Source organism: Mycetocola sp. Y791, assembly GCF_059445325.1.
The window spans coordinates 57,200-168,655 of record NZ_JCAIUC010000001.1 but is presented as its reverse complement, the minus strand read 5'-3'; the positions used below and the strand labels follow the sequence as shown (position 1 = coordinate 168,655).

Here is a 111,456-nt window from a genome sequence, read left to right as displayed (position 1 = left end):
AGGAGAACGGCATCCGGCGCGCCGCCCTTCGAGGAAGCGAACAGCCGCTCCTGGATGGCGCTCAGCTCTACCGCATCAGTGGCGAGCGCCTGGCGTCCCTCCCGCTTGCCGCCGGAGAAGCCGGGGGTCGATCCCGGGTCGACGTCAGCGAGCACGAAGCTGTCACTGACCCGCAGAAGCGAGGCAGGGCTTGACCGCCACGCAGATTCCGGGCTGTCCTTGCCCAGCTTCGCCGCCGACTTCTCCGCTGCCTTCGCCGCCACCGTCGCCGCTGACTTCTTCGCGGCCAGCTTCTCCGCCAGTTTTTCCGCGGACTTCTTCGCCGATTTCTTCTCGGACTTCTTTTCCGCTGACTTCGTCTCCGCTGACTTCTTCTTCTTGGCCATCCCGACAGTGTGGTCCCTCACGGCCGTCCGGCTCAAGTGCTGGCCCAATGCTCGGTCAATGTTGCGCCTGGCCGTCAGCGCTCGAGCGGCACCTCGATCAGCGTGCCGGATGCCGTCGGCGCGGTCAGCGCCTGGTCAAGCGCGGAGCGCGTGGTCGCCCTGACGTATTTCCAGCCGTACGCCGTTGCGAGGGCTTCGAGGTTCACCGACTGGGGCGTGTACAGCACCCGATCGACCGCGTCACGGTCGGCCGCCTGCGCGACCTCGAGCCCGTCGAAGATGGTGCCGCCCCCGTCGTTACCGACAATCACCTGGATTCGTGGCATCCGTTCGCCGGCAGCCGTCAGCAGCGCGCCGGCGTCGTGCAGGAACGTCAGGTCGCCGAGGAGCACCCGGGTAACGCCGGAACCCGCGTGCTGACTGGCGCTGGCGATGCCCAGCGAGGTCGACACGGTTCCGTCAATGCCGGCGAGCCCACGGTTCGAGTGCACGGATATCTTCTTGCCAGGGACCGCGGCATCGACGTCACGGATGAGCCGGGACGCCCCCAGCACGAGCCTGTCGTGCGGCCACGTCGCGCCCCAGACAGCAAGGGCGAGGGAGCGCCGGTCGATAGGTGCCCGGATCGCACCGAACTCTGTCTTCACGTACGCGAGCCTGGTGGCGGGGTCGTGCGAGTGAGCGGCCTCGAGGTCAGGAGCGACGTCGGTGGATGCCGCGTCGACGAGCGCGCGGGATGCCATGATCCAGGAGCCGAGCCAGGCGCGATCGACGCTTCCGTCGACCACGCTCGCGGCGCCGACGACGTGCGCGGCGCGGCGACCCGGGTTGTAGACCTCATCGCCCGTTGGCGCGACGACGATGACCTCAACGCCGTCGGTCGAGAGCAACGCTGGCACCTGTCTGCTGAGCGTCGGATGGCCGAACACGATGGCCCGTTCGACCCGGCCGCCGAGCTCCGCGTCGGCGAGGAGTTCGCGATACGCGACAATCACATTGCGCCCGAACCGGGCTCCACTCGAAACCTCAGCAATCAGCGGCCAGCCGCCGGCGTGAGCGAGCGCTTCGGCCTGTGGGCCGGCACCGTGGCCGGCGATCACGACTGTTCGCTTCGAGCGGTCAAGCAGAATGCCCGGCCTGGTGATACGCGAGACGTCCGGTAAATCGTGAGCCACAGCATCCGCGGCGCTCTCGACCGGCGAAATGGCCACGCGATCCGGGATGGGACGCGACAACGGCTCGCGCAGTGGGAGGTTGAGATGCACGGGACCCGCGCTCGAACGCCCGCTGCCGAGCGCAGCGTCGACCGCGAGTCTCGCGATCGCCCGCGCCGCCTCCCGCTCGCCGCTCGCACCTGTCGGCGCGGCTATGTCACGGGCGAAACGGGCGGCCTCACCGAAGATGCCGACCTGGTGTGTGGTCTGGTTCGACCGGATGCCACGGAGTTCGAGCGGTCGATCCGCGGTGATGAGGATGAGGGGTACGTCGGAGGAATGTGCCTCAAGAACGGCCGGATGCAGGTTGGCTACCGCGGTGCCACTCGTGACGATGACGATGGCGGGGTTGCCGGTTTCGATCGACAGGCCGAGGGCGAAGAAGCCGGCCACCCGCTCATCGATCCGGACGTGGAGGCGGATCTCGCCCGACCGCTCAAGCGCCGCGGCCGCGAGGGCGAGGGCCTGCGAGCGTGAACCGGGGCAAACGACGATGTCGGTGACACCCTGCCGAATGCATTCCTCGAGAAGTGCGAGCGAGTAATCGGTTGCCGGACTGGCGTCAGGCATCCGCCCTGCCCGTGTCGTCAGGCTCCTGCTTGGGGTCCGGGTGCTTGTCCGGCGTGGGCTTGGCCTTACCCGGTTCGTCGGGCTCTGCGGCGTCCGAGTCGAGGGCGGCGAGTTCTTCTTCAAGCCGCCGGATGCGTTCGTCCTGCTCCTTATCGCGGCCGAGGGTGCCGATGAAGGCGGGGTCGTCGTCTGGAGCGAGCCGCGGACGGGCGACCTGGGTGACCCTCGCGCGACCGATCGTGAACCACAGGATGAGGCCGAGAACCGGCAACAACACGATCACGACGAGCCAAACGGGCTTGGACAGGCCCCGCACTCTCTCCCTCGCCATCATGGCGCAATCGATCACGGCGAAGATCGTTGCGACTACCACCACAACGAGGAGAATCACGAGCCAACGCATACCTTCATCGTAGTCTTCATTCTGTGAATTACCCCGGGAGGGGATCACGGACGCTGCACCGGCGAGCGTCCTCCCAGACTGGCGCGCATACACTTGATCCCGTGAAACGCATTCCCCCCGTTGTGACCTACACGGTGCTCCGCCTGCTCGCTTTCGCGGTTCCCCTTGCCCTGCTTCTCTTCCTGGGCTTCGAGCCGTGGGTCGCGACGGTGCTCGCCGCGATCATCGGGCTGAGCCTGTCGTACATCTTCCTCAGGCAGCCGCGCGAGCAGGTCGCGGCAGAACTGTACGACCGCCGCCACGGCAACCGCACGCCGGTCACCGCCGACGAAGACGCGGAAGACACCGCGCACGTAGCGCACGCCGATGGCACGGTCGACACCGAGCACACGGTGGATGCCGAGGACACGGTGAATGAGCGGAACACAGACGAGTCCCGCTCACCAACCGAGCGCTGAGCTACTTCCAGAACGCCCAGAACAGCGCGATGCCGTAGAGCAGCTGGGTGAGTCCGGTCAGCTTCAGCGCGAGGATGTACTCCCTGGCCGTCCGCGCCGTTGCGACGATGATGGCCGCGGGAAGCGCAGCGAGGAGCGCGAAGAGCGCGAACCAGGCGATCGGGTAAAGCAGCGCGATCCAGGCGGCGATGCCGAACGGGACCAGCAGGCACACGATGTACAGGATGCGGCTGGGGATCGTTCCGAGGAACGTCGTCAGGGTGCGCTTGCCTGCGACGCGGTCCTGCTCGATGTCACGGATGTTGTTGACGATGAGCGTCGCAACGGAAATGAGACCGACGCCGACCGCTCCGAGCCATGCCTCCTGGGTGAGGTCCATGACCTGCGCGTAGGTGGTTCCGAGTGTGGCGACGAGACCGAAGAAGATGAAGACGAAGAGCTCACCGAGCGCCAGATATCCGTACGGGCGCTTGCCGCCTGTGTAGAACCAGGCAGCGACTATTGCGACGGCGCCGACGGCGATCAGCCACCACAGCTGGGTGAGAACGGTGAGAATCAGGCCAGCAACAGCCGCGATGCCGAAGAAGATCAGTGCAGCGGTGAGCACGGCCTTGGGCGTCGCCTTGCCGCTGCCAACGAGACGGAACGGACCGACACGGTCGCGGTCGGTACCCCTGATGCCGTCTGAGTAGTCATTCGCGTAGTTGACCGCGATCTGGAGGCTCACCGCGATGACGAGGCAGAGCAGGGCACGCACCCAGTGGTACTCACCCGGGTCGCTCGCCGCGATCGCCGCGCCGGTGCCGACGAGCACCGGGGAGACCGACATCGGCAGGGTCGGGATGCGCGCTCCGGCGACCCAGTCGCTGAACCGGGCCGGGCGAACATCGGCGTACACACGTGCCGCGGGGTTCCCGCTCTTGCCCTTTCGCTTCGATGCTGCCGGTGCCGTGGGCGGCGTGAGTCTCTGCTGCTTAGCTGCCACCTGGCAACCTCCCTCTGTCCGCAAGGAGTTTACAGCTACGACGTGACGGGTTTTGTTGCGCGCCACAGTACGCGAGTGCCGTCATTTTGATTTTTCACCACCGGTGCTAGCATGTCTGCCAGAACTTGAGTCTGACCGACTCAACTTCACGATCAGTACTTGTTTAACCCAGTGAAGCAAAGGAGAAACTTTCTTATGGCACTGAACTTCGACCCCTTCCGCGAACTCGACCGTGTGACCGATTCCCTGCAGGCACGGACCGCGCCTGATGCCCGTCGATCTGTATCGCGAGGGCGAGAGATACGTACTCGAGGCCGATCTCCCAGGCATCGACCCGGGGTCCGTTGACATCGATGTTGACGGCCAGTTGCTGACGATCCGCGCGGAGCGCACCCTGAGCACGGGCGAGGGCGTGAAGTGGCTGGCACGAGAGCGGATGACCGGTACCTTCCTGCGGCAACTCAACCTCGGTCAGGGCATCGACACCGAGCGCATTGAGGCGAACTACACCAACGGCGTGTTGCGGGTGTTGATCCCTGTTTCGGAGCGGGCCAAGCCACGCAAGATCGAGGTCTCGCTCGCCAACGAGCCGCAAGACACGCTCCAGGTTTCCGAGTCGGGCAGCGGCTCCTGAGCGGCTGACTCCGGCGGGATCTGCTGAATCGTCAGCTGCCGAATGAGCAGAAGCGAAAGGCCGGGGCGTCATGCCCCGGCCTTTTCGTTTACCCGGTCAGCCCAGGCGGTCCGCCGGGGGCGACCGATCGGGCGGGCTGGCGTGGCCGGCGGGCGGACTACGGCTCGGCGGTCTGCGCGTCCTCAGAACCGAGCGTGACCGCAACGATCGCGACGATCGCGAGCCGGTCGGGTTTACCGGACGGCAGGGTTGGCATCGAGTCGAGACGGACGACGTGCGCTGGCCTGGCCGGTTTGCCCAGCGCGACCGCGACAGCATCCGCAATGTCAGACAGTTCAGGATGCCGTCCGACCGTGACGACGACGGGAACCTCTCCCCACCGGTCGTCCGCCACGGGAACGACCACAGATTCCGCCAGGTCGGGAATTCCCCTGACCACGCGTTCGACCCGGTCGAGGGAGACGTTCACGCCGCCGGAAATGATGACGTTGTCGGCACGCCCGGTCACCCGGAGGACGCCGTCCTCGAATTCGCCGAGGTCACCGGTGCGATACCAGCGCAGACCGTCATCGACAACAAAAGTTCGTTCGGTGAGCGCGTCGTCGCCGAGATACCCTTCCGCGAGCATCGGGCCCGCCAGCTCGACCTCACCGTTGACCACCCGGACGCGCACACCGGGAAGCGGGACCCCGTTGTAGACGCAGCCACCCGAGGTCTCACTCGATCCGTAGGTGCGAAAGATCGGGAGGCCCAGCTGTTCAACGCGCGCGAGAAGCGAGAGCGGCATCGCCTGGCCACCAACGAGGATGCCGTCGAATCGCCGAAGAGCGAGAAGCCCGGCCCTGGATTCCAGCAGGCGCGAGAGCTGAAGCGGCACGAGGGAGGTGAACCGGCGTTCAGCGGTGAGACGCTTCGATGCGTCGGCGAACGCGGCGGGATCGAAGCGCCCCTGGGGCAAAGCGATGGGGGTGGTTCCCGCGGCGATCGAGCGGACGAGAACCTGGATCCCCGCGATGTAGTGAGCCGGCAGAGCGAGGAGCCACTGGCCCTGGCCATCGAGGACCGTTGCCGACGCTGCGGCACTCGCGAGCAGGGCATCACAGCCGAGGGCAACCCGTTTGGGCACCCCGGTCGAGCCAGAGGTCTCGATGACGACTCCGACAGGTTGTGACACCTCTTCGTCCGTCGGCACTGTCGGATCTGCGCCATCGTCGGCGCCCGGAACGGGAGTGATGGCCGGGCCCGACCTGTCGAGTGCGCGCCGGAGCTCGACCATCAGCTCGAGTGGGTCGCTGGCAGACACCCGGGTGAGTGGCCTCGTCATGGTTTCAGTGTATGCGGGCGGCAACGACCGTGTCAGGAGCTTCGGATGCCTGGCCGCGGAGAGCAGCCTGAGAGGAGGCAGCGCCGCGGCGGATTTCGTAACCTCGGCTGTGGCGCGGGGCTGGTCATCCCGGGAAGGCTCGGAGCGCTCGTTCGGCGACTCTCGCAAGGGCGGGGCGCTCGGCGCCTCCAGCGGCTTGGACAGCGAGCCCGCTGGTGACGGTGCTGAGATACTTCGCGAGCTCTGCCGGGTCTTCGGCGTCCGACAGGTCCCCCTCACGGATCGCGCGTGCGAAGCGTTCGGCGAAGCGCGCTTCGCCGGCCGCCCGGCTGGAGTTGAGGAAGTCGACGACCCGTTGATCGGTCGGGGCACCGGCAAGTCCACCCTGGATCGAGAGGCAACCGGGTGGCTTGGACGGATCGGTAATCGCCAGCACATTGCTGTGCACATAGTGCTCGGCGACGGCACGGGCCGTTGGCTTGGCGAGCGCCTCGTCGACATAGGCCATGTCGACCTTGGCGTAGCGCGCGATGGCCCGCCTGAAGGTCTCTTCCTTGTTCCCGAACGCCGCATAGAGGCTCGGCCGGTTGATCCCGATGGCCCTCGTCAGGTCGTCGAGCGTGGTGCCCTCATACCCCTGCCGCCAGAACACCTCGATTGCCGCGTCCAGCGCCACGTCGAGCTCGAACTCACGTGGTCGGCCTCGCTCCGCCATGTTGCGCCTCCGATCTCTTCATTCTGTACCCGATCGAACAATTTTACCGCTTCGAGGAATACCGGCGGGCGCATCGTGATTCTGTACTGTACCGAACACAAATCGAAGGAGTCAGCATGACCACCACCACTACTCGTCCCCTCGCAGGCAAGACGGCCCTGGTCACGGGAGCGTCCCGCGGCATCGGCGCAGGACTGGCGACCGAGCTCGCGGCGCAGGGCGCAAGGGTCGCCATCACCTACTGGTCGTCGCCGGAGCGGGCTGAGCAGGTCGTCACGGCGATCCAGGACGCCGGCGGCGAGGCGGTCGCGATCCGCGCGGACAACTCCACCGCGGATGGCGCCCGCGCGGGGGTGCGTGAGGCGGCTGAGAAGCTGGGCTCGCTCGACATCCTGGTGAACAGCGCGGGCGCCGGGTGGTTTGAGCCGTTCCAGGACGCGTCCGACGAGCACATCGATCACACGGTCAACATCAACATCCGGGGCACCGTCTACGCGACGCAGGAGGCGATCAAGCACCTGCCCGTCGGCGGCCGCATCATCACGATCGGCAGCGTCACTGCCGAGAGCCTGCCGTTCCCCGGCGGGGCGATCTATGGCATGACCAAGGCTGCCCTCGTGGCGTTCACCAAGGGCCTCGCCCGTGACCTCGCCTCACGCAAGATCACCGCGAACATCATCCAGCCCGGCCCGATCGACACCGAGGGTAACCCCGCGGGCGGTCCCGCGGGTGAGTTCCTCGCCGGCCTGACTGCCGTGGGCCGCTTCGGCACCGTCGAGGAAGTCGGACCACTCGTGGCGTGGATCGCCAGCGACCAGGCGGCCTACATGACCGGCTCAACGGTGACCATCGACGGCGGCTGGACCGCCTGAGTCCCAGCCCCGAACGACTGAATCGCACACACACGAAAGGACACGCGAGATGACTACGGAGAGGTCGGCGCCCGTCGACATTGGACGGCTCGGAGTTTGGAGCCTCGAACTGCGCGGAGCCGATCCCTCCGCGGCTGGCGACGCCGCCGCCGAGCTCGACGACGCAGGCTGGGGAGCTCTCTGGCTTGCCGGCGCCGGTGGACCGGGAATCTGGCGGAGCGCCAGCGATCTGCTCACGGCGACCAGCCGGCTGAGCGTCGCGCTCGGCGTCGCGAGTATCTGGGGGCCGGACGCCGACGCCGCACCCAACGAATTCGCACGCATCACCGGGCAACACGGCGACCGGCTGCTCGCCGGGTTCGGCGTCAGCAGTCCGCAGAACGCTGCCGCCGTTGGCAAGCCCTTCGGTACCCCGATCGACGCGATGAACCAGTACCTGGACCGCCTCGACCAGGCCACGCCGCCACTGGCGGCGAACGACCGCATCCTTGGAGCACTCGGCCCGCGGATGGTCGAGCTCGCGGGCCGGCGAGGCGCGGGGGTTCACCCATTCCTCGTCACCCCCGAGTCGAACATCGTAAACCGCTCCCTTCTCGGCGAGAGCAGGCTGATCGCGCCCCACTTGGCGGTCGTGCTCGAAACTGATCCTGCGAAGGCCCGCCAGATCGCACGAGCCGGCATCGGCATGTTCATCGGGTTCCCCAGCTACCAGGCGAACCTCCGGCGCCTCGGCTTTAGCGACGACGACCTCGTGCCCGGCGGCAGCGACGGGCTCATCGACCGTATTGTCGCCTGGGGGTCACTGGACGATGTGCGCAGCCGCATCGACGAGCACATCGCCGCCGGGGCCGACCACCTCGCGCTGCACGTGCTGACGGGAGAACGGAGGCTGCCGCGCGCCGAGTGGGCGGAGCTTGCCTCCCTCATCTCCGCCTAGCAGCTCCGATTACGCCCCCCGGCGCCGGGATGGCACCACAACGAGGCGTGTCGGCGTCCTGCTCGCCGTGCGTGATGCCCGCACAGACGAAGGGCGAACGGATCGGCATCCGTTCGCCCTTCGTGGTAACCGGCAGTGCTAGATCAGCCAGGGGTTCTTGCGCACGATCCCCAGGCGCCTCCACGGGCGGCCGGCGCCCCAGGTATCGCCGGCATAGGTTGCGGCGATCACGATGCTGGCCAGTGCGTAGATGATGTGGTAATCCACGAGGGGGTTGGTGGACCCGGAGTTGGGCGTGAACGGCCACTCAGCCAGGTACATGAGGATCATCACGAAGGTGCAGACGACGGCGCTCACGCGCAAGCCGATGCCGAGCATCAGGGCAACACCGAGTCCGAGCATCGCGAGCATGAACAGCCAGTCGGTCAGCGGGCTGGCGATGCTGCCGAAGAAGTCCTTCAGCGGCCCGCGGACCGCATCGCTCTTGAGGAAGCCCTGGCTTGGCGCTCCGCCGTTGATCCAGGCGCGCTCAGACGGGGTCGAGAACCCGAGCCCGAAGGTCTTGTCGAGGAAAGCCCAGAGAAAGAGGAAACCGAGGGCGAGCCTGAGAACGGCGAGCCAGCGGCGAGCGGTTCGAGTGAGGATATCGCCGCGGCCGTTAACCGGAATTTCTCTGACGTCGTCACTGTGTGACTGGGCGGGTCTAGCGGTCATTTCGTCCTCCTGTGCTCGTCGTGTGGACGCGGACCGAGCGGCCCTTCCGCACAGTATGCGCGTCAGCGACCGCCCCGTCAGGAGACTAAAGACCCCGGGCCGAGCCGTCAGTATTGCCAGGGATAAGGCCCCCAGTCCGGCTCCCTCTTCTCGAGGAACGAGTCGCGGCCCTCAACGGCTTCGTCGGTTCCGTACGCAAGCCTCGTTGCCTCACCGGCGAACACCTGCTGACCGACCATGCCGTCATCGACCGCGTTGAACGCGAACTTCAGCATCCGGATGGCTGTCGGCGACTTCCCGAGGATCGTACGCGCCCAGTCGAGCGCAGTTGATTCGAGCTCCTCGTGTGGAACGACGGCATTGACCGCGCCCATCTGGTAGGCGCGCTCTGCCGAGTACTCCTCGGCGAGGAAGAAGATCTCACGGGCGAACTTCTGGCCGATCTGGCGGGCGAAGTACGCGCTTCCGTAACCGGCGTCGAAGGAGCCGACATCGGCATCCGTCTGCTTGAACTTGCCGTGCTCACGACTGGCAATCGTGAGGTCGCAGACCACGTGAAGCGAGTGGCCGCCGCCGGCAGCCCAACCGGGAACGACAGCGATGACGACCTTCGGCATGAACCGGATCAGACGCTGGACCTCGAGAATGTGCAGGCGCCCGCCGCGCGCGGGGTCGACTCCCCCGGCCGAGTCGGTGTCCGAGTACTTGTAGCCGTCGCGGCCACGAATGCGCTGGTCGCCGCCGGAGCAGAACGCCCAGCCGCCGTCCTTCGGGCTCGGACCGTTTCCGGTGAGCAGCACGACACCGATTCGTGAGTTGGTGCGCGCATCCTCGAGCACCCGGTAAAGCTCGTCGACCGTGTGTGGCCGGAACGCATTGCGCACCTCTGGCCGGTTGAACGCGATACGAGCGATGCGGCCCGTCGTGTCGTGGTGATAGGTCACGTCAGTGAGGGAATCGAACCCCGTCACATCCGCCCACTGGGTCTCGTCGAATATTTCTGACACGGTCATTGCTCCAGCCTAACGACGGCGGGAACGGATGCCAGACTGGAGGCATGCGTCCACAGCTCCACGATCTCCTCGACACAGCGCGGGTCGTCGCGCTGCCCCTCGCCACCCGGTTCCGCGGCATCGAGGAACGCGAAGCATTGCTGTTCGAGGGTCCGAACGGGTGGAGCGAGTTCTCCCCGTTCGTCGAATATGACGACGCTGAGAGCGCCACCTGGCTTCGGGCTGCCATCGAGTTCGCGTTCGGCGACCTGCCCACCCCGCTGCGCTCCAGCATCCAGGTCAACGCCACGGTCCCTTCGGTGCACGTCGACCGCGTCGCCGGAATCCTCAAGCGGTTCGACGGATGCCGCACGGCAAAGGTCAAGGTCGCCGAACGTGGCCAGGGGCTCGCCGAAGACGTCGCGCGGGTGCGTGCGGTGCGCGACATCCTCGGCCCGGAAGCCCGGATCCGTATCGATGCAAACGGCGGCTGGAACATCGACGAGGCGGAGCACGCCATCCACGCCCTCGCCGAGTACGACCTCGAGTATGTCGAGCAGCCCTGCGCCACGGTTGCGGAGCTCGTCGAAATCCGCCGCAGGACGAAGTACATGGGAGTGCCGGTCGCTGCAGACGAGAGTGTGCGCAAGGCCGCCGACCCGCTCAACGTTGCGCGGGCCGGTGCCGCGGACATTCTCGTGCTGAAGGCGCAGCCGCTCGGCGGCATCCGTCGTTCGCTCGACATCATTGCCCAGGCCGGGCTTCCCGTGGTCGTGTCGAGTGCCCTCGACACGTCGGTTGGCCTGTCGATGGGGGCGTGGCTCGCGTCGGTGATTCCCGAGCTCGACTACGACTGCGGGCTCGGTACGGCGTCGCTGCTGTCGGCGGATGTCACGGATGCCCCGATGCAGGCATCCGGCGGATCGATCGATGTGCGCAGGGTCACCCCGACGCCGCGGCTGATCGACGGTTATGCGGCGTCACCGGCCCGCCGCGAATGGTGGCTGGAGCGGGTGTCGCGCTGCTACGAGCTGCTCGCGGAGGGCGACGCGGCTGCGGCGCTGGCCTGAGCCCCGGAGCTACCCACCGAGCGCTGCACATCCATGCCCGCGCTGCAGAAGTATCCGCAGCGCGAGCATGGGACTGTAGCGCTCGACGAGCGGCAGGACGCATCCGGGCCGCCGCACGGGCATGGCGCCGGCCTGAGCCCCGGCGCCGGCCCTGCCGCACCGGCCCTGCCCGCCGCGCGCTGGCCTGAGCCGAGCCCGCCGTCCCAGCGGCACCCCACCCCACCACGAGCGCGACCCGGGCCTGCACGCGCTGCACATCCATGCCCGCGCTGCAGAAGTATCTGCAGCTCGAGCATGGGACTGTAGCGCTCGACGAGAGGCCCGGGTAGCCGGGCCGCGGCACGAGCGTTCGGCGCTGGTTCGCGTTGCCGCGTACAGGCGAGTAGACGAGCGCGGGCTTACAGACCCGAGTACGCGTGCAGGCTTACAGACCCCAGTACGCGTGCAGGCTTACAGACCCCAGTACGCGTGCAGGCTTAAAGGCCCGAGTAGGCGTGCAGTCCCTTGAAGAACAGGTTCACGATCGAGAAGTTGAAGATCACCGCGACGAAGCCGATGATCGACAGCCACGCGGAGCGCGATCCACGCCAGCCGCGCGTCGCGCGAGCGTGGATGTATCCGGCGTAGATCACCCAGATGATGAAGGTCCAGACCTCTTTGGTGTCCCAGCCCCAGTAACGGCCCCACGCGCGCTCTGCCCAGATCGCACCGGCGATGAGGGTGAACGTCCAGAGGATGAACGCGACAATGTTGGAACGGTAGGCGAGGTTCTCGAGGCGCGCCGCCGACGGGAGCGTCGCGACGAACTTCAGCTTGAGCGACTTCAGGTCGGAACCGCTCGCTTCCCGGCGGTGCTGCACCAGTTGCAGAACGGACAGCGCAAACCCGAGCGCGAACAGTGCGGTTCCGGTCGACGCGACGAAAACGTGGATCACGAGCCACGCGGACTGCAGCGCCGGCGGAAGCGGAACGACCTCAACGTAGAAGTTCACGGCAGCGACGCCGAGCATGATGAGCACGAGGCCGACGATAAAGGTGCCAAGGAAGCGCAGGTCAACGCGGGTGAGCACGACGAGGTAGGTCGCAATGATGAGGAGTGTGCCCGTCATGGCGAACTCGTACATGTTGGCCCACGGAACACGCTCCGCGGCGACGCCACGGGTGACCGCTGCGGTCAGGTGAAGCAGAAGCCCGAGCACGGTCAGCGCGACGGCAACCCGAAGCACCGCTGACTTCTTGGCCTGGACCTGTGGAGCGTCCGGGTCAGTGCGCGTGAGCGTCCCGACGGGGCGACGCCCTGAGTTCACCGTCGAATCCGCGGATGCTGCGACCCTGGCGTTCCCGGCGGAGCCGACTGTTGCGGCCATGGGCACGCTCACGCTGTCGCCCTCGGTCAGTTCTGCGGCCGCCGTGACGTCGGCTGAACGCTTGGCGAGGTCGACCGCGAAGGCGATGAACGCCAGCGCGTAGATCGCCATGGCGGACCAGAGGGCGAGGACGGACAGTTCGTTGAGATCCACGGTTTAACAGTACCTCTCGGGTTTCACGCTGAGGGAGCGCGAGTAAGTGACGATCGACGGCGGATCAACACGGCGATGCCGCGCCATCCGATAAGCAGGATGCCGAGTGACAGGGTGGCAACGATGACGAAAGCGAGAGCTGTTCCCTGCCCGGACAGCGTGCGGAACAGCATCCCACCAGCGACGGTGATCAGCCAGAGTCCCAGCCCGGGCCAGACAGGTCCGAACGGGCGGCGCCACGCGAGGGTGACGAGCCAGCCGAGTGCGAGCGCGGCGAGGAACGGCCACCACGCCGTCGCGAAGCCCACGACCGTGGGGTCAGCGTTGTGTGTGCCGCGTCCGATGAGCACGAAAATCAGCGTCACGACGACGTCGAGACCGACAGCGATCGCCACGTCGCGGGTGCGTGCACTCATCGTTCGAGGCCGAGCGCGGTGCCGTGACGGTAGGCGATCGCATCGACGGCTTCGACGAGACCGGGATCTTCACCGCGTGCAAGGCCGGCGTACTGGATGTGTACAGTGCCGTCAGGCTTGTCCGTTGCCTTGACCCAGACCCGGCGCCGGGGAACGAAGAGCGAGGTGAGCAGGCCGCCGAGGATGAGGATGGCGAACAGCAGCACCCACCCCTGGGTCGGGTCGCGGTGCACGTCGAACGACGCGAACCGCGGGACCGCGTTGTCGTAGTGCGCGGCGGTGACCGCTGCATGATCGTCGCTGGCAGCGGCATCCGGATCGACGGGAACCGCGTCGGGGTTGGCGTTTTCGAAGGTGATCGTGCCGACGCCGCCCGGGAGCTCCTGGCTCTCGCCCGGCATCAGCTCGATGGAGTCGACGCCGGTCTTGCCGCCGGTGAGCTGCGTCATGTCGTCGGTCTCGAGTTCATACACCGACTTGGGTGCACCGTCGTCGATGCCGAGATCACCCGTGTACACGTTGAGCGTCAGAACCGGGAACACCAGATCGGGATAGGTAGAGGTGTACGCGCCGGTCTCGAGCAGCTGTGCGGTCGGATAGAAGAAACCGATCATCCCGATCTGCTCTTCGAGTCCATCGGGGACCTTCACGACACCGAGGGACGTCAGGTTGGCGTCCTGCGGGAGGAACGGCACCGAATCGGTGAACACGACCGTGCCATCCGGGTCCCGGACGGTGATGGTCGGCGCGTAGCCGTTGCCCAGGAGGTAGACGTCTGTGCCCTCGTAGCGGAGCGGTTCGTTGACCTTCACGGTGCGTTCCACCGGATCGCCGCCGGGTGAGCGGGTGGTGACGAATGCCGTGAAGTCGATGGGCTGGCCGTAAGCGTCGAGGTTCTCCTGCTCGTAGGCCACATCGAACCGATCGAGCGAGAGCGAGTACGGCGCGAGGTCGTCCGGGTTGTAGAACCGGCCCGGGTTGAAGGAGTTGTAATCGAGCAGAGTGTTGACGAAAGTCTGCCCCTCGACGACGACCCGCTGTCCGGCGTAGCCGAGCCCGCCGCCGATCGCGACGGTGACGAGCATGCCGACGAGCGCTGAGTGGAAGACGAGGTTGCCCGTCTCACGCAGGTAGCCGCGCTCCGCGGAGACCGACACGGCGCCGTCCCTGCCCTGGTAGAGCTCGACGCGATAGCCGGACTTTTTCAGCAGGCCCCGTGCCGCGTCGATCGCGGCTCCGGCATCGCCACCCGAGAGGGTCTGCTCGGTGTGTGCGGGCAAACGCTCGAGGCGGGCGGGAGTGCGCGGCGGACGTGCACGCATGGCCTGGAGGTGGTGCTTGGTGCGTGGGATCACACAACCGATGAGCGACACGAAGAGGAGAAGGTAGATGCTCGAGAACCAGACGGACCCGTAGACGTCGAACATCTGAATGTTGTCGAGAGCCGGAGCGAGGTCCGGATTGTCGGCGAAATACTGGATGACGCCGTTCGGGTCGGAGCTGCGCTGGGGCACGAGCGAACCCGGTACCGCCGCGACAGCGAGCAGGAGGAGCAGAAGCAGCGCCGTCTTCATGCTCGTGAGCTGGCGCCAGATGAAGCGAAGGGTGCCGACGAACCCGAGTTTCGGCTGCTGGACGTCAGCCGCGTCGGAATCCGGGCGCTCGCGTTCGCTCAGCGGCGCTCCGGCGTCAACGTAATCAGATGGCCGGGACAAATCCGCTGATCACCACCCCAAGCTTCGACATGAAGATGCCCCACACACCAGTCACCATGAGCACGCCGATGATTACGAGCAGGATGCCGCCTCCGATATTTATTGCGCGAATATGCCGCTTCAAGAATGCAACGGATCCGGTCACCCAGTTGAGGCCGGCCGCGACGAGAAGGAACGGGATGCCGAGACCAACGCAATAGAACAGCGCCAGGATTGCTCCCCGACCGGTCGACCCGGACTCGAAGCTCAGCGCGTTGATGGCGATGAGTGTTGGGCCGAGGCACGGGGTCCAGCCGACCGCGAAGACGATGCCGAGAAGCGGCGCTCCGGCGAGTCCGGTTGCCGGGCGGAAGTTCGACTTCACCGTGCGCTGCAGGAACGAGAACTGGCCGATGAAGACAAGTCCCATGACGATGACGACGACGCCAAGAACCCGGGTGATGATGTCTTCCCAGCGGACGACGAATGCGCCAACGGTTCCAGCGAATGCACCGATGAGCACGAACACGAGCGAGAAACCGAGCACGAAGAGCGTGGCACCAAGAAGCACCCGAGACCGTGCCGGGGTGGCCTTGCCGCGTGCGCCGTTCGACATGCCGCCGACGTAGCCCAGGTAACCGGGAACGAGCGGGAGCACACAGGGAGACGCGAACGAGACGAGCCCCGCGAGCAGTGCTATCGGGATGGCGGCCAAAAGCTGGCCATTGAAAATGATCTCGCCGGGGTTCACGTGGTTACTCGGCGATCGCGTCGCGGATGAGGGTGTCGAGGATCGACGCTTCCTTCACCTGGCCGAGGATTCGTGCGGCGACCCGGCCCTCCTTGTCGAGGACAAGGGTGGTGGGAACGGCCTTGGGCGGCACACTGCCGGTGAAGGCGAGCTTCACCGCACCGTCCTGCACGTCCATGATCGACGGATACGTGATGCCGTACTTGTCGTTGAACGAGAGAGCGGTGTCTGCCTGGTCGTACACATTGACGCCGATGAACTGCGCGTCCTTACCGTCGTACTCCGCGCTGAGTTCCTGAAGCAGCGGCGCTTCGGCACGGCACGGTGCGCACGCGGCGTACCAGAAGTTGACCACCAGGACGTCGCCGGCGAAGTCGGCCGACGCGATCTGCTCACCCGTATCGGCGACGCCGGAGAACGTGATCGACTCTCCGCGGTCGGCCTCGGCGATCTCGGTGACGCTCCCGTCGCCCGCGATGTAGCCCTTGTTGCTGCCCTCCGCGTACTGCTCAGCGAGTGGGTCGCTCGAACAGCCCGCAAGGAGGAGTGTCGAGGCGAGGAGCGTCGCGACCAACGGCATCCGGTGTTTCATACCGCCCCCACGTCCGTCGCGCCGGCGCTAAGCGGGGCCGCCGGGTCTGAGTAACCGACCTCGACGAAGGCTCCATCGCGGTGTTCGAAAGTGGTGATGCTCGAGAGTGCACACCGACGCTGGCGGGGGTCGTGCGGCAGCGGTGTGCCGGTGAGCGACGAGTGCACCATCCAGATCGGCAACTGGTGACTCACGAGAACGGCGTCGCCGGTCTCGGTGGATTCCCACGCGTCACGGACGGCGTCGAGCATGCGCGCGACGATCGACACGTACGGTTCGCCCCAGCTGGGCTTGCGCGGATTGCGCAGCGCCGGCCAGTTCGCGGGGTTGCGAAGGGCGGCCCGCATGATCCTGCCCTCGAAGTGGTTGGTCGGCTCAATGATGCGCTCGTCGGTGACGATGTCGAGACCGAACCGGGAGGCGATGGGAGCCGCGGATTCCTGTGCGCGCTGGAGCGGGGATGCCACCAGCCGGGTGATGGTGCGATCGCGCGCGGCGAGGTCTTCCGCTGCGGCGGCAGCCATGAGTTCTCCGCGTTCGGAGAGTCGGAAACCAGGGAGTCGACCATAGAGGACTCGTGTCGGATTGTGCACCTCGCCGTGACGGACGAGGTGGATCTGGCTGGCTACCACACGTCCCAGTCTACGTTCGGTAGAACTCGGAAAACACCGAGAGCGACTCGCCCCCGCCAGCGCGACCTGAAACGCGGAGAACAGCGGGGTCGACACCGTCAGGAGAAGCGCAGCGGCGCGCGGGTAAGCTTGACCCTCGTGACCACACGCGTATTGATCAAGAACCTGGCCGACCTTCCCGAAGGTCCCGTCTCCGTCTCCGGATGGGTCGAGACCGTCCGTGACCAGAAGAAGGTGCAGTTCATCGTCTTGCGCGATGAGTCCGGTGCCGCACAGCTGGTGAACCCCGCCGTGCGCGAGCTGAACCCCGAGGATGAGGCGTCGGCATCGAAGCTGGCCATCACCGAATCGATCTCGGCCCTGGCCCACGGCTCGTTCATCACCGTGACCGGAACGCTCAAGCACGACGAGCGCGTCAAGCTCGGCGGACTCGAGATCAAGCTCGAGACACTGACCGTTGTTTCCGAGGCCCTGCCCGAGGCACCCATTGCCGCCGACTCGAGCCTCGACAAGCGCATGGACTGGCGCTTCCTCGACCTCCGCAACCCGAAGCAGAACCTCATTTTCCGTATCCAGACGACGTTCGAGCACGCGCTGCGTACGTACTGGATCGAGAACGACTTCATCGAGATCCACACACCGAAGCTGATGGCATCCGCCAGCGAATCACGCGCCGAGCTCTTCGAGGTCGACTACTTCGACACCAAGGCCTACCTCGCGCAGAGCCCGCAGTTCTTCAAGCAGATGGCTCAGCCTGCCGGCTTCGGCAAGGTCTTCGAGGTCGGACCCGCGTTCCGCGCCGACCCGTCGTTCACCTCACGTCACGCCACTGAGTTCACGTCGATCGACTCCGAGGTGAGCTGGATCGATTCGCACGAAGACGTCATGAAGCTGCACGAGGACCTCATCGTCGCCGGTTTCAGCGCCGTCAAGGAGAAGCACGGCGAGGAGATCAAGGCGCTGTTCGACCTCGAGGTCACCGTTCCTGCCACCCCGTTCCCCCGCATCCCGCTGGCCGAGGCCAAGCAGATCGTCGCCGACCGTGGATACGAAGTGCCCCGCGCCGATGACGACATGGACCCCGAGGGTGAGCGTCAGATCGCGGCCTACGTCGCGGAGAAGTTCGGCCACGAGTTCGTATTCCTCACCGACTATGCGTCAAGCATCCGGCCGTTCTACCACATGCGTCACGAGGGCGATGGGTCGATCACCAAGAGCTACGACCTCATCTTCAACGGCGTCGAGATCTCCACGGGCGCCCAGCGTGAACACCGCGTCGACGTGCTCATCGAGCAGGCCAAGGAGAAGGGTCTCGACCCGGAGGAGCTGGAGTTCTACCTCGACTTCTTCCGTTACGGCGTTCCGCCGCACGGTGGATTCGGCATGGGCCTCGCCCGTGTACTGATGCTCATGCTGCACGAGACATCGATCCGCGAGGTCACGTACCTGTTCCGCGGACCGACGCGCCTGCTGCCGTAGGACACTGAAGCCGAGGGCCCCCGGGAACGCCGCGTCACGCGCAGGCAGCTTCCCGGGGGCCCTGTCTTTTCGCCGTTCCACGGCGATATGATCCGGCCACGCGAGTCACATGAGCTCGCCCGCAGGAAGGATCCGCTGTGGAATTCGTTCGAAACATCTGGGACCTCTTGTGGGTCTTCTTCTGGGCGTTCGCGTTTATCGCCTACCTCTTCGCTCTGTTCTCGATCATCGCGGACATCTTCCAGGACCGGAACCTCAACGGCTGGCTCAAGGCCGTGTGGCTCATCTTCCTGGTCTTCCTGCCGTTCCTCACCGCGCTCGTCTACCTGATCGCGCGCGGCAAAGGCATGGCAGAGCGGTCGGCGGAGCGGGCAAACACCGCGAAGGCAGCGACGGATGCTTACATCCGCGAAACTGCCGGAAAGGCGACGCCGAGTGACGAGATAGCCACCGCAAAGGCGCTGCTCGATTCGGGGGCGATCTCGCAAACCGAGTTCGAGACCCTCAAAGCGAAGGCGCTCGCTCGCGCGTAGCGGTGTCGGGTCTGGCCGGGTCTAGACCTCGAAGTCGACGGCGATGCGGTCCGACCGGACCTCGCCGATGAACTTACCCACCCTCTGGTGTTCGGGGTGCGCCGAATAACGTTCGAGCGCAGCGGCATCCGCGAAGTCGGCGATCAACACAACATCCCAGTTGACCTCGGGGTACAGGACGTTCTCGCCCACCTGAAGCGAGAGGATTTCGGGAATGAGGGCGGGCAATTCGCCCATCTCCGCTGCGATGCGGGCGGCGTGTTCCGCCTTGGTGGCGGCATCCGTTGCGGCGAGTTTCCAGCAGACGATGTGGCGGATCATGTGAGCTCCAAAAGTGCTGTTGTGAGGCGTTTGGGGTCGATGCGCCAGTAGTTGTGGACCCGTCCGTTGATGAGGAGAACGGGAATCTCTTCGACGTAGCGTTCGTGTAATTCGGCATCGTCGAGGATCGATACCTCATCGAGCGTCAGCCGGGGCGCGTCCTGGCGAGATTCGAGCTCTGTCATCACGCTGGTGACGACGGTGCGGGCGTCATCGCAGAGATGACAGCCCGGTTTCGAGATCAGGGTGAGGGATGCCGTTGCCACGGTTCCAGCCTAATCGGCTAGGCGAAGTGGTCGACGAGGGAGTCGGTGACGTTGTGCCAGTGACCGAGCATCATCCGTCGTTCGTCGCGGTCGGCGAGGTCTTCGTGGTGGAACTCGACGATGGCGCCCGGGCCGGACTTGGACACAGTGAGCTGCAGCGTGGTGTCGTGCGGCCAGTCCTGGGGCTGCCAGGTGAGGCGGACTTGTTTGCCGGCGGTGAAGGCACGAATCGTGCCCCGAACGCCGTCGGTGGTCTGGTAACGGACGCCCTTCTTGGTCGGAAGGGAGTCAATCTCGCCGAGCCAGAGCGGAAGTCCCTCACCGAGGAGGTAGTCCCAAAGACTCTGAGGTGTGGTGTCCACGGTCTTTCGTACGCCCACATCCCAGCCGGTGTCGTTCTTCTGGCCTGGGGTGTTGCGCGATTCACTCATGAGATCAAGAGTACGCGCACGGCGATGGTGGGACGCCCACGCGGATGGTGGGATGCCCACGCGGATGGCGGAGCCGGGCTGGTCAGCACGCGCCGACGATGGTCCGCACCGGCCGTCAATGGTCGGCGAGCTCAGCGCCGGTCAGCGATGGTCAGCGCCCTCCGCACCGGTCATGCGGGTCAGCGCCGGTCAGCGCCGGTCAGCGCCCGTTACCGGAAGTATGGTTTGCGGCGGATCCATTCGGCGATGGTGACCTTGGGTTTGCCGTTCACCATCGTCACCGTGAAAACCCCGGTGTCGACCATCCGGTGGTGGAACCAGCAGAACAAGACTCCGTTATCGAGATGGGTGGGCCCGCCTTCGGAGTGCGGGATGATGTGGTGGGCTTCGCAGCCGGTGGCCGGGATCTGACAGTCCGGCATCGCGCAGGTCGGTCCGTCGCGGGCGATCATTCCCATTCGCTGGGTCCGGTTGAACCCGCGCTGGTCGTTGCCGAGGGCGACAACCGTGCCGTCGGGGTCGATGAACACCGGGATGATGCTCGCATCACACAGAATCTGCGTGATCGTTGACGCCGCCACCGGGCTGTTCACTCCCACGATCTGGCCGGTACCGGACTTCGAGTCGATCACGTCCGCGTTCACGGTGACAACCACGGTGGGTGCCGCACCCGTGACCGATGGTGTGTCGGTGGAGCGGGCGAGGGCGTCGATCATCGCGGCGAACACGTCAGCGCGTTGCTGCCCCGCGGTCCGGCGGGCCCGGATGGGTTCGTCCGGCGCCTGATCACCTGCCTCGCCGTCCGATGCCTCGGCGGGGTCGGTTGTCTCGTATCGGTCCGCGGTTTTCGGGCTCAGCACCGCATCCAGCAGGGCGTGGAGTTTCGCTCCGACATCTTCGGTGACCTGCCCACCGAACTTCACCAACCCGTCCTTCGCGGCACGGGCGATCCAGAAATCGCGTTTCTGGAACGCTTTGTCGGTCAGGGGTTCGATCCCGTCTTCGTCCAACCGGTCACGCCACTGCCGAGCCTGAATCCCCACCAAATCGGCCGACATGGGTAACCCGTCGCGCCAGCCGGCACCGACCGCCTCACTGACCAGGGTGCGCTCGGCAATAGTCAGGTGTTCCACCTCGGCACGAGGTGCGGCGAGGGACAGCTCCCGGGTGATCGCTTCGGCGGTTTCCACCCCGATCAGGCCCTGCCGGAACGCCTCCCCGACCACCGGAAACAACGGCGGTAACGGAAACCCAGCGTCAGTGAGCCTCCGGCAGGTGCGCTGTCCCACCCGGATCAACCGTGACGCGGCCGCCGAGGACACCCCGGTGATCACCTCGATCAGATGCGACGGACGCTGATAGTTGTGTTTCACCGCCAACCCCTCGTTGCCGCGGGCGGGGTCAGACCGGTCAGCGACCTCAGCACTCAACGCTGCGAGGACCGCCTCCCCGGCACGCACCGCCCCGGCGACCTGGCCCAGCTGGGTCAACAGTTGTTCGCCGGTCAACCGGTCCAGATGATCCAGGTCAAGAACATCAACCACCTGCCCGAGGTGCGTGAGCAGTCCGGTGAGCGCACTCTCACCCTCCGGAACACCGGCCGGGAGAAAGTCGCTCACCGCGAGGCTCATGACACCCGCACACCCCCACCCACCGGAACCTCGGCACCGGGCACGGCCATACCGAAGCCCGCCACACCAGAACGGTGACGGATCGGACTGCTGACCGGGATATTCATAACCTCAGTACACACCCAACCACTGACATTGAACCGCCGTACCAACGGCACCACGCCCGAGCCTCACCAGGTACCCGAACGCTACACCGGACGGGTGCGGAAGGGGTTGCTGACCGGGATGTTCATGACTTAACTACACACCCAACCACTGACATCGATGTCGAACGAACCCAGTGCACTGGTCGTCGCATCCGGCACCGTTCTCGGCACTCGGGGATCAGGGGTAGTGGCGGTTTCGGGAAGAGAATCTTGGCCGTGTTCCGGGAGGTGAATCGTGGGGGCGAAGCGCAATACGGGGCTGGGTGGCCGGTTTCTCCTCCCGGAGCTCGGGTGACCCTCCGGGGCTCGGTTAGCGCGCTCCGCTCGGGTGACGCCTCCGGGGCTCGCTTAGCGCCCTCCGCTCGACTGGCGCCGCCGCTACCTCCGCTGCCTCCGCCGCTGATTCCCCGGTGTTTCGGGAGGTGAATCGTGGGGGCGAAGCACAATACGGGGCTGGGGGCCCGGTTTTTCCTCCCGGAGCTCGGGTGACGCCCCGGGACGTGGTCGGCACCTCTGCCTCCGCTGACGCCCGCGGGAGCCGGTTGACGGGCCCCGCCAGGCTGACGCGGGCCGCGGCATCCGATACCCTCGAATCCAACCGCTACCCGAGGAACCGATGAGATCCCGCTACGAGCAACTGATCATGGTGCTCACCATGTCGTTCCTCGTGCTGGCTATAGCGCAGGCCGCAGAACCATCCGCCGTGCTCGTTGCCGGTGTCGCCGTCCTCGCGGCATCCGCTCTTCTCGGTGCCCGCTATCTCGCCGTCATTATCATCGCGCTGCGACTCATGGTCGGGTCCCGCGCGCGCGAACACCGCGAGTCACTCACCCGCGTTCCCGCGCCGAGCCACCCGAACACGGCCGGACGCCCGCAGCCGCGAGCCCCAGGGCTGTCAGAGGCGGTCGCGTAGCCCTTCGGTAACGAAGAGAACCCGCGACCTTCAGTCGTCACCTCTTCCTCTGACCGTAAGGACTCCCCCTGTGGACATCTATTCGTTCGCGCCCATCGCGATCGTGCTCGACTTCGCCTATTCACTCGTCACCGCTCTCGCCACCCTGCTCGCACCGATCGCCGGGGAGCTGAGCACCGCTGCAGCGATCGTGGCCATCACTCTGCTCGTGCGCACGCTTCTGATCCCGGTCGGCCGCTCCCAGGTGCGCGCCGAGTTCACCCGCCGACGCCTCGCCCCGAAGCTCAAAGAACTGCAGCAGCGTTACAAGAAGAAACCCGAACTGCTGCAACAAAAGACCATGGAGCTGTACCAGGCCGAAAAGGCGTCACCTCTGGCCGGATGCTTTCCCACACTTCTGCAGGCACCCGTCATTTCAACCGTCTACGGCCTGTTCATTCTGCAAAGCATCAACGGACACTCGAATGATCTGCTCACCGAGGACGTCTTCGGTGTCCAACTCGGCAGCTCGCTGATCGGCTTCCTCGGCGGCGGCACCGCGTGGCCGGGAGTGCTCGTCTATGCCGCGCTCCTTGCCATCATTGCGGTCGTCGCCTGGCTGAGCCGCCGCGCGGCCCTGCGCAACGCCCCTCCGGTCAGCGACGAGCTTCCGCCCGGCATGCAGAACCTGACGGGGATTCTGAGCTGGATGCCATTCATCACGGTAATCTTTGCGTCGATCGTTCCGCTTGCCGCAACGCTCTACCTCGCTGTCACGACGACCTGGACGTTCGTGGAGCGCGCAGGCCTTCGCCGCCGTTACGAGAAAACGATGGCGGCGTAAGAAAGCGCCCGGCCCCCGGGCGCGCCAAAAAGCGCCAGTCCCGAAGGCCCGGCGCTTAACTGGTGCGTTTCGCTACTTCTTGTTGCGACGCTGGTGACGAGTCTTGCGAAGCAGCTTGCGGTGCTTCTTCTTTGCCATACGCTTGCGGCGCTTCTTGATTACAGAACCCACTACTTACCTCACAAAGATCGGCTATGGCCGCGGATGCCACGGCCGGCAGAAAAAATGCCCTCGGGACAGTCTACCCGATCCCGAAGGCTCAAGAACCCACGCTGGCTCAGGCGCTATCGGCGACCTGGGATGCGACGTGCGAGCCGACCACCTGCTCAACCGCTGACTCGGGCACACGGAACGACCGGCCGAACCGGATGGCCGGGAGTTCTCCAGCGTGAACCATGCGATACACGGTCATTCGAGACACCCGCATCATGTCGGCGACCTCGGCAACCGTAAGAAAACGTACGTCTTCCAAACCACTTGCCATGGTGTCTCCTGGTGCGGGATTCTCGGTCTGATGGGTGTCGTCGAAGCGGAACAGGCTGATCTTCTCTGACTGTAGCGCCACCCATCAGTGGTGTCGAGGGTCCCTACTTTCCCAGTTTCTTGCTCACTGCCTGAACGGCACTCGTTACGCGATGAGTGGTGTCGGCGACCGCGTGCCCGATGGCATCCGCCATTTGCTTTGCCTGATCTGTCAGGGCAACCTCGATCGCACCGGCGACGTCGAAATCGACGCTGAGGAAGGGGATCAACCAGTCTTCGACGGTCTCGAGCGGGGCGCTCTCCAACCGGTAGTAACGGTGCTGGCCTTCCTCGCGCACAGCGACGAGACCTGCTTCACGAAGCACCTTGAGGTGCTTGGAGACCGTCGGCTGGCTGAGGCCGAGAGCGGTCACAATTTCGGATACGCTCGTCCCCCCGTGAGAGACCGTCGAGTCGGACTCATACCGGTCAAGGAGGATCTGCAGGATGTCACGCCGGGTGGCATCCGCAATAACGTCAAATATGTCAGCCATGGCCCAAGGTTAGTGACTCTCAGCACGGAGTACCATGACAACGGTCCGAACCAAGCCCAAGATCGGGGGAACCGTGGCCGGCAGCACCACCGAGGCGCGTCCGCACATTCTCGTTGCGACGGGCTTCGCGCGTATCCGCGAAGAGGTGGAGGACTTTACCGGGCGCTCTCCGTCGCGATTTGCCATCCTGATCTTCACAGCGCTGATCCTCCTTTTCACCCTCCTGTTTTCGCTTCCGATCGCCTCCGCTGACGGCAGGATGACTCCGCTCGCCGACGCATTCTTCACGGCCGTCTCCGTCATTTGCGTCACCGGCCTGGCCACCGTCGACATGGCAACCCACTGGTCGCTGGCCGGTCATACCCTCGTCTACATCGGCGTTCAGATCGGTGCTGTCGGCGTCCTGACCCTGGCGTCCATTCTCGGTCTCGTCATCTCGCGCCGGCTCGGGCTTCGCGCGAAGCTCATGGCGGCGAGCGACTCGAACCCCATGCGGGGCCACCGCGGCCCCGTCGCCGAAGGACAGGCCGTACGGCTCGGCGAAATCGGCAACCTGCTCGTCACCGTTGCACTCAGCCTCGTCGTGATCGAGGGGATCATCGCTGTCCTGCTGTTTCCCCGCATGGTGATCGACGGCATCCCCACCTGGGATGCCATCTGGAACAGCCTCTATTACTCGGCCATGGCCTTCACCAACACCGGGTTCACTCCCAACGCCGGGGGCATCGGCCAGTTCGCGAACGACTACTGGTTCCTCTCCATCCTGATGCTCGGCGTCTTCCTCGGAGCGCTCGGCTTCCCGGTGATTTACGCACTCAAACGCCACCTCTGGCACGTGCGGTACTGGTCGCTCCACGTCAAGCTCACGCTGCTGACCACCGTCATCCTGCTGTTCGCTGGAGCGCTCGCGATCTCGGTGCTCGAATTCGACAATCCCAGGACCTTCGGAACACTCAATTTCAGTGACACGGTCTTCCAGTCCCTGTTCTTCTCGATGATGACGCGGTCTGGTGGGTTCTCGACGATCGAGATCGGCGACATGAACGGGTCGAGCCTGCTCGTCGCCGACATGCTCATGTTTATCGGCGGTGGGTCCGCGTCGACGGGCGGTGGCATCAAGGTGACCACCCTCGCCGTGATCTTCCTCGCCGCTGCCGCCGAGGCGAAGGGCAGCCCCGACATGGAGGCGTTCGGCCGCCGGGTTCCGCCCGACGTTCTGAGGGTCGCGCTGAGCGTTGTGCTCTGGGGCGCGACGATTGTGGCGATCTCCACGATCGTGCTTCTTCAAATAACGAAGGCACCACTCGACCATGTGCTCTTTGACGTGATCTCCGCTTTCGGTACCGTCGGACTCTCCACAGGACTCACCGCCGAGCTCGACAACCCCGCCAAGTATGTGCTCGCTATGACGATGTTCCTTGGCCGTGTTGGTACAGTGACACTCGCTGCGGCAGTCGCGGCCACCACAAGTTCCAAGCTGTATCGACGTCCAGAAGAGAGGCCAATCGTTGGTTGACCGTATCAAGCACGACGCCCCCGTGCTCATCATCGGTCTCGGCCGCTTCGGCGCCGCGTGCGCCGGCGAACTCGACCGCCTCGACCGCGAGGTGCTCGCCATCGACGAGGGCGCCGAGCTCGTACAGAAGTGGTCAGAGCGGATTACCCACACGGTTCAGGCCGACGCGAGAAACATCGAAGCCCTCAAGCAGATCGGGGCGCAGGACTTCTCCATCGCCGTCGTCGCCGTCGGCTCGTCGATCGAGGCGAGCGTGCTCATCACCGCAAACCTCGTCGACCTCAAGGTCCCGCAGATCTGGGCCAAGGCCGTCTCGCAGTCGCACGGCAAAATCCTCGCCAGGGTCGGCGCGAACCACGTCATCTACCCCGAAGCCGAGGCCGGCGAGCGGGTGGCGCACCTGGTCAGCGGACGCATGCTCGACTTCATCCAGTTCGACGACGACTTCGCCCTCGTCAAGATGTACCCGCCGAGGCCGATTCGCGGCAAGAACCTGACGGAGAGCGGCGTGCGATCGCGCCACAACATTACCGTCGTCGGCGTCAAGAGCCCGGGCAAGCCGTTCACCTACGCAACGGCAGACACCGTCGTCTCCGACCACGACCTCATCATCGTGTCGGGAACGTCAGCCGACATCGAGAAGTTCGCGGCGCTGGGGAGCTAGCCCGGCCCAGGCGCTCGCTTTCGCCGAAAACATCAGTTCCGGCCGAGCGCATCAGTTGCGCGGGGTGTTCTCGACCGCAAGTGATGTTCTCGCGGTGAGCGGATGCCGTGAGCGGTCGCGACAAGCGGATGCCGGTGGCCGGCTTCCGAGCACACCCGGTCAGGACCCGGCGGCGAGTTCCTTCGCCCGCTCGAGCGCAGCATCCGTCGCCTCATCGAAGAGGTGCGTGAGGTCAGCCTTCTGGAGGACAGCAACAGCCCGCTCCGTCGTCCCCTTGGGGCTGGTGACCTGAATGCGCAGCTGTTCGGGGGTCTTGTCCGACTGCGCGAGCAGCTCTGAGGCACCCCGGAAGGTACCGTTTACGAGCACAGCGGCCTGCTCCGGAGTGAAGCCCTTCGCGACGGCGGTTTTCGTGAGCTCCTCGATGAGCAGGAAAACGTAGGCCGGGCCGGAACCGGAAATCGTGCTGAGCGCGTCGAGCTGGTTCTCGGGCACCTCGACCACGGTTCCGACGGTCTCGAAGATCGCCCGGGCGACGGCGAGATCGTTGTCACTCGAGCGGGTACCGGCCGACAGCCCGGTGACCCCGCGACCGACCACCGACGGGGTGTTCGGCATCGACCGAAGCACCGGCACAGTCTCCGGCAGCAGCGACTCGAAGGTCGCTACCGTGACGCCGGCAGCGACGCTGATCACGATCGTGCCTGGCGCGAGCGAATCGCTGATCTCGCGCAGCAGGTCAGGAACCATCGCGGGCTTGACCGCGACGAGCACAACCTCAGCACCGTCGACGGCGATCCGGTTGGCATCGGGCCGCTCCTCGAGAGCGAGCGACGTGACGCCGGAAAGCCGAGCAAGTTCCTGGGCCTTCGCACTGGTTCGATTCGTCACGCGGATGCCGCCGGCCACGGTCACTCCCGGCTGAAGCAGCCCGGATAAGATGGCCGATCCCATCGAGCCGCTGCCGAGAATGGCAATCGTGGGGAGGGTGGTTTCGGTCGCTGTGCCGTTCTCGCTGCTCACCCTTGCAAGTGTATGTCCGGGTGCCCTTCCGGCTCCCTGTCCCGAACCACGCGGGTCGACTCGCGGGCGACGAGGTGTGGTTGCTCCGCGAACCGACCGGGCTCCGGCACGCCGTTCAACACATCGAGCAGCACGCGTGCGGTGTCCGCCCCGTATGCGACCAGGTCGTGCATCAGGGCGGATACCGGTGGGGAGGCGAGCTGGCAGTGGACCGAGTCGTCCCAGGCCAGGATCGCAACATCACCCGGAACTGACAGGCCGAACGAGGTGACCGTCTCGAGGCCGGCGAGCGCCATCAGGTCGTTGTCGTAGATCACCGCCGTTGGCCGGTCGGTCCGCTCGAGAAGTTCCGCCGTCGCTTCGGCGCCGCCATCCGCTGTGTAGTCGCTCGTCACCGAGAACGTCTCGATGCCGAGGCGTTCTGCGGCGTCCGAGAACGCATCGTCGCGAACGAGGGTGTGCATGAACTCCTTGGGCCCAGTCACCCTGCCGATCCTGCGGTGCCCGGCCGCTGCAAAAAACTCGACCACCTCACGCATCGACCGCGCATTGTCGGTCGAGATCGTCGCGAACCCGGGTGCCAGCAACGGCTGCGCGAGCACAACAGCTGGCATATCGATCTCGTGCACCAACCGGAGGCGTTCGTCGCCGCCCGACGCCAGGTCAGACAGGATCACCCCGACGACCTGACCGGTCTCATGCCAGCGCCGCAGGGTGGCGACCTCATCAGCCAGGTCGGCCACTACCGCGAGCAGGAGGGTCTTGCCGTTCTCCGCGAGGACGTCCTCTGCACCCTGCAGGAACTGCATCCAGAACGGCTCGAGCGAAACCCGCCGCCTCGGCTGGTGGAGGCAGAGGCCGACAACGTCAATCGCCTCCGGCCTACCCGGTGACAAGGTCATTCACCGAACATAACACCGGGAAACCGGCGATGGGGGTCCGGTCGATCGAGAACGATCCGGGAAGCCCGGAGACGGTGAATACCGCGCTGTCTCCCGCCGCGAGCGTGACGAGTCCCCGATCGACGGATGCCTGCGGGTGCAGGCGGTCAGCCTGCACGACGATGTCCTTGACGAGCGAGTTCGCCCGAACGGTGACCGTTGCGCCCCCGTCGACCGGCTCGACGGTCACGTCGAGTGCCGTCGCCGCCGGCTCGAGTGCCAGTTGCGGATCCTCGGCGAAGTACCAGAACGCACTGTCCGTGCTGTCGACGCTCGCGCGCACAAACTCCGCCATGGCATCCGTCACCGCGAGCACGGCCTCGTCGAACGGGATCAGGGCGATACCGCGCGGCTCGACGTCGATCTCGACGGCCTGAGCGGCCAGCTCGGTGCCGTCGAAGCTCTGGCGTGACACGCTCACGGTTGCGGTCCACGGTTCGGCCGAATCGTTGTGCGCGACGAGCACTGGCACTCCGTCGCGCGGCTGGATCGTCAGCAGGCGGTCGGCGTATGCGTGCTTGAGCGCGTGCCACAGCGGCTTACGGTGACCCGCGTAGTCGACAGCAGCCCATGAGATGACGGGCCAGTCGTCGTTGAGCTGCCAGATGATCGACCCGGTATTGAGCGGCCACAGCGAACGGAAGTGCTCGATCCCGAAGCGCAGCGCCCGGGCCTGGTTGAGCTGGGTCGCCCAGTGCCACTCGTCGATCGACCGCGGCTTCGGCAGGTGCTCCCCGAGTCCGCGTTCGAGCTTGAGGTTGCCCTGGTGCGCCTTTTGGTGCACCAGCATTTGCTCGCCGTACGGCTCGAGCGGTTCGTCATGAACGGATGCCGTGAGCGTCGACCACGCGGGCGGACCCTGGAACCCGAACTCGCTCGCGAATCGCGGTGAGTAGTCGGCGTACGCGGTGTAGTCCTTGTCGTTCCAGACATCCCAGATGTGCATCGTGCCGTTGCGCGGGTCGTTGGGGTGCGCGTACTTCGTGAACGAGAACGGGCTGCCGGGCGAGTACGGGGTGCCGGGAACCAGTTCGGCGACGAGCGACGGCAGGAGGTCCATGTAGTACCCCTCGCCCCAGGTCTTGTCACCGAGCTGACTGCGCCAGCCCCACTCGAGGTAGCCCCAGATGTTTTCGTTGCAGCCGTTCCAGAGCGCGAGGCTCGGGTGTGTGCTGAGTCTCGTGATGTTCTGCCGTGCCTCGGCCTCGACCTCGCCCAGCAGCGGGTCCTCCTCCGCGTACGCGGCGCACGCGAAGAGGAAGTCCTGCCAGACCAGCACGCCGAGCTCATCACAGGCGTCGTAGAAGTCGTCGGATTCGTACATCCCGCCGCCCCAGACCCGCAGGAGATTCATGTTCGCGTCGACAGCATCCGTGATGCGCGCGCGATAACGCTCGCGGGTGATGCGGGTCACGAAGGCGTCGTCGGGGATCCAGTTGGCGCCACGGATGCCGATGAGCTGGCCGTTGACGAAGAGGGAGAAGGGCGAGCCGTGCGCGTCCGGTGCGGTGTCGAGGGTGACGGTGCGGAACCCGATGCGGCTGGCCCACTCGGCGTCGCCGACCGTGACGGTGACGTCGTAGAGCGGCTGGTCGCCGTAGCCACGCGGCCACCAGAGGTCGATCGGTCCGGCGTTGACCCGCACCGCGGCATCAGTCTCACCGTGCTTCACCGGAACGGTTTCGGTGGCGCCGTTCACGGTGACAGCCACTGTGGCGTCGGTGCTGTTCGCACTCGCCCACTCGAGGGCGACGTGTGCGTTCAGGATGCCGGTGCTGCTGCCGTGTGCGCCGGTTTCGATCTCGGTGAGCGGACGCACCGAAGCGATGCGAACGCCCGACCAGGACTCGATGCCGATCGACTTGAGAATGCCCGAGCTCGACACGTCGATGCCCCAGTCCCAGCCGAAGTTGGAGGCGACCTTGAGGATCGCGTTGAACGGGTGGTGCATCACGGTCGGCCGCGCGCCGAGGAGCGCCTCCTGCTCACGGGCAAACTCGATCGGCGAGCGGAAGTCGACGACGAGTTCGTTGTCGCCATCGACCAGCAGCGCGCCGATGTCGAACCGGTACCCGCGGTGCTGGTTCTGGGTGCGGCCAACCTCGGTGCCGTTGAGGGTGATGGTCGCGGCCGTGTCGAGCCCGTCGGCAACGAGGTCGTGGCGCTCGGCGTCGTTCGGGTTCCAGCTGAACGAGGTGCGATACCGCCAGTCGCAGTAGCCGATCCAGGCCTGCGCCTTCTCGTTGGCACCGTCGAACGGGTCGTCGATGAGGCTGGCGGCGAGCAGGTCGAGCTGCACTTCGCCCGGTACCGTCGCGGGCACGTCCCGGTCGGTGATGCTCGCATCGATCGGACCGGCCGTCGCGCGGAGGGTCCAGCTTGCGCCGTCGGTGGAGTTGAGGGAGGTGAAGCTCACGCGGAAATTCTTTTCTCTGGGTTCGGTGCCGCCTCTGCGAGCAGCCTGGTGTATTCGTGCTGGGGGTTGAGGATGACGTCGTCAGCCGGGCCGCGCTCGACGATCTCGCCCTGGAACATCACGAGGATGTCATCGGAGAAGTGCCGGGCTGTCGCAAGGTCGTGGGTGATGTAGAACACACCGAGATTCTCTTCGCGCTGCAGGTCGGCCAACAGGTTGAGCACCCCGAGCCGGATCGAGACGTCGAGCATCGACACCGGCTCGTCTGCGACGAGAATCTTCGGCTCCGGTGCAAGCGCCCGGGCGATTGCGATCCGCTGGCGCTGGCCGCCGGACAGCTCGTGCGGTCGGCGCGACGCCATGTCGGGCTCGAGCCGCACGCGCTCGAGCAACCGGGCGACACCGGCGTCGATCTCGTCGCGGCCCTTCGCCTTGCCGTGGATGATCAACGGCCGAGCCAGGTGGTGGGCGATGGTGTGGTACGGATTCAGTGACGCGAACGGGTCCTGGAACACCATCTGCACGTCGCTCCGGTACTGCCTCAATCCGGCGCCACGACGCACGACGGGCTGCCCGTCGAGTTCGATCACACCCGACGTCGGCGTCTCCAGTTGCATGAGCAGCTTGGCCAGGGTCGACTTGCCGCTGCCGGACTGGCCGACGAGCGCAACGGTGCGCCCCGACTCGATCGAGAAGGTCACGTCGTTCACCGCGGTGAGCGTCCGGCCCTTCCAGCCCTCGCGCAGCTTGTACTCCTTGACCAGGTTCTTTACCTCGAGAACACTCATGCCACTCCCCCGTCCTGGTCCTGCGCGTGGCCCCGGACGAATCCGCCGCGAGCGCCGGTGAGGCTCGGGAATGACGCCAGAAGCTTCTTCGTATACGGATGCTGTGGGTTGGTATAGAGGTCGACGGCATCCCCCAGCTCCACAATTTCACCCTCCTTCATCACGGCGATCCGGTCGCTGATCTCGAGCAGCAGCGGCAGGTCGTGGGTGATGAAGATGACCGCGAAGCCGAGCTCGGCACGCAGTCGGGTGATCTCGCGGAGGATCTCGCGCTGCACGACGACGTCGAGCGCCGTCGTCGGCTCGTCCATGATCATGATCTGCGGGTCGAGCGCCATCGCCATGGCGATCATCACCCGCTGGCGCATGCCGCCGGACAGCTCGTGCGGGTACGACACGAGCCGCGAGCGGTCGACCCCGACGCGCTCGAGCAGTTCGGCGCACTTCTCTCGCCGCTCCTTCTTGCGCATCTCGGGACGGTGGGTGGTGAAGATGTCCTCGAGCTGGTCCCGGATGGTGATGACGGGGTTGAGCGAGTTCATCGCACCCTGGAAGACCATCGAAATCTTGTCCCAGCGGAACGCGCGGAGGTCGTCACCGCGGAGTTCGCCGAGGTCGATCGAGTAGCCCTCGCGGGAGTGGAAGTGCGCACCGCCCGAGGTGATCATCGCCGGCGGCTTGAGCAACCGGTTGATGCCGTAGGCGAGCGTCGACTTGCCGCACCCGCTCTCGCCGGCAAGGCCGAGGATCTCGCCGCGGCCGAGTTCGAGTGAGACGTGCTTCACGGCCTGGACGACGCGTTCGCCGCGGTACTCGACGCTGAAGTCGTCGACGGTGAGCACCGGGTGTGACCTCGCTGTCGTCGCCCGGTCGACCCTGGCCTGTGCCTGTTCGCTGATGGTCACAGCTCGTCCTCCTTCACAACCTGCTTGAGTTCAGACTTCGACAGGTTCCACTTCTTGCGGGTCGCGCGGGTCTGGTTGCGCAGCTTGGGGTTGATGATCTCGTCGATGGAGAAGTTGATGAGGGAGAGTGCCGCGCCGAACAGGGCAATGAGCAGCCCCGGCGGTACAAACCACCACCACGCACCGAGCCTCAGGGCGAGCCCGTTCTGGGCGTAGTAGAGCATGGTGCCCCAGGTGAACGATCCGGATGCCCCGAGGCCGAGGAAGGACAAACCGGCTTCTCCAAGGATGGCGAAGATCACGGCGAAGACGGCTTGCGACGCGAGCAGTGGGATGAGGTTCGGAAGGATCTCAACGCCGAGCACCCGCCACGGCTTCTCGCCAGAAACGCGTGCCGCAGCGACGTAGTCCCGGTTGCGCAGGCTGAGGGTGAACCCGCGCAGCACGCGCGCGGATCCGGCCCAGCCGGTGATCGCGAGCACGAGCGCGACGAGCAGGATGCTCTTGTCCGGGACGTAGCTCGAGATGATGATGATGAGCGGCAGGCCAGGGATGACGAGCATCACGTTGCTGAACAGCGAGAATGATTCGTCGAGCCAGCCGCCGGCGTAGGCGCCCACGATGCCGAAGAACGCGGAGAGGAACAGCGTCAGCACACCGACGATCAAACCGATGGTGAGCGAACCGCGCGTTGCGTACGCAAGCTGGGCGAAGACATCCTGACCGGTCTGTGTCGTTCCGAGGATAAAACCATCCCCGGGCCCGCGAAGGCCGACGTTGTCGACAGTGGACGGGTTGCCGACGAAGAGCGGCCCGAAGATGCCGAACAGGATGATGGAGCCGGCGATGATCAGCCCGGCAGCGAGCTTCGGTGTCATCGGCGGAAGCGTGGTCTTGCGGGTGACCGCGCGTGCGCTGACGGCGGCGAGTGCCGGGTCCTGCGTTGTTGTCGTCACTGTCGCTCCTATGCGCGTGCGCGGGTGCGCGGGTCGATGAGTGTGTAGAGCAGGTCGACGAGCAGGTTCGCGCCGAGGACCGAGAGGGTGATCACGAGGAAGATGCCCTGCATCAGCGAGTAGTCGTTGCTCGAGACCGCCTGCAGCAGCGCTGAGCCGATGCCGGGGTAGGAGAACACGACCTCGGTGACGATGGACCCCGCAACGACGAAGCCGAGGGAGATGGCGAAACCGGCGACGGATGGCAGCACCGCGTTGCGGGCGGCATACGTCGTCATGATGCGGCGGGGCTTCAAGCCCTTGGCCTCCGCGGTGAGGATGTAGTCCTCGCTGAGCGTCGACACCATCATGTTGCGCATGCCGAGCATCCAGCCGCCGACCGAGGAGATCACGATCGTGAGGGCGGGAAGGGTGCCGTAGTAGAGGACGCTGCCGATGAAGTCCCAGTCGAGGCCAGGCGCCGTCGTGTAGACGTCGTACCCGCCGTTGAGCGGGAACATCTGCCACATGCTGCCGAAGAAGAAGAGGAGGATGAGCGCGAGCCAGAAGTACGGCACCGACTGGAACATCGTCGTCACAGGGATGAGGTTGTCGAGCCAGGAGCCGCGCTTCCAGCCCGCGAGTTGCCCGAGCACGATGCCGAGCACAAAGGAGATGATCGTTGCAATGCCGATGAGGCCGATCGTCCACGGCAGGGTGCGACCGATCACGTCGCCGACGGTCGCAGGGAAATAGGCGACGGAGACCCCGAAGTCTCCGGTGAGCACCTTGCCGAGGTAGTCGAAGTACTGTTCCCAGATCGGCGCTTTGCTGTTGGTGCCGAGAAGCAGCTCGATCGCGCTCCGCGCCTCGGGCGAGACGGGACCCTTCAGGGCGAGCTTCGACAACATCATGTCGACCGGGTTTCCCGGCATCCATCGGGGAAGGAAGAAGTTGAGGGTGAGCGCCGCCCACAGCGCCACGATGTAGAACCCGATCTTCGAAAGAAGAAATTTCACGAGGAGCAACTCTCTGCTGAAGAGGGCCGGCCGGGGCCCGTTGGAGAGGGCCCCGGCCGGCCGGTGAGACTACTTGACCGGAGAGATGCTCTTCAGCACGATGCCGTTGTCCCATGACTTCCAGGACACGGGGAGTGCGTACTTGTCGTCGTCCGACGGCCAGCCGGTCGCCCGGTCGGTGTTGAACTCGGTGAGCATGGCGTTCACGTAGATCGGGATGTACGGCATATCCGTGACGATCTGCTCCTGGATGAGCGCGTACTGCTCCATCTGAATGGCCTCATCGTTGGTAGCCCGTGCCGTGGCGATGGCCGTGTCCACCGCGTCGTTGGTGTATCGGGCAGCATTGCCGGCGATGGCCGACTCACCGACGGGCGTGGTGTTCGCGGAGTTGAACCACCTGTCGTAGGTGAAGTACGGGTTGTTCGACGGCTGAAGGCCGATGGAGTCGAGCGAGAGCTGGAACTGGCCCAGCGTCTGGTTGCTGTTCCACTCGTTCCACGACAGCTGCGTCGGCTTCAGCTCGATGCCGACTTCGGCCAGCTGTTGCGTCATCGCGTCGTTGAGCGAGATGTAGTCGCTCCAGCCGGAGACGGTCTGGATGGTGAGGCTCAGTCGCTCGCCGTCCTTCTCGCGGATGCCGTCGCTTCCGACGGCCCAGCCCGCTGCGTCGAGAATTCCTGCTGCGGTATCAACGTCTGCACCCGCTGGCGCTTCGACGTGCTCGGGGTTCGCGATCCACTTCTTGTCCCGCTCGGGAAGGATGATCGTCGGGGACGCCGTCTCGGCGAATCCGCCGCCGGCGAGTTTGTCGAGCTGTTCGCGGTCAATGCCGTGGTAGATCGCCTGTCGAACGGCAGGGTCAGTCTGCGGGCCCGTGCAACCCAGGTCAGGGTTCGAGCACGTGAAGATCGCCGTGGTCATGGCCGGAGTGTTGATGTAGGAGAGGTTCTCGTGGTCCTTGAGAATCTGCTCAAGACCGGGGAGGAACGAGCTCATCCAGTCGACCTGGCCCGCGAGCAACGCCGCGCTTGCGGCATCCGCTGTCTCGAGGGAAATGAAACGCACCTCGTCGACTTCGGGCTTGCCCTTCTCCCAGTAGGAGGTGTTCTTCTCGAGCACGTAACTCTGCGCGTTGAAGTCCTTGACCTTGTACGGGCCGGTACCAACCGGGTCGCTGTTGACGTCGGTCACCGGGTCTTCCACGTCTTTCCAGACGTGTTCGGGCACGATGCCCTGGTTACCGAGCACACTCGGTTCCTGCATAAAGGAGGGTTCGGTGAACTTCAGGACTGCCGTGTTCTCGTCGGTCGCTTCCGCAGTGGCCGAGAGTCCTGTGGTGTTGAGTTCCGGGGTCTTGTTCACGAGGTTGAAGGTGAAGGCGACGTCTTCTGCAGTGAAGTCTTCGCCGTCGCTCCACTTCACGTCGTCGCGGGTGGTGATGGTGAGTTCGGTGCCCTCGGCGTTCCACTCGTAATCGGTGGCGAGCATGGGAACGGGCTCCTGGTCGGATGCCGCGTTGAACCAGTAGAGCGACTCGAAGATCACACCAAGGGTGGGCTGAAGCGCTGTGGAGGAGAACGGGTTGAAGTTCTCGGTGATGGTGCCGGTGGCACCGTTGAAGACGGTGATGCTTGAGCCGGCGTCGGATTTCTCGCCGCCGCTCGATGAACAGCCGGTCAGCGCCAGCGCTGCCGCAGAGGCGACAGCGGTGACTGTCACGCCCACCCGCCGTCTGCCGTGTGATTTCAGGGACATCTTTGGACCTTTCATCGGTGAAAAGCCACGGAAAGTGGCGAGGGTCACGGTCGTTCTCGCCATCGAGCGTGCTGCGCCTGGGAGGAGAAAAAGCCGTCGGGTACTTTCTTAGGCGACTTTATTAGGTAAGTCAAGTAACTCGTGGAAATGGGTTGAGCGCGGGTGCGGGACGCCCCTGCCACGGAGCGCTGCATTTGCATGCGCGCGCTGCAGATACTTCTGCAGCGCGGGCATGGATGTGCAGCGGTCGCCGCTGTCGGCGGGTCAGCAGCCCCGGGGAATCGGCTACAGCGCCTCGATGTGCACGAGTGCCGAGTGCTCGGGATGCAGCCTCGGCGCCTGGATTCCGACCGCGGCGAGCGCCCTGCCCGAGAGCACGACACCGCCGTCCGCGAACCAGCTCGGCGTCGTGGCGGTCGTCGTGAACCGGCCGTGCGGGCCCACCGCGCTCACGCGGTAGCGCCGGTCGGGCTCAAGGCCCGGGATCCGAACAAGCCCGGGCGGCCAGGTCGACGGGCGCGCGAGCAGCGCGAACTCGAACAGCGCTTCCGACCGATCCTGCGCCACGATGCCATGCACGGCGAGTTCGGTGACCGGGTGATCCACCCGCACCGTCCGCCCGGAGTGGATCAGCGCACGGAACCGCTTGTGCAGCGCGATCCACTCCGCGAGCTCCGTCCGCTCCTTCTCGGTCGCGCTCGAGATGTTCCACTCCACCCCGAAGTGCCCGAACAGCGCCGTCGACGCCCGAAACGACAGGTCGTGCGTGCGCCCGGTCGTGTGCGAGCGCGGGCTGCCGATGTGGCTGCCGACGAGTTCGGGCGGAAGGAGTTGCCCGGTCCAGCGCAGCATGCCCTGCCGCTCGAGCGGGTCGATGCAGTCACTCGCCCAGACCCGGTCGGTGTACTCGAGCACGCCAAAGTCGACCCGGGCACCACCCGACGAGCACGACTCGATTTCGAGGTGCGGATGCCGTGACTTCAGTTCAGCAAGCAGACGATAGACCGCGTGGGTCTGGGCTGACACGCCCGCCTTCCCCGTCCCGGTGGAACCGGCATCCACGAGGTCGCGATTGTGGTCCCACTTGAGGTAATCGAGCCGGTATTCGTCAACGAGGCTCGAGATCGACCCGAGGATGTACTCGTACGCTTCGGGGATGGCGAGGTTGAGCACCTGCTGCTGGCGCTGCTCGAGCGGCAACCGCCCACCGGTCGAGAGGATCCACTCGGGGTGCGCGCGAGCGAGGTCGGAGTCCGAGTTCACCATCTCGGGTTCGAACCACAGCCCGAACTGCATGCCGAGTTCGCGCACGCGGTTCACGAGCGGATCGAGGCCGTTCGGCCACACCTCCGGGTCGACGACCCAGTCGCCGAGCCCGGCGTTGTCGCTCCGGCGGCCGGAGAACCAGCCATCGTCGAGCACGTACCGCTCGACTCCGACCGCGGCCGCGTGCTCGGCCAGCTCGAGCAGCGGCTCGAGCCTGTGGTCGAAGTAGACCGCTTCCCAGACGTTGAGCGTTACGGGCCGCACCGACCTCGGGTGCTGGGGCCGTGCCCGCAGCCACTCGTGGAACCGCGCCGCCTGCTCATCGAGCCCATATCCCCACGATCCGTAAATCCACGGCGTCGCGTACGACTCGTCCAGCCCGAGGACCACCTCTCCTGGCAGCAGCAGTTCTCCGCCGCCGAGCAGGGTCCTGCCACTCGTCATCCGCTCGAGGTACGAGACGTGGTTGCCGCTGTACCCGACGTGAAGGCCCCACACCTCGCCGGTCCGCGGGCCGAAACCGAAACCGGCCTCCCCCGCGACCAGCACTGTCGCGGCATCCGCCCCCGTCCGACCCCTCCGCGATTCACGCAGGTGCGTCCCGACGGTGATCGCCCGGCGTTGTGGCACCCGCTCCTTCGCCCACCGCCCCGCCTGGTCGAGCGATTCGGTCGCGACGGGCGGCACCGGCAGGGTGACAACGAGCCGCTGGACCTCGTACGTGCTCTCGGCGCGATTCGTCACGGTTGCACGCGAGCGGAGAACACCGGATGCCGTCAGCTCGACCTCGAGGAGGAGGTCAAGGTTCGCGACAGCATCCGTCGCCGCAGCCACCACCCGGGAGCCGTCGATCTCGTAGCTCACCCGGTCGAACCGCGGCGACCAGTCGCCACCACCGGCGCGGTGCCCCTGCAGCCCCGGCGCACCGAGCCAGCCCGCGCTGTGCTCGGGGACAACACTCACCCGCACCGGGACGTCGACGGCATTCTCGAGCATGGGCGCTGTGACACGTGCGAGATCGCGAAGATCATCGGCCGAGGCCTCGCCAAGGTCGGCGCCCCAGTGCAGGATAGAAGGGAGGGCATTCTCCGGAGTATCGAGAACCAGGCTTGCCCCGGCATTGCGGAGGTGCATCTGCGGCGGAGTTGTGGATGTGGTCATGATCTCTTTCCTCGACAGCGCTGGCGTGGTAGACAGTATCTTAGGCGAGTTAAGTAAGTAGCGCGATGAGCGTCTCGCCTTTTCCGCACGATCGACCGCACGAAGGATGATGGAGTCCATGCCGATATTCGACAACCCCTCACTGCAGCTCTACACACTGAGGGACGCCCTCGCGGCGGACTTCACCGGCACGATGGAACGTGTCGCCGCCATCGGCTACCGCCGGGTCGAGCCATACAACTTCGTGGCCGACGTCGACGCACTCGAGAAGGCCCTCGCGGCGAACGGCCTGACCGCGCCGTCCGCCCACGTCGGGCTCCTGCGCCTCGACGACCAGCGCCCCGCGTTTGAGGCTGCCAACCGCCTCGGCATCGACATCGTCATCGACCCGCACGTCGACCGTGCGCGCTGGACCACGGCCGCTGACATCGCCGAGACCGCCGAGCAGCTCAACCGCGCCGCTCAACTCGGAGCCGAGTTCGGCATCACCGTCGGCTACCACAACCACCACTTCGAGCTCGAGAACCGCATCGACGGCCGGTACGCGCTCGATCTTCTCGTCGACGCCCTCGACCCGTCCGTCGTGCTCGAGATCGATACCTACTGGGCCCAGGTCGGCGGCGCGGATCCTGTTGCGCTGCTGACGGACCTCGGCGAGCGCGTCGTAGCGATCCACATCAAGGACGGAGACGGCACGCTCGACACCAAGAAGCAGGTGGCCGTCGGCTCGGGCGTCCTCCCGATCGAGCGCATCGTCGCAGCCGCCCCCGCCACGGCGATCGGCGTGGTCGAACTCGACGACACGTCAGGCGACGTCTTCGAGGCGATCGCCGGCAGCTACACCTACCTCACCGGAAAGGCATCGGCATGAGCGGCACCGGCCCGGTCGGCGTTGGCATCATCGGCGCTGGCGTCATCAGCGAGACGTACCTCGAGAACCTCACGTCGTTTCCCGACGTGAAGGTGCACGTCGTCGGCGACCTCTTCGAGGATGCTGCCGCGAAGCGAGCGGCACAGTTCGGCATCGAGTCCAGCGGCGGGGTCGACGCCGTGCTCAGCCACCCGGACGTCGAGATCGTCGTCAACCTCACGATTCCCACCGCGCACGTGCCGATCGCCCTCCAGGCCGTCGCTGCGGGCAAGCACGTCATCGGCGAAAAACCGTTCTCGCTCGATCGCGCGAGCGGCCTCGAACTGTTGCGAGCGGCAGCGGATGCCGGCGTGCGCGTCGGCTGCGCGCCCGACACCTTCCTCGGTGCCGGTTTGCAGGCGGCGTTCCGCGCCATCCGTCGTGGTGACATCGGCACACCGCTCACCGCGCTGACGCTGATGCAGTCCCCGGGACCGGAGTCATGGCATCCGAACCCCGCCTTCCTCTTCCAGGAGGGTGCCGGCCCGTTGTTCGACATCGGACCGTACTACCTCACGGCTCTGGTGCAGGCATTCGGGTCGATATCGCGAGTCGCGGCAACCGGATCCACGGCTCACCCGAAGCGCGTCATCGGCTCGGGCCCCAAGGCCGGCGAAGAGTTTGACGTCACCGTGCCGTCGCACGTCAGCGCACTGCTGCAGTTTGCCGATGGCGGCTCGTCGCAGAGCATGTGGAGCTTCGATTCTGCGGTCGGCCGGCACGGTTTCGTGGAGATCGCGGGCACCGAGGGCACCCTCGTGCTGCCTGACCCGAACTACTTCGACGGTGACCTCGTGATCCACCGCCGTGGCTCGGAAACCTCGGAGGTGCTCGAGAAGACCGTCGCGAGCTCGACCCGCGGCACGGGCGTCCTCGACCTGGCCCGCGCGATCCGTGAGGACCGCCCGCACCGCGCGTCTGGCGAGCTCGCGTTCCACGTGGTCGACACAATGGTGTCGATCAGCGAGTCGATCGGGAGCGGCGAGTTCGTCACCGTGGAGAGTGCGGCGCCGACCGTGCCTCCGCTGCCGGACAACTGGGACCCGCACGCGGCCACGCTGTAACCACCGAGCGCTACGCATCCATGCTCGCGCTGCAGATACTTCTGCAGCGCGCGCATGGTTCTGCAGCGGTGGCAGAGTAATCGCGCCGCGAGTAGAGTGTGGACACCGCAAATCCGTGAGCACCCACTTACTTCATGCACTTTATAAAGCAAAGTAAGTTATCGTGAATGCATGACCGAGAAAACGCGCCGTCGCGCGAACTCCAAGGGCAGGACCCTTGACCTGATCCGCTCCTCCGGACCGATCAGTCGCGTAGAGCTGGCCGAACTCACCGGCCTCACCCAGGCCACCATTTCGACGGTCGTCCGAGAGTTGCTCGCCGACGGAGTGATCAGCGAAACCGGCAGGGGCGAATCAACCGGCGGCAAGCCGCGCATGCAGCTCGAAATCAACCCGGCCTCGCGCCTCGGGATCGGCGTCCACATCGGCCAGGACTACATCACCTACATCGCCGCCGACCTCGCCGGTACCGTGGTCGGACGCAAACGGGTGGACGGCCCCGGCGATGCCTCTCCGATCACCGTAGTCGGCCGCATGGCCGACGACATCGAGTCGCTCATTGTGGGCCTCGACCTCGACAGGGCATCGATCGTTGGCATGGGGCTCGCCATTCCTGGTCCCGTTGACCGCATCGAGGGGACGGTCCGCGGCGTCCCGTCCCTCATGGGCTGGACTGACTTCCCGATCCGGACAGCACTGGCAACGACGACCGGGCTCCAGTGTGAGTTCGACAACGACGCGACCGCCGCAGCAATCGGCGAGTACTGGCTCGGCGCTACCGTCGACTACGGCAGCTACGCATCCGTCTACATGGGCTCGGGCATCGGCTCCGGCATCGTGATCGACGGGACGATCTACCACGGGCTCTCGGGCAACGTCGGCGAGATCGGCCACCTCACCGTCGACGCTCGCGGCCCGAAATGCGCGTGCGGCAACCTCGGCTGCCTCGAGTTCTTTGCGGGCCCTGCCGCCATTATGGACAAGGCAGCGGATGCCGTCGCCCGCGGCGAGCTGGACATCCCCCTGACCGGAAAAACCTCCGTCGACTTCGCCAGCCTCGGCACCGCCGCGATGAAGGGCCAGCCCAAAGCGGTGGCCCTGATCGAGGAATCGGCGGACTACCTCGCGAGCGCCCTGGTCTCCATGGTCAACCTCTTCGATCTTCCGCTCATCGTCCTGGCCGGAAACGCGTTCTCCACCGCCGGGTCGATCTACGTGCGCACAATCTCCCGCGCGCTCGCCGAGCGAGCCATGGTGCGCGACATCCACCCGGTGGAGGTGCGCATGTCCGTCAACGGCAACGATGCCGCCGCGCTCGGTGCGGCGACTCTCGTTCTGCAGGATCGCCTCTCCCCTCGCTCTCTCCGCTCCGTCGCGTTCGCCTGATCAGGATCTTTCGGTCAGCACTCTTCTGAACCGCCTCTCCAACCCGAAGGCTCCCATGACCACCTCACAGCTCACCCGCCTCTCACTCGATGGCGGCCAGTCCGGCATCCGGACGAGGCTTACCGGCCCAACAGGCGTTCTTGCCGAGGTCGACCGACCGGGAGTCCTCACTGACCGGCCGGTAATCGACCAGCTCGCCGACATCGCCGTCGGCCTCGCGAAGGAAACCGGGACCAGGATCGATGAACTCGCCGTCGGCACCTCTGGCCTGACACCGGCGAGCGCTGACCCGGACGGGCTGCTCGCCCGGACAGCCGCGATCGGAGTGCGGCGCGTCGCGCTCGCCCACGACTCGATCACCGGCTATCTCGCCGCAAACGGCATGGAGCCCGGGGTCATGCTCGCCGTCGGCACCGGGGTCGTCGTCCTCGCGCTGTCCGAGTCGAGCGTCGCCAAGGTCGATGGCTGGGGATTCCTCCTCGGCGACGCCGGCAGTGGCTACTGGATCGGGCGCGCCGGGCTTGACGCAGCGCTTCGCGCCTTCGACGGGAGGTCGGCCCCTACGCCCCTCCGGGAGATTGCCGAGGCGCGTTTCGGGCCGCTCGATGAGCTCTACATGACCCTTCAGGCAGACCCCAAGCGCGTCTCCGTCATCGCCTCCTTCTGTCGCGACGTGGTGGATGCCGCCCAGGCCGGGGACGAGATCGCCGATGGGATCGTCACGGCGGCAGCCGCGGAACTCGCACACTCGGCGGCCAGCGCGCTCGCCCGCGTCGGCTGGGAGCAGGGCGAACCTGCCCGGGTCGGTGTCGTCGGCGCACTCGCGACTCGCGCAGCGCTCATGCCGGAACGCCTGGCTGCGGCCCTCGCCCACCGTGCACCGGGGGCGGTGCTTGCCCCGCCGCTCGGCCTGCCTCTCGACGGGGTTCAGTCGCTGCTCGAGGTCGCGCCGTCGCATCCGCTCTACCGCTTCATCTCGACGGCGCAGGTGGAGCCGGCGCACTAGGCCGGCGAGCGGCGGGCGTCACTTGGTGGACGGCCCCGTCACCTCGGACGCGACTCCGCGGCGAGCACCGTCGCTCCGGGAGGAGAAACCGCACGCCCGAACCACTATCTGCGATGCACCACCCGTTCTTCCTCCCGAAACTGCAGCGCACCCCTCGCCCGGCACCCACACGGCCGACCGCCAACCGCCAACCGCCAACCGCCAACCGCCCGCGCAGCGTCGCCCATACTCTGGCGTGCGTGACGGGCCTGCGCTACCGTGTGGTCCCAAAGGGGGCAGCCATGAACAATCGAATTCTGGTCGGCGTCAAGGATCCCATCGCGAGCAGGGCCGCCGTGCTGTGGGCAGCCGAGCGAGCGGGATCCCGCGGGCTCGGCCTCTCCCTCGTTCACATCGTCGATGAAGGCATCCGCAGGGCAGGCAGCCGCGACCTCCTCGACGCCACAGAATCCGCGGTCGAACAGGTGCTGACGAAGAGCACCGAACTCGCCCGATCGGTGTCACCAGGCGTCGATATCCAGACCGACGTCACCGAGGGCGACCCGATCACCGAACTCGCCCGCCGATCAGCCGACGTGGACATGGTGGTGGTCGGCAGCGACCCTGGCGCGAACGGACCGGCCCGGCACGGAACCCGGGGTTTCCGCATCGCCGCAGCGAGCACGACGCCGGTGGCGGTCATTCCAGAGGTCGATCCCCGCGGCCGGAACGGTGTGATCGTCGGGGTCGACGGCTCCGACAACTCACGCAACGCCTTCGCCTTCGCCGCGGACGAAGCGGAACGACTGGATCAGCCCCTGGTCGCGGTCTACGCCTGGCCGAATCCCGTCGTCTACGGCTACGACCTCGCGTTCCCCGTCGACTATGTCGAGGATCTCACGGAGACCGGGCACGACGCCATCTCCCGGGCGATCGAGTGGGTCAGCGATGGCCACCCGGCCCTCGATGTGCGGCGGGTCGTCAGCCAGGGCGACCCGGCGACGGTGATCAACGCGGAGGCGGCCAGCGCGTCACTCGTTGTCGTCGGCAGTCACGGTCGCGGTGCGGTCGCCCGGTTCCTGCTCGGCTCGGTGAGCCACGGCGTGCTCGCCCGACTCGCAGCGCCGACGGTCATCGCTCGCTAGGTCCGGCGCCGCGGAAGAAGTCAGTGAGCAGGCGGCCACAGGCATCCGCTTCGACGCCGGCAAACACCTCGACCCGGTGGTTGAGCCGCCGGTCCCTGAGCACGTCGTACACACTCCCTGCGGCACCGGCCTTGTCGTCCCAGGCGCCAAACACCACACGCGGAATGCGGGCAGCCAGAATCGCACCGGCGCACATGACGCACGGTTCGAGGGTCACGATGAGTGTGGTGTCGGTGAGGTGCCAGTCGCCGGATGCCTCAGCGGCCTGCCGAATCGCCTCGACTTCGGCGTGAGCCGTGGGGTCCTGCCGGGCTTCGCGAGCGTTGCGTCCGACGCCGATCACCACGCCATCGCCGTTCACGACGATCGCACCGACCGGCACATCGTCGGTCTCCAGCGCGAGCCGGGCCTCGGCGATGGCGGATGCCATCCAGTCGACGTGCTCCGGCAGCTCAGGAAGTGACACGGCATCCTCGGGGTCGGCGCGGTTCTCAGCAACTGTGCGGCGGAGAGCGGGTGAACAGGTAGATTAGAGCCTATGCGAGTGCACGTAGCGGACCACCCCCTCATCACCCACAAACTCACTGTTTTGCGTGACAAATCGACACCGGCGCCGGTCTTCCGCGCGCTGACCGAGGAACTCGTCACCCTCCTGGCCTACGAAGCGACCCGCAACGTACGGACGGAAGCGGTCGAAATCGAGACTCCGGTCACCACGACGACGGGTATCGCGATCAGCACCCCTCGACCGCTCGTCGTGCCCATCCTGCGCGCCGGCCTCGGCATGCTCGAGGGCATGGTCAAGCTGCTGCCAACGGCAGAGGTTGGCTTCCTCGGCATGCTTCGCAACGAAGAGACTCTCGAGCCGACAACGTACGCCGAGCGCCTCCCCGAAGACCTCTCCGATCGCCAGTGCTTCGTGCTCGACCCCATGCTCGCGACGGGTGGTTCACTCGGCGCTGCCATCGAGTTCCTCTTCGACCGCGGTGCCATCGACGTCACGGCCATCTGCCTGCTCGCGGCACCGGAGGGAATCGCCGCCCTCGAAAAGGCGACGGAGGGTCGCGATGTCACCATCGTGCTCGGCGCCCTCGACGAACGCCTCGACGAGAACGGCTACATCGTGCCGGGCCTCGGCGACGCAGGCGACCGCCTCTACGGCCTCGTTTAGGTCGAATTCCACGTAGAACTTCCTGCGACGGGTCTCATCGCACAGGAAATAGTCCCGAATATCCTTCGAGCCAAACCCCACTGATTCACATGATCTGCACTTTTCGACGATATTTCGTCATCCAATGCAAAGATTTGACACGTGCTGACACAGTGGGGTTTACTCATGCCCATGACTGATAACGCGCAACTCCTGAGCTCGTCCGAGCCTCACGGAACTGCCGGCTTGATGATGGCCGGCAGCGCAGTCATGTGTTGTCGAATGTGTCGCTGACCGCGAAACCCTCGCCCCGCTCCCGATGACCCATCGAGGTCCCGCTCGAGCGAACGGATGCCACACCCCGCATTCGCGCAGGCCGTAACACCGGCCGCCACACCGACTCACCGTCGAAACGTCATCCGGTGTACCCGGATTCGACACAGGCACATCATCCAAGGATTTCTCCCATGTCTCTCGCACACGCAACCACACTCGCTCCGACCAACGTCCGGCCGACCGCGCCGGCAGCATCCGCCCCGGCACCCTCGACCCCGCAGGGCCGTAACCTTCGCGCCGTTCCGGAAGGGACCGAGGCCCGCGGCTTCGTCCTCTACGTCGGCATCGACGATGCCAAAGCGGCAGCGGCAGGCACCAGCCTCGGTGCCATCGTTCACGCGCTCAAGGCACTCGCCGCCGACCTGGCACCCGAGTCGGAGACCTACGCGGCCGTCGCGCTCGCGCCGCAGGGCGCAGGGGGACGCGACGTCGACGTGGTTCGGCTCGCGCTCCAGGACCCGTCGGCTCTCGCCAGGCACCGTGAAGCCGACACCGACGAAGAACTCGACCGCGCCCACGCCGGTGTCGTCATCGACATCTCGCGCAAGCGCCTCATCCTCGACAACGACTCGGTCGGCCTGACGTACAAGGAGTTTGAGCTGCTGCAGTACCTCGTGCTCCGCGAGGGCCGCACGATCGACCGCGCCGAACTCATCTCTTCGCTGTGGAAGGCCGGCGACGACGATGCGCCGAACGAGCGCACCATCGACGTCCACGTTCGTCGCCTGCGCGCCAAGCTCGGGCGTTACGAAGACATCGTGCGCACGGTGCGTGGTGTCGGTTACCGCTTCGACCGCCACGCGGATGTCTCCATCCGTCACGCGGCAGCGCACTCGCCCGACTTCATCTAGAGCCGACCGCGCGGCTGGGCCGTCGCGGGTGGGCCGTCGCGGTCACGCCCGGGCACCCCGCCCGGGCGGCGCGATCAGGCTCCTGCCAACCGCTCGGCCAGGTAGGGCGCCGTGCGGCTGCCGTCGTGCGCGGCCACCGTGTCAGGGGTTCCGGCGACGAGCACGCGCCCGCCCGCTGTTCCTCCGGACGGACCCATGTCGATGACCCAGTCGGCACCGGCGGCGACACCCATGTCGTGCTCGACGAGCACGACGGTGTTGCCGGTGTCGACGAGCTTGTTCAGCTGGGTCATGAGCAGTTCGACATCGGCGGGGTGCAGCCCGGTGGTCGGCTCATCGAGCAGGTAGAGCGTGTGTCCACGACGAGCCCGCTGCAGTTCGGTGGCGAGTTTGATGCGCTGCGCCTCTCCACCGGACAGCTCGGTCGCCGGCTGGCCGAGGCGCAGATAGCCGAGGCCGACATCGCGGAGCGTTTCGAGGCTGCGGGATGCCGCGGCGACGTCGGTGAGGAAACCGGCGGCTTCGTCGACGGTCATGGCGAGCACGTCGGCGATGTTCTTGCCTCGGTAGTCGATCTCCAGCGTTTCGTCGTTGTACCGTTTGCCGCCGCAGTCGGGGCACGCGCCATAGCTGCCGGGCAGGAAGAGCAGCTCGACGGCGACGAAACCCTCACCGAGGCAGGTCTCGCAGCGGCCACCGGCCACGTTGAAGGAGAAGCGACCGGCGTCGTATCCGCGCGCGGCGGCATCCGTCGTTGCAGCAAACGCCGACCGGACGGCGTCGAACAGGCCGGTGTAGGTGGCGAGGTTCGATCGGGGAGTGCGGCCGATGGGACGCTGGTCGACCCGCACGATCCGATCGACGGCGTCGAGGCCAGAGACGCCGTCGATGGTCGTGGCCACGGCAGCGGACTCGTCATCGGGAGCGGACTCGGTCACGACAGGATCGGCGTGGTGGCGACCGGCACGAAGTCCCTCGCGCACGGCGTCGCCGAGCACCCCGCTGACGAGCGTCGACTTGCCCGAACCGGAGACCCCCGTGACGACCGTGAGCACGCCGAGCGGCACGTCGACGTCAAGGTCGACGAGGTTGTGCCGCGAGACGCCGCGAAGCCCGAGCCACGCCGACGGTTCGCGCTGCTCGCGGGGAGCGTCGCGGTCCGCGCCTGCCGGGTGCAGGAAGCGCCTCGTTACCGACGCCTTCACATCGGTGAGGCCGTCGACGGCGCCACTGTAGAGCACCGCACCGCCGTTGCTGCCTGCGCCGGGGCCGACATCGACGAGCCAGTCGGCCCGACGAACGATATCCATGTTGTGCTCGACGACGAAGACCGAGTTGCCCGATGCCTTGAGCTGTTCGAGCACGACCATGAGCGGCTCGGCGTCGGCGGGGTGCAACCCTGCCGACGGTTCGTCGAGCACGTAGATCACGCCGAAGAGACCCGAACGCAGCTGGGTGGCGATCCGCAGGCGCTGCATCTCCCCCGGCGACAGCGTCGGCGTTTTGCGACCGAGGCTCAGGTAGCCGAGACCGAGGCCGATGAGCACGTCGATCCTGCCGACGAGGTCGGTGGCGATCGTGACGGCAACTTCAGTCGATTCACCGGACGATGCGGATGACACCGCTGCGGTCGCCGAGCGGATGAGGGTTGTCGGGCGGAGGATCTCCGCGAGCTCGGAGAGCGGAACAGCATTGAGGTCAGCAACGGTGTGACCGGCGAAGGTCACATCGAGTGCCGCACGGGTGAGTCCGCTGCCACCGCACAGGTCGCAGGGGCCAGACTCGACGAACCGAGCGGCACGCGCGCGAGACATCTCACTCTTGGAATCGGCGAGCGCGTGCATGATGTGGCTCTTGGCACTCCAGAACCGACCCTTGTACGGCTTCGCGACGCGGTCGCGCTGGGGGGTAACTTCAACGACGGGCTGCTCCTCGGTGAACAGGATCCAGTCGCGATCGGCCTGTGGAAGCTCGCGCCAGGGAACGTCGATGTCGTAACCGAGCCCGGCGACGACGTCGCGCAGGTTCTTGCCCTGCCAGGCGCCGGGCCACGCGGTGATCGCACCGTCGCGGATGCTGAGCGACGGATCGTGGACCGCTGACGCTTCGGTCACCGTGTGGGCGATGCCGAGGCCGTGACAGCGCGGGCACGCGCCGGTCGCTGTGTTGGGTGAGAACGAGTCGGACTCGAGCCGCGGCGCCCCCGCCGGGTAGGTGCCCGCACGCGAGAAGAGCATGCGCATGGAGTTGGACAGGGTCGTGAGCGTGCCGACCGTCGACCGCGTGCTCGGCGCTCCTCGGCGCTGCTGCAGCGCGACGGCGGGAGGCAGTCCCGTGATCGAGTCGACGTGCGGGTTGTGGCCCTGGGCGATCAGTCGCCGGGCGTACGGCGCGACAGATTCAAGGAATCGGCGCTGCGCCTCCGCGAAGATCGTGCCGAACGCCAGCGATGACTTGCCCGAGCCGGACACCCCGGTGAACGCGACGATGCAGCCGCGGGGCACATCCACGTCCACATCGGTGAGGTTGTTCTCCCTGGCACCGCGCACGCGCACGAAGCCGTCTGACGCGTCCGTGGCGTCGGGAATGATCGGGGCGGGGTCCTGCGTGAGAGTCGACACCGTCTCCACACTATGCGGGTGTGGTTGAAAATGACCGTGGGTCGCGCGCCGGGGCATCCGCACCTACAATAATCGCCCACGCTCGCCGTCCGAGCGCCGCCGCCCCAGCGCCGCTCACTGTAAGGTTCAGGAGGGGCTCGACATCCTCGCCACCGTCTTACCGGTGCGCGCGAGGATGCTAACGTCGCTCATCCGCTCGGACTGCGTGGGTGAGGTCAACGTCGAACGAGTCCGTCACATTCGCCGCGAACCAGACTGTGGAGCAGGGCTGGGAGAACACCGCGGGCGATCCGCCGCAAAGATGAGGCATTAGCGAACGATACAGATCGCCGTGCCAACGGCGGCTCGCCGCTCACACCTCCAACTTCCCGTTAGGCCCGCACCATGCACCACTTTCTCCCCTCGCCCATCGCCGCACGGAAGTTCGGTGCCCGCGCCGTGTCCGCCGCCGCCCTCGCACTGCTCCTGTCGGTTTCCACACCGCTCAGCGCCACCGCAGCCGAAGCACCGGTTGCGCTCGCCACGGCCGGAGACTTCGCCGTTCTCGCCGGTTCCGCGGTCACCAACACGGGCCCGTCGGTGATCTCCGGTGACCTCGGCGTGAGCCCCTCCGCCGCGGTCACGGGGTTCCCGACGGGACGAGTGGACGGGACGATCCACTCGAGCGACACCGTTGCACGCACAGCGCAGAACGACCTGACGACGGCGTACCTCGACGCGGCCGGGCGCCCGGCCTCCGAGTCCGGCGTCACGGAAGTCGGTGGACGCAGCCTCACCGCCGGAGTGTATGCCGGAGGAGCCCTCAGCCTCACCGGCACGCTGACTCTCGTCGGCGACGCCAGCTCGGTCTTCATCTTCCAATCCGCGAGCACCATCAATTTCGCGTCGAACAGCAACGTCGTCCTCAGCGGCGAGCTGACTGACTGCAACGTTTTCTGGCAGTCCACCTCATCGGCAACTCTCGGCTCGTACTCACACGTCGCCGGCACTGTGATGGCCCTGACATCGATTACGGCGAACACCGGGGCGGATGTCGCCGGTCGACTGCTCGCGAGGAACGGAGCAGTTACGCTCGACGCGAGCACGATCACCGCGCCACGGGACTGCGAGACCCAGGGTGCCCCACCCGTTTCGGCTCCGCCGGCTGACGAACCGCCCGTAACTGCGCCGCCAGAGGGAACGACACCTGACGTAGAGCCGCCAGCGGCCACCCCTCCCGCCGATACCCCATCGGGGGCTACCCCTCCGGTCGTCACCCCACCGGTGAGTGCACCCCCGGCCACCGCAGCGCCCGCCGTTACCCTTCCCACCGGGGATGACGCCACCACGGCCACGCCGCCGAGCGACAGTGATGGGCCCCGTGAGGAATCCCGCGAGAACAGTGCGGGATTTGACACCCAGACCAGCGAGACCGTGGCGGCAACAGGTGCCAACGCCGCACTCCTGGCCGCGGTCGCGTCTCTTCTCGTTGCAGCCGGGGCCACGATGGTTGTACTGCGTCGGAGACGCGCGGCGTAATTTCAGAAAAATAACGTTTCGGTAACTAGACGCCGTTACCTTTCCGTTATATATTCGAAGAGCGGAAGTTGTTTGCTGTGGCAGCTGAAGCGGAATGTGATTGCAGGACACTCTTGGTGCAAGGGGAAGGCCGGTCGTAAGCCTCTACGACCGGCCTTCAATCCGTTAACACCCGGTTTTGCAGCACATTCACGCAGCCGATTGATGCGGCCGATTCTATGCGGCGGGCCCGGCCTCATCCGCCTTGCGGTTTCTCTCGTAGAACTCCCGCACCCGGTTGCGATTACCGCAGTCGGCGGACACGCACCAGCGCCGGTTGTGCCGCGGTGAGGTGTCGAGGAAGACCCAGCCACACTCGGCGTCGTGGCACTGACCGAACGTTGCGGCATCCACCCGCGTGAAGAGGTCAAGAGCCTGAATCGCGATCTGGCGCCGGGGCAGCGACAGGTCGACAGGGAATCTCCACACCCGCTTCCCGCCAGCGGAATCGAGACGGCCACCCTGGATTGCGTCGCGGTAGTGGGCGGCAACGGTTTCGCCGTCAGCGTCGGCGAAACCGGCGAGGTAGATCGCTTCCCTCAACTCCCGGACGCGGAGCACTTCGGCTTCCGCCTCGCGGGGATGCTCGCTCGCGAGCAGCCCGAGTTCACGGGTCTCGCCCGCATCGATGAACTCGAACTGGCGAGCCCAGTTAAGGACGTCGCGGTAGCCCACCAGCTCCTCGCTGAACCGCTCCCGGCTCAGCCGCCAGTCGACCGTGTTGACCAGATCAAGCGCGGGATGCCCCGCGATGGTGGAGAACGTTGTGCGGCGCTCGGTGGATGCCATGACGCAATTCTAATAGATTTTGCTTGTATTGCCCATTAGAAATCGGCCATACTCTAATGCATGAATCAGCCATCACTCATTACGCCGGACGTCGTGCAAGAGCGGCGGCAAGTTCGGGACTTTCGGTGGTTCTGGACGGCGCAGGGCGCCTCGTTCACCGGCGACCAGCTGCGGGAGTTCACCCTGCCGCTGCTCGCGCTGTACACACTGAACGCGTCGGCGACCGACCTCGGCGTCATCAACGCCGCACAGTGGGTTCCCTTCCTTTTTCTTGCGCTCCCCCTCGGCGTCCTCATCGATCGCCACCGGCGTCGACGGTTGCTCATCCTGTCGGACGCAGCGCGCGCGGTGCTCATCGTCGTGCTCGTCGGCGCGGTGACCCTCGGCGCCCTCAGCGTGCCCGGCCTGGTCGTCGCCGCTGCCGTGCTGGGCATCTTCGCCGTGGTGCACGAGGTGGGCTACCAGTCCGTCATCCCCTCACTCGTGCCCCGGAAGCACCTGGAACAGGCGAACTCACGCATCCAGGCGACCGTCGCCGCCGCCGATGTCGGGGGCCCGGGACTCGGTGGCCTCATCGTGCAGCTGCTCGGGGCCCCAGCGACGCTCCTGGTGAACGCGTTTGCCTACCTCACGTCGGCGGGAGCACTCGCGGCGATCCGCACCCCCGAGTCGAAACCGGCCACACACGCCAGCCGCAACTTTCTCGCCGAGCTCCGCGCGGGCGTATCGCTGGTGGCACACGATCCATACCTGAAGTCCAACGTCGGCTTCTCCGCGATCTACAACCCGTTTGCGCAGTGGGTGACCATCCTGCTCGTCGTCCACGCCGTGCGGGAGCTCGGCCTGGAACCGGCCCAGCTCGGACTGGTCTTCTCCATCGGTGCCGCCGGGGCACTTGCCGGGGCAGCGCTGACCCCACGGCTCACCGCGCGGCTCACCGTTGGCCGGATCATGATGCTGTGCGTCACTGTGGAGTGCCTGATGCTCGCCGTCCTGCCGCTGGCGGATGCCTCGTGGGGCACCGTCGCCATTATCGCGTTCCTCGGCGCTGCACTCGCACTCAACGGGGCTGGAACGACGATCTCGAACGTGCTCCTCATCACCATCCGCCAGTTGCGAACCCCCGACGAACTTCTCGGCCGCGTGAACGCCACGATGCGCACCGTGACCTACGGAACCATTCCACTCGGAGCTCTCGCTGGTGGTTTTGCCGGCGACTGGCTCGGCACGCGCCTCGGCATGCTTGTCGGCGGCATCCTGTGCCTGTCCACCATCCTGTGGGTCGCTCTCTCCCCGCTCAGCCGGGTGAAGGCGCTCAACGATGTGAGCCGCGACTAAGCGCAAGCGCGAACGGATGCCGCGGCATCCGTTCGCATACGGCTCGACACCAGCTTCGGATCGATACCCTGAACCCATGTCGAACACCCCGCCGGATACCCGCAGCAGCTCACAACCAGACCGGGCACGTCGGCGCATGCTCACCGGTCTCGTCTGTTTCGGCGGCGGACTACTGCTGGTGGCGAGCGCCGTCGTCTTCGTGCTTGTGCAGCTCGTTGAGTCGAATCCGGTCGCACTGATTCCCGGCATCCTCGTCGCCCTCATCGGCATCGCCGTCAACTTCACTGGGCTCGTACTGATTTACCGCGCCATCACCGGCACAACGCCGAAGAACCGGAACGAGCGAGACGACACCCCCTAGGCTTGATCCGCAAGGAGGCTCAATGACAGACCGCGAACTCGCCGTATCCACGTGGGAATCGTTGTTTCGTGCGCAGGTCGGCGTGTTGCGCGTACTCGGCGCCGAATTTCCCCTGCGCGGCATGTCGTTCAACGAGTACGACGTTCTCTTCAACCTGTCGCTCCAGCCCGACCGCAGGGCACGGCTGCGCGACATCAACCGGCTCGTTCTGCTGAGCCAGCCCAGCGTGAGCCGCCTCATCGACCGGCTCGCCGCGCGCGCACTGGTGTCGAAGCACCCCGACCCCACTGACAAACGTGGCACGATCGTGGCGATGACGGATGATGGCTTCGACAGGTACCGGGACGCCGCACGCCACCACATGGCCACCATCACCGAGCTCATGAGCGCCCTCTCGGACGACGAGTTGCGGCAACTCAAGCAACTCACGACCAAGCTGCGTGGCGAGAGCGGGCACTAGTTCGGCCGACACCGGCCCGCGCTGGCCCACGCCGGCCGGGGCCGCCGGGCCGTCCCGCTAACGCTGAACACCGTCCACGGCTATGTCCGATTTCCGCTAGCCGATCGGCATCCGCTGTGAAATGCTCGAAGCATGGACTTCACCGAGCGCTACTCCGCCATCCAGGCGAAGGACTCCCGATTCGACGGGCAGTTCATCACGGCGGTGCGCACGACCGGCATCTATTGCCGTCCATCCTGCCCCGCCCGCACACCGAAGTCCGAGAACGTGACCTTCTTCCCGACCAGTGCCGCCGCGCACGAGGCCGGCTACCGCGCGTGCAAGCGCTGCCTCCCCGAAGCCGTGCCGGGCACACCAGCGTGGAACCTCCGCAACGACCTCGCCGCGCGGGCAATGCGGCTCATCGGCGACGGTGTCATCGAGCGTGAAGGTGTCCCCGGGCTGGCCGGCCGGCTCGGCTACTCCAGTCGGCACCTCACGAGGATCCTCACCGAAGAGCTCGGCGCCGGGCCGCTCGCGCTGTCGCGCGCCCTGCGCGCGCAGACCGCACGCACCCTGCTGACCTCGACCGACCTGCCCGCGTCCGATGTTGCGTTCGCCGCGGGGTTCTCGAGCATCCGGCAGTTCAACGACACGATCAGCGAGGTGTTCCAGCTCACTCCCGGTGAGATCCGCAGTCGGCAGAGGCAGTCGAACCGCCCGGTGCCAGGCACCTTGGATCTCGCCCTTCCGTTCCGTCCGCCGTTCGACGCCGCCGGGCTGTTCGGCTGGTTCGTGCCGCGCGCGGTCGCTGGCGTCGAGGTCGCTACAGCGAGCGGGTACCGGCGCACCATCTCCCTCCCCGGCGGCCCCGGCAGCTTCGAGGTGCGCCTCGACGGCGACGCGCTGCGGTTGCGGGCGACGCTGAGTTCGCTCGGCGACCTGCCCGTGCTCGTGTCGCGGGTGCGACGCCTGTTCGACCTCGACGCGGATCCGATCGCCATCGACCGGGCGCTCGGGGCCGACCCGAGCCTCGCGGCGAGCGTTCTCGCAACCCCAGGCATCCGCCTGCCCGGTGCCCTGGACCCGGAAGAGATGCTGTTCCGCGCCATCATCGGCCAGCAGATCTCGGTTGCCGCAGCCCGGACCCAGCTCAACCGGCTGACCGCGGCAGCGGGCACCCCGGTCGACGGCCCCAAGGGGCCGGAGGGGCTCACCCACCTGTTCCCGACCGCAGCGCAGATCGTCGAGCACGGCCGCGATGCCATGGTCGGCCCGCGCTCCAAGATCGACACACTGCTGACCGTGGCCGAGGCTCTCGCGACCGGCGAGTTCTCGATCGGCTTTGGCGACGACGCCGTCGAGCAGCATCGGGCGCTCACCGCGTTCCGCGGCATCGGCGACTGGACGGCGGGTTACCTCAGCATGCGTGTGCTCGGCAATCCCGACGTTTTCCTGCCCGGCGATGTCGCCGTGCGCACCGGGGCACGCGCTCTCGGCCTTCCCGCCGAGCCGCGTGCGCTCACTCGCGACGTCGAACACTTCGCGCCGTGGCGCTCCTACCTCTGCATGCACCTCTGGCGGAGCGCCGCCATGGCACCGCCGGTATCCCGCCGCTCGAAAACGCCTCCCGTGCCACCGGTAGCCAGGACCCTCGAGGAGATCGCATGACCGGCACGACCCTCCGCCCGCCACACACCGCTCTGGTTCCGTCGTCGACCGCGACCACCGCGCTCAGCCAGACGATGAACACACCGGACGGCCCATTCACGATCATCGCCCGCGACGACGGAACAGTGCTCGCCTCCGGCTGGACCACCGACGTCGACGCCCTCGCCGCGCGCATCGCCGCGACGCTTCGGCCGGCAACGGTGACCGCCGGTTCGGTATCCGCCGCGGATGCCGTCACCGCCTACTACGACGGCGACCTCGCCGCCATCGAGAACGTTGCCGTCGAGCAGAGCGGTGGAGAGTTCCGGCTTCGGGGCTGGACCGCGCTCCGCTCGATCGCGCCGGGGCATCCGCTCACCTACCGTCAACTCGCCGAACTGATCGGCAACCCGGCGGCGGTGCGCGCCGCGGCGAGCGTCTGCGCGACCAACACGCCGGCGCTGTTCGTGCCGTGCCACCGGGTGCTGCGCACGGACGGCACCATGGGCGGATTCGCCTGGGGCGTCGATGTGAAGCGGTCGCTCCTCACGCGCGAGGCGCGGCTCACGCTCGTGTGACGTGGCTCACCGCGAGAGCATCACTTCCGGTCGAGAACACCCCGCGCAACTGATGCTCTCGACCGCAACTGATGTTCTCGGCGCGCACCGTCCGCGCCGGTGGCGACTACGCGCCTTCGGAGCCCTGCGCGTGTTCGGCGTGCCAGTCCTGCCGCAGCTTCTTGGACGCTAGCACGGCCTTCGCCTCGGCCTCGATTGCAGCGTCGATGAGCGCGGTGCTGCGCAGCGGCAGCTGGATGGCGTACTCCGCCTTGATGCCGGCCTGCAGCTCACGAACCCGCTCAACCTCCGCGTCGACCTCGGCGCCGTACATGAGTGCCATGTTGCTGAGGTAGAGCCAGAGCAGGAAGACGATCACGCCACCGAGGGTGCCGTATGTCTTGTCGTAACTGCCGAAGTTGGCGACGTAGAAGAAGAATCCGAGGGTGGCGAGAGCCCACACCACAAGTGCGGTCAGTGCACCAACGGTCAGCCACCGGAACCGGTGCTGCTTCACGTTGGGCGTCGCGTAATAGAGCATCGCGAGGATCATCACGGCGAGGAACGCGATCACCGGCCACTTGGCAATATTCCAGACCAGAAGCGCCGTTTCGCCCAGGCCGATCACGCTTCCGACAGCCTCAGCAATGTCACCGCTCAGGACGATCATGAGCGCCATGAGGGTGAGGGTAATGAGCGAGATGATGGTGATCAGGAGGATGACCGGCTGGAATTTGAGGAACGGCCGGCCTTCCTGCACGCCGTAGATCCGGTTCATCCCGCGCGAGAACGCCCGGACATAGCCGGATGCCGACCAGATGGCACCGACAAGACCGACGACGAAACCGAGGCCGGCCGCCGGCGTCCTGGTCAGGTCCTCGATGGGGCCCTCCAGGGTCTCGACGGTGTCGCGCGGAGCAATCTCACTGAAGATTCTGAGCAGACCGTCGGTCACGTTGGTGCCCTGGTTGATGAGCGACAACAGCGAGACGATTGCGAGGATCGCGGGGAACAGCGCGAGAATTGCGAAGTAGGTGAGCGAGGCCGCAATGTCACCGACCTGGTCCTTGGTGAACTCACGGAAGGCACGCGAATAGACGGCGAGCAGTCCCTTCGGGGTGAGCCTGGCTCGGCGAGGGGCATCCCGATCTGCGTCGGAGTCCTCGGCGAGTTCCTTATCGGACGGCGCAGCGGCGAGGACCGTGTCGTCGTCGTCGCGCGCGGCCTGCGACCGGTCGTCAGCGGTCGTCGCCATGATCACCCCTCACAATGGCCAGAGTGGCGGCGACAACGATGCCAGCAAGCGTGACGGCGACAGCGATGAGCATGCCCGTCGACACCTTCTCGCGAATGGCCGAAATGGTGGACGCCAGGTCCTCGCGAATCTCCTCGAGATTGAGGATCTGCACCGCCTCACCCATCTCCGGACCGCGGTCTTTGCGGTCAGTGGGCAGCGTCATTCGCACATCGTTTTCGTCAACCATGCACTCACGATATCGGCACTCGAACACTTCGAGGTAGGGGTTGCGATCCGACCGGCATCCGCGGACCCGCGGCGCAAGCCCCTGTGTTCATCCCGCAGTCTCCCTAGTGTTGGGGGGTGCCTTCGATCTCCGTCATCATCCCCGTCTATAACGACGCAGAGTTGCTCCGTACGTGCCTGTCGGCCATCGCGGCACAAACCCGGCCAGCCGACGAAGTGATCGTGGTCGACAATGCATCGACGGATGCCTCGACCGACGTGGCACGCCACGCGGGCGCGCGCATCGTGCCAGAGCCGCACCGCGGGATCCTGTGGGCGACCACCGCAGGTTTCGATGCGGCAACCGGAGACATCCTCGCGAGACTCGACGCCGACTCGGTTCCGCCACCACACTGGCTGGAGCGAATCGAGGCGGACTTCCGGTCGCTGCCCGAAGCATCCGCCATCACGGGAACCGCCTCGTTCTACGGCGGCACCGCATTCTCGCGCTGGTTCGGGCGGTATTGCTTCCTGGGTGCGTACTTCACGCTCATCGCGTACCTGCTCGGCCACCCTCCCCTCTTCGGATCCAACTTCGCGCTCAGGGCCGATGCGTGGCAGCGGATGCGAGACGGCCTCCACCTGTCACGCAACGACATCCACGACGACCTCGATCTCAGCTACCGGATCAAGCCGGACATGCGCGTGATTTTCGACAGTCGTCTGGGTATGTCGATCTCCGCGCGCCCATTCGGCACCGTTGCTGGCTTTCTCCGGCGGGTGTGGTGGGGGTTCGCCACGGTGTTCGTCAACGAACGAGAGCAGCCATTCTGGCGCCGGCGCGCACAGCGGCGCGCGGCCGGGCTCATCGGCGCTCCGCTCGCGCCCTGGAGAAAAGCTCAAGCAGGTCGCGGCTGAGTTGATGCGGCGCGGTCTCGCAGGGGCTGTGACCCGTGCGGTAGACCGCGATCGTTGCGCCGAGCCTCTGCGCGAACCGGCGATAAAGCCCGAGCGGCCAGAGATCGTGCATCCCCACGGCGACGAGTTTGGGAAACGGTTGAGCGGCGAGGGCGTCGGCCAGGTCGGGCGTCCTCGACAGCAGGCCCATGACCTGCCGATGTGCCTCCTTGCGGGTGAGCGCAAAACGCGCTCGCACGAACCGTAACCGGCCCGGAGGAACCCGCTGCACGTTCCATACGATCCCGAGCTTCATCAACAGCGCGCTCCCCCGCGCGTCGACGAAGCGATCGAGCCAGCCGATTCGTTTGATCGAGCGGTAGGCCCTGCCGGGAACGGGGGGCGTGCTGAGCAGGGTGAGACTCGAAATGAGGTCAGGCCGGCGCGCGGCGACGAGCTGCGCGACGACGCCGGCAAACGAATATCCGAGGAGATGTACGGGCGTGCTGCCCGCCTCGAGAAAAGCAATCAGGTCGTCCACGAACAGGTCATAGTCGTATTCGGGGCGAGGCGGGCGGAGGTTCTCCGGTCCCGCTTGCCACGATTCGTATTGCCCCGCCATGTCGAAGCTCTGCACGAAATATCCGGCCGAGACGAGCTGTGGCATCACGAACCGGAAATCCTCTTTCGAACCGGTCACCCCCGGGACGAGGACCGCTCGTTCTGTTGACGGGATCCCGGACTCCAGAGCGGCGAGCGGACCGCTCGGTGCGCTGAACGTCCAGCGGCGAGCGCCGGGTACGACGCGGTCCCAGTCAACGTCCGGCAGGCTCTCATCGAGTCTGGTCGGCAGGTCGCGCTCTGGCATGCAGACAATGTAGCCCGACAACGCCGTGCACCACAGGGCCAGTTCCGCCCCGGCGAGAGCAACAACGCGGTCCGCTTCCGCCCGGTTACTTTCACGGTGCCACCCTGTCCGCGGTTTGACCCCGCGTGCGACGCCGTGCAGACTGGCCGTTCACCGTCACCGGGCCGGCAACTGGCCCACGAGCTGAGGAGAAACCATGTCGAATATCGGCGACGATAACCCGGATGCCCCGGACGCAGCCCTCCTCGGACCCGGCAGCACCGCGACGGGCGGCGGAACGTCGCAAGGTTCCGTACCGGAAAGCGCTGAGGGCGAGGACCACATTCCTCCCCTGAACCGGCCGGACGTGAACAAGGACTCTGCCCCTGACAGCGACGCCGACGCGGCTTCGGACGCCGACGGCGCCTGATCGCGCCAGTGCAGCGGCATCCGTTGTCAAGGCCTTGAGACCGGCCCGGGCAGCGCTTAGTGTGAAACTGTCCGACCACACTGTGGTTCGCAACGACAGAAAGCGAGAAGCCTATGGGACTCGGAGACAAGATCGGCAACAGCGCTGAAGAAGCGATGGGCAAGGCCAAGGAAGGCCTTGGCGGAGCTACCGACAACGAAAAACTTCAGGCTGATGGCCAAAAAGACCAGAGCAAGGCAAACCTCAAGCAGGCTGGCGAACACGTGAAGGATGCCTTCAACAAGTAGGCCAGTCGTGGCCCGGTTTCACCTCAGGTGGGACCGGGCCATTTGCATGCGCGGGCACCGCACACCGCGCACGAGTATTTCAGATGTCGAGCGCCTCGCCGCGCTGCAGTCGCCTGCGGTCCTTCCGGGTGACGACCACGAGCGGGCCCTTCCGGAGAAAACGCGCGCGAGCGAAGAGGTAGAACCCGTACGCGACAAAGCCGCTCGCCACCACGACGAGCAGAGCTTCGCCAAGGGGGAGAAACGCGACAACCCGCAGCGCGCCATCGACGCCGCGCGCGGCATCCGGATCGGCAAATGCCGCGGCCCAGAGGAACAGCACGCCGGAGATCACGAGTGCGACACCCTTTGCCGTGTGCCCGATGAGCCCCAGCGTGACGACGACGTGTGAGCGGGCGCCGGAGAGCGGCTCGAGTTCCTCGCGGAAATTGCGCGAAAGCCCGCGGAAGATCAGGGTCCCGCCAACGGTGCCGACGAGCACACCGACAGCGACGAGCGCGAAGACCCCACCGGGGGTGTTGAGCAGGTCAGCACTGAGCGTTTGCGAAACCTCGGAGCCCTTGTGCCGGCCGCCGAGGGCATAGAGCGACGTCACCATGGCGATACCCGTGTAGCCGAGCCCCTTGGCGACGTTGGTCCACCGGCGAAGAAGAACGAGCCCCCGGTGAATCGAATAGACCCGCGCCGCCTCGCTGCCCTGCAGGATGGCGAGGCCGAGGAACGATGCTGAAGCCGCCCAGAGCAGGACGCTGCCGACCGGGGTGGAACCCACGGCGGTGAGAGCCCCCGACTGGTCAGCCTGGCCAGAGGCGCCCCAGGCGATGCCGATGGCGATACAGCCGATGAGAATGTGAATGATCCCGTTGGCGACGAGTCCTGCACGAGCGGCGATCCGCACCTTGGGATCGCCGTTCGCGCGCTCCGCGGCGTCCTTGATGCGCTCGCTCGCGGTGTCACGAAGTTGCGTCACGCGATCAGCCACCGCTCCGTCGCTCATCGCGGCATCGTGGCGGGTTGGCCGTACCGCGGTGCCGGGAGCGAATGTGTCACACGACCATTCTCTCCCGTCTACCGGTACGTTTTCGCGATGACCCACTGACCGTCGTCCTGGATGGCATCCACGACCACGGATTCTCCCTCGTCGTCGGTGACCTGGAATCGCCACCCGATGCGCACGACGGGCGAGTGCGTGAGTAGCGGGTGAGCGAAATCGGGTTCGCCGTAGATCCCTGTCGGGGTGTCGGAGACCCGCCACCGTTTGTCTTGCCAGAACATTCGCAACGGCCGATCACCGTCGGTCCACACCGTCGCGGTTCGATCCCTCACGCCGTTCATTGTGACTCCCTGATGCGTATCTATGTTCGAATGTTAAGGAGCATAGACAGCTTTGTTGCGACACGCCAAGCGCTCTATGCAAAAAGTCCACCGACTCGCTCGCACCCGACGCACTTGCCTCCAGGGCACGGTCAACCGAGACTGGAAACCCATCCCCCACCCGGTACAGCTCCGCGGTGTTCCAGCTTCACTCTCTGCGAAAGGCCACACAGTGCGGATTCTCTTCATTCGGCACGGTCAGACCCCATCCAACGTGCGTGGCCTGCTCGACACCGCCTATCCCGGGCCGGGACTGACGGCGCTCGGCACTCGTCAGGCGCGCGCCATTCCCCGTGCGCTCCGCGCCGAGAACATCGAAGAACTGTTCGCATCCACACTCATCAGGACCCAGCTCACCGCCGAACCCCTCGCCGTCGATCGCGGCCTCGACACCCGCATCATCGATGGCATCCACGAAATTCACGCGGGATCACTCGAGGGACACAGTGATCACAAGTCACATCTGGCGTACCTGGAAACCGTCTTCGCCTGGGCGGCCGGCGATCTCTCCCGCTCCATGCCGGGCGGATACGACGGCCACGAATTCTTCGAGAGATTTGACGGCGCCGTCGAGCGGGTAGCGCAGGGAGGTACGTCGACGGCGGCCGTGGTCAGCCATGGCGCGGCCATCCGCACCTGGGTCGCCGCTCGCGCCGCGAACATCGACGGGGACTACGCCGCCGAGCATCCGCTGTCGAACACGGGCGTCATCATCGTGACCGGCAGCCCGGTCGACGGCTGGAACGTTGTGGAGTGGGACGGGGATCCCATCGGCGGCCACGACCTCTTCGACGCCTCAGCGGATGACGCGACCGGCGAAGTTGTGGGCTGAGCACGGGGCGCTCCCAGCACGGGAACTCCCAGCACGGCAGCCCAGGCGCGGCGCGGGGGTCACTCCCTCAAGGGCCGACCACCCGTGTCGACCTGCCCGTCGGCCACGAGCCACCGCACGCCGTCCGCGATCGTTGCCGCTGAGGTGAAGCGCGGCGCATAGCCGAAGTCGGTAGCTGCCGCCGCGATGCTCATTGACGGGCTGCGGGAGATGTGCTCGCGTGACGCGTCCGCGTGTTCCGGTGTCAGCGTGGCGAGGAACTCCTCGAGCGGGGCGAACCGGAGTCGCGGCTCGCGGCCGAACCAGCGCGCGGCGGTCTCTGCGATTCCGCGGAGCGTCATGGCCCGTTCCGACACCACATGGTAGCTCTTCCCCGCCACAGCGCCAGGGTGCTCGATCGCCTTGTGGAACGCCTGCGCGACGTCATCCGCGTGAACGTGGTGCACGGTCTCGAGCCCGAGATTCGGGAGGACCAGCGTCTCGCCAGCGGCGAGGGTCTCCCACACGCCGGTGTCGAAGTTTCCCTGCGCGTTGACCATCGGCCAGCCTGGCCCTGAAATGTGCCCGGGGTGCAGAACCGCGGTCCGCAGGCCGCCGTTTCGGGTTTCGGCCGCAAGGAGGGCCTCGATCGCCGCCTTGTTGATTCCATAGTCGCCGATGGGGTTCCTGTCGTCCGACTCGCGGGTCGGCACGGAGACCGCCGGCCCGTGCACCCAGATCGTTCCCGCGCTGAGGAGAATCTCGACCCGCCCACGGAGAGCCTCGACGAGTTGCGCGGCAGAACTCTCGGTGAAACACATCATGTCGACGACGATGTCGGCGTCGAGGTCGGCGATCGCGCCCGCGAACGTGCCGTCGGCATCACCGGCTTCGCGATCGAGTTCGACCCGCCGCACCTGTTGCCAGGCGGCATCCTCTCGATACGGTGAGCGGATGCCGCGGCTCACCGCGATGACATCGTGGCCGGCCGCAACCAACCGGGGAACGAGAGCGCTTCCGACGTGGCCGGTTGCACCGATGACGACGATCCGTGGCATGTTCTGCACCTTCCGCTGGCAAGTGGATGGGGCGAGCTTATGCCACCGATGATCCCGGCGGCGGGGACGGTGACGGAAACTCCGGCCGGTACTCGGCGAGTGTGCGTCGGAAGTGCCGGTTCCCCAGCCAGAAGCACAGGACCAGGAAGACGACAGCGACGCCGAGTCCGATCGCGACAGCCATCAGTGTTGAGGACGTGAACACCATGGTGATCGCGGCGGTGAGAAGGCCGAGCAATGCCGTATTGATGAGGATGATGAAGAACATGGTGCTGCCGAGGAACTGGCTCAGGTTCCGCTTCGGCGTAAAGAAGTAATAGGTCTGCTGGACTCCGGCGAAGTCATCGTACGGGGACGACAGGAGCACCCTGCCGATATCGCCGTCGAGTTCCACATACGCACCTCGCAGCCGGTTCATGGCGACGACGTACATGAGATCCTCCATGCCGATGTTGATCACCCGCACCTGCGTGAGAAGGCCAACCAGAACGATGAAGGCCAGCACGCCAATGGCGAAAGCGATGAAAGCCTCCGAGAAGCCGGTGGCCTGGCCGACGAGCGCGAGGCTGACCAGCCCGGCGGAAACGAGCGTCAGGAGGATTCCGATCCGGGAGAGTACTTCGCTCTGTGCCGTGCCGCGCGCAGCAAGCAACCCCCAGTGCTCGGTTGCGAGCAACTGGGCGCGCACGCTCGGCGGGGCGGGCTGCTCGAAGTGCGGACCAGCCGCGTCCTCGGCCATGCCGCCATTCTCCGCCTGTTCCCCGCCTTTCGGTAGGAGGAAAGGCGGGCAAATAAAAGCTCAGGAGCCGCGGAGCTCGCCGCGGACTATCGAGTCACCCGAGTGGGCCGGATTCCCGTCGACGGGCTCCCGCGACACATCGACCACTGTGTAGCGGGACAGGTCCACACCCTCGGGAATCAGGAATGTGCCCGACTCGCCACCGAGCAGTCCGAGGCTGACCAGCCCGGACGTTTCGGGATCGATGAGCCACACCTCCGTCAGCCCCTCCCCGGGTGCCGCGACGTCCACGACGATGCGGCGCGTGCCTGAACCGGTCTCCTCGACGCGTGCCGATCCTGAAACGTCCCAATCGGGGAACGGTTCAAGCTCAGCCTGGGCCAGGAGTCGCGGATCATCGGGCCGGGAGAACAGCACTGTGCCTGCAATCCCCGCGATCAGTCCGACCACGAGCGCCGCCGCAACGAGCAGGGCTGTCACCGGGCGGGGCATCCCCCTGCGGCGTTCGCGCCGGGGCCGGTCGGGCGACGCGCCCCGTGAGGCCGTCTCTCGGGGAGGTTCGACGCTGCTAACCACGGGCTGTGTAGCGACGTCGCGCGGAACCGGTTCGAGTTCCGGCGACAGGTCGAGTTCTGCGTGGATCCGCTGCCACACGGAATCGGGTGGTTCAACGAGATCGGTGGCGTCGCTGGAGCGTCCCGCGCTCACGAGACGCTGCAAAGCGCTCAGCTCCGCGCCACACACGGAACAGGCATCGAGGTGCTCTCGCTGTGCGGCATCCGGTGTGACTTCTCCGAGGGAGTAGAGAATCAGCTCGTCATCATCGAGGTGCGTCATCAGCCACCTCCAATCGTGTGCGCAACTTGCCGAGACTTCGCCGGATATGACTCTTCACGGTGCCCAGGGGGATTCCTGTGGTCTCTGCGATCTCCGAGTGTGTCAGGTCGCCGTAAAACGCGAGCGCCATGACGCGCCGGGGAACCGGGTCGAGGCGTTCCAGCTCGTCGGCAATCATCAGCCGGTCGGCGACATCCACGATTTCGGGTTGTGCGCTTGTGCCCGCGGCATCCGCCCAGCTCTCCTCGATTCTTCGAAGGCGTGAGCGTGCTTCGAGCGCATCGGCGATGCGCCTGCGGGTGATTCCGACGAGCCAGGCGCCGAGCGACCCCTTGGTCTCATCGAAGGTTTCGCGACCGCGCCACGCTGCGATGAATACCTGTTGTGTCACATCCTCAGCGTCGGCATCGACGCCGAGGACCCGTCGGGCCAGGGAATACACGACGCGTGAGAATCGGGCGTATGCGTCGGCGAGCGCTCGCTCGTCACCCGCACTGAATCGCGCGGCGATATCGGCATCAGGGTGGTCCGTCACGTCGGTGTGTGACCTCTCGGTCCGGAGTCGCGGTTGAGACGTTGGAGTCGGTCGGTGCTCAGTTGAGCGCGCCGCCACCGATAGTCTCGACCATTCACCTCCCCGAGACCAGCCCCGCCCGTCGTCGAGCCGGGCTGGAGTGTGATCCGCTGACATCGCGTCCCGCCGTCGTGCCGTGCTGAATCCCGGCGGACGCCGGGATATGAGAAAGCGGGATGCGCCGCCGGAACCCAAGACAGAGGCACCCGGCCAGGATCAGGCGGACACACCCGCGCTCTCACAGGTACTTCCGCCTCAGCGCACGGTTTGGATGCACCCACGCTGAAATAGTGTGGAAGTTTTTTTGGCTATGGCGCTGGCTCTGCGACTGTCGTATGCTCCTTCGCGGGAGGCACCCATTCGGGGCATAGAGATGCCATGACAAAGGAGTGCCGAACATGAAAAAGAAGAACACAGTCTCCGCGATCGTCGCCGCCGCAGCGGCCCTGATCCTCGTCGGACCGATCGCGCCAGCGAGTGCGCACGGCTCCACACCCCCCACCGGCTCCATCGTCGACGTCGCTGTCGCGGCATCCGGTGGTGGAACCCCCGACAACAACCCGTACGACTACGATCTGCTGATCCAGGCGTTGGGAGCCACCGGGCTGGCACCGGTGCTCGCAGACACCTCGCGTCGGTTCACGGTCTTTGCACCGAACGACCGCGCGTTTACCCGGCTCGTGACAGATCTGACCGGTGCGGCGCCCGCGAGTGAGGCTGCAGCGCTGACGACGATCACGACAGCACTCACCACGGAACAGATCAGCAACGTCCTGCTGTACCACGTGGTGCCCGACCGCTCACTTGGAGCGATCGAGGTTCTCCTCTCCAAGTCCATCACCATGGCGAATGGAGGGGTGATCAAACCACGGCTGACCACGCTCCGCGACGAGAACACGAGTCTTCGCGACCCGCGCCTCATCCTGAAGCAGCTCAACATCCGCGCGAGCAATGGAGTTCTGCACGGCATTGACCGGGTGCTCGTACCCGCGGTTCTCTAACCGACGGGGCCCGAAGGCGGTCGACGCCCTCCTGGAGAGCGTCGGCCCCTTTCGGGCTGAGTATTACTTCGCCAGGGACTGGTCGTGCTCGTCGTGCGCCCGCTTGAGAAGCGCCATGAGTTCCGCCTCGTCGCGAACCCACTGACGGTACTTGGGCTGCAGGGAACGGATGGCCTCCTCCTCGACCACGAGCTGGGCGAAGATGCGATTACGCTCGCTCTGGTCGGCCGTGTATTCGAGGTCGACGTATGAGGTTGCGTGGCGGCGCGCTCCGGAGATCGCGGCATGCGCTTTGCCCTTCGGACTCACCATTGACGCAACGACAGTGACGACGAGTACGCCAAGGATGAAGGTCAGCGAGACGCCGGTGCTGATCTCGACAACGGGAACGTGCTCACCGTTGTTGATGAACGGCACGTTGTTCTCGTGCAGCGCGTGCAGGATCAGCTTGACGCCGATGAATCCGAGAATCGCGGCGAGGCCGTATGACAGGTAAACGAGGCGGTCGAGGAGCCCGTCAATGAGGAAGAAGAGCTGGCGAAGCCCGAGCAGCGAGAACGCCGTCGCAGTGAACACGATGAAGACGTCCTGCGTGAGTCCGAAGATTGCCGGGATCGAGTCGAGCGCGAAGAGAATGTCGGTTCCACCGATGGCCACCATGACGAGGAGCATCGGAGTGAGAACGCGCCTCCCGTTCTCGACAGTGAAGAGCTTGTCTCCGTCGTAGTGCTCGGATGTCGGGAGCACTTTCTTCGCCAACCGGATGATGAGGTTGTCTGCCTCGTCCTTTTCGTCTTTCTTCGGCTTGAGCATGTTGCCCGCCGTGAGCAGGAGGATGAGTCCGAAGAAGTAGAAAACCCAGGCAAACGAGTTGATGAGCGCTGCGCCGAGGAAGATGAACGCGGTGCGCGCGATGAGCGAGAACACTATGCCGAACAGCAGCACCTTTTGCTGGTCTTCACGGGGAACCCGGAAGCTCGACATGATGATCAGGAAGACGAAGAGGTTGTCGACAGACAGCGCCTTCTCGGTGATGTAGCCGGCGAAATACTCCGAGCCGGGGCCGGTGCCTCCGAAAATGAGAACTCCGAGGCCGAAAACTACCGCGATGCCGATGTAGATCGACGACCAGATCGCTGCTTCCTTGAGCGTCGGAACGTGGGCCTTGCGCACGTGGAAGAAAAAGTCGAACGCCAGCAGCGCCAGGATGAAGACGATAGTGAGAGTCCAGATCAGGGGTGATACCTGCACGGTTCTGCTTTCGTTCGAGGCCGGCAATCGGTGCGCGCACCGCGGAGTCAGGACAAGCCTACGCGGGAGGGGTCTCGGGGTTCCAGAACGGATGCCGCGGCCAGCGATGCACGCCACAGATCTGCAGCGGCACGATCAGCTGCTCGAAGCCCCCAACTGCCTGAGCAAGGCTGCGAACTGGGCGCGCTGCTGGCTGGTCAGCACCTCGAGCTCGTCCGCCTCGAGCCGAACGAGAGCGATCATCGCTGCATCGACGCGCGCCGTGCCCTCGGCCGTCAAACGCGCCAGGTTGCTTCTGCCGTCATTGGGGTTCGGCTTACGCACGATCAAACCGCGCTCGTGGAGGTTTTCCAGGCGGTTGGTCATCGCGGGAGTCCCGATCATGGTTGCTCGCGAGAGCGCCATCGGACTCATTTCGTGGGGAGGGTCGACGCGCCGAAGCGCGGCCAGGACGTCGAATTCCCAGCTGCTCAGATCCGCTCGGCGGAACGCCTCTGCCCTCAGTTCGTTCAGGCGGAGCGCGACGCGACGAAGGCGCGACATCACATCAAGCGGAGTGAAGTCGATCTCCGGGATGCGCGTAGCCCAGGCGTCAACGAGCAGGTCCACCTCGTCGTCGTCGTTCATACCGCCCACATCCCTCGAAGAACCCGCCGACGCGGTGATCCGCACAACGCCATGCGGTAAGTCTGCAGACTTCCCCATCCGCCGTGCAACCGGCACACCGAGTGGCATCGAGTTGGGGCCGCAAGAGACGCGCGACTGAGCCAGCCGCAACCGCGGCCAGTGCTCAGCCCCGGGTCTTTACGTTCCCGTTGATGATGGATATGCGGAGCTCGTCCAGCCGCGCCTCGAGCTCGTCCGGAATCTCTGCCTCGAATTCGCCGAATCCGGCGAGGCCCGTCGCCTCGTTGTCGAGGCCTCCCACATACGGCGTCGGGTCGAATTCGCCGGTGCTCGCCTCATCGATGATCGAGACGACCGCGTTCGTCATCCGTTTCTCAACGCTCGTCAGCGCAATGTCAGCAAAGTCGGGTGCGGTGACGGAGATATCGGAATCGACACCGATCAGCATTGCGCTGTTTCCGTTGTCACGGATCGCCTCGGCCGCAGCGACGAAGAGCGGGCCTGCGACAGGGAACAGTACATCTGCACCCTGATCGATCTGCACCTGGGAGATCGACTTCGCCTGCACCTGGTTCACGAAGTCGCCGACGAAGGTACCGACCTGCTCTTCGGCGTCCCACCCGGCGACCTTCGTCGGGGTCTGGTTCTCCTCCGCCCATGCCTGTGCCCCGTAGTAGTAGCCGTCCATGAACGACGTGACGGATTCGTTTTGGACGGCACCGAACGTGCCGATCGTGTGGGTCTTCGATTGGGCGGCTGCGAGGTAACCGGCGAGGTAGCTCGACTCGTCCATCAGGTACGTCACCGGCTTGAAGTTTGTAATCGATTCTTCGGTCTGGAAACCATCGACAGACACAAAGTTGATGTCGGGGTTCGCCGCAGCAGCGGCGTTTGCTCCCGCGTTGGCGTCGAAACCGACGCTGAAGATCAGGTTGCAGTCCTGCTCGATGAGGCTGTCGAGGCCCGGCGCGAAATCGTCGGAGGTGTCGGCCTCGAAAGCAATGGTCGCGACCCCCAGCTCTGCTTCGGCCCGGTCCAGCCCGTCGCGAACCTGCTCATTGAACGAGTTGTCGTTCCAGCCGCCAGCACCAGACACAGCACAGGCGAGGAAGTCTCCCGAATCCCCTGCGCCCTCCGGAGCGGCGCTATCGGGCGCCTGGCCACACGCGACCAGGGCCGGGAGGGCGAGAAAAACCAGGGTCGCCGTCGCTATTGCACGGGAGGAGCGGGAAGTCACAGGTATATCCAATCCGAAGGCAGGTTGGTACGATATAGATCCAATTGGCAATATTGGTATCATGGTTCTTCGCGAATCGGCTTGTCAATGAGCAATACAACGCTTGTGGTTGCACCGGAGGGAGTCATCGATGTCCGAGGCCATGGTTGGGTATGTTCGGAGCCACCTCGGCGGATCCGCGCCACTCTACTTACAGGTCCGGGATGCGATCGAGAGCTTCATCGAAACCGATGAGCTTCCGCATGGCACCCAGCTGCCGGTTGAGCGCTCACTCGCGGATGCCCTCGGGGTCTCCCGCGTCACGGTACGCAAGGCATACGAGGGCCTCGAACGCCACGGCGTTGTGGCTCGTCGCCGTGGCGCAGGGACCTTTGTCCAACGGAACCAGGTCCAGGGCAGCCTTCGGCTTCTCTCCGGCCTGAGTGATGAAGTCGGCGGCGGAGTCGACACGATCCGAACCCGTGTCGTCGAGCTGGGCTACCACGCTCCCAGCGCGAGCGCCAGACGCGAACTGGGGGTCCCCGACGATGCCCTGTCGACCATCAGGCTCGCGCGCGTCCGTTACATCGGCGACGTCGCCAGCACCTACGAGGTGTCATGGATGCCGGCGGCAATCGGTGCCAGCCTGCTCGGCACCGACATGACCGATAAGTCCCTGTTCCGGCTGCTTGTCGACGAGCAGGGAATCACCCTCGATCACGCCACCGAGACGCTCAGGGCGACCTCACTCGATCGGTTCGAGGCAGAACAGCTCGAGTGCGCACCCGGAACGGCCGTCTTCCTGATCAATCGCACGACGTTCGACTCCGGCGGAAAGCCGGTCGAATACGCCGAGACCCTGCTTCGCGGGGACCGGTTCTACTACGTCACGACTCTCCACGCGGCAGACCAGTTACTCGCTGATCCCGGCAGGGTTACCACGGCGTTCACGCAGGAAAGCGCGTGACGGCATCCGTACCCCGTAGGCTCCGCGACCTGACCCTTCTGCCCGGCCCCGGCGGCACGACGATCGTCGTGGCCTGCGATTCGGTCGGAGGGATCGGTGAACTGCCCGGAGACACTTTTCTCACCGAGAACAGGACAGTCGCCCACTTCGGCGCCCGGGTGCCGCTTCTGGAACTGATCTGCGCCGGCGCGAAACCATCGCTGATCGTCAATACGCTCTCCCTCTCGCTCGGGGCGGGTGGCCTGGAGATGATCGCGGAGTTCCGCGCACTGGCCGGCGAACTGGGGCTCGACCCCGACACCGGCGTCACGGGGTCCACCGAGGATAACGTGACGGTGACAGCCACGGGCTTCGGTGTCACCGCCATCGGCACCGCGTCGGCGCTCACCGTCGGCAGCACCGAACCCGGCGACAGCATCCTCTGCGTCGGTGTGCCACTGAGCGCTCCGGAACACCGGCTGGTCGTCGGCGACCCACGGATGCCGTCACTCGCGGAAACCCTCCGCATCGCCGCGACAGCGGGAGTGCACGAGTGCCTGCCCGTCGGGTCTCGGGGAATCCTGGCCGAACTGGCCGACCTTCTCAGCCCCTCCGGGCTCGCCGCCGAGCCTGTCGCTCACGACCTCGACGTGCACGCGACAGCGGGGCCGTCCACCTGCGTGCTCGTTTCGGCGACATCCGCTGCCGAAACCGTGCTGAGAAGCATCCGCCCCGACCTTCCGATCACGCGCATCGCCACCGTCAACTGCCCCAGACCGGAGCCCTCCAGATGACCTCCCAGACGTCGACACCGTCGACCCTCAACCCCATCCTGCTCGACCGCGCGCTCGGGACCGTCTACGGGGTAGCGCTCGGCGATGCGATGGGGATGCCGGGAGAACTGTGGTCCCGGAAGCACATCCAGGACCACTTCGGACGCATCGACAGGTTTCTCGACGGGCCGGACGGCCACTTCGTCGTGGATGGTTTCGTGGCGGGACAGGTGACGGATGACACGCAACAGATGCTGATGCTCGCTGAGTCGATGCTCTCGACCGGCGGAACCGTCGACGTGGTCACGCTCGCCAGGGACCTCGTCGCCTGGGCGGACCGGGTCGGCGCGTCAGAAGGGCACTTCCTCGGACCGACAAGCGCCCGGGTGATTACGGCCCTCCGCAACGGTGCGGATGCCACGGCCACCGGGGTGGCAGGAACGACAAACGGCGCCGCCATGCGGATTGCGCCCATCGGCATCGTCGGCATGCGGGGTGGAAACCTCGATTGCCTCGTCAACCAGGTCGAGGCGTCGTGCCGCATTGCCCACGGGACCAACATCGCCATCGCCGGGGCCGCGATGGTGGCCGGCTACATCGACAGTGCGATTACATCGGCGCTCACGGCAGATTCGGCCGTCGCCGCCACCGTCGAGACCGCGGCGAAAGCAGCTCTCGATGCGGGATATCGAGGGATGCAGCGGGGCGAAGACGTTGCTGGAGCGTCACTGACCGCACGCGCCGAATGGGGAATCACGCTCGCGGGCATGGGCATCGACGACGATGCGTTTCTCGAGAACATCTACAATATTGTCGGCAGTGGTACGGAAACCACGGAGTCCGTACCGGCCGCGATTGCCCTCGCTGTCAGGGCACAGGCTGATCCGCACCGCTGCGCGCTCCTCGCCGCCAACCTCGGTGGCGATACCGACACGATCGGGGCCATGGCCGTCGGCATGGCGGGAGCGGTTGGAGGGTTTGCGTCGATCGACGCGGACCTCGTCACCACACTCGACCGGGTGAACGGGCTTCCGTTCGCCGATGTCGCCACCCGGCTCGCCGCCCTGAGGCAGAGCTCCACCGAATAAGGCAAGGCATGAAACCGCTCGTCGAACTGCACGTCCATATCGAAGGCACCCTCGAACCAGAAATGGTGTTCGACCTCGCGGCCCGAAACAACATCCGGCTCCCCTACGCCAGCGTCGCCGCGCTGCGCGAGCTGATGCAGTTCGACGACCTCCCCTCGTTCCTCGACCTGTACTACGAGTGCTGTGCGGTTCTCCGCACCCCCGAGGACTTCCGCGACCTGATGCTCGCGTACCTCCGCCGGGCAGCTGCGGCCGGTGTCGCTCACGCCGAGATCTTCTTCGACCCGCAGACGCACACCCTCAGGGGCGTGCCCATCGACGACGTCATCGATGGGCTGCTCGACGGCATCGCGGCCGCGCACCACGATCTCGGGGTGACAGCCGGACTCATCCTGTGCTTCCTTCGTGACCGCCCGGTCGCCGAGGCCGCGGCAACCCTCGAGTCAGCCGCACACCGGGCGGGCGATCTGCTCGGCGTCGGACTCGATTCGGCCGAGGTCGGCTACCCGCCGCACCTGTTCGCCGACGTGTTCGAGCGAGCCCGCGAACTGGGACTCCGAGCAGTTGCGCACGCTGGCGAAGAGGGCCCGGCGGAGTACGTTCTTGAGGCACTCGACGTGTTACGGGCTGAACGCATCGATCACGGCATCCGTTCGATGGACGACCCGGCGCTGGTCGAGCGCCTGCGGAGCGAGCAGACGCCCCTCACCATCTGCCCGTTCTCGAATGTGCGGTTGCGTGCGGTGGCGGATCTCGCCCGGCACCCGTTGAAGCGGATGCTGGATGCCGGGCTTAACGTCTCGATTCACTCCGACGATCCCGCGTACTTCGGGGGTTACATCGATGACAACTATCGCGAGGTCGAAGCGGCGCTCGGTTTGTCGGCCGCTGACCTCGACACGCTGGCCACGAATGCGATCAACTCGGCGTTCATCACCGAGGAGCGGCGCGGTGAGCTGCGGGGCGAGAGGCTCGTCGTAACCGGCGGGCGTCGCGAGTTTTCCATCTAGTCCCCGTGAAGCCGGGGGTATGACAGGGCCCCGAATGTTTTCGTTGAAGCGACTTAGGCTGACGTCGTGAGCCGCAGAGAGGTTCACGACGACAGCACGAGGAGAGCCGCTCATGACCACAATCGGTATTCTGGGCGCCGGCCAGGCGGGAAGCACTCTCGCCCGCGCGGCGATTGCGGCGGGCTATGACATCGTCATCGCCAATTCCCGTGGCCCGGAGACGCTGAGGGGCCTCGTCAGAGCGCTGGGTCCGATGGCGCGTGCGGCGTCAGCCGCGGATGCTGCCGCTGCTGCGGACTTCGCCGTTGCCGCCTTCCGGTACACGCCGACCGACACGCTGCCCGTCGCGGAGCTGGCGGGGAAGGTCGTGATCGACAACAACAACTACATGCCCTGGCGCGACGGTAACTTTCCCGAGGTGACTTCGGGACGAAAGACGATTCATGAGTTGCGGCAGGAACAATTGCCCGAGTCTATGGTCACGAAGGCTTTTACTCACATCCAGTTTCACGAGCGCCACCTGATCCGTGTTCCGAGCGATGCACTCCCGGCGATACTCCGGCTGGCGAGGCCAGCGGGCGCACCCGACCGGAAGGCGCTGGTGGTCTCGAGCAACTACCCGGAAGCTGTCGAGCTGGTGACTCGCTTCTACGACGACCTCGGATTCGACGCGGTCGACAACAGCCCGCTGAGCGAATCGTGGCGCAGCGCGCCCGGCACACCGATGTGGCGCCACCACGTCGACGGGCAGAGCCGCGACGAACTCATGCGCAATCTACAGCGCGCCGAGCGCATCACTTCCTGACTGCTGGCACCCGACGCGCATCCCACAGCCCGGTGGCCCCGGGCTCATAACCCCCGGCGCGTGCGCCTCCGCGGACAGCGCCGCCAACCCGAACAGGAGATGTGTCCCATGAATGAGCAGACCGGGCTCAGCCCGGAAACCACTGAGCCGCGCCGAGGTTATCGCCTCAAAGTAGATGTGTGGGCCGATGTGATGTGCCCCTGGTGCTACATCGGAAAGCGACGGCTGGAAGAGGCTGCACGAATCTTCGGTGCCGCTGAGCCGGGCGAGGCCCGCGACATCGACATCGAGTTCCACAGTTTTGAACTCGAGCCGGACATCGCTATCGGGCACACGCAGCGCGTATTCGACTTCAACGTTATGACTAAGGGGATGAGTCCAAACAGTGCCAGCGCGCTCCTGTCCCGGATCACCACCCGGGCTCGCGCCGTCGGCCTCGACCTGCACTTCGACACCGCGCTGCTCACGAACACGTCGCTCGCGCACCAGCTCATCCACTACGGCAAAGCGCGCGGCAAGCAGCTTCAGACAGAGGAGGCCCTGTTTGCCGCCTACTTCACCCAGGGCCGCAATATCTCCGACATCGAAGAACTCGGCCGGATCGCCGGGGAGCTCGGCCTCGACGCTGTGGACGCCATCCGTTCGCTGGAGTCCAACGAATACCTGGACGCGGTCCGCGCTGATGAAGCCCGAGCCCGGTCCTACGGGATCAACAGTGTTCCCTTCTTCGTCATCGACGGCAGATACGGCGTTGAAGGCGTCCAGAGCGCGGCGGCCATCACCAACGCGCTGGAGCGAGCGTGGGCGGAGAGAGATGGAACGGCCGCCGCTTGAGCGGCCCGAAATTTGTCTTAACGACTCGCCACTGGAACTCTGACGCGAGCATCACGTTCACCGTTGGAGGCTTTTTGATCGCCCTCGGGGGCTTTCTGGTGCGCTGATTCGTCGATGGCTTCGGGCTCCGCTAGAAGAACAAGCCCCGCCGGCCCAAATGAAGACTGGGTCAGCAGCTCAACCCATGCTCGATTCAGCGCCGGCATTTCGCTGGCGGTGTAGTCATATCGCAACGAGAGAGTGGGATGCATCCAGATGGTCGTTCGTCCACCCTCCGGGACTGGCCAGCTGAAGTAACACGACTCGCCTCGGCGTAATTTGGCACCGATCACTATTTGAAGATGCGCTAGCGTGCGGTCTTCAAACTCGATAGGCGTGCCGCCGTCGTACGTAAAAGTACCCATAGAAATCTCCTGAAATCGTCCGTTTGCACGTCCCAGGGTCCGGGGGAATCAGCTACACATCCATACTAGGTCCGCACCAAACCCAGCGCTAATAACTTCTTCTGGCGGGCGTGCTCTGCCAGGGGGAATTAATCAACATCGTTGAGCGCTGCAGGAGGCGCTGACCGACGGACGGACACTGCCACGACCGCACCCGGGCTGTCGCGTTCCTGCCCCTGGACATCGGGGATGGTGGCACGGTTTACCGGAAGTATGGTTTGCGGCGGATCCATTCGGCGATGGTGACCTTGGGTTTGCCGTTCACCATCGTGACCGTGAAAACCCCGGTGTCGACCATCCGGTGGTGGAACCAGCAGAACAAGACTCCGTTATCGAGATGGGTGGGCCCGCCTTCGGAGTGCGGGATGATGTGGTGGGCTTCGCAGCCGGTGGCCGGGATCTGACAGTCCGGCATCGCGCAGGTCGGTCCGTCGCGGGCGATCATGCCCATTCGCTGCGTCCGGTTGAACCCGCGCTGGTCGTTGCCGAGGGCAACGACAGTGCCGTCGGGGTCGATGAACACCGGGATGATGCTCGCATCACACAGAATCTGCGTGATCGTTGACGCCGCCACCGGGCTGTTCACTCCCACGATCTGTCCGGTACCGGACTTCGAGTCGATCACGTCCGCGTTGACCGTGACGACGACGGTCGGTGCAGCACCGGTAACACTGGGTGCGTCGGTGGAGCGGGCGAGGGCGTCGATCATCGCGGCGAACACGTCCGCGCGTTGCTGCCCCGCGGTCCGCCGGGCCCGGATGGGTTCGCTGAACTCCGCAGCGGGGTTCCCGTCGGTACCTTGCGTCGCGTCACCGGTGTCTGGGTCGGGGCCGGTCACGGTTGGCGACGCGCCGGATCCGAAGGCGCCCGTGTCGCCGGAGGCGAAAACGCCTGTGTCGCCCGTTCCGGGTCCGGTTCCACCAGCTCCGCCGCCGGTTCCATCACCAGAGCCCGCACCAGGATGAGTGGCGGTTGGGTCGTATCGGTCCGCGGTCTTTGGGCTCAGCACCGCATCGAGCAACGCGTGGAGTTTCGCGCCGACGTCGACGGTGACCTGCCCTCCGAACTTCACCAACCCGTCCTTCGCGGCGCGGGCGATCCAGAAGTCACGTTTCTGGAACGCTTTGTCGGTCAGGGGTTCGATCCCGTCTTCGTCCAACCGGTCACGCCACTGCCGAGCCTGAATACCCACCAAATCCGCCGACATCGGTAAGCCGTCACGCCAGCCAGCACCAACCGCCTCACTGACGAGAGTGCGCTCGGCAATAGCGAGGTGTTCCACCTCGGCACGGGGCGCGGCCAGCGATAGTTCCCGGGTGATCGCTTCGGCGGTCTCCACCCCGATCAAACCCTGACGGAACGCCTCCCCCACCACCGGAAACAACGGCGGCAACGGGAACCCAGCATCGGTGAGCCTCCGGCAGGTCCGTTGCCCGACCCGGATCAACCGTGACGCGGCAGCCGAGGACACTCCGGTGATCACCTCGATCAGGTGTGACGGACGCTGGTAGTTGTGCTTCACCGCCAACCCATCGTTGCCGCGCGCCGGGTCGGACCGGTCCGCGACCTCGGCACTCAACGCCGCGAGGACCGCTTCACCGGCACGCACCACCCCGGCGACCTGGCCCAACTGCGTCAGCAACTGTTCGCCGGTCAACCGGTCCAGATGATCCAAGTCAAGAACATCAACCACCTGACCCAGGTGCGTGAGCAACCCGGTAAGCGCACTCTCCCCCTCCGGCACCGACGCCGGCGGAAAGTCGCTCACCGCGAGGCTCATGACACCCGCACACCCCCACGAGCCGAGGCGAGGACATGACGCCCGGCCAGAGCGAAGTTCGCCACACCAGAACGGTGACGGATCGGACTGCTGACCGGGATGTTCATAACCTCAGTACACACCCAACCACTGACATTGAAACCGGGCGCCACGGGCATCGTTCCCGAGCCTTCGCAGGCGTCCAAACGCCACACCAGCACGGGTGCGAATCGGGCTGCTGACCGGGATGTTCATGACTTAACTACACACCCAACCCCTGACATTGGAACCGCCACATTGCGGGCCTCGCACCGACACCATCCCGGGCGCTCGGACGCGACCCTGTAAGGGTGCGGATTGCGCAGTTGACCGGGATGTTCATGAATTCAGTACACAGCCAACCACTGACATCGGCGTTGACCGAGGTTCAGGCTCTGACCCCGCATCCGGCACCGACTTTGGTGCCCGGGGATCAGGGGCAGTGGCGGTTTTTCGGGAGGAGATTCGCCGGGGCGAAGCGCGACAGCGGGCTGGCCGCCCGGTTTTTCCTCCCGGGGCTCCAATGGCACCTCCGGGACTCCATTGACGCCTCCGGAACCGGGGTGATTCCTCCGGGACCGTGGCGGCATTTCCGCGAGCATGCCTCTTACCGAGGCGAGACGACCTGCGCGTTGCTTCTCGCTGCTTTCAGGAAGGCGCTCGCAACATCCCACAGACCGGTCACCACAACCGCCGCGGCGGTGATGCCCGAGATCCACCTGGCGGTGTCGGCATTCCAGTCGACGCTCGACAGGAACGACCAGTCGAAGACCTGGTCGGTCGTGAGCAACCAGAGTGCAGGAATCATGAACAGCAGGCCGACGCCGAGGTTCACAGCAGCGAGCGCGTGCGTCCAGCGCCCAACCGCGAAGAGCACCACGGCGAAGACGGCCTCGAGAACCAGCACAGCGATCAGGTACGGCAGCCAAAAATTCGACAGGTGCTCCTGCAAAACCAGAACCGGTTTTCCCTCCAGATACAGCAGGGATCCGACCCGCTGCCAGAGGAGCAGGCCGATGAAGAAGGCAAGGAGAATTACCGTCGCGATCGTGTCAGCGAGCGAGACCTGATTGCGTCGCTCGATCGGCGGAAGCATCTCAGGAACCCACGCCCTGAGCCCGAGGGAGCTGCGGCGGGCACCCGTGCGTTGCAGAATTGCGAACACGAGGGTCACCCAGAACGCCACCTGAATCAGCAGACCGATGCTTGCGCTGAGAGCGGCGCTGAAGGCGGTGATTGGATCTTCCGGCTCGATGACCATCCGAACGACAAGCACACCAACGAAGGATGTCGCGCCCACGATCCAGAGGAGGAGCTTCAGAACGCGCACCCACGAGAGGTAGAGATCGGGTCCGATCAGGTACAGCGGCTGCTCGGCGTAGCGTGCGGCCAGCTGACGAGGGTCACCAAACTCCGTGAGCACCGTGCTCTCCGCCTCGGCAGGCGCCTGGCCACTCTCAATCCGCGCCTCGACGGCATCCGTTATTGATCCGCGCAGTTCACGATCGATATCGTCGCGCTTCTCTTCGGGGATGGACTTGAGGGCGGCGAAGACGTAGCGGTCGGTGAGAGTCGTCATGATCGTCCTTCGTTGAGCTGGTGAATGGAGGAGTGAAGGTCATCCCACTCCGCGAGGAGCAGGTCGAGCAGTTCGCTGCCCTTCTCACTGGTGGTGTAAAACTTGCGGGGCCTCGCCTCGTCTGTGTCCCAGGAACTGGTCAGCAGTCCCTGCTTTTCGAGGCGGCGCAGGAGCGGGTACAGCGTGTTTGCCTCGACGGCAAACCCCGCTTGCTCGAGAGCTTCAAGGAGGCCGTAGCCGTATCCGGGTCGCTTCAGCACGGACAGGCAGGCCACCACGATCGTGCCCCGCCGCAGTTCCTGCAGGTGTCCGCTCAAGAGGTCGTCGTCCATGCTCACACCATAGTGTGTGTCACACACTATGCGCTAGTCGCACACCATGTTGTAGTACGCCATTCTGGCTGTCAATCTCTGACAGAACCGCTGTAACGAGGACGCTACCTCGGACCGGCAACACCAATCAGATTGCCCTCCGGATCGGCGAAATGGCCGACCACGAGCGCGCCGCTGGGATTGCGCGCTGGACCGAGCACTCGAGTGCCACCCAGCCGCTCGGCACGCGCGAGCGCGACTTCCACATCGTCCACCCCAACGTAGAAGAGAGCGTGCGGCGCGAACTCGTGCCCGCCTCCGATGCCGCCCGCAATGGGACCCCCGGCCGCGTCACCGACGAACCCGTACTCGCCCGCCTCCGAGATTTCCGGGGCAACGGGCGAATCGGTATCGGCAGTCCAGCCGAACAAAGCGGAGTAGAACCGTCGCAAAGCACCCGGGTCCCGACCGATGATCTCGAAGTGAACGACGGGATTGGGCACGGCTCCCCCTTCGAGAGATGGCGCTCGTCACGGCGATGCAGCCCGCCCGTCGGCGACCCCAATGATGCGGACACTGTACACAGCTGCGTGCCCCGTGTGAAGGGTGCCGCCGTGGTGGACTCTTTGCCCCGGTGAGTGGTTAGGTAGGCATGCGTCACCGTCGGAGTTGCCGCGTCTGCGAAAGGAATCACCGTGAAGACCTTTACCCTGCCGAACACCGAAATCGTCGCCCCCAACGTCATCCTCGGACTCATGCGCATTCCCGACAAGACGGACGATGAGGTCCGGGAGCTCGTACACACCGCCCGGGATGCCGGCATCGACTTCTTTGACCATGCGGATGTCTACGGGAACGATCTGCACGGATGCGAGCGACGATTCGCGGAGGCGATGAAGCTGAGCGCGTCGGATCGCGACGCCATCACCATCCAGACCAAGACCGGGATCGTGCGGGAGGGACCGTACTTCGACTTCTCCTACGAGCACATCATCGAGTCGGTCAACGGATCGCTCGAGGCGCTGCAAACGGACCGGATCGACATCCTGCTCCTCCACCGCCCCGATGCCCTCGTCGAACCGGAAGAAGTTGCCCGCGCCTTCGATGAACTTGAAAGCGCCGGCAAGGTGAAGTCGTTCGGCGTCTCGAACCACACCCCTCGACAGATCGATCTGCTGAAGCGATATGTGCGGCAGCCCATCGTGGCCAACCAACTTCAGCTCTCGATCACCCACGCTCCCATCGTGACGCAGGGCGTCGCGGCGAACATGCTCGGCGAGCAGCAGTCGGTCACGCTCGACGGTGGTGGGATCGTCGACTACTGCCGCCTCAACGACATCACGATCCAGGCCTGGTCGCCTTTCCAGGCCGGGTTCTTCACCGGGGTCTTCCTCGGATCTCCCGAGTACGCGGAGCTGAACGCCGCCATCGATCGACTTGCCGCCCAGTACGACGTGCCGCCGATCGCGATCGCAACGGCGTGGATCACCCGCCACCCGGCCCAGATGCAGGTGGTGCTCGGAACGACGAACCCAGAACGCGTTGCCGGGGCTGCCCTCGGCTCTGAGATTCCGCTGACGCGCGCCGAATGGTACGAGTTGTTCCGCGCGGCGGGCCACATCGTTCCGTAGGCCGCACCGGCAGCCCTTCACGCACAACAGCTTCCGGTGCCAACCTCATGAGGTTGGCGCCGGAAGCGTTGGTGATCGGATGCTCGGCGTCAGTCTTCACAGAAGGCCGCGTCAACTGCCTTCGTTACTGCCCTGTAAGTGTCCATCATCCGGGGCTCGTCCTCCTCGGCGATGAAGGCCCAGGGCAGAGCAGTGACGGCAACGCTGAATGCCGTTCCGTCGGCTGCGACACCATTGCGAGTCTGAAAGCCGTGGATGTCGCCACCGTGGCCCCAGATCACGCCGCCGCAGCTCAGCGGGTAGCTCTGCAAACCGAGGCCGTACCCCGCTCCAGGCCACAGGCCTTCATCGGCCGGCACGGTCTTCTGCATCTCAGTTGTCATCCCCTCGCCGAGCAGTCGACCGTCGAGAACCGCCCTCATGAACTCATTCAGGTCGCTCGGGCTTGCGACGACCTGGCCGGCGGCCCAGCCCCATGACGGGTCGAGTGTGCTCACGTCGTAGAACTCGCCATCCGCGTCCTTGTGATACCCCGAAGGGTGCTCCCCGCGGAGTGACATTTCGCCGACCGTCGGGAAGTAGGTGTGCTCAAGCCCCAGTGGCTCAATGATCCGCTCGGTGATCACCTCGAAGAGCGGCCGTTCGGCCAGGCGTTCGATCAGAAGGCCGAGCACCAGGTAGTTCGTGTTGCTGTACTGCCAGCGCTCACCGGCGGCAAAGCCCGCCGGCTTGCTGAGCGCGATATCGAGGAGGTCGCGCGGCGATGTGTAGACGCCCTGTGCCTTCTCAAAGTCCATCGCGATCTCGTCGGCGTATTCGGGGAGTCCTGACATCTGCTGCAGCAAATGACGCACGGTGATGCGGGTGCCGTCGATGCCATCACCCGTGACCAGACCCGGCAGGTAGCTGTCGATGGGCTCATCAAGAGCGACCTGACCGTCCTCGACGAGCTGCAGCACGGCGACGGATGTAAACGTCTTCGAGTTGCTCCCGAGCCGCACTTCCCCGTCGACGGGTACGGGTTCGTCGGTCGTGAGGTTCCCGACGCCAGCCACGTAATCCTCGTGCTGCCCGTCGGGGCTGGTGAATGAGGCGAGCGCTGCGGGAAAGCCGAGATCGACCAGGCCGTCGAGGTGTTCCTGGATGACCGAACTCTTCGCGGTCTCCTCCTCCTCCACCGGCGCGGCATCCGACCACGCACCGGCACCCCACGCACCGGCCACCAACGCTCCGACGGCCAGCACGCTGGTCGTCGCGAGGATGACGCCACGGCGCCTGCTCGGCTGGGATTCCGTCGGTTCGACGGTGTTCTGTGATTCCTGCTGGTTCATGGACATGTCGTTTCTTCCCTTGTGATGAGGTGGTCCATGCTGCGTGAGCTGGATCGTGTTGAGACTTCTGCTGTCCGAATCGGACATGTCCAGCCTCGCCAGATGCACACGCTCGCGCCCCGCCCGGAGGAACAGGATGAGGACTGTCCTTGAGGATGGGGCGCCGACGGAGCGACCGCAGCACTCTGGGGACATGACGAATTCCACATCACCAGCCCTCGCGATTCGCGGGCTGAGTAAGTCCTTCTCCGGACATCCCGCGGTCGAGGACGTCTCATTCGACGTCCTCGACGGCCGGGTTGTCGGTCTCCTCGGCCCCAATGGCGCCGGCAAGACCACCACCACCCGCATGATCCTCGGCCTCGCCTCTCCCGACAGCGGCGAGGCGCTCATCCACGGACGCCGGTACCGCGACCTCGAGCAGCCGGCCCAGACCATCGGGGCACTCCTCGATTCGGCAGGATTGCACCCTGGCCGCACCGGCAGGGAGCACCTCCGCATCGCCGCAGCGCAGATCGGCGTGGCACAGCCCCGGATCGACGCCGTGCTCAATGAGGTTGACCTGAGCACAGCGGCCGATCGACGGATCGGTGGCTACTCGCTCGGCATGAAGCAGCGACTCGCTCTGGCAGCAGCGCTGCTCGGTGAGCCGTCCATCCTGATCCTCGACGAGCCGGCCAACGGCCTCGACCCTGCGGGGATGCACTGGCTTCGCGAGCTCATCCGTTCCTTCGCGGATGCCGGCGGCTCAGTCCTCCTGTCGTCCCACGTCCTGTCAGAGGTGGCGCTTGTCGCCGACGACATCGTCGTGATCGCAGCGGGCAGGGTCGCGGCATCCGGCGACCTGCGTTCCACCGTCGACGCCCACGGAGGAGACCTCGAGAGCTACTATCTCGACCTCACCTCGACAAGTGCGGGGGTGCGCTGATGATCCGCGCAGAACTGCTCAAGGTCACCACGACTCGAGCCACCAAGGCAGCGATCGGCGTCGGCATCGCCGGTCTCATCGCAACACAAGTCACCCTCGTTACCGTTCTGCCCGCCCTCGCGAGCGGCGCCATCGGCCCCGGCCGGGAAGCGCTGGGAGATGACCTTCCCGCGTTCGAGCTCACCTCAGCGGCGGCACAGCTCGCCGCGGTCAGCCCGCTCGGTTCTTCAACGGGCGCTGGCTCCATCGGTATCGCGGTGCTCGCGGTCCTGATCCTCGGCGTCCTCGCGGGCACCACCGACTACCGGTTCGGCGGGATCGTTCCCACGGCACTTGCGGAACCCCGTCGTGGACGAATCCTCACGGCGAAGGTGGGCGCAATGGCCATCGTCGGGGCGGTTGTCGGGGTCGCGTACGCGGTCGTCAGCGTTGCGACGCTGCTGATCTCGCTCGCGCTCGCGCAAACCGACCTGGCCGTCAGCATTCCGGACCTTCTCGGGGTGCTGGGACGCGGTGCTCTCGTGGTGCCCCTGCTCGGGCTCCTCGGCCTGGCCATCGGCATCCTCGCGCGCAATCAGCTGGCGGGAGTGCTCATCACGCTCGGCGTGCTCCTGTTCGAACTGATCGCGCAGGCCACCATCCAGCTCGTCACCGGCTCATTGCCGGTCTGGGCGCAGCTGATGCCCCTGTCACTCGGACAGGCGGCCGTCTCACCGGGCGTGGCGGGCAGCATCCCGCCTCTCATCGCCGTAGCGGCACTCGCGGCGCTCGTGGCCGTGGTGACGGCAGCGGCGGGAGCGGCAATGCGATCCCGTGACATCTGAGCACCCCGTGCCGGACAATGGTCGGATGACCACACCACCCCGTCAGAGCAGCGTTCGCAACGCGCTCTGGCGGGGTACTCCCGTTGTGCTGACGGCTCTCCTCGGCATCGGCTACGTGATCGGGGTGGCAGTTATCGACAGCGAGTCCGCCGGCCAGAGATACCCCTGGCTTCCCGGCGTGATCGTGCTCGCCCAGGCGGCGACCCTGCTGGGGCGGTACCGCGTCCCCGTTGTCGTACTCATCGCTACGTCGGCGCTCGATGTCCTGATGCTGCTCATCTCTTCCGGAGAGGCGAGCACCGGCACCTTCGCGGTCATCATCGCCGTGTATTCGTATACCCGCGAGCGCCGCGAGGCCTCCCATTACCTGCTTCCCGCTGCCATCGCTGTGGCATCCGTCATCGTCACGATCGTCACCGTGCAGTCCAGCCTCGAAGTGCCCGGCGAGCTGGCGCTGCCGTTCGCATTACTGCGTGCGGCTCTCACGTTCGGCCTGCCGGTGATCCTTGCCGAGGTCGTCGACGGTCGCGCCAGGCTCGTTGAGGCGTTGCGTGAACGGGCGGATGCCGCCGAGAGAGAAAGAGAACGTCTGGCGCAGGATGCCGTGCGTGAGGAGCGCGCACTCATGGCACGGGAACTACACGACATCGCCGCCCACCACCTGACGGGCATCATCGTCAGCGCCCAGGCCGCTGACGCGTTGCGGGCGACGGATCCGGACCGCGCTGGTGAATACATCCGCCGCGTTCAGAGTGACGCTCGAACCACGCTGAATAACCTTCGCCAGACGGTCGGCCTGCTCCGCGCCGACGGAGAGGGTTCGCTCGCCCCCGTTCCGTCAATCGAGCAGCTGCCGGGACTCATTGCCGAGGCATCCGCCGCGGGAAGCCCTGTGTCGCTGTCGGAATCCGGTACTCCGGTCGATATCGGCCCGCTCACCGGCATCACCGTCTACCGGATGGTGCAGGAATCCCTCGCAAACGCCGCCAGGCACGCACCCGGGTCGCCTCGCACCGTCGAGGTGGATTACGGCGAGAATGCCCTGCGCGTGACCGTGCGGAACGGGCCGGGTTCGCGGGCTGTGGCCCAGGAGGTGGACTCCCGGCCCCGGTTCGGCCTCGTCGGCATGGCGGAACGCGCCGACCTGATCGGCGCGAGGCTCACAACCGGGCCGAGCCCCGACGGCGGCTGGGCGAACACCCTCGAGATCCCCTACGACGGAGTGCAGTCATGATTACCGTTGCCATTGCCGACGACCAGGCCATCGTGCGGGCCGGCCTGTCCGTGATCCTCGACCAGGAGGAGGACATCCAGGTGGTCGGTGAGGCGAAGGACGGCTATGAGGCCGTTGCGCTCGCGAAGGAGCAGCACCCGGACGTGATCTGCATGGATATCCGGATGCCGGGACTCGACGGTATTTCAGCGACGAGAGCGATCGTCTCCGATCCGGCGAACACCACGAGCGTGCTCGTCGTCACCACGTTTGATCTCGACGACTACGTCTTCGGAGCGCTGGAAGCTGGCGCTGCCGGCTTCCTACTCAAAGGAGCCGACGAGCAGACTCTGCTCGGTTCCATCCGTTCCGTCGCCCGCGGTGACGGAACGCTCGACCAGCGCCTGACCCGAAGGGTGATCTCCGAGTTCGCCAACCGAAGGAGGCGACCGGATCGCATCCAGACCCCGCCTTCTGTGCCGCTCACCGCCCGGGAACTGGAAATTCTGGCGCTTCTGAGCGAGGGACTCTCCAACCAGGAGATCGCAGAGCGTTTGTTCATCGAGCTCACGACGGTGAAATACCACCTCGCCGGCATCCTCACCAAGACCGGGGCACGGGACCGGCTGCAGGCCGTCGTGTGGGCCTTCACCAACGGTGTCGCTCCGTCGGGGATGTAAGGCGGGGACGTGCTGAATCAGATGGACCGTTCCCTGCTCCAGGCCTGCCCCATCACGCTCGCACGACGTGCCGATCCCCGCGGTAAGCGATCGGCGGACTCGTGCGAGCCCACCGATCGCCCTGCGCCGCTCCGAGCTAGTCCTCGAGCGCGAAACTCGTGTACTGCTCGGCGTTGTTGGCATCGATCACAACGCAATCGATGGACTGTTTCTCTTCAGCACCGGTCTCACCAGTGCGGATGAACTCGTCAGCCTGCTGAACGGCCATTTGCGAAATAAGCACCGCCGGCTGCAGGCCGGTCGCAACGAGCTTGCCGTCCTTGATGGCCTGCACCGCGTCGGGGCTGCCGTCGAAGCCGACGATCTTGATCTTGTCGAGCAGCCCTGCAGCCTCGACGGCCGCAACGGCACCGAGCGCCATCGTGTCGTTCCCGGCGATGATCCCCTGGATGTTGGGATCACGCTGCAGCAGCGTCTCGACCTTCTGGAACGCCTCGTCCTGGTTCCAGTTGGCAGTTTCTTTCGCCGCTGGCACCAGGTTCGGGTACTGGGAGATCACGCTCGCGAAGGCCTCCGACCGCACACCGGCGTTGGTGTCTGACTCTTTGCCGGTCAGTTCGATGTACTTCCCACCATCGGGAAGGGCAGCGACGAACGACTCGGCAACGGCGGCCGCGCCCTGAGCGTTGTTGGCAACGATCTGAGCCTTGGCAATTCCGTTCTCGTTGATCTCCCGGTCGATGAGGAAGACGGGAACCCCCGCTTCCTCGGCTTTGGTGATGGGACCGATCGATGCGTCAGCTCCCGCGTTGTCGAGGATGATCGCTTTGGCACCCTTGCTGATGGCCGAGTCGATGAGTTCGCTTTGCTTATTCGGGTCGTCGTCGTGGGACGCGACGGACGTCTCGTATCCGAGCTCCTCCGCTTCTGCCTTGGCGGCATCCGCCTCTGCCTTGAAGAAAGGGTTCTCCTGTGCCGGAGTGATGATGGCGATGAGGCCACCGGCCTCGCCGGAACCATTGCCGGAGTCCCCGGAACTGCCGGAGCCCCCTGAGCCGCCTGAACAACCGGCCAGGCCGACGATGGCGAGCACTGCGATTGTCGCCGTCAGAATCTGTCGCTTCATTGCTTCAGCCTTTCGTTTTCTTGGTGTGCCGCGGTGCACCCACCGCGGTGTGGGGTCTCGTCAGGGCGTGGTTGGGGCCGATGCCGGTTCAGCGTGGTTGCCGGCGGCAAGAGCCGCGTTCTTCGACCGCTTGATCCGCTGTTGAGCCTGGTCCAGCATCACGGCGAGGATGATCACGGCACCCTTGATGGTGATCTGCCAGAAGGTGGAAACACCGACGATCACGAGTCCGTCACTGAGAAAACCGATGACGAAGGCGCCGATGAGCACGCCGCGTACGTTTCCTCGGCCACCTGTCAGCGCGGCGCCACCGATGACCACAGCCGCGATGGCGTTGAGCTCGAATGATTCCCCGAGCTGGGGAGCAGCGCTCGTCAGCTCAGAGGAGATGATGAGACCGGTTGTCGCCGCGCAGAATCCACTGATCATGTAGACGCGCAATTTGACCTGACGCACCGGCACACCCGAGAGTTCAGCGGCACGCTCATTCCCTCCGGTGGCGTAGACCCAGCGACCGAACGGCGTGCTCTTGAGAACAAAAGCGGCGACGAGGGCGAAAACGACCATGATCCAGATGGCGGTCGGAATGCCAAGAAGACGGCCGCCGCCGATGATGTTGAAGCCTGTGTTTCCCAGGGCTTCCTCCCCGCCAAGGCGCGGATAGGTGGAGCCGTTTGAAATGAGCAGCGCGGCACCGCGCGCGACGTATAACATCCCGAGGGTCGCGATGAAGGGTGCGACGTTGAACTTCGTCACGAGCAAACCGTTGACATAACCGACCAGGGTGCCGACGGCGAGTGAGCAGAGGACCACGACCCACACAGGCGGGTACACAACGACGCCGAAGGCATCAAGCTGCCACCCCTGCAGCAGCACACCGGCGACGACACCGGACAGCCCCACTGTGGAACCGACGGAGAGGTCGATGCCGCCCTTGAGTATGACGAAGAGCATGCCGAGCGCAAGAATCGCGTTGTATGCGACGTGTTTGGTCATGGTCAACAGGTTGTTGAACGTCAGGAAGGAATCGGAGAGCAGCGCGAAAATGATGATCAGGACAATGAGAGCGATGAACGCGCGCCCCTCGAGAAGGATCCCGAGGTAGTCGATTTGTCGCTTTCCAGCGCCGTTGTCTCGATTGCCGGGCCCACCGCCGTCGGTCGACGGACGCATGCCCGTTGTGGTTGCAGTCACTTCACGAGTCCGTTCTCTGGTTTCGCAGCTTCGGTTGATTCGCCTGAGGCCACCATCAGGCCTTCTCGGTCTGTGTGTTTCGGATCGAACTCGCCGACGATGCGGCCCTTCGAGAGCACGATCACACGGTTGGAGACGCCGAGGGCTTCCCCGACCTCGGACGTGGCGAAGAGGACTCCAAGGCCGCGTTTTGCCTCACGCGCCATGAGTCCGAAGATCTCCGCCTTCGCTCCCACATCTATGCCCCGGGACGGTTCGTCGAGCAGGATCACCTCCGGCTCTGTCATGAGGATTTTGGAGATCACGACCTTCTGCTGGTTTCCACCCGACAACGAGGAGATAGCGGCATTGGGACCCGAGGTTTTGACGCGGACATCCGAGACCACCTTGTCGATGCTGGCGCGTTCGCTGCGTCGGTCCAGGACAATCCCTTTGACGAAAGCAAGCAGATTCGCCAGCGATGCGTTCTCACCTACCGACATGGTTTGAACCAGACCGTCGCGCTGCCGGTCCTCGGGCACGAGCGCGAGTCCGAGTGCGATGCGCTCGGCGACAGATTCTCCCTGGATCACCCGCCCCTTCAGCCGAACTGTTCCGGATTGGATCGGGATGCGCCCGGCGAGTGCTTCCAGGAGCTCCGTGCGGCCGGCTCCCATCAGCCCGTAGAGGCATACCACCTCGCCGGCGCGGACAGAGAGGGAGAGGTCGTCGACGGCCAGGCGCGCCGGGTTGGACGGATCGGCGATGACAATGTTCTCCAGTTCGAGAACTGGCTCGCCGAACTCCTCGAGGAGATCCGGTGACAGGTCGCCAACGTTCCGGCCAACCATGTTCGAGATGACCCAGCCGAGGTCGATCTCGGCGCGGTCGCCTGTGGCTACAAGATCGCCATCGCGGAACACTACGGCGTGGTCTGCAATCTCGAGCGCCTCTTCGAGGTGGTGTGAGATGTAGACGATGGCGACGTTCTCGGCGGTCAGTTCGCGGATCAGTTTGAACAGCACCTCGACCTCGCTTCCGCTCAGCGCGGAGGTCGGTTCGTCCATGATCAGCACCCGCGCATTTCCGGCGAGCGCCCGGGCAATCTCAACCACCTGTTGCTGGCCAAGACGGAGGTCTCCGACAAGAGTCCGAGGGTCGAGCCGCTCCTCGAGCCGCGTCATCAGCCGCGCGGTTGTCGCGTTCTCCGCACCGTAATCGATCACAACACCACCTCTGGTGCTCTCACGTCCCATGTAGATGTTGTCTCGAACATTGAGGTTGGGGGCGAGGCTCAGTTCCTGGTGGATGATCGCGATACCTCTGGATGCCGCATCGACGGTGTCTCGGAGGCGCAACGGTTCACCGTCGAGCTCGAGGGTGCCGGATGTCGGGGACTCGACGCCGCTGAGGATCTTCATCAGCGTTGATTTACCCGCTCCGTTCTCACCGAACAGCACGGTGACGGCCCCTCGTCGAATCGAAAAATCGACACCTTTGAGTGCCCGGGTGGCCCCGTAGCTTTTCGTGATTCCGATGGCGCGCATCACAACGTCGTTGTCGCTCATTGCCCCACCTCAAATTTCACCGGAACGACCGAGACAAGTGCCGGGTTCACCCTGGTGAACGCACCGGTCACCGTGACGGTCTTGCCCTCGAGGACTGCGGGGTCGACATCGGCGAGCACTTGCTCCTTGACGAGGGTGTTGAGCGCGGTCGCGACTTCCTGAAACTCGAGCTGGTTGGTGAAGTCGTTGAACTTGACGGTCCCCGTGGCATCCCGAATCGCTGTGCCATTGATGGCCGGGCCGATCTGGACCTGCACGACTGTTCCCTCGGGGAGCCCGTCGACAGTGACCGGCAGGATCGATCCGTTGGGTGCACCGGCGATTCCGGTAAACGTGACCGGGTATGAATAGGCGCTGGACGACCCGGCGGTGTTCCCGAAGTCCGCTTCGTCAGCTCCTGCCGCGAGTTCACCGAGGAGCGTTGCGAGATCCACCGCGTCGTCGCTGATCGCCGGAGCGATGTCCTCCTCGAAATGCTCGGCAGCGTACTCGTCGGGTTCGAAGGCGCCCGCTTGCGAGGCTTCTGCGGCCGCGTCGATCGACAGAACCCGCGTGCTGGTTATCGCAGCCACGATCACGGCGATAGACAGCACAACGCCTGCGAGTCTCACATAAAGGCGACGACGTGGTGCGGTGAGGGACATTAACCGCTCCTTTGCGGGTCAGGTGTCTCATGCAGTGGCGACAGGTCACTCGACATTGAGGATGCTGCGTTATTTTCGGTTACTTCACGGCGTGCCCATCCTCTCCCACAGGAGTTGTTTTGGTCAACCGGTTTGCCTGAATCCGCTTCGATAACGGCGCTGACGCCGGAAGCCACTACCTCAGCCGACGATGGCCCACCCGTGCGCCGCGAGCCGTCCCGGGGTCTCCCGCGTTGCCGGATCCGCAGCCAGTACACCGCCTTCAACGAGTGGGAACGTGTCATCGCCGAGGTTCAGGGCGACAGTGAGGCTCTCCCCCTCCCAGACCACATCGACCTCGAGGTGCTCATTGCTGAGAGCGCGCGGTTCCGCGGTCGTGGCGCGGTGAAGCCACGGGTGGCGCCGCCGCAGGCCAAGAAGCTCCTGGTAGAGCGGCTCGATCGCGGGGTCGACGACCGACACCGAGGCGGGACCGTCAATCGGGAACTCCGGGCGAATGACGTCATCACCGCCGGCGCGCTCCTCCTTCACCCCGCGGAAACCCCACTCGTCACCGGCGTAGACCGTCGGAGTTCCCCCGAGCGTGGCCAGCAGCACGATCGCGTGCGGGTGATGACGGGCATCCGTGATCGCGGATGCGATCCGGGTGACGTCGTGGTTTCCGATGAAGGTCGTCGGAACAAACGAGCTGAGCATTTCATTGTGGCGGCCGAGCGCCCAGGCCAGCTCCCAGAGATTGCCCTCGTCGATGCTCGACCAGATCGCCTTCCACAGCTCGTACTGGGTGACGCTGTCGACGGTTCCCTCGCTGACGAACGCGGCGTACTCACCGTGGATCACCTCGGCTTCGAACCAGGCATCCGGATGAGTACGGCGCACCTCGGGCAGAACTGCCGCCCAGAAGTCTGTCGGCAGCCGGTACGCGGCATCCAGCCGCCATGCATCAGCACCCCGGTCGAGCCAGTGCCGCATCACGTCGACGACGAGGCGTCTGGTCTCCGGCTGCGCCGGGTCGAGTTCAACCAGGGCGTCGTGGCCCTCGAACGCGACCAGGCCCCCGTCGCTGGTTCGCTTCAGCGCCTCTGAGTCCTGCGCAACGAGCGGGTGCTCGCGTCCGACGTGGTTGAAGACGCCGTCGAGCTGGACGCGGAGGCCTCGTGCGCGCGCCTCACCGACGAGGGCTGCGAAGTCCTCATGGGTGCCGAGGCGAGGGTCGATGCTGAAGTGGTCGGTGGTGTCGTACCCGTGCGTCGACGACGCGAAAATAGGTCCGAGTGCGATTCCCGACGCGCCGAGTTCGATGACATGGTCGAGCCACGGGATCAGGCGGAGCAACCGGTGTTCATCCGCTGTTGCAGGCCCAGCGTCTGTCTCGGGAAATGCGCCGACGAACCCCAGCGGATACACCCGCCACCAGATCACGTGGTCCACCCATTCGGGTCCGGTGTGGGCTGTCACGGATCCTGACGTTTGGCTCATTACTTGACGATACCCGCTCGGGGTGGGCCCCTGAGAAATGCGGGCGACCGCGCCCGACGCGGGTGCGTCGGGCGCGGTCGTGAATGCTCTAGACCGTTTCGATGTCGGAGAAGAGCCCGGTGAAGGGTGTTCCTGTGCCCACAAGCCGCTGGAAGAACTCGCCAGCGGCGGGTGTAGCGACAGCGGCTGAGGCATCGTCGTAACTGTCGAAGTACAGGTCGAGGGTGCGATGCGACGGCGTGGGAGTTCCGTCTTCCTTGGGCCAGACCTTCGCGGACTCCGTGCGGCGCAGCCCTGGGAGTTGCTGGGCCAGCGAGACGATCTCGGGGTAACCCGCTTCAAACGCGTCCGCGTCGGCGGGGTTATCGATGATGATGGTGATCTTCGTGGGCATTTGCTTCTTTCCTTCCAGTGGGTTTGTGTTCGTTTGGGTGTTTGCTCGTTGGGTTGGGGCAGGCTCAGTTCGGCCGACCGTAGGTTTCGAGGAGTCGGAGCCAGACCTCGCTGATGGTGGGATAGGAGGGAACGGCGTGCCAGAGCCGGTCGATCGGGACTTCACCGACAATCGCAATGGTTGCCGAGTGCAGCAGGTCTGCGACATCCTGACCGACGAAGGTCGCCCCGGCGACGATGTGGCGGTCCTCATCGATGACGAGTTTCGCGTGGCCTTCGTAACCATCGGCGTGCAATTTCGCTCCCGCAACCCAGCCGAGGTCGTATTCCACGACTTTCACATTCATTCCGCGAGCGCGCGCTTGCGCTTCGGTAAGGCCGACTCCGGCAACCTCGGGATCGGTAAAGATCACGTGCGGCACGGCCGCGTCATCAGCGGTTGCGACGTGGCTGCCCCAGGGAGCATCATGCACGTCGCTGCCGCCGAGCCTGGCAGCGATAACCTCGCCCGCGGCGCGGGCCTGGTACTTGCCCTGATGCGTGAGGAGCGCGCGTCCGTTCACGTCACCGACGGCGTAGAGCCAGTCGGTGCCCGTGACGAGCATGGTGTCATCGACGCTCAGCTTCTCTCCGGGGGTGAAGCCGACCGCGTCGACGCCGAGGTCGAGGGTGTTCGGGCGGCGGCCAGTGGAGATGAGGATTTCGTCCGTCACCACCGTGCTGCCGTCGTCGAGTGTGGTCGTTACAACGCCGGCCTCGTCGCGGTGAACACCCGTCGGACTGACGCCGATGCGCACGTCGACACCCATCTCCCCGAGAGCCTTCGTGACGAGTTCCCCAGCAAGGGGTTCTTCGCGTTCCAGAAGAGGACCCCGTGACAGAAGAGTCACGTCGGAGCCGAGAGAGGCCCAGGCTGTGGCGAGTTCGGTGCCGGCGACACCTCCGCCGAGCACCAGCAGCCGGGCCGGAGCGGTCGACGCACTGGTCGCTTCGCGGGTTCCCCACGGGTTTGCCGCGGCGAGCCCCGCGATGTCGGGCAACACGGGAACGGAACCTGTCGCGACCGCGACGGCCCTCGCTGCGTAGTTCCGGCCGTTCACGTCGAGGGTGCGTGCGCCGGTGAGGCGAGCGTGACCCCGGATCAGATCGATACCGGCGGAGTTCAACCAGTCGACCTGGCCGTCATCCTTCCACTCGCTCGTGAACGTGTTCCTGCGGGCAAGAACCGCCGGAACATCCAGTTCACCGGTGACCGCCTGCCGAGTGCCCTCCAGTCGCTGGGCGGCACGAAGAACGTGCCCGCTGCGCAGCAGCGCCTTGGAAGGCATGCACGCCCAGTAGGAACATTCACCACCGACGAGTTCCGATTCCACGATCGCGACCCGGATGCCACGCTTCGCGGCGTAATCAGCCACGTTTTCTCCGACGGGGCCTGCCCCGATCACGATCAGGTCGTAGTCAGGGACGGACCCCTCGAATGCGCCGGCCATCAGGCACGCACCGAGCGAGTCAGGCGGATGGCGGAAATCAGGAAGAGCACGCCGCCCAGGGTCGCGTAGCCAGCGATTGAGGTCACCATGGTGGATCCGCCAAGTCCCTGAGCGAGGAACGCGAAACCAACCAGGACCGACAAACCGCCGCTGACGATCAGCGGCACCTGGCCACCGAGCTTGCGGCGAATCAGGCCGGTCACCAATTGCGAGGCGCCCGAAAGCACCGCCCACACGCCCCATACCGCGAGTACCGCGCCTGGAGACACGAGCGAGGCCCAGCCAAGGGCAACGGCGGCCAGCACACTGCTGACGATGTTGATGATTTCGCTGGCCCGGGACCGTGACGTTGTTCCAGCCGCCCGCAGCTCGGTCAACACGGAGAACGCGTCAACCAGCGGGTAAATGATCACGAGAACCGTGAGGAGTGGCGCCGCGTTCGGAGCCACAAACGCCAGCAGCAGTGCCCAGACAAGGGCAAAACCGAAGCGGGAGAAATAGACCCGGCGCAGTGTCCTCGCAAGAGGCACGGCCGCACGGGTGTCGATGGTTGTCACCAGAATTCCTTTCACAGAGTTTATGTAGACGAACTAGTACCCCTACAATGGACACTCTAGAGTCGTTACCGACAGCAACGCAAGCAAAACGTTCAAAAAAGGGAGCACCGTGGGTGAAACAACGCCGATGACGCCTGGGGTGACCGGTAGCCGGCGGGGCGACGCCACGCGTGCTCGCATCCTGGATGCCGCGACCGAGTTGATCTATGCGAACAGCATCCGCGGAACGAGCGCCGACCGGATCATTGAGCAGGCGGGGATCACGAAGGTCACGTTCTATCGCCACTTCAAAACCAAGACCGACCTGGTTGTTGCCTATCTCGAGCGGCAGGCCTCAGGAGAGCGGGAGGCACTCACCTCTGCTCGCGCTCAGTCAGACCCTGCGCATGCGCTTGAGAACATTGCGGAGATCATCGGATCGGCGAGTTGCATGCCGGGATTCAGGGGATGCCCGTTCATCAACGCGGCCGCGGAGATCGCCGACCCGGGTGACCCCGTCAGAGTCGTTGTCGATGCGCACCGAAGGTGGACCCTCGAGCTGTTCACCGCCATCGCGGCGGACGCTGGCGCCAGCGACCCCGACACTATCGGCGGTCAACTGATGATGCTGCGGGACGGCGCCATGGTCAATGGCTACCTCAGCGACCCCGAGGAGATCGCCGGGAGGTTGCGAGTGGCTTATGCCGCGGTCATCGTGGCCGCACGCATACCGAACTGACCTGGAACGGAAACCGCGCCCATCGCGGGTCAGCCGACCCGTTCGAACACCGCGGCGAGCGCCTGCCCACCACCGATACACATGGTCTCGAGGGCCAGAGTGCCGTCCAGGTCGGACAGCTCGTTCGCGAGGGTGGCGAGCATGCGGATGCCTGTTGCGGCAATCGGGTGACCGATCGAGATTCCACTGCCGCGCGGATTGAGGCGCTGGTCCTCGGCATCGATACCCCAGTCAGCCAGGCAGGCGAGCACCTGCACCGCGAAAGCCTCGTTGAGCTCGATGACATCGAGGTCAGCCAAACCGAGTCCGGCTCGCGCGAGTGCCAGCTCTGTTGCCGGCACCGGAGCGATCCCGAACCGCCGGGGGTCGACCCCGGCGACAGCCCAGGATCGAAGGCGAAGGGCCGGCACGAGTCCGAGCACCCTCGCGTGCTCTGGTGTGGTGACGATGCAGGCAGCGGCAGCGTCATTCTGGCCACTCGCATTACCGGCCGTCACCGTCGCATCCGGATCCTTCTTCGCCAGGAGAGGAGTGAGCGCCGCGAGCGCGTCCAGTGTCGAATCGGCGCGAGGATGCTCGTCGCGATCGACGACAATGTCACCTCGCCGGCCGGGCACCGTCACGGGAACGATCTCCGCGTCAAACGCACCTGATGCCTGCGCCTGGACTGCGCGCTGGTGTGACCGGAGTGCCAAAGCATCCTGAGCGTCGCGCCCGATACCGTACTCGGCGCGGAGAGTTTCGGCGGTTCCGACGTTTCCGTCCGGTGTCGGGTAAAAACGGCCACCGACAGTCTCACGGCCGCGCGCGAGGGCGTCGCGGAAGAAGTACCCACCGCGGGGAGCACCCCGTCGTCCCTCCTCGGTGTAGAACGGAGCGTTCGACATGGACTCCACCCCGAGCGCGACCACGGCGTCGCTGACGCCGGTCTGCACTTCCATCGCGGCGTTCATCACCGATTGCAGGCCACTCCCACACCGCCGGTCAAGTTGGTAACCGCCGGTCGTGGTCGGAAAACCTGAATCGAGCGCTGCGACCCGTCCGAAGGCCGGTGCCTCCATGGTCGGGTAGCTTTGGGCACCGATCACCCCGTTGATTGCTCCGGGTTCCACGCCGGTTCGTTCGAGGAGCGCCCGGAGCACGGTTGTGGCGAGTTCCAGAGCGCTGAGGGGCGCCAGCGCCCCTCCCATTCGCCCGACCGGGGTGCGGAGGGGCGAGCAGATCACGACCTCACGCATGGCACTCACGATGCTTCCTTCACTTCCGGGTCAATCGTCAGCGGTGCTGCCGTCGCCTCGGTCACCTGCCCGACGGTCACCCCCGGTGCGAGTTCACGGAGAACCAGTCCGTCCGCCGTGACGTCGATAACCGCGAGATCGGTGATGATGCGGTCGATGCATGCCCGGCCCGTGAGTGGAAGCGTGCACTCCGGCACGATCTTCGGCGACCCGTCCTTCGCGACGTGATCCATCACCACGATGACCCGCTCGGCGCCGTTGACGAGGTCCATCGCCCCGCCCATTCCCTTGACCATCTTGCCCGGGACTGCCCAGTTCGCGATGTCGCCACCGGCGGATACCTGCATCGCTCCGAGTACCGCGGTCGTGACCCGTCCGCCGCGGATCATGCCGAAACTGGCGGCCGAGTCGAAGTAGCTGGCACCGGGAAGGACCGTCACCGTCTCCTTGCCCGCATTGATGAGCTTCGGGTCTTCCTCGCCCTCCCACGGATACGGGCCGACGCCGAGTATTCCGTTCTCCGAGTGCAGGACGACATGGATGCCATCGGGCAAGTGGTTGGGGATGAGCGTTGGCAGTCCGATACCGAGATTCACGTAGCTGCCGTCGATCAGCTCTTCGGCGGCCCTTGCCGCCATTTCGTCGCGTGTGCGCGGCATCAGCTCGACCTTTCTCTGCTCCGCACGGTGACCTTCTCAATCGGCAGGTCAGATGCCTGGGTGGGAGTGAGCTGCACGATCCGGTCGACGTAGATGCCGGGAAGATGGATGTCGTCAGGGCCAAGTTCTCCCGGCTCGACCAGTTCATCGACCTCGGCGATGGTGACACGTCCAGCCATGCCCGCAAGCGGATTGAAGTTTCGCGCCGCCTTTTCGAAGCGCAGGTTTCCGTGGCGGTCGCCGACCGCGGCGCGAACCAGACCGAAGTCGGTGCGTATCGCGGTCTCGAGAACGTATTCCCTGGCGGTCCCAAACGCGTCGAGCGTGCGGGTTTCCTTCGGTTCGCTCATTACCGCCACTGTGCCGTCAGCGGCATACCTGATCGGCATCCCGCCGTCGGAAACGGCGGTCCCTGCCCCGGTAGCGGTGTAGAAGGCGGGAATGCCAACGCCACCCGCGCGGAGTCGTTCGGCGAGAGTTCCCTGTGGGGTGAGTTCGACATCGAGTTCACCCGACAGGTACTGGCGAGCGAATTCCCTGTTCTCCCCGATGTAGCTGGCAATGACGCGACGGATGCGACCAGCGGCCAGCAGTTCACCAAGCCCCCACCCGTCGACCCCGCAGTTGTTCGACACCACCTCGAGTTCGCTCGACCCCTGGGCGAGCAAGGCACGGATCAGCGAGATGGGAACACCAGACAACCCGAATCCGCCCACCGCCAGCGATGAGCCTGTCGGGATATCCGCGACGGCCAGGCTCACCGTTTCGACAGTCTTATCCACGGGGATGTTCCCCACAGCCGGGGCGAGCGCTCGGGGATTTGGGCATGGTGCGTCTCTCTGGTCGGAGGGTTGAAGCCCATCCTCTACCGTCGTCTTCCTCGCCGTACCTCGCATTCCATTCAGTGGAACAGCGGCGGTCAGACCTGCTCCGACGTCATGGTGGACACGACCATGTCGCCGATGAGGCGCCGATGGGGTGCTCGAAGGCCCGGGTCGAGCATGTCGCGGTCGAAGATCGCCGCGAACGTGTGCCGGTTGGCGACGTGGAAGCACGCGTATGCACTGATGATCATGTGCACGTCGAGCGCGTCGACGTCGTCACGGAAGACACCTTCGCTGACCCCACGCCGGATGACGCTCTCGAGCACGGTGATAGCTGTGGCGTTCTCCCGGAGAATCGTCGGTGACTGCAGGAGATGCTCAGCGCGGTGGATGTTCTCGATGCTGACGAGCTGGATGAACTCTTCATGCGTCGTGTGGTGGTCGAACGTCGCTTCAGCCAGTTTGCGCAACGCCTCTCCCGGCGTGAGCTCATCGATTTGTACCCCGCGCTCCACCTGCCGAATCTGGGCGTACACGCGCTCCAGCACCCGAAGGTACAGTCCTTCCTTGGAGGCGAAGTAGTAGTAGATCATTCGCTTGGTCGTTCGGGTCCGCGCGGCGATCTCGTCGACTCGCGCCCCGGCGTACCCGTTCGCCGCGAACTCTGCCGTCGCAACGTGGAGAATGTCTTCCTTCGTCCGCTCAGCGCGCAGCGTCGACCCGCCGTCCTGACCCTCGCGCAACTCCTCAGCCATGTTCTGCCTTCTTCACCCTCCGGCGGGCGGACCCGAGGGTGCTTCTTGTCGAATGAGGGAGCGAAAGTGCTCCTCCATCCTTTCCCGGTTGGGCTCGTGGCCCGTGATGATCTGAAGGCTAGCGTAGGCCTGTCCGACGGCCATTCGGCCTCCATCGAGCACCGGATGACCCCGCTCGACCGCCCGGCGGATGAGATCCGTCTCCAGGGGGCGGTAGACAACGTCTGAAACCCATGCGCCGTCGCGGAGGAGATCGACGTCGAACGCCACACCCGGATGATGGAGCATCCCCATCGGGGTCGCGTGGACCACTCCGTCGGCTCTGGTGATCATCACCTCGAGATCGTGGTGCGGGACAGTTTCGATGATCTGCGACGGGAAGTGGGAGCGCATGCGCTCCGCGATGTCCTTCGCGCGGGCCCCGTCGACGTCGAACAGGTCGAGCCGTGTGACACCGCTCGAGAGGAGCGCATAGGCGGTCGCCGCTCCCGCACCGCCACAGCCGATCTGCACAACACGCTCGAGCGACGCGCCAGGCAGCCCAGCGACCAGGCCGTCGCGGTAACCGATCCAGTCGGTGTTGTAGCCGACCAGTTTCTCGTCCTCGAAAACGACGAGATTGACCGCGCCCAGCTGTTCTGCCCTCGGGTCCAGCTCGTCGACGACATCGAGCACCAGCTGCTTGCAGGGGTGGGTGATATTCATTGCCGAGAAATTGCGGCTGCGTGCATCGGCGAGCATCGGCCCAACGTCCTCCGCCTGCTTGCCAAGCGCGATGAGGTCAAGAATCCGGTATTCGTAGTCGAGACCGAGTGCCGCGGCCTCGACCTCGTGCAGCCGGGGGGTAAACGACGCCGAAATTCCAGCACCGATCAATCCAACGAGGTAGCCGCCACTGGCCTGCCCGGGCCTGGCGGGCCGCCGGGTGTCCATCAGCTTTCCGGGATTTCAAAGTCGACTGTGGCGAGCGAAGCCTTGACGCCGGCGGAGATTCTGAGAACTTCAGCGTGCGCCGGATGACGAGTGTACGAGTCAAGTCCGTCAAGGTCATCGAAATCCGCGACGATCGCAAGGTCGTGGGATGACGCACCGCCGAGCAGGTCAACACCGACGCTCATGCTTCGCAGCGAGGGGATCTGCGCGGGCAGAGCGCGCAGCAGAGCCATCCAGTGTTCCCGTTCGTCTGCGGTGAACTCCGGCACGAACCGGAAAACGGCGACGTGGCGGATCACGCCGGAACACCTTCCGCTTCACGGCGCTGCTGATACTGGGCGGCGAGACGGACGGGCGCGTTGAGCGCTCCGTACCCCTCATAACCCTCGCGACGCTCGACCACCTCGAGAAAGACAGTCCCGATCGCCTGGGTATAGAAGTGGAGGAACTCCCCGGCCTCGTCACGGTCGTACATGACGTTGAGTTCTTTGAGCTCTGTGAGCAGCGATGCGTCCATGTCGTACCGAGCCTCGATGTCGTCGTAGTAATTGGCCGGGATGTCGAGAGGGTGGAACCCTCGTTCTCGCGCCTGGCGCGCCAGAGCGAGAACATCGGTAGAAGCGAAGGCAATGTGCTGCGGAAGGATCGCATCGTCGTGCGCGCCGGACGGCACCAGGTTGAGCGCGATGCGCACGACACCGTCCGCCGCGCGAAGCACCTGGCTGCGCACGAGGCCCACCGGTGCGGCCACTTCCATCGACGGCTGCGAACGCAGGTCAAGCACCGAGTGGAAGAAAAGTACCCCGGCATCGAAGTGCTGCCATGGTTGAGCGAGATTGATGTGGTCAACCCGCTCGATGAGCTCAGCCCCCGGCCGGTTGGGGACAGGGAACTCCCGAACCCACTTCGGTTCCGAGCTGCCCTCCAGGCCGAAAAAGACCTCCGATCCATCCGGCGCCCTCACCCCGACGAGCGACTCGTCACCCGGCCCCTCCCATCGGTGGATCTCGGGTGCGAACAAATCAGTTGCCCGCCGGAGCGCAGCATCCGGATCACTGACGGATAATCCAATTCCCGCGACGGTCGGTGGCGGCGGTTGCGATTCAGGCCTGCCGAGCACCATTCGCGCGGCGCCCTGCGACCAAAGCTCGACGTTCTTCGTACGGTGACGGCCGTGCGCAGCGAAACCGAGCTGCGCGAGAAGTGTGCGCATCTCGTCCATCGCATCGGTGCGCAACTCCACATAGTTGATATCGGCTGGGGGCTCGACGACCGGGAGAGGCCTTGCCGTCATTTGCTCGGTGCGTCCGCGTGATGACCGCCCAAGCCAGGCCCGGGTTTCGTCCTCGAGCAATCGCAACGAGCGTCGGGCATCGACGGCTGTCGACGCGGCGTCCGACTGGCGGAACGTGTCGTTGAAGATCTCGAGCGAGATCGGCCCGTCGTACCCCGTCCTCACCAGGTGCCCCATGAATGCGGCGAGGTCGAACCCGCCCTCACCGGGGAAGAGCCTGTGGTGTCGGCTCCACGAAAGCACGTCCATGGACAGGATCGGTGCGTCGGCCAACTGGACGAAGAAGATCTTGTCGGCAGGAATCGTCTCAATAGCCTGCGGGTCGTGCCCTCGCGACAGGATGTGGAAACTGTCGAGGCACACCCCGACCCGCGGGTGATCCGCGAGGCGCACGATCCGGGCGGCCTGCTCATAATCGTCGACGAACCGCCCCCAGGCCAGCGCCTCATACGCAACGCGCACACCAAAGTGTTCCGCGAGCTCCCCGAGCACGCGCAACTGCGTGGCCGCGAGCTGCTCATCACCGCTCCGCGCTGTCCCGACATTGCTGCACAACAGCATCGTCTCGATGCCGAGACGATTCATGAGCGTGAACTTCGCGCCGGCTCGTCGCAGGTTGTGCTCGAGCAGGTCAGGTCCCACCCCTTCAAAATCCCGAAACGGCTGATAGAGGTCGAGCGACAGCCCGAGCTCGGCGGCTCGCGCCCTGATGGCCTCGGGAGAGTCGGGCGACGCGATGAGATCAGGCTCGAATATCTCCACGCCGTCGAACCCGGCTTCGCTGGCCGCAGCGAGCTTCTGGTCGAGCGTGCCGCTGAGGCAGACGGTGGCGATCGATGTTCGCATGTTGCCTCCAGCGGGCACCGGGAGCGTGGCCCGAGCGACTCTCAGAATTGCTTGCGGAAAAAGGTACTAACTAGTACGTTCGACCGCAGCAGGCGGTCAAGGATGATCTAACCCGCTCTAAGGAGACGTTCAATGATGAGTTTCGCCGAGTGGAACACCCCAGCGGGGTCCGGCAGTACGTCAGCGCCGGTGCTCGAACGCATCGTCGCGATTCTCAACGCCGTCAAGGAAGCTGATTCCAGCCCGTCCATCACCGGATTGGCCGAGCTGACCGGCATGCCGAAATCCACGGTGTCCCGTCTGGTCGCGGAACTGGTGGAGCAACGTTATCTCGAGCGCACCGAGGAGGGGGTAACGCTGGGCCTCCGGCTCTTTGAGCTTGGCGCACGCGCCGGTCTCCCCCGCCGGCTGCTCGCAGCCGCCGCACCCGTGATTCGGGAGCTTGTTGAGCTCACCGGTGAACGCGTCGGCCTCTGGGTGTATCAGGGCACCGACATGATCTCACTGGCTGCGGTGGCCGGGCGGCTCCCCATGTTGCCGACGAGGGCTGGGATGCGATCGCCAGCTGTCAAGACCGCCAGCGGGAAGGCCTATCTGGCGTTTTGTGCGGACAGCGCTGTTGTGGACCGGGCAACAGCCCCGCTCATCGACGGCGCCGCCGATCAGTTCAGAGAGGAACTGAGTCAGGTGCGCGCGACCGTCGTAGCCACGGACAGAGGGGTGGCGTATCCGGGAATTCTCGCTGTTGCGACACCCGTAATCTCTGCTGACCGGGTTGTCCTTGGCGCGATCTCGATCGCGGGACCGAGCGGGGCAATGGATCCGGAGCAGGTCGCGCCGCTGGTACGGGCCGCTGGTGTGGCACTGACCCGTCGGCTCACGGCGGCCTGACGTCCCATGCGAAACGCCGACTGGACCTCGACCGTGAGCGTCCTCGATCGCGTCACCGCAATCTTTGACGCATTCGGGGAACACGGTGACGGCATGGGTGTTTCCGAGCTTGCCCGGCGCGCCAACCTTCCGAAGTCGACGGTGTCGAGGATCGTGGCCGAGCTTGTCAGCCAGCGATTTCTCGACCGAGAGGGAAGCAAACTGTTCCTGGGTGTCCGGCTCTTCGAGCTCGGGCAGACGGTCAGCAGACCGCGGAAGCTCCGGGAAATCGCGCTCCCACTATTGAACGACCTGAGGCTGGCCACCGGGCGGAACGTCCAGCTGACGGTGCTGGACAGAACAGATGTCGTGTTCGTTGCGGTGATCCGCGGGGCGCACAGCGCCCACCCGATGGAGCGGATCGGGGCGCGACGTCCGGCTCACGCGACGGCGCCGGGCAAAGCGATGCTCGCCTTCGCGTCGCAGGCCGTGGTTGCGGAAGTGATGCGCGATGGACTCCAGCCGTTCACACCTCGCACAATCTGCGATCCGGCTCTATTCCTCAGGGAACTCACGGAGACACGGAAAACCCGGACAGCGACTGAGCTCGAAGAGTACGCAAGTGACAGCGCCGGCGTAGCGAGTCCTGTCCTCGGCTACGGCTCCGTTCCTGTCGCCGCGGTTTCCATCGCCGGGTCAGTCGAGGAACTGGACATCGACCGGCTGGTTCCCGCGGTTCGCGCTACAGCCGCGAACGTGAGCCGCCGCCTCGGAACCGGCCGCTGACACCGGACAAACGAAAACTGGGTGGCTGCGATGTGCAGCCACCCAGTTCGCTGGCGGTCCAGCATCCGCCGCCGGAGTCCGGCTTAGTCGGCCATCTCCCGAATTGCCTCATACGCTTCGAGGGTCTCTCCGGAGAAGTAGTTCCCGAAGTAGGACTCGGATTCGCTGATGAATGCGTCCATGTCGATATCCTCAGTCTCGATCACCGTGAAGTTGTCGTCAGCCCGCCACTCGTCGAGGATCTCTTCGGTCGCCTCGTCAACGCAGTCGCGGTTCTCGGGGCGGATCTCGTGGATGGTCTCCTCGAGCAGCGCGGCCTGCTCCTCACTCATCTTCTCGTAGGTCTTGTCGCTGACGAGGATCCAGTGGATGCCGATGTTGTGGTTGTTGAGAACAGCAACGTTCAACACCTCGTCGTAGCTTGATGAGCGGGTTGCGACGATCGGGTTCTCCTGGCCGACGGCGATCCCCTGCTGGAGCGCCGTGTAAACCTCTTCAACAGCTACCGAGACGGGGTTGTCCACTCCAAGAGCCTCGGCGTTCGCGAGGAAGGCCGGTGAGTTCGGGAAACGGATCGGAACTCCGGCGAGGTCCTCTGGGCTGCGGATCTCAATATCCTTCGTGGTGAATGTGCGGTTACCGAAGTACCACCCGTCAACGATGCTGACGCCTGTTGCCTCCTGGAACGACGAGAACAGGTCCTCCGACCCGTTATCGGTCCAGTCGAAGGCGTGGTCGACGTCATCAAACGCGTACGCCGCATCGACGACGCCGATCGGCTCGAAAGTAGAGCTGAGTGCAGAGGCACCCTGCAGGTCGATGTCGATGTCGCCGGCCTGGACGAGCGGGAACCGGTCGGCGTCTGGCCCGAGCTGGCTCGCCGGGTACAGCTCAACGGTCAGTCCGATATCCGCGTCTTCGAGCCGTTCCTTCAGCAGTTCGACCCCGCAGTAGTAGTTCGGTGTCTGCTCGTTCTGGCTGGTTGCAACGGTGATCGTGACCGCTTCGTTCTCCGAACCGGTCGCTTCGGTGGTGCTTTCCGGGGTGCCGCCGCCGGCGCAGCCGGTGACGGCGAGCGTTGTGACTGCGAGCACGGACGCGGCCATCAGGCCTCGACGCGTCGATCGGGCTGCTGTGCCCATGTGACTCTCCTCTTTTTCGGCACGTCTTCGTGCTCTGGGTAATGGTCCGTTCGGGGTCGGACGCAATGGCGTTGGATCGACGAGCCCCGTGACGCTGAGGACATCGTCGACCACGCAGCCAATGAAGCGGCCCTGTGGCAATGCCGACTTTCGTCCAGCCGGGTCCATACGTAAAGCGACGTCCCGGCGAATGGAACACGGCGCCGGCGGCGGTGAAAGCCCACACAGCGCCGGTGAGTGGAACATGTCGCACATGACGACTCATGCTGGCATACGCTGTGCGAGACCGGCCGAATTGACAATGACAGAGGAGTGTTCGTGCCGCCTGCGGTGTCTGACCCAGTTCGCATCGGCGTTGTTGGTGCCGGGTTCATGGGACGCCAGCACGTCGAGTTCATTCGCCGTCGAGCGAACACCGAATTGACGGCTGTCGCCGATCCGCTGCTGACCGATGGGGCATTCGGGTGCCCGATGTACGCGGACGCGCGCGCCATGCTCAAAGCCGAGTCGCTCGATGCCGTCATCATCGCGAATCCGAACACGCTTCACGTCGAGACAGCGATTCAATGTCTCTCCGAGGGTGTTGCCGTGCTGCTCGAGAAGCCCGTCGCCGTGAACTATGCAGAGTCCCTTCGGCTCGTCGATGCGGTTGAACGCCTCGACGGCCGGCTACTCGTTGGGCACCACCGGCGGCACCATCCCGCGGTCGCTCGCGCCCGCTCAGCCCTCGACGATGGCGAAATCGGGCAGCTCGTCGGCGTTAACGGCATCTGGTCCGCGCGGAAGGAAGCGAGCTACTTCACCGATGCGCCGTGGCACCGCGAGAGTGGGGCGGGCGTGATGCTCATCAATCTCGTGCATGACCTCGATCTGCTGCGGTACCTGTGCGGGGAAGTGAGCGCTGTCCAGGCGATCACGAGTTCGCACATCCGCGGTCACGAGGTCGAAGACACTGTCGTGGTGAACCTGCGGTTCACCAATGGTGCCCTCGGCAGTTTCCTCGCCTCTGATGCCGGCGTCTCTCCGTGGGGCTGGGATCAATCAACAGAGGACACCGCCGAATTCCCCTTCCTGCCCGATGGGGTCGCCTACCAGCTGGTTGGCACGACCGGCGCGCTGTCCGTACCGAATCTCGCCAGGTACTCGTATGCGGCCGGTGTCGCCGCCGACTGGCATTCACCCCTCTCCCGCACTTACCTTCACGCAGCCCCGCACGTTTCATTCCACGCCCAGCTCACGCACTTTGTCGAGGTGGTCAGGGGCGCTGAGCCGCTGGTTTCTGCGGAGGATGCGTCGCGAACGCTCGCCCTGGTCGAGGCGTCGGCGTTGGCAGCTGAGCGTCACGAGACGGTTGACGTGGCGCAGTTCAGAGCTGCGCGCCAGGGCGCATAGCGCCGCCCGTCGCCAGGGCGGTAATGCCAGCCGCTCGCGGTGCAGACTCAGGCGCCGTCGACCGCTGTCAGCCGGTCTGCCGCACGGATGGCGAGTTCATACCCGAACACGCCAGCGCCCGCGATCACCGCGCGCGCCGCGGTTGATGTGAGCGAATGCCGATGGGCCTCGTCGCGGCCATGAATGTTGGTGATGTGGATTTCGACGACAGGGGTATCCATGATCAGCAGAGCGTCAAGCACAGGCACAGAACCGAAGCTGAGCCCTGCCGGGTTGATCACGACGGCCGCCTTCTCGCGATACGCCTGGTGAAGCCACTCGACGATCTGATACTCGGCGTTGGACTGCTCGAAGAACAGCTCGAATCCGAGCTCATCGGCGACCCTGACGCAGTTTGTCCGAACATCATCCAGGGAGGTGGTGCCATACAGTTCCGGCTGCCTCCGACCGAGCATGTTGAGATTTGGGCCGTTCAGGACGTACAGCTTGCGGGTCACAGCGGGTTCCTTTCCAGGAGCACGGATGCCCCGTTTCTGTTCGTCTGGCCGACGATCGCGCGTGCCATGGACGCGCTCACCAACATCCCGTGCATCACAGCAAACCGAGCCAGGTCGGAACTATCGTCACGATCCACGGGAACACCGTCAGCAACAGCAGCACGACACCCAGCGGGATGAGGAAGGGCAGGATGCCGCGGAAGAGTTCACCCATCGGCCTTCGGGTGATCGAGCCGACGACGAAGAGAACGGCTCCAACGGGCGGTGTCAGTGAACCGATCATCAGGTTGAGGATCATGATGACCCCGAGATGGACGGGCTCGATACCGAAATCGCCGATGATGGGCATGAGGATCGGCACCAGCACGAGGATGACCGGGGGCGCCTCGAGGAAGATTCCGAGAAGGATGAGGAGCCCGTTCAAGAGCAACAGGAAGACTATGGGATTGTCGGTCAGCGCCGTCAGCCACTCGCCCAGGTTGCGCGACACCTGCTCACGCGCCAGCACCTGGCCCATGAGGTTCGACGCTCCGAGGATCAGGAGTATGCCTCCCGAGATGACCACGGTTTCCTTGGCGGCTCGCCAGAACACGGGCAACGTCAGCGTCCGGTAGAACACCCCGAGCACGAGCATGTACGCGGCAGCGATGCCCGCACTCTCCGTAGGGGTGAACATTCCGCTGAAGATGCCGCCCAGAATAATCACCGGCAACAGCATCGGGCCGATGACCCGCACTACCGCCCTGCGGAGCGCAGCGCCATCGAAGGGCCGGCTGGTCGCCACCTCCGGGTGCATCTTCACCCAGATGAAGATGTACACGGCGAGACCAGCGGCCATCAGGCCAGCGGGCAGGATGGAGCCCGCGAAGAGGGCACCAGTAGAAATCGAGGCGGTCGCGGCGAAGAGGACCGCGGGGATGCTCGGCGGCATGACGGTACTCATGAGCGAGCCGGACGCGGTCAGACCGGCCGAGAACCCGTAGGGGTAACCAGCCTTGAGCATCTGCGGGATCTGAATCTTGCTGGTGGACGCGGCATCCGCGAGCGCCGAGCCACTGATCCAGGAGAAGCCGATGGCAGTGCCCAGGTTCACGTACGCCAGGTTCCCGGGGAGCCGCGGGAGGAGCGCTTTGGCAAAGTCATAGAGCCTCGTCGCAATACCGAGATGGTTTGCAACGGTGCCGACGAAGATAAAGAGGGGGACGGCGAGCAGCGGAAAGCTGTTGATTCCGTTGACAATCGACGAGATCGCGTAGCCGGGCGAGAGACCCTGACTGTAGAAGTACGCGAGGCTTGGCGCGATCATGGCGAAGGCGACAGGTACCCGCAGCAACAGCAAAACGACAAGCAGAAGTACGTAAAGCCAGAGGTCCATCGATCAGCCGTCCATCTCTGAAATGTCGAGTTTGCGTTCCGGGCGGTTGGCGTAAGGAATCTTCCAGGCGGAATGGATTGCTGCAGACGCGAATCCGAAGACAGCAAAGGCGTACAGCATCCCGAGTGGAATGTGCATCGCGGCACTGGTCCGCAGCCACTCCACCTCGAGTTTCACGAATGCTTCGTATGCCAGCGCCAGGCAGGTGACGACCATGATCAGGGCGGAAATGATGCGCAGCACAGCGAAGAGTTTTCGGCCGGCCAACACCTGATCGAACACCTCGATCACGATGTGGCCGTTGCGACCGACCAGGTATCCCGTGGTCATGAAGGTCAGTGCCACCATCGACATGAGGGCGAGTTCGCCGGCACCCACCCAGCCCAGCGCGGGAATATAGCGGCCGAGCACCTGGTACATCACGCCGATGATGACGAGGGCGAACAGCGTGACGCTGACCGCGATCTCCACTGTGGACAGCACCCGGATGAATGCGGGATCGGACGGTGCCTCGTCAGTCCCGGGCACGTAGGAGGGTTCCGCAGAGCGGTCCGGGTCCTCCGGCTCGTTCTGGGTCACACCGCCTCCGCCCCGGCAAGGGCCGACGAGCCCGAGGGCGCGACGCCTTCGCAGCAGCTCGACATGGGATCACGGAGCATGGTCAACCTCTCTGACAGTTCGGGGTCGTGAAGCGCACGCGTGCGATCACTCTCTGACTTTGGATCCAAGCGGAAGGTGGGTGGAGAGTTGTCTCGCCGAATGGGACACAACCGAGAAAGCTAGTCCGACGCGTGGACGCTGTCATCATCCGACTCGGCGAACACCGCGCGCATGATGGCGAGCGCTGCGTTGGCCGAAGGCAGTCCCGCATAGAGGGCGGTGTGGAGGATCACCTCGGCGATGTCGCTGCGGCCGAGCCCGTTGCGCAAAGCAGCACGCACATGCATCCGGATTTCGGCTTCGTGCCCCCCGGTGACGAGGGACGCCAGGGTGGCGATGCTCCGCTCGCGGCGGGACAGTTGGGTCCGAGCCCAGATCTCACCCCAGGCGTAGCGGGTGATGAAGTCCTGGAATGCGGCGGTCTCCGGAGTGATCGCCCTCAGCGCGGCATCCACGTGAGCATCACCGAGGACAGCCCGGCGCACCCCCATTCCTGTGTCGTACGGTGTCGCCGACAAAGTGTCGCCCGCAGCGCGCAGGAGCCCCACCAGCAGCGACGCTGCCTCGGCGGGCTTTTCGAGCGGAGCGAGGTGCGATGCGCCGGCCAGCTCCGCGAAACGTGCGCGGGGCATCACATCGGCCATGGCTCTCATCGAGGCGGTGGTCGTGACCTGGTCGTGCTCTCCGCTCACGAGCAGAGCGTCCACCTCGATGCCTGCGAGCGAGGGCGTCCGATCGAAGCGCCCCAGGGCATCCGTGCACAGGGCGTATGACTCGTCGTCCACCTCGATAAGAGTGCCGAGCCCCCTGGCCCCCTGGCCGTTCGGGTTGTTCTCGAGGTAACCCGGCGCGTACCAGCGTGCGGCACTGCCTGTGACGAGGGATGCCGTTCCTGAACGTCGAACCTGATCTGCACGTTCTGCCCAGCCCTCGGCATCGCCGATGCGGGAACCGCTGCAGAACAACGCAAGACTCAGCAGCCGTTCCGGATGGGTCGAGGCGAGCTCGAGGGCGATCGTGCCGCCGAGGGAGAGCCCGGCGACATGGAACCGACCGCCGCCCAGTTCGTCGACAATCCGGAGCACCGCCTCAGCAAGGTCAGCGATGCTGAACGACTCTCGCGTCGGGGGACTCGCGCCGTGCCCGGGAAGGTCGACGCGGAGAATGCGGACCTGAGGCAAGTCTCGCGTGAGTTCCCCGACGACGCCGACCCACACCGCGGTGGTCGTGCCGAGCGACGGCAGCAGCACGAGGAGTTCGCTCGCCGTGGCATCGGGTGCCGCCGGAGTGATCGAGCCGATCAGGCGGGGGACGGTCATCGCTGCTCCTTGCGCTCTACGGCTCGAAAGCGGCCGATGGCCGACTCGATGATGCGATCGGATGCGACGCGAGTGGCTGCGGGATCCCGCTCGAGACCGGGGCTGAGGAGGCGATTCGCCTCGACCGCTGATCGATCAAAGCTGAGACGTGCGAACATCGACGCTGCGGCATCCGAACTCTCGAGGGCGAGCCTCAGGAGACCACGGAATGCCGACCATTCGGCGTGCCACTCCCCGGCCGGTCTGGCATCCTGCGAGACCGCTGCCGAGTGGACCGTCGCCACCAGCCCCGGCGCCTGCAACCCGTTTGCCGTGAGAAGCACCGCATCAACCGGGTTGCGCTTGTGCGGCATCGCCGAGGATCCGCCCGTTGCGCCGAGCAATGCTTCGCCGATCTCGGTGCGCGCGAGAAATGCCACGTCCCGGCCGATACGTCCGAGGGCTGCTGTGACAAGGGCTGCGGCCGAGGCAACCCGGAGGACGTGGCTCCGCTCGGTGTGCCAGGAGCACTCGGGGTCGACGAGCCCCATCTGGCCAGCCAGCGCCGAGCGCAACCGGTCTGCCGTGTGCGGCACGCCTGCCTCGCGATCGAAGTCCTCGCCAGTGCCAACGGCACCAGCGAGCTGCACCGGGAAACCGGCCGAGGTCAGAGCGCCCATCGCCGCGGTGACGCCGTCGAGCCAGCCGGCGACGGACACCCCCACTGTGCTCTGAGCGGCGTGCTGCCCCAGCGTTCGCCCGATCGAGAGTGTGTACCGCTCGCCGATAGCGAGAGCGACGAGGCTCTCGCCCGCGGTGCGCAGGCGTTCGCGGGCATCGCCCAGAGCCCTCTGCGCGACGAGCATCAGAGCGGTATCGAGGATGTCCTGGCTGGTCGCGCCCTGATGGACGTGAACGCCAGAGCCGGGGACCGCTGACTCGGCCAGTGAGCGAAGTTGGACCACAAGCGGGATGACGGGAACACCGCCCGCGCGGCTCCCGGCAATCAGCTCGGCCCGATCGAGCTTCGCGCTCTGCAGCGCCTGGGACACCTCGCTGAGGTCTTCACCGAGAACGTGGCCACGCGCCAGAACCAGTGCGCGCTCCACGTCGACGAGCGCTTGGAGGACGGCGTCATCCGATGTGACCGCAGCGGTTACGGCGAGGGGTTCAAGCAGCCCCCAGTCGGTCGCCGCCACATTCGGACGCTCAGCCATGAATCTCCGCATCGAAATTCAGGAAGACGGTTTCGCCGTCGCCCTGCAGTCGTATATCGAAACGGTAGCTCCTCTCGGCATCCTGAGCCGCGATCAGCGTGCCCCGACGCGCCGGATCCACGCGGCCCAGGAACGGGTCAGCGTCGTTGCGTCCGGCCTCATCTCCGAAGTACGCGCGGGTAAACAAGTGGTGGGTGAGCCCGCGGGCAAAGACTGTGACGAGGACATAGGGCGCGGCATCCGGCCGGGTTGGACCCGGTTTGATTGTCGAGAAGCTGTAGTTGCCCGCCCTGTCGACGGCGGCGCGGCCGAATCCCGTCACTGTGTAGCCGTCCCGATCGAGACTCCCTCGCTCGGAAATCACCTGCCCCGAGGCATCCGCATGCCAGATTTCGACGATGGCGTCGGGAATGGGTTCACCCGCGCCGTCGAAGACGGTTCCGTGAAAGCGGATGCCGTCGGCGTGCCACGGGGCTGCGACCTGCGGACCCCCGGGGTACGGCAGGGCGTAGCCGAAGAAGGGGCCAACCGTCTGTGACGGCGTCTGACCTGGTGTTGTTTCAGGCATGATCAGAATCCTCCGGTTCCATCCAGGTTGATCGTGGCCCGGTGAGGACCACGTCCCAGCGGTAGCCGATCGCCCACTCCGGTTCGCTGACGTCATGGTCGTAGCGCGCGACGAGGCGGTCCCTCGCGGCGGGATCGACGATGGACTGGTAGATCGGGTCCAGGCCGAACAACGGGTCACCGGGGAAGTACATCTGGGTGATCAGTCGCTGCGTGAACGCGGAACCGAAGAACGAGAAGTGGATGTGCGCCGGCCGCCAGGCATTGCGGTGGTTCTTCCAGGGGTAGGCGCCCGGCTTGATGGTCGTGAGCCGGTATTCGCCGTTGTCACCCGTGATCAGCCGCCCGACCCCGGTGAAGTTCGGGTCGAGGGGAGCCGGA

117 protein-coding genes and 1 pseudogene (2 of these 118 only partly in view) are annotated in these 111,456 nt (G+C 65.5%); 44 read left to right on the top strand and 74 right to left on the bottom strand.

Going from position 1 to position 111,456, the window contains the following annotated elements; all coding sequences use genetic code 11:
* The 3 genes from AC1C2N_RS00870 to AC1C2N_RS00860 form a co-directional block, all read right to left on the bottom strand.
* Positions 1-386, bottom strand: the start of a protein-coding gene (locus tag AC1C2N_RS00870) for a PPK2 family polyphosphate kinase (protein ID WP_495432488.1). The gene continues 694 nt to the left of window position 1, outside the view; 386 of the gene's 1,080 nt are visible here — the first part of the coding sequence; it begins with the start codon at positions 384-386; its stop codon lies off the left edge, out of view.
* Between the two features lie 74 nt (positions 387-460).
* Positions 461-2,170: a 2-succinyl-5-enolpyruvyl-6-hydroxy-3-cyclohexene-1-carboxylic-acid synthase gene (gene menD / locus AC1C2N_RS00865; RefSeq protein ID WP_483405145.1), complete on the bottom strand. Its 1,710-nt coding sequence runs from the start codon at positions 2,168-2,170 to the stop codon at positions 461-463.
* Positions 2,163-2,573 (bottom strand): PLDc N-terminal domain-containing protein, encoded by a 411-nt coding sequence (locus AC1C2N_RS00860; RefSeq protein ID WP_483405144.1) that lies wholly within the window; start codon positions 2,571-2,573, stop codon positions 2,163-2,165. The genes menD and AC1C2N_RS00860 overlap by 8 nt, the downstream gene beginning before the upstream one ends.
* A 101-nt stretch (positions 2,574-2,674) precedes the next feature.
* Here AC1C2N_RS00860 and AC1C2N_RS00855 point away from each other — a divergent pair, with 101 nt between their 5' ends.
* The gene (locus tag AC1C2N_RS00855) at positions 2,675-3,031 is read left to right on the top strand and encodes a DUF4229 domain-containing protein (protein ID WP_483405143.1); all 357 of its coding nucleotides are present in this window, start codon (positions 2,675-2,677) and stop codon (positions 3,029-3,031) included.
* Position 3,032: 1 nt separating this feature from the next.
* On the opposite strand, the gene AC1C2N_RS00850 is transcribed toward AC1C2N_RS00855, so the two are convergent.
* Positions 3,033-4,016: a 1,4-dihydroxy-2-naphthoate polyprenyltransferase gene (locus tag AC1C2N_RS00850; protein ID WP_495432486.1), complete on the bottom strand. Its 984-nt coding sequence runs from the start codon at positions 4,014-4,016 to the stop codon at positions 3,033-3,035.
* 195 nt (positions 4,017-4,211) lie between these two features.
* On the opposite strand from AC1C2N_RS00850, the pseudogene AC1C2N_RS00845 reads away from it, so the two are divergent.
* Positions 4,212-4,650 (top strand): annotated as a pseudogene (locus AC1C2N_RS00845) (Hsp20/alpha crystallin family protein).
* A gap of 157 nt (positions 4,651-4,807) precedes the next feature.
* Here the strand turns inward: AC1C2N_RS00845 and AC1C2N_RS00840 are convergent.
* Entirely contained in the window at positions 4,808-5,974 is a 1,167-nt protein-coding gene (locus AC1C2N_RS00840) for an AMP-binding protein (protein WP_495432485.1), read from the bottom strand.
* Between the two features lie 124 nt (positions 5,975-6,098).
* Positions 6,099-6,689: a TetR/AcrR family transcriptional regulator gene (locus AC1C2N_RS00835; RefSeq protein ID WP_495432484.1), complete on the bottom strand. Its 591-nt coding sequence runs from the start codon at positions 6,687-6,689 to the stop codon at positions 6,099-6,101.
* 116 nt (positions 6,690-6,805) lie between these two features.
* Here AC1C2N_RS00835 and AC1C2N_RS00830 point away from each other — a divergent pair, with 116 nt between their 5' ends.
* Both AC1C2N_RS00830 and AC1C2N_RS00825 read left to right on the top strand, forming a co-directional pair.
* Positions 6,806-7,561 (top strand): SDR family NAD(P)-dependent oxidoreductase, encoded by a 756-nt coding sequence (locus AC1C2N_RS00830; protein ID WP_483405138.1) that lies wholly within the window; start codon positions 6,806-6,808, stop codon positions 7,559-7,561.
* A 49-nt stretch (positions 7,562-7,610) separates the two neighbouring features.
* Positions 7,611-8,498, top strand: a complete 888-nt coding sequence (locus tag AC1C2N_RS00825) for a TIGR03620 family F420-dependent LLM class oxidoreductase (RefSeq protein ID WP_495432483.1) — start codon at positions 7,611-7,613, stop codon at positions 8,496-8,498.
* Positions 8,499-8,636: 138 nt separating this feature from the next.
* Here the strand turns inward: AC1C2N_RS00825 and AC1C2N_RS00820 are convergent, their stop codons facing one another.
* The gene (locus AC1C2N_RS00820) at positions 8,637-9,212 is read right to left on the bottom strand and encodes a DoxX family protein (RefSeq protein WP_495432482.1); all 576 of its coding nucleotides are present in this window, start codon (positions 9,210-9,212) and stop codon (positions 8,637-8,639) included.
* A gap of 107 nt (positions 9,213-9,319) precedes the next feature.
* The gene (locus AC1C2N_RS00815; protein ID WP_483405135.1) at positions 9,320-10,225 is read right to left on the bottom strand and encodes a 1,4-dihydroxy-2-naphthoyl-CoA synthase; all 906 of its coding nucleotides are present in this window, start codon (positions 10,223-10,225) and stop codon (positions 9,320-9,322) included.
* A 44-nt stretch (positions 10,226-10,269) separates the two neighbouring features.
* On the opposite strand from AC1C2N_RS00815, the gene AC1C2N_RS00810 reads away from it, so the two are divergent.
* Entirely contained in the window at positions 10,270-11,274 is a 1,005-nt protein-coding gene (locus AC1C2N_RS00810; protein WP_483405134.1) for an o-succinylbenzoate synthase, read from the top strand.
* Between the two features lie 476 nt (positions 11,275-11,750).
* On the opposite strand, the gene ccsB is transcribed toward AC1C2N_RS00810, so the two are convergent.
* The 6 genes from ccsB to AC1C2N_RS00780 all read right to left on the bottom strand — a co-directional run bounded on the left by ccsB (position 11,751) and on the right by AC1C2N_RS00780 (position 16,879).
* Positions 11,751-12,752, bottom strand: coding sequence for a c-type cytochrome biogenesis protein CcsB (gene ccsB / locus AC1C2N_RS00805; RefSeq protein WP_495433065.1), 1,002 nt, complete (start codon positions 12,750-12,752; stop codon positions 11,751-11,753).
* A gap of 65 nt (positions 12,753-12,817) precedes the next feature.
* Positions 12,818-13,210, bottom strand: coding sequence for a DUF3054 domain-containing protein (locus AC1C2N_RS00800; RefSeq protein ID WP_495432481.1), 393 nt, complete (start codon positions 13,208-13,210; stop codon positions 12,818-12,820).
* Positions 13,207-14,925, bottom strand: coding sequence for a cytochrome c biogenesis protein ResB (gene resB, locus AC1C2N_RS00795; protein WP_495432480.1), 1,719 nt, complete (start codon positions 14,923-14,925; stop codon positions 13,207-13,209). Before resB ends, AC1C2N_RS00800 begins: the two co-directional genes overlap by 4 nt.
* Positions 14,909-15,655, bottom strand: coding sequence for a cytochrome c biogenesis CcdA family protein (locus AC1C2N_RS00790; protein WP_495432479.1), 747 nt, complete (start codon positions 15,653-15,655; stop codon positions 14,909-14,911). The genes resB and AC1C2N_RS00790 overlap by 17 nt, the downstream gene beginning before the upstream one ends.
* A 4-nt stretch (positions 15,656-15,659) precedes the next feature.
* Complete coding sequence (locus AC1C2N_RS00785; protein ID WP_495432478.1) at positions 15,660-16,235, bottom strand: TlpA family protein disulfide reductase; 576 nt, start codon at positions 16,233-16,235, stop codon at positions 15,660-15,662.
* Positions 16,236-16,243: 8 nt separating this feature from the next.
* Positions 16,244-16,879, bottom strand: coding sequence for a histidine phosphatase family protein (locus tag AC1C2N_RS00780; protein WP_495432477.1), 636 nt, complete (start codon positions 16,877-16,879; stop codon positions 16,244-16,246).
* A gap of 153 nt (positions 16,880-17,032) precedes the next feature.
* On the opposite strand from AC1C2N_RS00780, the gene aspS reads away from it, so the two are divergent.
* Positions 17,033-18,358, top strand: a complete 1,326-nt coding sequence (gene aspS / locus AC1C2N_RS00775) for an aspartate--tRNA(Asn) ligase (protein WP_495433064.1) — start codon at positions 17,033-17,035, stop codon at positions 18,356-18,358.
* Positions 18,359-18,495: 137 nt separating this feature from the next.
* Complete coding sequence (locus AC1C2N_RS00770; RefSeq protein ID WP_495432476.1) at positions 18,496-18,891, top strand: SHOCT domain-containing protein; 396 nt, start codon at positions 18,496-18,498, stop codon at positions 18,889-18,891.
* Positions 18,892-18,912: 21 nt separating this feature from the next.
* On the opposite strand, the gene AC1C2N_RS00765 is transcribed toward AC1C2N_RS00770, so the two are convergent.
* The 4 genes from AC1C2N_RS00765 to AC1C2N_RS00750 all read right to left on the bottom strand — a co-directional run bounded on the left by AC1C2N_RS00765 (position 18,913) and on the right by AC1C2N_RS00750 (position 21,528).
* The gene (locus AC1C2N_RS00765) at positions 18,913-19,212 is read right to left on the bottom strand and encodes a Dabb family protein (protein WP_483405128.1); all 300 of its coding nucleotides are present in this window, start codon (positions 19,210-19,212) and stop codon (positions 18,913-18,915) included.
* Positions 19,209-19,478, bottom strand: coding sequence for a glutaredoxin family protein (locus AC1C2N_RS00760; protein ID WP_483405127.1), 270 nt, complete (start codon positions 19,476-19,478; stop codon positions 19,209-19,211). The genes AC1C2N_RS00765 and AC1C2N_RS00760 overlap by 4 nt, the downstream gene beginning before the upstream one ends.
* A gap of 17 nt (positions 19,479-19,495) precedes the next feature.
* The gene (locus AC1C2N_RS00755) at positions 19,496-19,909 is read right to left on the bottom strand and encodes an SRPBCC domain-containing protein (RefSeq protein WP_495432475.1); all 414 of its coding nucleotides are present in this window, start codon (positions 19,907-19,909) and stop codon (positions 19,496-19,498) included.
* A 209-nt stretch (positions 19,910-20,118) separates the two neighbouring features.
* Positions 20,119-21,528, bottom strand: coding sequence for an HNH endonuclease signature motif containing protein (locus AC1C2N_RS00750; RefSeq protein WP_495432474.1), 1,410 nt, complete (start codon positions 21,526-21,528; stop codon positions 20,119-20,121).
* 774 nt (positions 21,529-22,302) lie between these two features.
* Between AC1C2N_RS00750 and AC1C2N_RS00745 the strand changes: the two genes are divergently transcribed.
* Both AC1C2N_RS00745 and AC1C2N_RS00740 read left to right on the top strand, forming a co-directional pair.
* Entirely contained in the window at positions 22,303-22,599 is a 297-nt protein-coding gene (locus AC1C2N_RS00745) for a DUF6412 domain-containing protein (protein ID WP_495432473.1), read from the top strand.
* Positions 22,600-22,669: 70 nt separating this feature from the next.
* Positions 22,670-23,422, top strand: a complete 753-nt coding sequence (locus AC1C2N_RS00740) for a YidC/Oxa1 family membrane protein insertase (protein WP_495432472.1) — start codon at positions 22,670-22,672, stop codon at positions 23,420-23,422.
* Between the two features lie 72 nt (positions 23,423-23,494).
* Here AC1C2N_RS00740 and AC1C2N_RS00735 read toward each other — a convergent pair whose 3' ends face one another.
* From AC1C2N_RS00735 to AC1C2N_RS00725, 3 genes are all read right to left on the bottom strand, one after another.
* Positions 23,495-23,593, bottom strand: a complete 99-nt coding sequence (locus tag AC1C2N_RS00735; protein ID WP_003792170.1) for a 30S ribosomal protein bS22 — start codon at positions 23,591-23,593, stop codon at positions 23,495-23,497.
* A 106-nt stretch (positions 23,594-23,699) separates the two neighbouring features.
* On the bottom strand, positions 23,700-23,906 hold the full coding sequence (locus AC1C2N_RS00730) for a helix-turn-helix domain-containing protein (protein ID WP_108390044.1): 207 nt from the start codon (positions 23,904-23,906) through the stop codon (positions 23,700-23,702).
* Positions 23,907-24,009: 103 nt separating this feature from the next.
* On the bottom strand, positions 24,010-24,438 hold the full coding sequence (locus tag AC1C2N_RS00725) for an ArsR/SmtB family transcription factor (protein ID WP_483405123.1): 429 nt from the start codon (positions 24,436-24,438) through the stop codon (positions 24,010-24,012).
* A 34-nt stretch (positions 24,439-24,472) separates the two neighbouring features.
* Between AC1C2N_RS00725 and AC1C2N_RS00720 the strand changes: the two genes are divergently transcribed.
* Positions 24,473-25,954 carry a TrkH family potassium uptake protein gene (locus AC1C2N_RS00720; protein ID WP_495432471.1) on the top strand — a complete coding sequence of 494 codons (1,482 nt, stop codon included), beginning with the start codon at positions 24,473-24,475 and terminating at the stop codon, positions 25,952-25,954.
* Positions 25,947-26,618, top strand: coding sequence for a potassium channel family protein (locus AC1C2N_RS00715; RefSeq protein ID WP_108390042.1), 672 nt, complete (start codon positions 25,947-25,949; stop codon positions 26,616-26,618). Before AC1C2N_RS00720 ends, AC1C2N_RS00715 begins: the two co-directional genes overlap by 8 nt.
* A 159-nt stretch (positions 26,619-26,777) precedes the next feature.
* On the opposite strand, the gene proC is transcribed toward AC1C2N_RS00715, so the two are convergent.
* From proC to AC1C2N_RS00670, 9 genes are all read right to left on the bottom strand, one after another.
* Positions 26,778-27,641, bottom strand: coding sequence for a pyrroline-5-carboxylate reductase (gene proC, locus AC1C2N_RS00710; protein ID WP_495432470.1), 864 nt, complete (start codon positions 27,639-27,641; stop codon positions 26,778-26,780).
* The gene (locus AC1C2N_RS00705; RefSeq protein WP_495432469.1) at positions 27,638-28,543 is read right to left on the bottom strand and encodes a LacI family DNA-binding transcriptional regulator; all 906 of its coding nucleotides are present in this window, start codon (positions 28,541-28,543) and stop codon (positions 27,638-27,640) included. The genes proC and AC1C2N_RS00705 overlap by 4 nt, the downstream gene beginning before the upstream one ends.
* Positions 28,524-30,998 (bottom strand): glycoside hydrolase family 2 protein, encoded by a 2,475-nt coding sequence (locus AC1C2N_RS00700; protein WP_495432467.1) that lies wholly within the window; start codon positions 30,996-30,998, stop codon positions 28,524-28,526. Before AC1C2N_RS00700 ends, AC1C2N_RS00705 begins: the two co-directional genes overlap by 20 nt.
* A complete protein-coding gene (locus tag AC1C2N_RS00695; RefSeq protein WP_483405118.1) occupies positions 30,995-31,786 on the bottom strand; it encodes an ABC transporter ATP-binding protein in 792 nt (263 codons plus the stop codon). The genes AC1C2N_RS00700 and AC1C2N_RS00695 overlap by 4 nt, the downstream gene beginning before the upstream one ends.
* Positions 31,783-32,685 (bottom strand): ABC transporter ATP-binding protein, encoded by a 903-nt coding sequence (locus AC1C2N_RS00690; protein WP_483405880.1) that lies wholly within the window; start codon positions 32,683-32,685, stop codon positions 31,783-31,785. Before AC1C2N_RS00690 ends, AC1C2N_RS00695 begins: the two co-directional genes overlap by 4 nt.
* Positions 32,686-32,687: 2 nt before the next feature.
* Entirely contained in the window at positions 32,688-33,647 is a 960-nt protein-coding gene (locus AC1C2N_RS00685) for an ABC transporter permease (protein ID WP_483405117.1), read from the bottom strand.
* 8 nt (positions 33,648-33,655) lie between these two features.
* Positions 33,656-34,645, bottom strand: a complete 990-nt coding sequence (locus tag AC1C2N_RS00680) for an ABC transporter permease (protein ID WP_483405116.1) — start codon at positions 34,643-34,645, stop codon at positions 33,656-33,658.
* Positions 34,646-34,714: 69 nt separating this feature from the next.
* Positions 34,715-36,403 carry an ABC transporter substrate-binding protein gene (locus AC1C2N_RS00675; protein ID WP_495432465.1) on the bottom strand — a complete coding sequence of 563 codons (1,689 nt, stop codon included), beginning with the start codon at positions 36,401-36,403 and terminating at the stop codon, positions 34,715-34,717.
* 285 nt (positions 36,404-36,688) lie between these two features.
* Complete coding sequence (locus AC1C2N_RS00670; protein ID WP_495432463.1) at positions 36,689-38,830, bottom strand: alpha-galactosidase; 2,142 nt, start codon at positions 38,828-38,830, stop codon at positions 36,689-36,691.
* Positions 38,831-38,948: 118 nt separating this feature from the next.
* Between AC1C2N_RS00670 and AC1C2N_RS00665 the strand changes: the two genes are divergently transcribed.
* The 5 genes from AC1C2N_RS00665 to AC1C2N_RS00645 all read left to right on the top strand — a co-directional run bounded on the left by AC1C2N_RS00665 (position 38,949) and on the right by AC1C2N_RS00645 (position 44,320).
* Positions 38,949-39,701 carry a sugar phosphate isomerase/epimerase family protein gene (locus AC1C2N_RS00665; RefSeq protein ID WP_495432462.1) on the top strand — a complete coding sequence of 251 codons (753 nt, stop codon included), beginning with the start codon at positions 38,949-38,951 and terminating at the stop codon, positions 39,699-39,701.
* Positions 39,698-40,804: a Gfo/Idh/MocA family protein gene (locus tag AC1C2N_RS00660; protein WP_495432461.1), complete on the top strand. Its 1,107-nt coding sequence runs from the start codon at positions 39,698-39,700 to the stop codon at positions 40,802-40,804. Before AC1C2N_RS00665 ends, AC1C2N_RS00660 begins: the two co-directional genes overlap by 4 nt.
* Positions 40,805-40,975: 171 nt before the next feature.
* A complete protein-coding gene (locus AC1C2N_RS00655) occupies positions 40,976-42,190 on the top strand; it encodes an ROK family transcriptional regulator (protein ID WP_495432460.1) in 1,215 nt (404 codons plus the stop codon).
* Between the two features lie 55 nt (positions 42,191-42,245).
* Positions 42,246-43,196 (top strand): N-acetylglucosamine kinase, encoded by a 951-nt coding sequence (locus AC1C2N_RS00650; protein ID WP_495432459.1) that lies wholly within the window; start codon positions 42,246-42,248, stop codon positions 43,194-43,196.
* A 281-nt stretch (positions 43,197-43,477) separates the two neighbouring features.
* Positions 43,478-44,320 (top strand): universal stress protein, encoded by an 843-nt coding sequence (locus tag AC1C2N_RS00645; protein ID WP_483405109.1) that lies wholly within the window; start codon positions 43,478-43,480, stop codon positions 44,318-44,320.
* Here AC1C2N_RS00645 and tadA read toward each other — a convergent pair.
* Positions 44,307-44,750 carry a tRNA adenosine(34) deaminase TadA gene (gene tadA, locus AC1C2N_RS00640; RefSeq protein WP_495433063.1) on the bottom strand — a complete coding sequence of 148 codons (444 nt, stop codon included), beginning with the start codon at positions 44,748-44,750 and terminating at the stop codon, positions 44,307-44,309. The two genes, AC1C2N_RS00645 and tadA, sit on opposite strands and share 14 nt — an antisense overlap.
* A 108-nt stretch (positions 44,751-44,858) precedes the next feature.
* Here tadA and upp point away from each other — a divergent pair, with 108 nt between their 5' ends.
* A complete protein-coding gene (gene upp, locus AC1C2N_RS00635; protein ID WP_495432458.1) occupies positions 44,859-45,491 on the top strand; it encodes a uracil phosphoribosyltransferase in 633 nt (210 codons plus the stop codon).
* 446 nt (positions 45,492-45,937) lie between these two features.
* Positions 45,938-46,657 (top strand): winged helix-turn-helix domain-containing protein, encoded by a 720-nt coding sequence (locus AC1C2N_RS00630; protein WP_495432457.1) that lies wholly within the window; start codon positions 45,938-45,940, stop codon positions 46,655-46,657.
* Positions 46,658-46,731: 74 nt separating this feature from the next.
* Here the strand turns inward: AC1C2N_RS00630 and AC1C2N_RS00625 are convergent, their stop codons facing one another.
* Positions 46,732-49,278 carry an excinuclease ABC subunit UvrA gene (locus AC1C2N_RS00625; protein ID WP_495432456.1) on the bottom strand — a complete coding sequence of 849 codons (2,547 nt, stop codon included), beginning with the start codon at positions 49,276-49,278 and terminating at the stop codon, positions 46,732-46,734.
* Between the two features lie 384 nt (positions 49,279-49,662).
* Between AC1C2N_RS00625 and AC1C2N_RS00620 the strand changes: the two genes are divergently transcribed.
* Positions 49,663-50,796 carry an ice-binding family protein gene (locus AC1C2N_RS00620; RefSeq protein WP_495432455.1) on the top strand — a complete coding sequence of 378 codons (1,134 nt, stop codon included), beginning with the start codon at positions 49,663-49,665 and terminating at the stop codon, positions 50,794-50,796.
* A gap of 216 nt (positions 50,797-51,012) precedes the next feature.
* Here AC1C2N_RS00620 and AC1C2N_RS00615 read toward each other — a convergent pair whose 3' ends face one another.
* Positions 51,013-51,624, bottom strand: a complete 612-nt coding sequence (locus AC1C2N_RS00615) for a CGNR zinc finger domain-containing protein (RefSeq protein WP_495432454.1) — start codon at positions 51,622-51,624, stop codon at positions 51,013-51,015.
* A 60-nt stretch (positions 51,625-51,684) separates the two neighbouring features.
* Here AC1C2N_RS00615 and AC1C2N_RS00610 point away from each other — a divergent pair, with 60 nt between their 5' ends.
* The 5 genes from AC1C2N_RS00610 (at position 51,685) to AC1C2N_RS00590 (ending at position 55,990) form a co-directional block, all read left to right on the top strand.
* Positions 51,685-52,962, top strand: a complete 1,278-nt coding sequence (locus AC1C2N_RS00610) for an MFS transporter (protein ID WP_495432453.1) — start codon at positions 51,685-51,687, stop codon at positions 52,960-52,962.
* Positions 52,963-53,038: 76 nt separating this feature from the next.
* Positions 53,039-53,323 carry a hypothetical protein gene (locus AC1C2N_RS00605; protein ID WP_483405102.1) on the top strand — a complete coding sequence of 95 codons (285 nt, stop codon included), beginning with the start codon at positions 53,039-53,041 and terminating at the stop codon, positions 53,321-53,323.
* Between the two features lie 22 nt (positions 53,324-53,345).
* Positions 53,346-53,783, top strand: a complete 438-nt coding sequence (locus tag AC1C2N_RS00600; protein ID WP_495432452.1) for a MarR family winged helix-turn-helix transcriptional regulator — start codon at positions 53,346-53,348, stop codon at positions 53,781-53,783.
* A gap of 132 nt (positions 53,784-53,915) precedes the next feature.
* The gene (locus tag AC1C2N_RS00595; RefSeq protein ID WP_495432450.1) at positions 53,916-55,433 is read left to right on the top strand and encodes an AlkA N-terminal domain-containing protein; all 1,518 of its coding nucleotides are present in this window, start codon (positions 53,916-53,918) and stop codon (positions 55,431-55,433) included.
* Positions 55,430-55,990: a methylated-DNA--[protein]-cysteine S-methyltransferase gene (locus AC1C2N_RS00590; RefSeq protein WP_495432449.1), complete on the top strand. Its 561-nt coding sequence runs from the start codon at positions 55,430-55,432 to the stop codon at positions 55,988-55,990. Before AC1C2N_RS00595 ends, AC1C2N_RS00590 begins: the two co-directional genes overlap by 4 nt.
* 106 nt (positions 55,991-56,096) lie before the next feature.
* On the opposite strand, the gene AC1C2N_RS00585 is transcribed toward AC1C2N_RS00590, so the two are convergent.
* Complete coding sequence (locus tag AC1C2N_RS00585; protein WP_495432448.1) at positions 56,097-57,224, bottom strand: YihY/virulence factor BrkB family protein; 1,128 nt, start codon at positions 57,222-57,224, stop codon at positions 56,097-56,099.
* The gene (locus tag AC1C2N_RS00580) at positions 57,208-57,453 is read right to left on the bottom strand and encodes a hypothetical protein (RefSeq protein WP_483405097.1); all 246 of its coding nucleotides are present in this window, start codon (positions 57,451-57,453) and stop codon (positions 57,208-57,210) included. The genes AC1C2N_RS00585 and AC1C2N_RS00580 overlap by 17 nt, the downstream gene beginning before the upstream one ends.
* A gap of 116 nt (positions 57,454-57,569) precedes the next feature.
* On the opposite strand from AC1C2N_RS00580, the gene AC1C2N_RS00575 reads away from it, so the two are divergent.
* Entirely contained in the window at positions 57,570-58,349 is a 780-nt protein-coding gene (locus tag AC1C2N_RS00575; RefSeq protein ID WP_495432447.1) for a glycosyltransferase family 2 protein, read from the top strand.
* Here the strand turns inward: AC1C2N_RS00575 and AC1C2N_RS00570 are convergent.
* On the bottom strand, positions 58,297-59,196 hold the full coding sequence (locus AC1C2N_RS00570) for an alpha/beta fold hydrolase (protein WP_495432446.1): 900 nt from the start codon (positions 59,194-59,196) through the stop codon (positions 58,297-58,299). The genes AC1C2N_RS00575 and AC1C2N_RS00570 overlap by 53 nt on opposite strands.
* A 196-nt stretch (positions 59,197-59,392) precedes the next feature.
* Between AC1C2N_RS00570 and AC1C2N_RS00565 the strand changes: the two genes are divergently transcribed.
* The gene (locus AC1C2N_RS00565; RefSeq protein ID WP_495432445.1) at positions 59,393-59,605 is read left to right on the top strand and encodes a hypothetical protein; all 213 of its coding nucleotides are present in this window, start codon (positions 59,393-59,395) and stop codon (positions 59,603-59,605) included.
* 113 nt (positions 59,606-59,718) lie between these two features.
* Positions 59,719-59,892, top strand: coding sequence for a CsbD family protein (locus AC1C2N_RS00560; protein WP_483405093.1), 174 nt, complete (start codon positions 59,719-59,721; stop codon positions 59,890-59,892).
* 79 nt (positions 59,893-59,971) lie between these two features.
* Here AC1C2N_RS00560 and AC1C2N_RS00555 read toward each other — a convergent pair whose 3' ends face one another.
* Positions 59,972-60,889, bottom strand: coding sequence for a DUF1206 domain-containing protein (locus AC1C2N_RS00555; protein WP_495432444.1), 918 nt, complete (start codon positions 60,887-60,889; stop codon positions 59,972-59,974).
* 71 nt (positions 60,890-60,960) lie between these two features.
* Complete coding sequence (locus AC1C2N_RS00550) at positions 60,961-61,218, bottom strand: hypothetical protein (protein ID WP_495432443.1); 258 nt, start codon at positions 61,216-61,218, stop codon at positions 60,961-60,963.
* A 220-nt stretch (positions 61,219-61,438) separates the two neighbouring features.
* Between AC1C2N_RS00550 and AC1C2N_RS00545 the strand changes: the two genes are divergently transcribed.
* Positions 61,439-62,098 carry a histidine phosphatase family protein gene (locus AC1C2N_RS00545; protein ID WP_483405090.1) on the top strand — a complete coding sequence of 220 codons (660 nt, stop codon included), beginning with the start codon at positions 61,439-61,441 and terminating at the stop codon, positions 62,096-62,098.
* Between the two features lie 59 nt (positions 62,099-62,157).
* Here AC1C2N_RS00545 and AC1C2N_RS00540 read toward each other — a convergent pair whose 3' ends face one another.
* The 4 genes from AC1C2N_RS00540 to AC1C2N_RS00525 are packed head-to-tail and all read right to left on the bottom strand — an operon-like array spanning position 62,158 to position 65,246.
* Positions 62,158-63,135: an NAD-dependent epimerase/dehydratase family protein gene (locus AC1C2N_RS00540; RefSeq protein WP_495432442.1), complete on the bottom strand. Its 978-nt coding sequence runs from the start codon at positions 63,133-63,135 to the stop codon at positions 62,158-62,160.
* Positions 63,136-63,172: 37 nt separating this feature from the next.
* Positions 63,173-63,874, bottom strand: a complete 702-nt coding sequence (locus AC1C2N_RS00535; RefSeq protein WP_483405088.1) for a hypothetical protein — start codon at positions 63,872-63,874, stop codon at positions 63,173-63,175.
* 60 nt (positions 63,875-63,934) lie between these two features.
* Positions 63,935-64,711, bottom strand: a complete 777-nt coding sequence (locus AC1C2N_RS00530) for an anti-sigma factor (RefSeq protein ID WP_483405087.1) — start codon at positions 64,709-64,711, stop codon at positions 63,935-63,937.
* On the bottom strand, positions 64,695-65,246 hold the full coding sequence (locus AC1C2N_RS00525) for an RNA polymerase sigma factor (RefSeq protein ID WP_483405086.1): 552 nt from the start codon (positions 65,244-65,246) through the stop codon (positions 64,695-64,697). Before AC1C2N_RS00525 ends, AC1C2N_RS00530 begins: the two co-directional genes overlap by 17 nt.
* Positions 65,247-65,683: 437 nt before the next feature.
* Here AC1C2N_RS00525 and AC1C2N_RS00520 point away from each other — a divergent pair, with 437 nt between their 5' ends.
* A complete protein-coding gene (locus AC1C2N_RS00520) occupies positions 65,684-66,286 on the top strand; it encodes a fasciclin domain-containing protein (RefSeq protein ID WP_483405085.1) in 603 nt (200 codons plus the stop codon).
* A gap of 63 nt (positions 66,287-66,349) precedes the next feature.
* On the opposite strand, the gene AC1C2N_RS00515 is transcribed toward AC1C2N_RS00520, so the two are convergent.
* The 3 genes from AC1C2N_RS00515 to AC1C2N_RS00505 form a co-directional block, all read right to left on the bottom strand.
* A complete protein-coding gene (locus tag AC1C2N_RS00515) occupies positions 66,350-67,537 on the bottom strand; it encodes a TerC family protein (protein WP_483405084.1) in 1,188 nt (395 codons plus the stop codon).
* A 135-nt stretch (positions 67,538-67,672) separates the two neighbouring features.
* Complete coding sequence (locus AC1C2N_RS00510; RefSeq protein ID WP_483405083.1) at positions 67,673-68,164, bottom strand: MarR family winged helix-turn-helix transcriptional regulator; 492 nt, start codon at positions 68,162-68,164, stop codon at positions 67,673-67,675.
* Between the two features lie 163 nt (positions 68,165-68,327).
* The gene (locus AC1C2N_RS00505) at positions 68,328-69,401 is read right to left on the bottom strand and encodes a BMP family lipoprotein (protein WP_483405082.1); all 1,074 of its coding nucleotides are present in this window, start codon (positions 69,399-69,401) and stop codon (positions 68,328-68,330) included.
* A gap of 130 nt (positions 69,402-69,531) precedes the next feature.
* Between AC1C2N_RS00505 and AC1C2N_RS00500 the strand changes: the two genes are divergently transcribed.
* The 6 genes from AC1C2N_RS00500 to AC1C2N_RS00475 all read left to right on the top strand — a co-directional run bounded on the left by AC1C2N_RS00500 (position 69,532) and on the right by AC1C2N_RS00475 (position 74,836).
* Positions 69,532-70,347 (top strand): GntR family transcriptional regulator, encoded by an 816-nt coding sequence (locus tag AC1C2N_RS00500; RefSeq protein WP_483405081.1) that lies wholly within the window; start codon positions 69,532-69,534, stop codon positions 70,345-70,347.
* The gene (locus AC1C2N_RS00495; protein WP_483405080.1) at positions 70,344-71,120 is read left to right on the top strand and encodes a hypothetical protein; all 777 of its coding nucleotides are present in this window, start codon (positions 70,344-70,346) and stop codon (positions 71,118-71,120) included. Before AC1C2N_RS00500 ends, AC1C2N_RS00495 begins: the two co-directional genes overlap by 4 nt.
* Positions 71,117-72,187, top strand: coding sequence for an ADP-ribosylglycohydrolase family protein (locus AC1C2N_RS00490; protein ID WP_483405079.1), 1,071 nt, complete (start codon positions 71,117-71,119; stop codon positions 72,185-72,187). The genes AC1C2N_RS00495 and AC1C2N_RS00490 overlap by 4 nt, the downstream gene beginning before the upstream one ends.
* An 8-nt stretch (positions 72,188-72,195) precedes the next feature.
* Complete coding sequence (locus AC1C2N_RS00485; protein ID WP_483405078.1) at positions 72,196-73,197, top strand: adenosine deaminase; 1,002 nt, start codon at positions 72,196-72,198, stop codon at positions 73,195-73,197.
* 112 nt (positions 73,198-73,309) lie between these two features.
* Positions 73,310-74,002, top strand: a complete 693-nt coding sequence (locus AC1C2N_RS00480) for an NADPH-dependent F420 reductase (protein WP_483405077.1) — start codon at positions 73,310-73,312, stop codon at positions 74,000-74,002.
* A gap of 108 nt (positions 74,003-74,110) precedes the next feature.
* Complete coding sequence (locus AC1C2N_RS00475; protein ID WP_483405076.1) at positions 74,111-74,836, top strand: DsbA family oxidoreductase; 726 nt, start codon at positions 74,111-74,113, stop codon at positions 74,834-74,836.
* Between the two features lie 17 nt (positions 74,837-74,853).
* On the opposite strand, the gene AC1C2N_RS00470 is transcribed toward AC1C2N_RS00475, so the two are convergent.
* The 5 genes from AC1C2N_RS00470 to AC1C2N_RS00450 all read right to left on the bottom strand — a co-directional run bounded on the left by AC1C2N_RS00470 (position 74,854) and on the right by AC1C2N_RS00450 (position 79,470).
* A complete protein-coding gene (locus tag AC1C2N_RS00470) occupies positions 74,854-75,240 on the bottom strand; it encodes a DUF7882 family protein (RefSeq protein WP_483405075.1) in 387 nt (128 codons plus the stop codon).
* A gap of 241 nt (positions 75,241-75,481) precedes the next feature.
* Entirely contained in the window at positions 75,482-77,047 is a 1,566-nt protein-coding gene (locus AC1C2N_RS00465; RefSeq protein WP_495432440.1) for an HNH endonuclease signature motif containing protein, read from the bottom strand.
* Between the two features lie 637 nt (positions 77,048-77,684).
* On the bottom strand, positions 77,685-78,656 hold the full coding sequence (locus AC1C2N_RS00460; protein ID WP_483405073.1) for a permease prefix domain 1-containing protein: 972 nt from the start codon (positions 78,654-78,656) through the stop codon (positions 77,685-77,687).
* Positions 78,653-78,988, bottom strand: a complete 336-nt coding sequence (locus tag AC1C2N_RS00455) for a PadR family transcriptional regulator (protein ID WP_483405072.1) — start codon at positions 78,986-78,988, stop codon at positions 78,653-78,655. The genes AC1C2N_RS00460 and AC1C2N_RS00455 overlap by 4 nt, the downstream gene beginning before the upstream one ends.
* A gap of 104 nt (positions 78,989-79,092) precedes the next feature.
* Positions 79,093-79,470: a VOC family protein gene (locus tag AC1C2N_RS00450; RefSeq protein WP_483405071.1), complete on the bottom strand. Its 378-nt coding sequence runs from the start codon at positions 79,468-79,470 to the stop codon at positions 79,093-79,095.
* A 192-nt stretch (positions 79,471-79,662) separates the two neighbouring features.
* Between AC1C2N_RS00450 and AC1C2N_RS00445 the strand changes: the two genes are divergently transcribed.
* Positions 79,663-80,598, top strand: coding sequence for an aldo/keto reductase (locus AC1C2N_RS00445; RefSeq protein WP_483405070.1), 936 nt, complete (start codon positions 79,663-79,665; stop codon positions 80,596-80,598).
* An 89-nt stretch (positions 80,599-80,687) separates the two neighbouring features.
* Here AC1C2N_RS00445 and AC1C2N_RS00440 read toward each other — a convergent pair whose 3' ends face one another.
* On the bottom strand, positions 80,688-81,935 hold the full coding sequence (locus tag AC1C2N_RS00440; protein WP_483405069.1) for a serine hydrolase domain-containing protein: 1,248 nt from the start codon (positions 81,933-81,935) through the stop codon (positions 80,688-80,690).
* 187 nt (positions 81,936-82,122) lie between these two features.
* On the opposite strand from AC1C2N_RS00440, the gene AC1C2N_RS00435 reads away from it, so the two are divergent.
* From AC1C2N_RS00435 to AC1C2N_RS00420, 4 genes are read left to right on the top strand one after another with little or no spacing between them, the layout of a single operon-like run.
* Positions 82,123-82,857, top strand: a complete 735-nt coding sequence (locus tag AC1C2N_RS00435; RefSeq protein ID WP_483405068.1) for an ATP-binding cassette domain-containing protein — start codon at positions 82,123-82,125, stop codon at positions 82,855-82,857.
* A complete protein-coding gene (locus AC1C2N_RS00430; protein WP_483405067.1) occupies positions 82,857-83,681 on the top strand; it encodes a hypothetical protein in 825 nt (274 codons plus the stop codon). The genes AC1C2N_RS00435 and AC1C2N_RS00430 overlap by 1 nt, the downstream gene beginning before the upstream one ends.
* A 25-nt stretch (positions 83,682-83,706) precedes the next feature.
* Positions 83,707-84,915: a sensor histidine kinase gene (locus AC1C2N_RS00425; protein ID WP_495432438.1), complete on the top strand. Its 1,209-nt coding sequence runs from the start codon at positions 83,707-83,709 to the stop codon at positions 84,913-84,915.
* Positions 84,912-85,574, top strand: coding sequence for a response regulator (locus AC1C2N_RS00420; protein ID WP_483405065.1), 663 nt, complete (start codon positions 84,912-84,914; stop codon positions 85,572-85,574). The genes AC1C2N_RS00425 and AC1C2N_RS00420 overlap by 4 nt, the downstream gene beginning before the upstream one ends.
* 136 nt (positions 85,575-85,710) lie before the next feature.
* Here AC1C2N_RS00420 and AC1C2N_RS00415 read toward each other — a convergent pair whose 3' ends face one another.
* The 8 genes from AC1C2N_RS00415 to AC1C2N_RS00380 form a co-directional block, all read right to left on the bottom strand.
* A complete protein-coding gene (locus tag AC1C2N_RS00415; protein WP_483405064.1) occupies positions 85,711-86,700 on the bottom strand; it encodes a D-ribose ABC transporter substrate-binding protein in 990 nt (329 codons plus the stop codon).
* A gap of 60 nt (positions 86,701-86,760) precedes the next feature.
* Complete coding sequence (locus AC1C2N_RS00410; protein ID WP_483405063.1) at positions 86,761-87,894, bottom strand: ABC transporter permease; 1,134 nt, start codon at positions 87,892-87,894, stop codon at positions 86,761-86,763.
* A complete protein-coding gene (locus AC1C2N_RS00405; protein WP_495432437.1) occupies positions 87,891-89,441 on the bottom strand; it encodes a sugar ABC transporter ATP-binding protein in 1,551 nt (516 codons plus the stop codon). Before AC1C2N_RS00405 ends, AC1C2N_RS00410 begins: the two co-directional genes overlap by 4 nt.
* On the bottom strand, positions 89,438-90,085 hold the full coding sequence (locus AC1C2N_RS00400; protein WP_483405061.1) for a DUF2291 family protein: 648 nt from the start codon (positions 90,083-90,085) through the stop codon (positions 89,438-89,440). The genes AC1C2N_RS00405 and AC1C2N_RS00400 overlap by 4 nt, the downstream gene beginning before the upstream one ends.
* Before the next feature lie 180 nt (positions 90,086-90,265).
* Entirely contained in the window at positions 90,266-91,564 is a 1,299-nt protein-coding gene (locus AC1C2N_RS00395; protein ID WP_483405060.1) for an alpha-amylase family glycosyl hydrolase, read from the bottom strand.
* Positions 91,565-91,652: 88 nt separating this feature from the next.
* Positions 91,653-91,958: an EthD family reductase gene (locus tag AC1C2N_RS00390; protein ID WP_483405059.1), complete on the bottom strand. Its 306-nt coding sequence runs from the start codon at positions 91,956-91,958 to the stop codon at positions 91,653-91,655.
* A 64-nt stretch (positions 91,959-92,022) separates the two neighbouring features.
* Positions 92,023-93,447, bottom strand: a complete 1,425-nt coding sequence (locus AC1C2N_RS00385) for a dihydrolipoyl dehydrogenase family protein (protein ID WP_495432436.1) — start codon at positions 93,445-93,447, stop codon at positions 92,023-92,025.
* Positions 93,447-94,004, bottom strand: a complete 558-nt coding sequence (locus AC1C2N_RS00380) for a hypothetical protein (protein ID WP_483405057.1) — start codon at positions 94,002-94,004, stop codon at positions 93,447-93,449. The genes AC1C2N_RS00385 and AC1C2N_RS00380 overlap by 1 nt, the downstream gene beginning before the upstream one ends.
* Before the next feature lie 109 nt (positions 94,005-94,113).
* On the opposite strand from AC1C2N_RS00380, the gene AC1C2N_RS00375 reads away from it, so the two are divergent.
* Positions 94,114-94,722, top strand: coding sequence for a TetR/AcrR family transcriptional regulator (locus AC1C2N_RS00375; protein ID WP_483405056.1), 609 nt, complete (start codon positions 94,114-94,116; stop codon positions 94,720-94,722).
* Between the two features lie 29 nt (positions 94,723-94,751).
* Here the strand turns inward: AC1C2N_RS00375 and AC1C2N_RS00370 are convergent, their stop codons facing one another.
* From AC1C2N_RS00370 to AC1C2N_RS00340, 7 genes are all read right to left on the bottom strand, one after another.
* On the bottom strand, positions 94,752-95,960 hold the full coding sequence (locus AC1C2N_RS00370) for an acetyl-CoA C-acetyltransferase (RefSeq protein ID WP_495433062.1): 1,209 nt from the start codon (positions 95,958-95,960) through the stop codon (positions 94,752-94,754).
* A gap of 5 nt (positions 95,961-95,965) precedes the next feature.
* On the bottom strand, positions 95,966-96,619 hold the full coding sequence (locus AC1C2N_RS00365; RefSeq protein WP_483405055.1) for a CoA transferase subunit B: 654 nt from the start codon (positions 96,617-96,619) through the stop codon (positions 95,966-95,968).
* A complete protein-coding gene (locus AC1C2N_RS00360) occupies positions 96,619-97,401 on the bottom strand; it encodes a CoA transferase subunit A (RefSeq protein WP_495432435.1) in 783 nt (260 codons plus the stop codon). Before AC1C2N_RS00360 ends, AC1C2N_RS00365 begins: the two co-directional genes overlap by 1 nt.
* Positions 97,402-97,538: 137 nt before the next feature.
* Positions 97,539-98,198 carry a TetR family transcriptional regulator gene (locus AC1C2N_RS00355; RefSeq protein ID WP_483405053.1) on the bottom strand — a complete coding sequence of 220 codons (660 nt, stop codon included), beginning with the start codon at positions 98,196-98,198 and terminating at the stop codon, positions 97,539-97,541.
* 12 nt (positions 98,199-98,210) lie between these two features.
* The gene (locus AC1C2N_RS00350; protein WP_495432433.1) at positions 98,211-99,131 is read right to left on the bottom strand and encodes a shikimate dehydrogenase; all 921 of its coding nucleotides are present in this window, start codon (positions 99,129-99,131) and stop codon (positions 98,211-98,213) included.
* The gene (locus AC1C2N_RS00345; RefSeq protein ID WP_495432432.1) at positions 99,131-99,430 is read right to left on the bottom strand and encodes a Dabb family protein; all 300 of its coding nucleotides are present in this window, start codon (positions 99,428-99,430) and stop codon (positions 99,131-99,133) included. The genes AC1C2N_RS00350 and AC1C2N_RS00345 overlap by 1 nt, the downstream gene beginning before the upstream one ends.
* Positions 99,427-101,271 carry a bifunctional sugar phosphate isomerase/epimerase/4-hydroxyphenylpyruvate dioxygenase family protein gene (locus AC1C2N_RS00340; protein ID WP_495432431.1) on the bottom strand — a complete coding sequence of 615 codons (1,845 nt, stop codon included), beginning with the start codon at positions 101,269-101,271 and terminating at the stop codon, positions 99,427-99,429. The genes AC1C2N_RS00345 and AC1C2N_RS00340 overlap by 4 nt, the downstream gene beginning before the upstream one ends.
* 132 nt (positions 101,272-101,403) lie before the next feature.
* On the opposite strand from AC1C2N_RS00340, the gene AC1C2N_RS00335 reads away from it, so the two are divergent.
* Both AC1C2N_RS00335 and AC1C2N_RS00330 read left to right on the top strand, forming a co-directional pair.
* A complete protein-coding gene (locus tag AC1C2N_RS00335; protein ID WP_483405049.1) occupies positions 101,404-102,162 on the top strand; it encodes an IclR family transcriptional regulator in 759 nt (252 codons plus the stop codon).
* 6 nt (positions 102,163-102,168) lie between these two features.
* The gene (locus tag AC1C2N_RS00330) at positions 102,169-102,927 is read left to right on the top strand and encodes an IclR family transcriptional regulator (protein ID WP_495432430.1); all 759 of its coding nucleotides are present in this window, start codon (positions 102,169-102,171) and stop codon (positions 102,925-102,927) included.
* Between the two features lie 83 nt (positions 102,928-103,010).
* On the opposite strand, the gene dctP is transcribed toward AC1C2N_RS00330, so the two are convergent.
* Positions 103,011-104,069, bottom strand: a complete 1,059-nt coding sequence (dctP, locus tag AC1C2N_RS00325; RefSeq protein WP_483405047.1) for a TRAP transporter substrate-binding protein DctP — start codon at positions 104,067-104,069, stop codon at positions 103,011-103,013.
* A gap of 330 nt (positions 104,070-104,399) precedes the next feature.
* Here dctP and AC1C2N_RS00320 point away from each other — a divergent pair, with 330 nt between their 5' ends.
* On the top strand, positions 104,400-105,461 hold the full coding sequence (locus AC1C2N_RS00320; RefSeq protein ID WP_495432429.1) for a Gfo/Idh/MocA family protein: 1,062 nt from the start codon (positions 104,400-104,402) through the stop codon (positions 105,459-105,461).
* Between the two features lie 47 nt (positions 105,462-105,508).
* Here the strand turns inward: AC1C2N_RS00320 and AC1C2N_RS00315 are convergent, their stop codons facing one another.
* The 7 genes from AC1C2N_RS00315 to pcaH all read right to left on the bottom strand — a co-directional run.
* Positions 105,509-105,958, bottom strand: coding sequence for a type II 3-dehydroquinate dehydratase (locus tag AC1C2N_RS00315; protein WP_495432428.1), 450 nt, complete (start codon positions 105,956-105,958; stop codon positions 105,509-105,511).
* A gap of 94 nt (positions 105,959-106,052) precedes the next feature.
* Positions 106,053-107,333 carry a TRAP transporter large permease gene (locus AC1C2N_RS00310; RefSeq protein ID WP_483405044.1) on the bottom strand — a complete coding sequence of 427 codons (1,281 nt, stop codon included), beginning with the start codon at positions 107,331-107,333 and terminating at the stop codon, positions 106,053-106,055.
* 3 nt (positions 107,334-107,336) lie between these two features.
* Positions 107,337-107,912, bottom strand: a complete 576-nt coding sequence (locus AC1C2N_RS00305; RefSeq protein ID WP_483405043.1) for a TRAP transporter small permease — start codon at positions 107,910-107,912, stop codon at positions 107,337-107,339.
* 200 nt (positions 107,913-108,112) lie between these two features.
* Positions 108,113-109,312: a bifunctional 3-oxoadipate enol-lactonase/4-carboxymuconolactone decarboxylase PcaDC gene (pcaDC, locus tag AC1C2N_RS00300; RefSeq protein WP_495432427.1), complete on the bottom strand. Its 1,200-nt coding sequence runs from the start codon at positions 109,310-109,312 to the stop codon at positions 108,113-108,115.
* Positions 109,309-110,508, bottom strand: coding sequence for a lyase family protein (locus tag AC1C2N_RS00295; protein WP_495432426.1), 1,200 nt, complete (start codon positions 110,506-110,508; stop codon positions 109,309-109,311). The genes pcaDC and AC1C2N_RS00295 overlap by 4 nt, the downstream gene beginning before the upstream one ends.
* The gene (gene pcaG / locus AC1C2N_RS00290) at positions 110,501-111,076 is read right to left on the bottom strand and encodes a protocatechuate 3,4-dioxygenase subunit alpha (protein WP_495432425.1); all 576 of its coding nucleotides are present in this window, start codon (positions 111,074-111,076) and stop codon (positions 110,501-110,503) included. Before pcaG ends, AC1C2N_RS00295 begins: the two co-directional genes overlap by 8 nt.
* Positions 111,069-111,456, bottom strand: partial view of a protocatechuate 3,4-dioxygenase subunit beta gene (pcaH, locus tag AC1C2N_RS00285; protein ID WP_495432424.1) — the end only. The gene runs 401 nt beyond the window's last position; the window shows 388 of its 789 coding nt (coding positions 402-789); the start codon falls outside the window, past its right edge; it ends in the stop codon at positions 111,069-111,071. Before pcaH ends, pcaG begins: the two co-directional genes overlap by 8 nt.

What these genes read in the sequence shown, in the direction of transcription:
- AC1C2N_RS00480 (WP_483405077.1), top strand. Translation starts at nt 73,310, where the DNA reads ATGACCACAATCGGTATTCTGGGCGCCGGCCAGGCGGGAAGCACTCTC.
- AC1C2N_RS00520 (WP_483405085.1), top strand. Translation starts at nt 65,684, where the DNA reads ATGAAAAAGAAGAACACAGTCTCCGCGATCGTCGCCGCCGCAGCGGCC.
- AC1C2N_RS00395 (WP_483405060.1), bottom strand. Translation starts at nt 91,564, where the DNA reads ATGAGCCAAACGTCAGGATCCGTGACAGCCCACACCGGACCCGAATGG.
- AC1C2N_RS00540 (WP_495432442.1), bottom strand. Translation starts at nt 63,135, where the DNA reads ATGCCACGGATCGTCGTCATCGGTGCAACCGGCCACGTCGGAAGCGCT.
- AC1C2N_RS00645 (WP_483405109.1), top strand. Translation starts at nt 43,478, where the DNA reads ATGAACAATCGAATTCTGGTCGGCGTCAAGGATCCCATCGCGAGCAGG.
- AC1C2N_RS00675 (WP_495432465.1), bottom strand. Translation starts at nt 36,403, where the DNA reads ATGTCCCTGAAATCACACGGCAGACGGCGGGTGGGCGTGACAGTCACC.
- AC1C2N_RS00630 (WP_495432457.1), top strand. Translation starts at nt 45,938, where the DNA reads ATGTCTCTCGCACACGCAACCACACTCGCTCCGACCAACGTCCGGCCG.
- AC1C2N_RS00370 (WP_495433062.1), bottom strand. Translation starts at nt 95,960, where the DNA reads ATGCGTGAGGTCGTGATCTGCTCGCCCCTCCGCACCCCGGTCGGGCGA.
- AC1C2N_RS00755 (WP_495432475.1), bottom strand. Translation starts at nt 19,909, where the DNA reads ATGAGTGAATCGCGCAACACCCCAGGCCAGAAGAACGACACCGGCTGG.
- AC1C2N_RS00430 (WP_483405067.1), top strand. Translation starts at nt 82,857, where the DNA reads ATGATCCGCGCAGAACTGCTCAAGGTCACCACGACTCGAGCCACCAAG.
- AC1C2N_RS00385 (WP_495432436.1), bottom strand. Translation starts at nt 93,447, where the DNA reads ATGGCCGGCGCATTCGAGGGGTCCGTCCCTGACTACGACCTGATCGTG.
- AC1C2N_RS00565 (WP_495432445.1), top strand. Translation starts at nt 59,393, where the DNA reads ATGTCGAATATCGGCGACGATAACCCGGATGCCCCGGACGCAGCCCTC.
- AC1C2N_RS00400 (WP_483405061.1), bottom strand. Translation starts at nt 90,085, where the DNA reads ATGTCCCTCACCGCACCACGTCGTCGCCTTTATGTGAGACTCGCAGGC.
- AC1C2N_RS00650 (WP_495432459.1), top strand. Translation starts at nt 42,246, where the DNA reads ATGACCACCTCACAGCTCACCCGCCTCTCACTCGATGGCGGCCAGTCC.
- AC1C2N_RS00605 (WP_483405102.1), top strand. Translation starts at nt 53,039, where the DNA reads ATGTCGAACACCCCGCCGGATACCCGCAGCAGCTCACAACCAGACCGG.
- AC1C2N_RS00815 (WP_483405135.1), bottom strand. Translation starts at nt 10,225, where the DNA reads ATGACCGTGTCAGAAATATTCGACGAGACCCAGTGGGCGGATGTGACG.
- AC1C2N_RS00765 (WP_483405128.1), bottom strand. Translation starts at nt 19,212, where the DNA reads ATGATCCGCCACATCGTCTGCTGGAAACTCGCCGCAACGGATGCCGCC.
- AC1C2N_RS00330 (WP_495432430.1), top strand. Translation starts at nt 102,169, where the DNA reads ATGCGAAACGCCGACTGGACCTCGACCGTGAGCGTCCTCGATCGCGTC.
- AC1C2N_RS00490 (WP_483405079.1), top strand. Translation starts at nt 71,117, where the DNA reads ATGACCTCCCAGACGTCGACACCGTCGACCCTCAACCCCATCCTGCTC.
- AC1C2N_RS00535 (WP_483405088.1), bottom strand. Translation starts at nt 63,874, where the DNA reads ATGGCCGAGGACGCGGCTGGTCCGCACTTCGAGCAGCCCGCCCCGCCG.
- AC1C2N_RS00335 (WP_483405049.1), top strand. Translation starts at nt 101,404, where the DNA reads ATGATGAGTTTCGCCGAGTGGAACACCCCAGCGGGGTCCGGCAGTACG.
- AC1C2N_RS00390 (WP_483405059.1), bottom strand. Translation starts at nt 91,958, where the DNA reads ATGCCCACGAAGATCACCATCATCATCGATAACCCCGCCGACGCGGAC.
- AC1C2N_RS00860 (WP_483405144.1), bottom strand. Translation starts at nt 2,573, where the DNA reads ATGCGTTGGCTCGTGATTCTCCTCGTTGTGGTGGTAGTCGCAACGATC.
- AC1C2N_RS00615 (WP_495432454.1), bottom strand. Translation starts at nt 51,624, where the DNA reads ATGGCATCCACCGAGCGCCGCACAACGTTCTCCACCATCGCGGGGCAT.
- AC1C2N_RS00660 (WP_495432461.1), top strand. Translation starts at nt 39,698, where the DNA reads ATGAGCGGCACCGGCCCGGTCGGCGTTGGCATCATCGGCGCTGGCGTC.
- AC1C2N_RS00405 (WP_495432437.1), bottom strand. Translation starts at nt 89,441, where the DNA reads ATGAGCGACAACGACGTTGTGATGCGCGCCATCGGAATCACGAAAAGC.
- AC1C2N_RS00665 (WP_495432462.1), top strand. Translation starts at nt 38,949, where the DNA reads ATGCCGATATTCGACAACCCCTCACTGCAGCTCTACACACTGAGGGAC.
- AC1C2N_RS00830 (WP_483405138.1), top strand. Translation starts at nt 6,806, where the DNA reads ATGACCACCACCACTACTCGTCCCCTCGCAGGCAAGACGGCCCTGGTC.
- AC1C2N_RS00510 (WP_483405083.1), bottom strand. Translation starts at nt 68,164, where the DNA reads ATGAACGACGACGACGAGGTGGACCTGCTCGTTGACGCCTGGGCTACG.
- AC1C2N_RS00435 (WP_483405068.1), top strand. Translation starts at nt 82,123, where the DNA reads ATGACGAATTCCACATCACCAGCCCTCGCGATTCGCGGGCTGAGTAAG.
- AC1C2N_RS00595 (WP_495432450.1), top strand. Translation starts at nt 53,916, where the DNA reads ATGGACTTCACCGAGCGCTACTCCGCCATCCAGGCGAAGGACTCCCGA.
- AC1C2N_RS00705 (WP_495432469.1), bottom strand. Translation starts at nt 28,543, where the DNA reads ATGACCTTGTCACCGGGTAGGCCGGAGGCGATTGACGTTGTCGGCCTC.
- AC1C2N_RS00415 (WP_483405064.1), bottom strand. Translation starts at nt 86,700, where the DNA reads ATGAAGCGACAGATTCTGACGGCGACAATCGCAGTGCTCGCCATCGTC.
- AC1C2N_RS00745 (WP_495432473.1), top strand. Translation starts at nt 22,303, where the DNA reads ATGAGATCCCGCTACGAGCAACTGATCATGGTGCTCACCATGTCGTTC.
- AC1C2N_RS00620 (WP_495432455.1), top strand. Translation starts at nt 49,663, where the DNA reads ATGCACCACTTTCTCCCCTCGCCCATCGCCGCACGGAAGTTCGGTGCC.
- AC1C2N_RS00420 (WP_483405065.1), top strand. Translation starts at nt 84,912, where the DNA reads ATGATTACCGTTGCCATTGCCGACGACCAGGCCATCGTGCGGGCCGGC.
- AC1C2N_RS00785 (WP_495432478.1), bottom strand. Translation starts at nt 16,235, where the DNA reads ATGCCGTTGGTCGCGACGCTCCTCGCCTCGACACTCCTCCTTGCGGGC.
- AC1C2N_RS00365 (WP_483405055.1), bottom strand. Translation starts at nt 96,619, where the DNA reads ATGCCGCGCACACGCGACGAAATGGCGGCAAGGGCCGCCGAAGAGCTG.
- AC1C2N_RS00485 (WP_483405078.1), top strand. Translation starts at nt 72,196, where the DNA reads ATGAAACCGCTCGTCGAACTGCACGTCCATATCGAAGGCACCCTCGAA.
- AC1C2N_RS00555 (WP_495432444.1), bottom strand. Translation starts at nt 60,889, where the DNA reads ATGAGCGACGGAGCGGTGGCTGATCGCGTGACGCAACTTCGTGACACC.
- AC1C2N_RS00580 (WP_483405097.1), bottom strand. Translation starts at nt 57,453, where the DNA reads ATGGTTGACGAAAACGATGTGCGAATGACGCTGCCCACTGACCGCAAA.
- AC1C2N_RS00340 (WP_495432431.1), bottom strand. Translation starts at nt 101,271, where the DNA reads ATGCGAACATCGATCGCCACCGTCTGCCTCAGCGGCACGCTCGACCAG.
- AC1C2N_RS00310 (WP_483405044.1), bottom strand. Translation starts at nt 107,333, where the DNA reads ATGGACCTCTGGCTTTACGTACTTCTGCTTGTCGTTTTGCTGTTGCTG.
- AC1C2N_RS00720 (WP_495432471.1), top strand. Translation starts at nt 24,473, where the DNA reads ATGACAACGGTCCGAACCAAGCCCAAGATCGGGGGAACCGTGGCCGGC.
- AC1C2N_RS00600 (WP_495432452.1), top strand. Translation starts at nt 53,346, where the DNA reads ATGACAGACCGCGAACTCGCCGTATCCACGTGGGAATCGTTGTTTCGT.
- AC1C2N_RS00460 (WP_483405073.1), bottom strand. Translation starts at nt 78,656, where the DNA reads ATGACGACTCTCACCGACCGCTACGTCTTCGCCGCCCTCAAGTCCATC.
- AC1C2N_RS00670 (WP_495432463.1), bottom strand. Translation starts at nt 38,830, where the DNA reads ATGACCACATCCACAACTCCGCCGCAGATGCACCTCCGCAATGCCGGG.
- ccsB (WP_495433065.1), bottom strand. Translation starts at nt 12,752, where the DNA reads ATGGCGATCTACGCGCTGGCGTTCATCGCCTTCGCGGTCGACCTCGCC.
- AC1C2N_RS00355 (WP_483405053.1), bottom strand. Translation starts at nt 98,198, where the DNA reads ATGGCTGAGGAGTTGCGCGAGGGTCAGGACGGCGGGTCGACGCTGCGC.
- AC1C2N_RS00570 (WP_495432446.1), bottom strand. Translation starts at nt 59,196, where the DNA reads ATGCCAGAGCGCGACCTGCCGACCAGACTCGATGAGAGCCTGCCGGAC.
- AC1C2N_RS00655 (WP_495432460.1), top strand. Translation starts at nt 40,976, where the DNA reads ATGACCGAGAAAACGCGCCGTCGCGCGAACTCCAAGGGCAGGACCCTT.
- pcaG (WP_495432425.1), bottom strand. Translation starts at nt 111,076, where the DNA reads ATGCCTGAAACAACACCAGGTCAGACGCCGTCACAGACGGTTGGCCCC.
- AC1C2N_RS00825 (WP_495432483.1), top strand. Translation starts at nt 7,611, where the DNA reads ATGACTACGGAGAGGTCGGCGCCCGTCGACATTGGACGGCTCGGAGTT.
- dctP (WP_483405047.1), bottom strand. Translation starts at nt 104,069, where the DNA reads ATGGGCACAGCAGCCCGATCGACGCGTCGAGGCCTGATGGCCGCGTCC.
- AC1C2N_RS00585 (WP_495432448.1), bottom strand. Translation starts at nt 57,224, where the DNA reads ATGGCGACGACCGCTGACGACCGGTCGCAGGCCGCGCGCGACGACGAC.
- upp (WP_495432458.1), top strand. Translation starts at nt 44,859, where the DNA reads ATGCGAGTGCACGTAGCGGACCACCCCCTCATCACCCACAAACTCACT.
- AC1C2N_RS00425 (WP_495432438.1), top strand. Translation starts at nt 83,707, where the DNA reads ATGACCACACCACCCCGTCAGAGCAGCGTTCGCAACGCGCTCTGGCGG.
- AC1C2N_RS00590 (WP_495432449.1), top strand. Translation starts at nt 55,430, where the DNA reads ATGACCGGCACGACCCTCCGCCCGCCACACACCGCTCTGGTTCCGTCG.
- AC1C2N_RS00810 (WP_483405134.1), top strand. Translation starts at nt 10,270, where the DNA reads ATGCGTCCACAGCTCCACGATCTCCTCGACACAGCGCGGGTCGTCGCG.
- AC1C2N_RS00350 (WP_495432433.1), bottom strand. Translation starts at nt 99,131, where the DNA reads ATGGACACCCGGCGGCCCGCCAGGCCCGGGCAGGCCAGTGGCGGCTAC.
- AC1C2N_RS00835 (WP_495432484.1), bottom strand. Translation starts at nt 6,689, where the DNA reads ATGGCGGAGCGAGGCCGACCACGTGAGTTCGAGCTCGACGTGGCGCTG.
- menD (WP_483405145.1), bottom strand. Translation starts at nt 2,170, where the DNA reads ATGCCTGACGCCAGTCCGGCAACCGATTACTCGCTCGCACTTCTCGAG.
- AC1C2N_RS00730 (WP_108390044.1), bottom strand. Translation starts at nt 23,906, where the DNA reads ATGGCAAGTGGTTTGGAAGACGTACGTTTTCTTACGGTTGCCGAGGTC.
- AC1C2N_RS00470 (WP_483405075.1), bottom strand. Translation starts at nt 75,240, where the DNA reads ATGGGTACTTTTACGTACGACGGCGGCACGCCTATCGAGTTTGAAGAC.
- AC1C2N_RS00695 (WP_483405118.1), bottom strand. Translation starts at nt 31,786, where the DNA reads ATGAGTGTTCTCGAGGTAAAGAACCTGGTCAAGGAGTACAAGCTGCGC.
- AC1C2N_RS00800 (WP_495432481.1), bottom strand. Translation starts at nt 13,210, where the DNA reads ATGAGTGCACGCACCCGCGACGTGGCGATCGCTGTCGGTCTCGACGTC.
- AC1C2N_RS00295 (WP_495432426.1), bottom strand. Translation starts at nt 110,508, where the DNA reads ATGGCTGAGCGTCCGAATGTGGCGGCGACCGACTGGGGGCTGCTTGAA.
- AC1C2N_RS00560 (WP_483405093.1), top strand. Translation starts at nt 59,719, where the DNA reads ATGGGACTCGGAGACAAGATCGGCAACAGCGCTGAAGAAGCGATGGGC.
- AC1C2N_RS00610 (WP_495432453.1), top strand. Translation starts at nt 51,685, where the DNA reads ATGAATCAGCCATCACTCATTACGCCGGACGTCGTGCAAGAGCGGCGG.
- AC1C2N_RS00725 (WP_483405123.1), bottom strand. Translation starts at nt 24,438, where the DNA reads ATGGCTGACATATTTGACGTTATTGCGGATGCCACCCGGCGTGACATC.
- AC1C2N_RS00440 (WP_483405069.1), bottom strand. Translation starts at nt 81,935, where the DNA reads ATGTCCATGAACCAGCAGGAATCACAGAACACCGTCGAACCGACGGAA.
- AC1C2N_RS00475 (WP_483405076.1), top strand. Translation starts at nt 74,111, where the DNA reads ATGAATGAGCAGACCGGGCTCAGCCCGGAAACCACTGAGCCGCGCCGA.
- AC1C2N_RS00455 (WP_483405072.1), bottom strand. Translation starts at nt 78,988, where the DNA reads ATGGACGACGACCTCTTGAGCGGACACCTGCAGGAACTGCGGCGGGGC.
- AC1C2N_RS00840 (WP_495432485.1), bottom strand. Translation starts at nt 5,974, where the DNA reads ATGACGAGGCCACTCACCCGGGTGTCTGCCAGCGACCCACTCGAGCTG.
- AC1C2N_RS00820 (WP_495432482.1), bottom strand. Translation starts at nt 9,212, where the DNA reads ATGACCGCTAGACCCGCCCAGTCACACAGTGACGACGTCAGAGAAATT.
- AC1C2N_RS00530 (WP_483405087.1), bottom strand. Translation starts at nt 64,711, where the DNA reads ATGACGCACCTCGATGATGACGAGCTGATTCTCTACTCCCTCGGAGAA.
- tadA (WP_495433063.1), bottom strand. Translation starts at nt 44,750, where the DNA reads ATGGCATCCGCCATCGCCGAGGCCCGGCTCGCGCTGGAGACCGACGAT.
- AC1C2N_RS00500 (WP_483405081.1), top strand. Translation starts at nt 69,532, where the DNA reads ATGTCCGAGGCCATGGTTGGGTATGTTCGGAGCCACCTCGGCGGATCC.
- pcaDC (WP_495432427.1), bottom strand. Translation starts at nt 109,312, where the DNA reads ATGACCGTCCCCCGCCTGATCGGCTCGATCACTCCGGCGGCACCCGAT.